Consider the following 115,343-nt stretch of genomic DNA (forward strand, 5'->3'; position numbering starts at 1 on the left):
GCAAGGCGTTTACGCGTTGGGAGTGAGGCTGAAGAGAATAAGGCCGTTCGCTTTCTATTAATGAAAGCTCACCCTACACGAAAATATCACGCAACGCGTGATAAGCAATTTTCGTGTCCCCTTCGTCTAGAGGCCCAGGACACCGCCCTTTCACGGCGGTAACAGGGGTTCGAATCCCCTAGGGGACGCCACTTGCTGGTTTGTGAGTGAAAGTCACCTGCCTTAATATCTCAAAACTCATCTTCGGGTGATGTTTGAGATATTTGCTCTTTAAAAATCTGGATCAAGCTGAAAATTGAAACACTGAACAACGAAAGTTGTTCGTGAGTCTCTCAAATTTTCGCAACACGATGATGAATCGAAAGAAACATCTTCGGGTTGTGAGGTTAAGCGACTAAGCGTACACGGTGGATGCCCTGGCAGTCAGAGGCGATGAAGGACGTGCTAATCTGCGATAAGCGTCGGTAAGGTGATATGAACCGTTATAACCGGCGATTTCCGAATGGGGAAACCCAGTGTGTTTCGACACACTATCATTAACTGAATCCATAGGTTAATGAGGCGAACCGGGGGAACTGAAACATCTAAGTACCCCGAGGAAAAGAAATCAACCGAGATTCCCCCAGTAGCGGCGAGCGAACGGGGAGCAGCCCAGAGCCTGAATCAGTGTGTGTGTTAGTGGAAGCGTCTGGAAAGGCGCGCGATACAGGGTGACAGCCCCGTACACAAAAATGCACATGCTGTGAGCTCGATGAGTAGGGCGGGACACGTGGTATCCTGTCTGAATATGGGGGGACCATCCTCCAAGGCTAAATACTCCTGACTGACCGATAGTGAACCAGTACCGTGAGGGAAAGGCGAAAAGAACCCCGGCGAGGGGAGTGAAAAAGAACCTGAAACCGTGTACGTACAAGCAGTGGGAGCACGCTTCGGCGTGTGACTGCGTACCTTTTGTATAATGGGTCAGCGACTTATATTCTGTAGCAAGGTTAACCGAATAGGGGAGCCGAAGGGAAACCGAGTCTTAACTGGGCGTTAAGTTGCAGGGTATAGACCCGAAACCCGGTGATCTAGCCATGGGCAGGTTGAAGGTTGGGTAACACTAACTGGAGGACCGAACCGACTAATGTTGAAAAATTAGCGGATGACTTGTGGCTGGGGGTGAAAGGCCAATCAAACCGGGAGATAGCTGGTTCTCCCCGAAAGCTATTTAGGTAGCGCCTCGTGAATTCATCTCCGGGGGTAGAGCACTGTTTCGGCAAGGGGGTCATCCCGACTTACCAACCCGATGCAAACTGCGAATACCGGAGAATGTTATCACGGGAGACACACGGCGGGTGCTAACGTCCGTCGTGAAGAGGGAAACAACCCAGACCGCCAGCTAAGGTCCCAAAGTCATGGTTAAGTGGGAAACGATGTGGGAAGGCCCAGACAGCCAGGATGTTGGCTTAGAAGCAGCCATCATTTAAAGAAAGCGTAATAGCTCACTGGTCGAGTCGGCCTGCGCGGAAGATGTAACGGGGCTAAACCATGCACCGAAGCTGCGGCAGCGACGCTGATGCGTTGTTGGGTAGGGGAGCGTTCTGTAAGCCTGCGAAGGTGTGCTGTGAGGCATGCTGGAGGTATCAGAAGTGCGAATGCTGACATAAGTAACGATAAAGCGGGTGAAAAGCCCGCTCGCCGGAAGACCAAGGGTTCCTGTCCAACGTTAATCGGGGCAGGGTGAGTCGACCCCTAAGGCGAGGCCGAAAGGCGTAGTCGATGGGAAACAGGTTAATATTCCTGTACTTGGTGTTACTGCGAAGGGGGGACGGAGAAGGCTATGTTGGCCGGGCGACGGTTGTCCCGGTTTAAGCGTGTAGGCTGGTTTTCCAGGCAAATCCGGAAAATCAAGGCTGAGGCGTGATGACGAGGCACTACGGTGCTGAAGCAACAAATGCCCTGCTTCCAGGAAAAGCCTCTAAGCATCAGGTAACATCAAATCGTACCCCAAACCGACACAGGTGGTCAGGTAGAGAATACCAAGGCGCTTGAGAGAACTCGGGTGAAGGAACTAGGCAAAATGGTGCCGTAACTTCGGGAGAAGGCACGCTGATATGTAGGTGAAGCGACTTGCTCGTGGAGCTGAAATCAGTCGAAGATACCAGCTGGCTGCAACTGTTTATTAAAAACACAGCACTGTGCAAACACGAAAGTGGACGTATACGGTGTGACGCCTGCCCGGTGCCGGAAGGTTAATTGATGGGGTCAGCGCAAGCGAAGCTCTTGATCGAAGCCCCGGTAAACGGCGGCCGTAACTATAACGGTCCTAAGGTAGCGAAATTCCTTGTCGGGTAAGTTCCGACCTGCACGAATGGCGTAATGATGGCCAGGCTGTCTCCACCCGAGACTCAGTGAAATTGAACTCGCTGTGAAGATGCAGTGTACCCGCGGCAAGACGGAAAGACCCCGTGAACCTTTACTATAGCTTGACACTGAACATTGAGCCTTGATGTGTAGGATAGGTGGGAGGCTTTGAAGTGTGGACGCCAGTCTGCATGGAGCCGACCTTGAAATACCACCCTTTAATGTTTGATGTTCTAACGTTGACCCCTAATCGGGGTTGCGGACAGTGTCTGGTGGGTAGTTTGACTGGGGCGGTCTCCTCCTAAAGAGTAACGGAGGAGCACGAAGGTTGGCTAATCCTGGTCGGACATCAGGAGGTTAGTGCAATGGCATAAGCCAGCTTGACTGCGAGCGTGACGGCGCGAGCAGGTGCGAAAGCAGGTCATAGTGATCCGGTGGTTCTGAATGGAAGGGCCATCGCTCAACGGATAAAAGGTACTCCGGGGATAACAGGCTGATACCGCCCAAGAGTTCATATCGACGGCGGTGTTTGGCACCTCGATGTCGGCTCATCACATCCTGGGGCTGAAGTAGGTCCCAAGGGTATGGCTGTTCGCCATTTAAAGTGGTACGCGAGCTGGGTTTAGAACGTCGTGAGACAGTTCGGTCCCTATCTGCCGTGGGCGCTGGAGAACTGAGGGGGGCTGCTCCTAGTACGAGAGGACCGGAGTGGACGCATCACTGGTGTTCGGGTTGTCATGCCAATGGCACTGCCCGGTAGCTAAATGCGGAAGAGATAAGTGCTGAAAGCATCTAAGCACGAAACTTGCCCCGAGATGAGTTCTCCCTGACTCCTTGAGAGTCCTGAAGGAACGTTGAAGACGACGACGTTGATAGGCCGGGTGTGTAAGCGCAGCGATGCGTTGAGCTAACCGGTACTAATGAACCGTGAGGCTTAACCTTACAACGCCGAAGATGTTTTGGCGGATGAGAGAAGATTTTCAGCCTGATACAGATTAAATCAGAACGCAGAAGCGGTCTGATAAAACAGAATTTGCCTGGCGGCCTTAGCGCGGTGGTCCCACCTGACCCCATGCCGAACTCAGAAGTGAAACGCCGTAGCGCCGATGGTAGTGTGGGGTCTCCCCATGCGAGAGTAGGGAACTGCCAGGCATCAAATCAAGCGAAAGGCCATCCGTCAGGATGGCCTTTTTGCGTTGGTGAAAAAAATGCCTGATGCGACGCTGCGCGTCTTATACTCCCACATATGCCAGATTCAGCAACGGATGCGGTTTCCCCAACTTGCCTACTTCCATACGTGTCCTCCTTACCAGAAATTTATCCTTAAGCTCCTCAATAACCATTTTCCTGCTAACTAAATTCATGGTTAAGGTTGCATAATGATACGCAACAAATGTATAACATTTTCTTTACCAAAAGAAATAAACAAAAGCGACCAACAAAAGCATCGGATTACGGCAGGAGACATAATGGCATGGCTGAAAGTACTGTAACGGCAGACAGCAAACTGACAAGTAGTGATACTCGTCGCCGCATTTGGGCGATTGTGGGGGCCTCTTCAGGTAATCTGGTCGAGTGGTTCGATTTCTATGTCTACTCGTTCTGTTCACTCTACTTCGCCCACATTTTCTTCCCTTCCGGGAACACGACGACTCAACTACTACAAACAGCAGGTGTTTTTGCTGCGGGATTCCTGATGCGCCCAATAGGCGGTTGGCTATTTGGCCGCATAGCCGATAAACATGGTCGCAAAAAATCGATGCTGTTATCGGTGTGTATGATGTGTTTCGGATCGCTGGTTATCGCCTGCCTCCCAGGTTATGAAACTATAGGTACGTGGGCTCCGGCATTATTGCTTCTCGCTCGTTTATTTCAGGGATTATCCGTTGGCGGAGAATATGGCACCAGCGCCACCTATATGAGTGAAGTTGCCGTTGAAGGGCGCAAAGGTTTTTACGCATCATTTCAGTATGTGACGTTGATCGGCGGACAACTGCTAGCCCTACTGGTTGTCGTGGTTTTACAACACACCATGGAAGACGCTGCACTCAGAGAGTGGGGATGGCGTATTCCTTTCGCGTTAGGAGCTGTGTTAGCTGTTGTGGCGTTGTGGTTACGTCGTCAGTTAGATGAAACTTCGCAACAAGAAACGCGCGCTTTAAAAGAAGCTGGATCTCTGAAAGGATTATGGCGCAATCGCCGTGCATTCATCATGGTTCTCGGTTTTACCGCTGCGGGCTCCCTTTGTTTCTATACCTTCACTACTTATATGCAGAAGTATCTGGTAAATACTGCGGGAATGCATGCCAACGTGGCGAGTGGCATTATGACTGCCGCATTGTTTGTATTCATGCTTATTCAACCACTCATTGGCGCGCTGTCGGATAAGATTGGTCGCCGTACCTCAATGTTATGTTTCGGTTCGCTGGCAGCCATTTTTACCGTTCCTATTCTCTCAGCATTGCAAAACGTTTCCTCGCCTTATGCCGCTTTTGGTCTGGTGATGTGTGCCCTGCTGATAGTGAGTTTTTATACATCAATCAGTGGAATACTGAAGGCTGAGATGTTCCCGGCACAGGTTCGCGCATTAGGCGTTGGTCTGTCATATGCGGTCGCTAATGCTATATTTGGTGGTTAGGCGGAGTACGTAGCGTTGTCGCTGAAATCAATAGGAATAGAAACAGCCTTCTTCTGGTATGTGACCTTGATGGCCGTGGTGGCGTTTCTGGTTTCTTTGATGCTACATCGCAAAGGGAAGGGGATGCGTCTTTAGTGACGGGTCAGTTGCCAGACGGTATAGCCGGTGCTTGCACCGGCGACATCCCAGGCCAAATCCTTCCAGCTCCAGCCGCTCCCTTCGGGGCGGCTATCCCAAAGCTCTTTTGACGCCCCCAAACTGACAGAGAACATCAATCCAAACATGGCACTGTGATCCCGGCTCATCCCCTGATGCTGTGAATATTCATTTCCGGCGGCGGAAAGCATCGCCGAGGCGATAAAGTGTTGAGCTTTATCCTGCCCGCTCCAGCTATCGTTAGCCATATGGCTGCATCCAGAAAGTAACAATAGCGAACAGACAAAAAGAATACGCAAAACGTGGCCTCCAAAAAACAAACCCCGTACAGGACGGGGTTGTGATTACAGGATTCGGCTAATTAATCGGTCGATGCGGATACGGCGCAAACGGCGGATGAGTTTACGAACCTTCACCGGATAATCGGCAATACTTTGCAGATCGCGATAGTGCTTAACGATGGTGGTATGCTCGCGGATCAGCTCCAGTTCTTTCTCTCGCTGCGGCGCAAGCTCCAGTTGTGGATCGTGGATCAAAATGGCGTTTTCCAGATCCAGACGCCAGGCGCGCGGGTTCAGGTTATTACCGGTGATCAACATCCACTTATCATCAACCCACATCCCTTTCAGGTGATAGGTGTTGTCGTCATCTTTCCATAACCGAACCACTAACTGGTCAGTATTGACGTAATACTGCAAACGGCTCAGGAAACGACGCAGATTGATCTCATAGAGATAAGGCAATGCGCCAATTATCTTGAAAGGTTCATCTTCCGGAATGTAGAAGTCGTTCGCGGTTTTATCACCAACAATAATTTCGACCTTTTTCCCTTCGCGCAGCAACTGGATAATATTGCGCACAAGGATTGCTGGCAGGTTGAAGTATGGCGTACAGATGGTTAGTTTCTGCTCGGCACAAGGCATAAGATGGAAAATGGTCTTGTTCAACAGACTCGATTTCCCCAGCCCCACTAGCGGCGTTACGGAAAGCTGATCGTTGTCGGCATCGCCCTGGAAATGATAAGCGGCATCACGCAGCTCCTGGCGGAACAGACGAATATCGTTCTTGATTTCCGGGCTTTTTGGCCGATTAACATCATCCAGACGATTAACGCCGCGGCCATTCATAATATTCTGTGTAACCCATTCAAACATAATGTCTGACATCTTACGGTTACGGATAAGATGATAACGGTCGTAGCGATATTTATCGTGCTGATGCAGGTAAACATCGTTCAGGCTGGCACCGCTATAAAGTACGCTATCGTCGATGATAAAGCCTTTAAAGTGCAGAACACCAAGGGCTTCACGGGTATTGATTGGAACGCCATAAACCGGAACATCTACGCCCGGATTTTCCTGCGCCATGCGGCAGTACCAGTCAGCGTTAGTGTTAGATGCCGCAGCGCCAATGCGTCCACGTTGTGCACGATGCCAGTCGACCAGCACCCGCACATCCAGTTCCGGACGCTGCCTTTTAGCTTCATACAACGCGTTCAGAATGCCTTTGCCACCGTCATCCTGTTCGAGATACAGGGCGACAATGCAAATGCGCTGCTTCGCGCTGGCTATTTTTTCCAGCAGCGTCTCCCGGAAGTCGGCGGGAGCGTAAAAGAAATCGACATCATCAACTGATTGAGAAATCTTGGGTAGTTGGGCAAGGTGTTGTTGATGTTTATTACGCTTAAATTTTGACAACATCACAGTGCATTTCTTCTCTGTTCATTGAAGGGTCCTCTGTGCAATGCAGACGACATAAGCGGGCAATAATAACACCAGTCCCGATTAAGTGGTCAACATTTCCAGTACCTTACTCATGATTCCTCGCGTTGGGCAAGATTTAGCGTAAGCCCAACGATCCCCTCTTCGAGCTGGATATCAACGTTAAACCCGAGCTTGCGGGCCAGCGCCACCATGCCACGATTGTTTGGCATCGTAATACCATTCAGACGTTGTAGTCCGTGATCTCGCGTATAGGTAATCAACTTTTCCATTAAGCGTCGACCTAAGCCTAACCCTTTGAGATCCGAGCGAACCAGCACGGCAAATTCGGCATCGATGTTATCAGGGTCGGAGATCGCACGTGTGACGCCGAGGATCTCTTCCGTTTGATCAATACGTCGTACCGCTACAAACGCCATTTCCCGATCGTAGTCGATCTGCGTCATGTTGGCTAAATCTTCATGGGTAAATTCGTTGATCTCGCTAAAGTAGCGGTAATAAAGATCTTCTTTGGTGACTCGCGAAATGAATTGCTGAAGTTGTGGCTCATCTTCTGGCAAAATCGGGCGGAACAAGCAGCGTTCACCGTTTTTCAATTCTACCCATTCTTCCAGCTGATGCGGATAAGGGCGCACTGCCAGCCGACTCTCGTTATCGCCTTCAAACGGCGCGATATCCAGCGTGACATCCAGCGCGGTAAATTCACTGCCAGAAGCCAGCAAAGGATGAATATCCAGACGCTGAATTTCCGGGCAATCGACAATCAAGTTGGAAACCTGCACCAGAAGCTGGCTCAAGCCTGCAACATCCAATGGGCGTAGCGCACTGCGCGCACGAATCTTTTTACTTTTGATCCCCTGAATAACCAGATAGCGGGCCAGGTTCATATTCAGCGGCGGCAGTGCGACGACGGCTTGATCTTCAGGACGCCACTCCACACCGCCTTCACCCAGCATGATCAACGGCCCAAAAACCGGATCGTGCTCAACCACAACCCGCAACTCCTGAGCGCCAGCACGGTTAGCCATACTTTGCACCAACAGGCCGTGGACCCGCGCCTGCGGCCAGGTCATTTTTACGCGATCGAAAATAGCGTTTGCCGCTTGCTGGACTTCATTGGCTGTACGCAGGTACAGCATGACACCCTGAACTTCCGATTTATGCGGAATATCCGGCGAGCGTAATTTCAGCGCCACCGGATAACCAATCTGTTCAGCAATATGTACCGCTTCGGTGCTATCGCTGGCAATCCAGGTAGGGAGCGTGTTCATGCCATACGCTTGCAGGATGGGCTGAACTTCATGGGTATCGAGCGACGTAGCCCCTTCGGCAATCGCCTGTTGCAACAGAAGATGCGCTTCTGCGGTATTGGAAGTCAGATTGCTGGGCAACGCCGGCGTTTCGCGTAGTTGCTTCTGATTACGCCGGTACTCCACCATATGCATAAAAGCAGTGATGGTTCCTTCCGGGGTACGGTAGGTCGGCAGCCCGGCTTCGCTGAATAAACGTCGTGCCTCTTGCGAGGAGTGCTCGCCACACCAGTTCGTCAGCAAAGAGACATATTTGCTGCGGGGATGATGCTTTACCGCTTCAATTAATACTTGCGCGCTTTCTGTTGCGGGAGCAGCGGCGCTGGGCGAATGAATAACCATCAGCGCATCAAAATCCTGGCTGTGGAGCAGAATGTCCAGCGTTTTGACATAATGCTCGCTGCTGGCGTCATCGCGCAGATCGAGCGGGTTAGAGACTGCCACATGTTCTGGCAATGCATCGCGCAATTTCTGGCAGGTTTCTTCGCTTAGCGTTGCCAGCTTGCCATTGCGTGACCATAAGGCATCCAGCGCCAGCGCGGCAGGCGCAGCACCGTTGCTGATAATCATCAACCGGTCGCCACGCAGCGGGCGCATATGGCTAAGGGTTTCCACCGCCGAAAACAGTTCGTGGGTATCCTGTACCCGCAACAAACCGGCACGCTGAATAGCCGCATCCCACGCCGGATCCATTCCTGCCGTGGTGTTCAACAGACGTTGAGCCGCCGGGCTACGTCCGCTTTTAATCACCAGAATCGGTTTATTGCGCGAGGCACTACGGGCCGCCGAAACAAAGCGTCGCGCGTCGCTTAACTGTTCGAGATAGAGCAGGATGGCGCTGGTTTTACTGTCGCGCGCCAGATAGTCGAGCAATTCATCAACGTCGATATCCAGGCTGTCGCCGAGCGCAATAAAGTAGGAAAAGCCCATCTCACGCTGTTGCGCCCAGTCGAGGATGGTGTTGGAGACGGCAGCCGATTGTGAAATAAACGCCAGCTTGCCGCGTTTAATCGGCACAGGCGAAAAGCTGGCATTCAGACCTTGCCAGGGAGCCAGTAAACCCAGACTGTTTGGTCCAAGCAGGCGCATGTTATGGCGCAGGGCGCAGGCGCGGAGATCTTCGTGTTGCGATGCCGGGGCGGAAAGAATAATGCAGGTTTTACAGCCTTTCTCGCCGAGCTCTTCCAGAAGAGCAAGATTACGGCTGGCATTGGTACATAAAACCGCAAGGTCGGGTGTAAAGGGCAAGCTGGCAATATCCGGCCAGGCCAACACACCCAACACCGCTTTCCAGGCTGGCGTCACCGGGAGTACCGGTCCGTTAAAGCCTCCCGCCAGCAGGTTACGCATCATCAGGTAACCTGCGCGATTGGGTTTCATCGACGCGCCAATTACCGCTATCGATTTTGGTCGCAGTAGTGCTTCCAGTCCTCGCTGACTCATACCGGTCTCCCGCAGAAGTGACCGAATGATTTTAAACGCTTTCTAACTGTTCTGCTGTGATGCTACCCAGATGTTGCGTTTTTCCTGCCAGATAGCGTGTTTTAAAGCGGGTAAAATGCTCGCCTAACCCTGCCGCCGCCCCGGTATCGCCGGCCATATCTAACAGTGCGATGGCTACCTCGGCAGTACAATATTGGCCTTCAGCCTGGGCTTCACGCAGGCGATAGGCAGAAAGCCGGGAAAGATCGACGGAAATGACGGGAAGATTATCCAGATACGGACTTTTACGAAACATCTTGCGAGCTTCCGGCCAGGTACCATCGAGCATGATAAACAGCGGTGGCTTACCGGCAGGTGGTGTGAAGATCACTTCCCGTTGCTCATCAGCATACGAAGCGGGAAAGACCACCATTGGCTGATAGTCCGGGTTTTGCACCAACTCCAGCAAATCCTGCGAGGGTTCGGTACGCGACCATTGAAACGCAACGGTATCAGGCAAAATATCAGCAATGAGACGCCCGGTATTACTGGGCTTCATTGGCTCGGTGTCGAACATCAGCAAACAGAAGCGACTTTTTGCTTGTGCTGGGGTAATTGTCGAACAGAGACATAATTTCTCTGGCAAAAGACAGCGTTGGCAGCGACGAACGCGATTACCGCGGGCAAGAAAAGGACGTGTTGCGCGCGCAATACGCTCGGCGCGTAACTGGAGAACAGCGTTTTCGGTCATAAGAGAGCGTCGAAAAAACGCCATTGTCGCAGAGGAGAAAACGGGGCACAAGATGCGCCCCGGTAAGATTAAAGAGATTCGTTCAGCCAGCTATCGAACGGCGCTTTCGGTACTGCGCCATTAAGCATGTCGACAACCTGACCGTTTTTGAAAATCATGATCGTCGGTATACTACGAATTCCAAAGCGACTGCTCAATTCACGTTCAGCTTCGGTATTCACTTTCACAAAGCGCACTTTACCGCTACGCTCTTGCGCGACATCTTCAAAAATTGGTGCGAAATTACGGCAGGGGCCGCACCACGGTGCCCAGAAGTCGATCACCACAGGTAGATCATCCTTCAGCAATTTGTCGAGTGTTTCACCGGTCGCATTAATCACCTCTCCGTCAAACAAGTCGTGACCGCAGCGTCCGCATTTTGCCGCATCTTCGATCCGATCGTCGGGAATGCGATTGATGGCCTGACAATGGGTACAAACGGTATTCATAACTAACCTCGGGATGAGTAAGGAGACTTATCGGCAACGACGCCGGTATGTTTCTAATATGTTACATATTATCGGGGACATTGTTCCAGACAACAATCTGTTTTATTCAATAGGTATGATAGTCGCAGGCTTTGGTACGAAATCATGGCGAACCGCGCGGACTTCGGGTAATCTGCGCGCTTCGCGCAGCGCTGGTGGAGAAAAGCATGAACGATGAAATGAAAGGTAAAAGCGGCAAGGTCAAAGTGATGTATGTCCGCAGTGATGATGATTCTGATAAACGTACCCACAACCCGCGTACCGGGAAAGGGGGCGGGCGTCCAGGAAAATCTCGTGCTGACGGTGGCCGTCGCCCCGCCCGCGATGACAAACAGAGTCAGCCCCGTGACCGCAAGTGGGAAGATTCGCCGTGGCGCACGGTTTCCCGCGCGCCGGGTGATGAGACGCCGGAAAAGGCCGATCACGGTGGCATCAGTGGTAAAAGTTTTATTGATCCGGAAGTGTTGCGTCGTCAGCGTGCGGAAGAAACCCGCGTCTACGGCGAAAATGCATGTCAGGCACTTTTCCAGAGCCGTCCGGAAGCGATTGTTCGCGCCTGGTTTATCCAGAGTGTAACGCCGCGTTTTAAAGAAGCTTTGCGCTGGATGGCAGCAAACCGCAAAGCGTACCATGTGGTGGATGAAGCGGAATTGACAAAAGCGTCAGGCACGGAACATCACGGCGGCGTTTGCTTCTTGATCAAAAAGCGTAACGGTACAACCGTGCAGCAGTGGGTAAGCCAGGCAGGCGCGCAGGATTGCGTTCTGGCACTGGAAAACGAATCTAACCCGCATAACCTGGGTGGCATGATGCGCAGCTGCGCGCACTTCGGCGTGAAAGGTGTCGTGGTGCAGGATGCGGCACTGCTGGAGTCGGGGGCGGCTATCCGTACCGCAGAAGGCGGCGCAGAGCACGTTCAGCCGATTACTGGCGACAACATTGTTAACGTGCTGGATGATTTCCGTCAGGCAGGTTACACCGTAGTGACCACTTCCAGCGAGCAGGGTAAACCGCTGTTCAAAACTAGTCTGCCAGCGAAAATGGTACTGGTGCTGGGTCAGGAATATGAAGGGTTACCGGATGCCGCACGCGATCCGAACGATCTGCGCGTGAAGATTGACGGTACGGGCAACGTTGCCGGGCTGAATATCTCTGTCGCAACCGGCGTTTTGCTTGGTGAATGGTGGCGTCAGAATAAAGCCTGATAAATCAGCCGGGTGGCAACTCTGCCATCCGGCATTTCCCCGCAAATTTACTCACTCTCTGCCGGTAATACTGGCATCCAGTCAATCGGCGTCTCGCCACGTTGTTCCAGCCACTGATTTGCCAGCACAAAATGGTTGCAGCCAAAGAATCCACGATGCGCCGAAAGCGGCGACGGATGCGGTGCTTTCAGTACATGATGGCGTTGCTTATCTATAATCGCCCCTTTCTTTTGCGCATGTGATCCCCACAACAAAAACACCACGCCTTCGCGGTGCTGGTTAATCAGGCTGATGACTTTATCAGTAAACGTCTCCCAACCGAGGCTGGCGTGGGAATGCGCCTGACCTGCGCGAACCGTCAACACAGTATTGAGCAGCAGAACGCCCTGACGCGCCCAGCTTTCGAGATAGCCATGATTAGGGCGGGTGAAGCCCAGAATAGTATTTTCCAGCTCTTTATACATATTCAATAATGACGGAGGAATGGCAATGCCGGGACGAACGGAAAATGCCAGACCATGCGCCTGTCCCGGTCCGTGATAAGGATCCTGGCCGAGAATCACCACTTTAACGTCACCCAACTCGGTAAAGCGGAACGCGTTAAAGACATCTTTTTGTGGTGGATAGATAGTGACGCCGGACTGCCGCTCGCTGGCGACGGTCTGAAGGGTATTAAGAAAATAAGGTTGTTGCTTCTCTTCAGCCAGCACGTCATGCCAGGTTAATTCGTTAGCCATCTCGCTCTCCTGCGAATCTTCAATCCGCCTAGCTTAACTGCTTCTTTCTACAGAACAAAATCATGCTCATTTTTTAGACTTAAACGAGTGCAAAAAAATGTAAATTGGTAAAATTTCACACCCGCATAAGTTGATGTAAAACAATAAAATCCATTTACGACCACAATCGATGTGTGGTTTTTATTGATTTAAATCAAAGAATCAAGGGTGGTTGAGGAGTATATATACACTCAAGCAACAATGGTTTTACCAATTGGCCGCGACAGGCTGAACAAATCAAATAATTTTGCCGGGGAGGCATCACATGATTACAGGTATCCAGATTACTAAAGCCGCTAACGACGATCTGCTGAACTCTTTCTGGCTGCTGGACAGCGAAAAAGGCGAAGCACGTTGCATCGTTGCAAAAGCAGGTTATGCAGAAGATGAAGTGGTTGCAGTAAGCAAACTGGGTGACATTGAATACCGTGAAGTTCCAGTAGAAGTGAAACCAGAAGTTCGCGTTGAAGGTGGTCAACACCTGAACGTTAACGTTCTGCGTCGTGAAACTCTGGAAGATGCAGTTAAGCATCCGGAAAAATATCCGCAGCTGACCATCCGTGTATCCGGTTATGCAGTTCGCTTTAACTCTCTGACTCCGGAACAGCAGCGCGACGTTATCGCTCGTACCTTTACTGAAAGCCTGTAAGGCTTAAGTAGCAAGTTACTAAGCGGAAGAGGGCGACCTCTTCCGCTTTTTTTCGTTAATAGAAAATGCGTACCGCGCAATAGACCAGCAACAGGGCAAGCACGATATTTAACTGGCGACCATACTGGCGAAACAATCGCTGAAACAGATGCCCCGCCAGCGCCCAGCACACATTGCCAAACGTCCCAATCATCGCCAGCAAAACGTTGACGCCAACTACCCAGCTTAACGCCTGTGTTTGCGGCAGAACAAACGTCGACAGTGCCGTAACACCGTACAAAATGATTTTGACGTTCACAAACTGCAAAGCAAAGCTGGCCCAAAAGCTGATTGGTTTTGCCTGAAGTCCGTCTTCCTTTGTTGGGCTGGTGGCGATTTTCCACGCCAGCCAGACAATATATGCCGCCCCCGCCCAACTCAAAAGGTGTACCGCTGCCGGGTCAATCACTGCCAGTGAAAATGAAATGCCCGCACACAGTAACATCACAATCAAAAATCCCAGACTCATCCCTGCCAGCACGCGGGTACTTTGACGAAATCCATGCGACGTAGCAGAGCTAAGGGCGAGAATATTGTTCGGTCCTGGCGTCATAGCGGTAATCAGGGTGTAAGTCCAAAAAGCACTTAAAAGGGTCGGTGTCACTTGTTATCTCCTCTGTTTTGGTAGACAGTACCCGACACGGAACATTTAAAAAAATGAATGTTTTTATATTCTAGATTCGATATTTTCGATAGGTTTGGGGTTATGGATCTGCGCCGTTTTATTACGCTTAAAACCGTGGTGGAAGAGGGTTCCTTTTTGCGAGCTTCGCAAAAATTGTGCTGTACACAATCGACGGTGACTTTTCATATTCAGCAGCTTGAGCAGGAGTTTTCAGTCCAGTTATTTGAGAAAATTGGCCGACGGATGTGCCTTACCCGCGAAGGAAAAAAGTTGCTGCCGCACATTTATGAACTTACCCGAGTGATGGATACGCTTCGTGAGGCTGCCAAAAAGGAGTCAGATCCGGACGGGGAACTACGCGTTGTTTCGGGCGAAACGTTGCTCTCTTACCGAATGCCGCAGGTGTTGCAGCGTTTTCGGCAACGCGCCCCAAAAGTGCGTTTATCGTTGCAGTCGCTGAACTGTTACGTGATCCGTGATGCGCTACTGAATGATGAGGCCGATGTTGGCGTCTTTTATCGTGTAGGGAATGATGATGCTCTGAATCGACGAGAGTTGGGTGAACAATCACTGGTGCTGGTGGCTTCACCGCAAATTGCAGATGTCGATTTTACTGAGCCGGGAAGACATAACGCCTGTAGCTTTATTATCAACGAACCGCAATGTGTCTTCCGGCAGATATTTGAGAGCACGCTGCGTCAGCGGCGGATCACGGTGGAAAACACCATTGAGCTTATAAGTATCGAAAGCATCAAGCGTTGTGTCGCGGCGAATATCGGGGTCAGCTACCTACCGCGCTTTGCGGTGGCAAAAGAGTTGGAGTGCGGAGAATTAATTGAATTGCCTTTTGGCGAACAGTCGCAGACCATTACGGCCATGTGCGCACATCATGCTGGAAAAGCGGTTAGCCCGGCGATGCACACTTTTATTCAGTGTGTTGAAGAGAGTTTTGTGGCTGGATAAAAATAATGTCGGGATTAAACCCGGCATTTAACTTGTCGACAAAGTGCGCTTTATTCATGCCGGATGCGGCGTGAACGCCTTATCCGGCCTACAAGATCGTGCAAATTCAATATATTGCATGAGCCACGTAGGCCTGATAAGCGTAGCGCATCAGGCAGTTTTGCGTTTGCCAGCACTTTTAATACCAGGCTTAAACCTGGCATTGAGATTACTCTTCTGTCGTTTGCGGTGGCACGCCCGTTCCGCTTGGTTTACGGCGCTTACCAATATTTTTGGTGTCGCGATGGCGTTTTTTCACCCGCGGCTTCTCTTTCTCTTTAGCTTTTTTCTTCTCAGCACGTTTAGCCAGTACTTTCTTCGATGGCTTGCCGGTCTGCTTTTCGCTTGGCGCACGCGTTTTCGGGCGTAACTCATCAATAACGCGAGCTTTAATTGGCTCTTCAATATAGCGGCCTACTTTACCCAGCAGCAGATGGTCATGGGCTTCCACCAGCGAAATTGCGGTGCCTTTACGACCGGCGCGCGCGGTACGTCCGATACGGTGCAAATAAGTATCGCCACTGCGCGGCATATCGAAGTTAAAGACGTGGCTGACGTCAGGAATGTCGATACCGCGCGCGGCAACATCGGTTGCGACCAGTACGTTTACGCGACCTTCGGTCAAACGCTTGATCGCTTCGTTACGCTTGCCCTGTACCATCTCACCTTCGAGATAGCAGTTGTTGATGCCCGCTTCGCGCAGCCAGTTTGCCAGCTCATGCACACGCTCACGCTTACGCACAAACACAATTGAGCGGGTCGCTTCCGGCTGTTTTAACAGATGCACCAGCAACGCGGTTTTATGCTCAAGATCATCGGCGCGGTAATACCACTGATGAATTTTTTTGCGCTCACGGGTGGAGGGATTGGCAGAAACTTCCACCGGATCTTCCAGCAGACGCTCGGCAAAGTCCTGAATCGCATCGCCTTCCAGCGTTGCCGAAAAGAGCAGGGTCTGTTTACGCCAGCGCGTTTCGCCAGCAATATGTTCGATATCCTGAGCGAAGCCCATATCCAGCATACGGTCTGCTTCGTCGAGGATCAGCGTTTCAACCGCGCGGCAATCGAAGTTCTCTTCTTTTATGTATTGCAGCAGACGTCCGGTCGTGGCGACCACGATGTCCTGATTTTCGCTGAACACTTCCGCGTGGTTCATATAGGCTACGCCGCCGGTGATGGTGGCGATATCCAGATGCGTATGTTTCGCCAGTTCGCGGGCATGATCGGCCACCTGCATCGCCAGCTCGCGAGTTGGGGTGAGGATCAAAATACGCGGCGGACCGGATTTCTTACGCGGGAAATCGAGCAGGTGCTGCAACGCTGGCAGCAGATACGCCGCCGTTTTACCGGTGCCTGTCGGCGCAGAACCGAGTACATCACGGCCATCGAGCGCAGGCGGAATGGCGGCAGCCTGAATGGCGGTCGGGCGAGTGAAACCTTTATCCTGGAGGGCTTCCAGCAGGCTTTCGTCGAGTTCAAGTTCGGAAAAAGTCGTTACAGTCATGTTCTACCTCTGTGTGGGGCGCTGATTATAGACGTTACGGCTGCAATCTTCATCTGTTTGTATGGATATCGCTTCTCGGGTATTGTTCTCACCCGGTGCTATCGCCGTTTTTCCTGCAAGGTTTTATTTTCATGTCACAGTCTACATCCGTGCTTCGTCGTAATGGATTTACTTTTAAACAGTTTTTTGTTGCTCACGATCGCTGTGCGATGAAAGTGGGAACGGATGGTATTTTATTGGGCGCATGGGCACCGGTGGCTGGGGTAAAACGTTGCCTTGATATCGGCGCGGGTAGCGGGTTGCTGGCATTAATGCTGGCGCAGCGAACCGATGACAGCGTGATGATTGATGCAGTTGAACTGGAAAGTGAAGCTGCCGCGCAGGCGCAGGAAAATATCAACCAGTCCCCGTGGGCAGAGCGGATTAACGTCCATACGGCGGATATTCAGCAGTGGATCACACAGCAGACAGTACGCTTCGATTTAATCATCAGTAACCCACCTTACTATCAGCAGGGAGTAGAGTGCTCGACACCTCAACGGGAACAGGCTCGCTATACCACTACGCTTGATCACCCATCGTTGCTGACCTGTGCGGCGGAGTGCATTACCGAAGAGGGATTTTTCTGCGTAGTGCTGCCAGAGCAGATTGGTAATGGTTTTACGGAGCTGGCATTAAGCATGGGCTGGCATTTACGTTTGCGGACGGATGTGGCGGAAAACGAAGCGCGACTGCCGCATCGGGTGCTGCTGGCATTCTCCCCGCAGGCGGGAGAATGCTTTAGCGATCGCTTAGTCATTCGTGGGCCAGACCAGAACTATTCCGAAGCGTATACGGCGCTAACCCAGGCTTTTTATCTGTTTATGTAATGATTGCCGGGAGAAAGGATCGATGGACCGGAATGCGTGAGCAGTTCCGGGTAATCCAGCGTAAAATGCAGGCCACGACTCTCCTTGCGCATCATCGCACAGCGAACAATCAACTCGGCAACCTGTACCAGATTACGCAGCTCCAGCAAATTATTTGAGACGCGGAAATGGGCGTAATATTCGTCTATTTCTTGTTGGAGCATGGTTATCCGCCGCAGGGCGCGTTCCAGGCGCTTCGTTGTGCGCACAATGCCAACGTAATCCCACATAAACAGACGTAGCTCGTGCCAGTTATGCTGAATTACTACCCGTTCGTCAGGGTTCTCAACGCGGCTTTCATCCCACGGCGGTAACGTACTGATGTCGTGGGCATAAGGCATACGTCTGGTGATATCTTCCGCCGCCGACCAGCCATAGACCAGACACTCCAGCAATGAATTCGAGGCCATGCGGTTAGCGCCGTGTAAGCCGGTATAACTCACCTCGCCAATGGCATACAAGCCCTCGACGTCCGTACGCCCATGATCATCAACCATTACACCACCGCAGGTATAGTGTGCAGCAGGCACAATCGGTACCGGTTCTTGTGTGAGATCAATCCCCAGCCCGAGCAATTTTTCATAAATCATCGGGAAATGCTGGCGAATAAAATCAGCGGGCTTATGGCTGATATCAAGGAACATACAATCCGCGCCGAGGCGTTTCATTTCATGGTCAATGGCGCGGGCGACAATATCGCGCGGGGCCAGTTCGCCGCGCACATCAAAATCGGGCATAAAACGCGTGCCATCCGGGCGCTTGAGATAAGCGCCTTCGCCGCGCAGTGCTTCCGTTAACAGGAAATTGCGTGCCTGGGGGTGATACAGCGCGGTAGGGTGGAACTGATTAAATTCGAGATTGGCAACCCGGCAGCCTGCGCGCCACGCCATAGCAATGCCATCGCCAGAAGAAATATCCGGATTGGTGGTGTACTGATAAACCTTCGACGCACCGCCGGTTGCCAGCACCACCGCTTTTGCGTGGCAGGTTTCCACCTTTTCTTTATTTCGGTTCCATACCCACGCGCCAACAACCCGTCGCGTGCCCGGCAGGCCAATTTTGTCAGAAATAATCAGATCAACCGCGTTGCTGCGCTCCAGCACGCGAATATTCGGATGGTTCAGCGCCTTGCTCACCAGCGTGGTTTCTACTTCTCTACCAGTTGCGTCGGCGGCATGAAGAATACGACGGTGACTATGTCCACCTTCACGGGTCAGATGGTAGCTTTCTTCGCCATTCGGCTGAATGTGGGTATCAAATAACACCCCCTGGTCGATTAGCCATTGCACACAGGATCGTGCATTGCTGGCGACAAATTCAACTGCATGGCGATCGCAAATACCAGCCCCGGCAATCAATGTGTCTTCCACATGCGAGTCAATGCTGTCAGTTTCATCAAACACGGCGGCAATACCGCCCTGGGCATAAAATGTTGAACCTTCCGTTACCGGGCCTTTACTTAGAACGATGACCTGATGCTGGTCAGCCAGGCGTAGCGCCAGTGAAAGTCCGGCTGCGCCGCTACCGATAATCAACACGTCACATGAATGTTCAGGGAGAGTATTCATTTTCTTTGTTTAATTTACTAAACATGGTTTGGTCAGCATAGCATCATGTTGTGCGAATAAACACCTGCTATTTTAATATTTGTTACAGTGGCTAAACACGCTGACGCAGGGCGGCGAGAAAAAGAGAAGTTACTGGCTGGTGGAGGATTAGGTGGTGAAATAAAAAGGCCGTTGGGTTACCCTTCAGGCAGTTAAATGGGCATTTCTACACAGATAATGCGATGTTCAGATTCTGTAGACTTATAATGATAGATAATGATCCGTCTACAGCATGACAAACAAAAACAGATGCGTTACGGAACTTTACAAAAACGAGACACTCTAACCCTTTGCTTGCTCAAATTGCAGCTAATGGAGTGGCGTTTCGATAGCGCGTGGAAATTTGGTTTGGGGAGACTTTACCTCGGATGAGCGAGCAGTTAACGGACCAGGTCCTGGTTGAACGGGTCCAGAAGGGAGATCAGAAAGCCTTTAACTTACTGGTAGTGCGCTATCAGCATAAAGTGGCGAGTCTGGTTTCCCGCTATGTGCCGTCGGGTGATGTTCCCGATGTGGTACAAGAAGCTTTTATTAAAGCCTATCGTGCGCTGGATTCGTTCCGGGGAGATAGCGCTTTTTATACATGGCTGTATCGGATTGCTGTAAATACAGCGAAAAATTACCTGGTTGCTCAGGGGCGTCGTCCACCTTCCAGTGATGTGGATGCCATTGAAGCTGAAAACTTCGAAAGTGGCGGCGCGTTGAAAGAAATTTCGAACCCTGAGAACTTAATGTTGTCAGAAGAACTGAGACAGATAGTTTTCCGAACTATTGAGTCCCTCCCGGAAGATTTACGCATGGCAATAACCTTGCGGGAGCTGGATGGCCTGAGCTATGAAGAGATAGCCGCTATCATGGATTGTCCGGTAGGTACGGTGCGTTCACGTATCTTCCGAGCGAGGGAAGCTATTGATAACAAAGTTCAACCGCTTATCAGGCGTTGACGATAGCGGGATACTGGATAAGGGTATTAGGCATGCAGAAAGAACAACTTTCCGCTTTAATGGATGGCGAAACGCTGGATAGTGAGCTGCTTAACGAACTGGCTCATAACCCAGAAATGCAGAAAACCTGGGAAAGCTATCACTTAATCCGTGACTCAATGCGGGGTGATACTCCCGAGGTGCTCCATTTCGATATCTCTTCACGCGTGATGGCCGCCATTGAAGAAGAGCCAGTACGTCAACCGGCGACATTGATCCCGGAAGCCCAGCCTGCGCCGCATCAATGGCAGAAAATGCCATTCTGGCAGAAAGTACGTCCGTGGGCGGCACAGCTTACCCAAATGGGCGTAGCCGCATGCGTATCGCTTGCAGTTATCGTTGGCGTCCAGCACTATAATGGACAATCTGAAACGTCCCAGCAGCCCGAAACGCCGGTATTTAATACACTGCCGATGATGGGTAAAGCCAGCCCGGTAAGCCTGGGAGTACCTTCTGAAGCGACCGCAAACAATGGTCAACAGCAGCAGGTACAGGAGCAGCGTCGTCGCATTAATGCAATGTTGCAGGATTACGAACTGCAACGCCGACTCCACTCTGAACAGCTTCAGTTTGAGCAGGCGCAAACCCAGCAAGCCGCTGTACAGGTGCCAGGAATTCAAACTTTAGGAACGCAATCGCAGTAATGAAGCAACTTTGGTTTGCCATGTCATTAGTGACAGGTAGCCTGTTATTCTCTGCTAACGCCTCGGCCACTCCCGCGTCCGGGGCGTTATTACAGCAGATGAACCTGGCCAGTCAGTCACTGAATTACGAGCTGTCATTCATCAGCATCAATAAACAGGGTGTTGAGTCTCTGCGTTATCGACATGCACGCCTCGATAACCGTCCTCTTGCACAATTGTTGCAAATGGATGGCCCGCGCCGGGAAGTGGTACAGCGCGGCAATGAAATCAGCTATTTTGAACCGGGACTTGAACCGTTCACGCTTAATGGCGATTACATTGTTGATTCTCTGCCATCGCTTATCTATACCGATTTCAAACGCCTTTCTCCTTACTACGACTTTATCTCCGTCGGGCGCACGCGTATTGCTGATCGTCTTTGCGAAGTCATTCGCGTGGTTGCCCGAGATGGTACACGCTACAGCTACATCGTGTGGATGGACACCGAATCGAAATTACCGATGCGGGTTGATCTCCTTGATCGCGATGGTGAAACGCTGGAACAATTTCGCGTGATTGCTTTTAACGTCAATCAGGATATCAGCAGCAGTATGCAGACGCTGGCGAAGGCAAATTTGCCGCCGTTGCTTTCTGTTCCTGTAGGTGAAAAAGCTAAATTCAGCTGGACGCCAACCTGGTTGCCACAGGGTTTTAGCGAAGTTTCCAGTAGTCGACGTCCGCTACCGACGATGGACAACATGCCTATCGAATCACGTCTCTATTCCGACGGATTATTCAGCTTCTCGGTAAACGTTAACCGCGCTACGCCATCGAGCACCGATCAGATGTTGCGCACCGGACGCAGAACCGTCAGTACAAGCGTACGTGATAACGCCGAAATCACCATTGTCGGTGAACTGCCGCCGCAAACGGCGAAACGCATTGCCGAGAATATTAAGTTCGGGGCAGCGCAATGATCAAAGAGTGGGCTACCGTCGTCTCCTGGCAAAACGGGCAGGCGCTGGTCAGTTGTGATGTTAAAGCTTCATGCAGCAGCTGCGCTTCACGCGCCGGTTGCGGTAGCCGCGTGTTAAATAAACTTGGCCCGCAAACCACGCATACCATTGTCGTACCCTGTGATGAGCCGTTAGTGCCGGGGCAAAAAGTGGAATTGGGGATCGCCGAAGGCAGCCTGCTTAGCTCCGCATTACTGGTTTATATGTCGCCGCTGGTGGGATTATTCCTTATCGCTTCGCTATTTCAGCTACTCTTTGCTTCTGACGTCGCAGCATTATGTGGTGCGATCCTCGGTGGTATTGGCGGGTTCCTGATTGCGCGCGGCTACTCGCGTAAGTTTGCTGCCCGGGCAGAATGGCAACCGATCATCTTAAGCGTGGCATTGCCGCCTGGCCTTGTGCGATTTGAAACATCTTCGGAAGACGCGAGCCAGTGATTTCACTGGCTTTGTTGCATTTTGCATAACAAATGCGAGGACGTTTCCAGATACCACAATCCATACGGTATGAACATTTCCTCGCCTCAATGTTGTAGTGTAGAATGCGGCGTTTCTATTAATACAGACGTTAAGCTCAGAACAGCGACTTCTAAAAGCCTGGTTAACCGGGCATTAAGGCACAATAATCATACTTTATGAAGAATATACGTAACTTTTCGATCATAGCTCACATTGACCACGGTAAATCGACGCTGTCTGACCGTATTATCCAGATCTGCGGTGGCCTGTCTGACCGTGAAATGGAGGCGCAGGTTCTCGATTCCATGGATCTTGAGCGTGAGCGTGGCATTACCATCAAAGCGCAAAGCGTGACGCTGGACTACAAAGCGTCTGACGGCGAAACCTATCAGCTTAACTTTATCGACACCCCGGGCCACGTAGACTTCTCCTATGAAGTTTCCCGTTCGCTGGCTGCCTGTGAAGGTGCATTGCTGGTGGTCGACGCCGGGCAGGGCGTAGAAGCGCAAACCCTGGCAAACTGCTACACCGCCATGGAAATGGATCTCGAAGTTGTGCCGGTACTGAACAAGATTGACCTGCCGGCAGCCGATCCTGAACGCGTGGCGGAAGAAATTGAAGATATCGTCGGCATCGACGCCACCGACGCGGTGCGCTGTTCAGCGAAAACCGGCGTTGGTGTGCAGGACGTTCTCGAACGTCTGGTGCGCGACATTCCGCCGCCGGAAGGCGATCCGGAAGGCCCGTTGCAGGCACTAATTATCGACTCATGGTTCGACAACTACCTGGGCGTTGTTTCACTTATCCGTATTAAAAACGGCACCCTGCGTAAGGGCGACAAAGTGAAAGTCATGAGTACCGGGCAGACCTATAACGCCGACCGTCTGGGCATCTTCACGCCGAAACAGGTTGACCGCACTGAACTGAAATGTGGCGAAGTAGGCTGGCTCGTATGTGCGATTAAAGATATCCACGGCGCTCCAGTCGGCGATACCTTAACGCTGGCGCGTAATCCGGCAGAAAAGGCGCTGCCTGGCTTTAAGAAAGTCAAACCGCAGGTATACGCCGGTCTGTTCCCGGTAAGTTCCGACGACTATGAAGCCTTCCGTGACGCGCTGGGTAAACTCAGCCTGAACGATGCCTCACTGTTCTATGAGCCGGAAAGCTCCAGCGCGCTGGGCTTTGGTTTCCGCTGCGGCTTCCTCGGCCTGCTGCACATGGAGATCATCCAGGAACGTCTGGAACGTGAATACGATCTGGATCTGATCACCACTGCGCCGACCGTAGTGTATGAAGTTGAAACCACGTCAAGAGAAGTTATCTACGTCGACAGCCCATCCAAGCTGCCTGCGGTAAATAACATCTACGAACTGCGCGAGCCGATTGCAGAGTGTCACATGCTGCTGCCGCAGGCATATCTCGGCAACGTTATTACGTTGTGCGTAGAAAAACGCGGCGTGCAGACCAATATGGTTTACCACGGTAATCAGGTGGCGCTGACGTACGAGATCCCGATGGCGGAAGTGGTGCTCGACTTCTTCGATCGCCTGAAATCTACCTCGCGTGGTTATGCGTCTCTGGATTACAACTTCAAGCGCTTCCAGGCGTCCGACATGGTACGTGTAGACGTATTAATCAACGGTGAACGTGTTGATGCGCTGGCGTTGATCACCCACCGTGATAATTCGCAAAACCGCGGTCGCGAGTTGGTGGAGAAGATGAAAGATCTGATCCCACGCCAGCAGTTTGATATCGCCATTCAGGCAGCGATTGGTACGCACATCATTGCGCGATCCACCGTGAAACAGCTGCGTAAAAACGTACTGGCTAAATGTTATGGCGGCGATATCAGCCGTAAGAAAAAGCTGCTGCAGAAGCAGAAAGAAGGTAAGAAACGCATGAAGCAGATCGGTAACGTCGAGCTGCCGCAGGAAGCGTTCCTCGCCATTCTGCACGTCGGCAAAGACAACAAATAACCCTTAGGAGTTGGCATGGCGAATATGTTTGCCCTGATTCTGGTGATTGCCACACTGGTGACGGGCATTTTATGGTGCGTGGATAAATTCTTTTTCGCACCTAAACGGCGGGAACGTCAGGCAGCGGCGCAGGCGGCTGCCGGGGACTCACTGGATAAAGCAACGTTGAAAAAGGTTGCGCCGAAGCCTGGCTGGCTGGAAACCGGTGCTTCTGTTTTTCCGGTACTGGCTATCGTATTGATTGTGCGTTCGTTTATTTATGAACCGTTCCAGATCCCGTCAGGTTCGATGATGCCGACTCTGTTAATTGGTGATTTTATTCTGGTAGAGAAGTTTGCTTATGGCATTAAAGATCCTATCTACCAGAAAACGCTGATCGAAACCGGTCATCCGAAACGCGGCGATATCGTGGTCTTTAAATATCCGGAAGATCCAAAGCTTGATTACATCAAGCGCGCGGTGGGTTTACCGGGCGATAAAGTCACTTACGATCCGGTCTCAAAAGAGCTGACGATTCAACCGGGATGCAGTTCCGGCCAGGCGTGTGAAAACGCGCTGCCGGTCACCTACTCAAACGTGGAACCGAGCGATTTCGTTCAGACCTTCTCACGCCGTAATGGTGGGGAAGCGACCAGCGGATTCTTTGAAGTGCCGAAAAACGAAACCAAAGAAAATGGAATTCGTCTTTCCGAGCGTAAAGAGACACTGGGTGATGTGACGCACCGCATTCTGACAGTGCCGATTGCGCAGGATCAGGTGGGGATGTATTACCAGCAGCCAGGGCAACAACTGGCAACCTGGATTGTTCCTCCGGGACAATACTTCATGATGGGCGACAACCGCGACAACAGCGCGGACAGCCGTTACTGGGGCTTTGTGCCGGAAGCGAATCTGGTCGGTCGGGCAACGGCTATCTGGATGAGCTTCGATAAGCAAGAAGGCGAATGGCCGACTGGTCTGCGCTTAAGTCGCATTGGCGGCATCCATTAATAGCCATCTTCGTTCACGTTGTCGCCGTTATGGCGACAACGTGAATTATTTATGAGATAAATCTCCCGTGGCTAACGACATCCCCCGTCGTTGTGTATAGAATATTCCCCCGAAGTTTAAGGTTGGCACCTCCAGGTTGCCACGGCACACGAAACAGCGTTGGTCCCCATATACCGGTAAACTGAAACTGCAGCGAAGCAGTTAGCAGAACCATGTATATCAGGTCTGTTTCGTGTGCTGAATTGTTGACGCATTTATTTATTGGTATCGCATGAACCCCATCGTAATTAATCGGCTTCAACGGAAGCTGGGCTACACTTTTAATCATCAGGAACTGTTGCAGCAGGCATTAACTCATCGTAGTGCCAGCAGTAAACATAACGAGCGTTTAGAATTTTTAGGCGACTCTATTCTGAGCTACGTTATCGCCAATGCGCTTTATCACCGTTTCCCTCGTGTGGATGAAGGCGATATGAGCCGGATGCGCGCCACGCTGGTCCGTGGCAATACGCTGGCGGAACTGGCGCGCGAATTTGAGTTAGGCGAGTGCTTACGTTTAGGGCCAGGTGAACTTAAAAGCGGTGGATTTCGTCGTGAGTCAATTCTCGCCGACACCGTCGAAGCATTAATTGGTGGCGTATTCCTCGACAGTGATATTCAAACCGTCGAGAAATTAATCCTCAACTGGTATCAAACTCGTTTGGACGAAATTAGCCCAGGCGATAAACAAAAAGATCCGAAAACGCGCTTGCAAGAATATTTGCAGGGTCGCCATCTGCCGCTGCCGACTTATCTGGTAGTCCAGGTACGTGGCGAAGCGCACGATCAGGAATTTACTATCCACTGCCAGGTCAGCGGCCTGAGTGAACCGGTGGTTGGCACAGGTTCAAGCCGTCGTAAGGCTGAGCAGGCTGCCGCCGAACAGGCGTTGAAAAAACTGGAGCTGGAATGAGCATCGATAAAAGTTACTGCGGATTTATTGCCATCGTCGGACGTCCGAACGTTGGCAAATCCACATTGTTGAACAAACTGCTGGGGCAGAAAATCTCCATCACTTCCCGCAAGGCGCAGACAACTCGTCACCGCATTGTGGGGATCCATACTGAAGGCGCGTATCAGGCGATCTACGTCGATACACCGGGCCTGCATATGGAAGAAAAACGCGCCATTAACCGCCTGATGAACAAAGCGGCGAGCAGCTCTATTGGCGATGTTGAGCTGGTGATTTTTGTCGTTGAAGGCACCCGCTGGACGCCGGACGACGAAATGGTGCTCAACAAACTGCGCGAAAGCAAAGCGCCGGTAATCCTCGCGGTGAACAAAGTGGACAACGTGCAGGAGAAAGCCGATCTGCTGCCGCACCTGCAGTTCCTGGCAAGCCAGATGAACTTCCTCGATATCGTGCCAATCTCTGCCGAAACCGGGCTGAATGTTGACACTATTGCGGCAATCGTGCGTAAGCATCTACCTGAAGCGACTCATCACTTCCCGGAAGATTACATCACCGATCGCTCACAGCGTTTTATGGCGTCTGAAATCATCCGCGAAAAACTGATGCGTTTCCTCGGCGCTGAACTGCCGTACTCCGTGACCGTGGAGATCGAACGTTTCGTCTCTAACGAACGCGGTGGTTATGACATCAACGGTTTGATTCTCGTTGAGCGTGAAGGGCAGAAGAAGATGGTCATTGGCAACAAAGGGGCCAAGATCAAAACCATCGGGATTGAAGCGCGTAAAGACATGCAGGAAATGTTCGAAGCGCCTGTTCACCTTGAACTGTGGGTAAAAGTGAAATCCGGTTGGGCCGACGACGAACGCGCACTGCGCAGTCTCGGTTACGTTGACGATCTTTAAGAGTAACTCCGATGGAAGGCTGGCAGCGCGCATTTGTCCTGCATAGTCGCCCGTGGAGCGAAACCAGCCTGATGCTGGACGTCTTCACGGAGGAATCGGGGCGCGTGCGTCTGGTTGCCAAAGGCGCACGCTCTAAACGCTCTACCCTGAAAGGTGCATTACAGCCTTTCACCCCTCTCTTGCTACGTTTTGGCGGGCGTGGCGAAGTCAAAACGCTGCGCAGTGCTGAAGCCGTCTCGCTGGCGCTGCCATTAAGCGGTATCACGCTTTACAGCGGTCTGTACATCAACGAACTTCTCTCCCGCGTACTGGAATACGAGACGCGCTTCTCTGAACTTTTTTTCGATTACTTGCACTGCATTCAGTCTCTTGCAGGGGTCACTGGTACGCCAGAACCCGCGCTGCGCCGCTTTGAACTGGCACTGCTCGGGCATCTGGGTTATGGCGTCAATTTTACCCATTGTGCGGGTAGCGGCGAGCCGGTAGATGACACCATGACGTATCGTTATCGCGAAGAAAAAGGGTTTATCGCAAGCGTCGTTATCGACAATAAAACGTTCACCGGAAGGCAGTTAAAAGCGTTAAACGCACGGGAATTTCCTGACGCAGACACACTGCGCGCCGCGAAACGCTTTACCCGCATGGCGCTTAAGCCGTATCTTGGCGGTAAACCTTTAAAGAGCAGGGAACTGTTCCGGCAATTTATGCCTAAGCGAACGGTGAAAACACATTATGAATGATGAGGATTGTCATGGCTGAATTACTGTTAGGCGTCAACATTGACCATATCGCTACGCTGCGCAACGCGCGCGGTACCGCTTACCCGGATCCGGTGCAGGCCGCGTTTATTGCCGAGCAGGCGGGAGCGGACGGCATTACCGTGCATTTACGTGAAGATCGCCGTCACATTACTGACCGCGACGTGCGCATCCTGCGTCAGACGCTGGATACCCGCATGAATCTGGAGATGGCGGTGACCGAAGAGATGCTGGCGATCGCCGTTGAGACGAAGCCACATTTTTGCTGCCTGGTACCGGAAAAGCGTCAGGAAGTAACAACCGAAGGCGGCCTGGATGTCGCAGGGCAGCGTGACAAAATGCGCGATGCCTGCAAACGTCTGGCAGATGCCGGGATTCAGGTTTCTCTGTTTATTGACGCCGATGAAGAGCAGATCAAAGCTGCGGCAGAGGTTGGCGCACCGTTTATCGAGATCCACACCGGTTGCTATGCTGATGCCAAAACTGACGCCGAACAGGCGCAAGAGCTGGCGCGTATCGCCAAAGCCGCGACCTTTGCCGCAAGCCTCGGTCTGAAAGTTAACGCCGGACACGGTCTGACCTATCACAACGTGAAAGCCATTGCCGCCATCCCTGAGATGCATGAACTGAATATCGGTCATGCCATTATTGGTCGTGCAGTGATGACCGGACTGAAAGATGCGGTGGCAGAAATGAAGCGTCTGATGCTGGAAGCGCGTGGCTAATGGCAATATTAGGTTTAGGCACGGATATTGTGGAGATCGCTCGCATCGAAGCGGTGATCGCCCGATCCGGTGATCGCCTGGCACGCCGCGTATTAAGCGATAACGAATGGGCTATCTGGAAAACGCACCACCAGCCGGTGCGTTTTCTGGCGAAGCGTTTTGCTGTGAAAGAAGCCGCAGCAAAAGCGTTTGGCACCGGGATCCGCAATGGTCTGGCGTTTAATCAATTTGAAGTATTCAATGATGAGCTCGGCAAACCACGGCTACGGCTATGGGGCGAGGCATTAAAACTGGCGGAAAAGCTGGGCGTTGCAAATATGCATGTAACGCTGGCAGATGAGCGGCACTATGCTTGTGCCACGGTAATTATTGAAAGTTAAAAATAATACCGTTCTCTTTAAAAAGTAAAACCCCCGAACTGGTAAGGAACGGGGGTTTTACTTTTTAACTTTAATTTTGTGCAGCATGCACCCTCAACAACAGCGATTATGGATCAGTGTACTTATCTTTTACAAGCAACTTGCAATCTTTAGCATAAAAACTCGAGCCTTTACGAAGAAAGCAATATTGATGGAAAGATTAACGTGACCGCCAATTCGTAAGTACATTAAAATTGGCTTCGTTATTGAAGATTTTGCTGTGCTTTACACCATGCCACAGAATTCCCCCATTGAAACGAGTGGTGTCGTCAAAGCTCTGGTGTGGAGTGCAGCATGCACCCTCAATAACTCGCACGTTCAGTTTTGGGGAGATGTAAGGGCTAATCTGAATGGCTGCATTCCTTGTTTAAGGAAAAACGAATGACTGATTGCCGATACCTGATTAAACGGGTCATCAAAATCATCATTGCTGTTTTACAGCTGATCCTTCTGTTCTTATAACACAAGGAAACGTACTTAAGGTGCGTCCGGTGAACCAGTCGGACGCACCTTTAATAACTATAAATAAGTGTCTGGGCAGATACTATATAAATTAACTTAGTGAATGATTATGCTAATGTCATCAATTAAATAAATATAATGGCGTTAAGGCTTCCCAGTAATATAATTAATACTCTACTTCCAGAGTAGAATATTAAATTTTATCCGCGTGGTGCATCAGCACAAATTTATCCCACAACTGTTCTTCTGTCTCGACATGCGCCGGATCTTTCACAATAGTATTGGGGATCGGGCACACCTTCTGGCAGGTTGGTGTCTCGTAGTGCCCTACGCATTCGGTACACTTATCGCTGTTAATCTCGTAGATATGATCTCCCATTGAAATCGCCTCATTCGGGCATTCGGGTTCACACATATCACAATTGATGCATTTTTTAGTGATTAACAACGCCATAAGGAAACTCTCAAAACAACACAAACCGGGCGGGCATTATACGCGCATTCTTTACTCAGACCAGTTTTTTCACCAGCGCTTCACTATGACGAATACGTTCTGGTGCCAGTTCCAGATCCTGCTGAATCAGCGCAATGAACAGCAAATCCGTTAACATTCCCTGAGCGTGACAAGCAGAGATTGAAGCACTGTTTGTCGCTTGTTCTTCGGCAATGGTATACAGGCAATGAGAAGCACGCTGTTGCAGGGCATTCGGAGTAAAGCCGGTAATCGCCAGCACTTTTCCGCCCACTCGCAGCATCTCATCTGCCGCCAGGTTTAACTCGCGTCGTACACCGGTGTAGGAAATGGCTAATAACAGATCGTCAGGGGACGACGCCTGTACTGTTGCGAGTAGCGCATGCATATCGCGCACTGCGGCAGCATTGAAGCCAATCTTCATCAGCTTCCAGGCAAAGTTTTGCGCCACCAGACCCGAAGCGCCAATACCGGTCAGAATTATCCGCCGCGCAGAGCGCAACATTGTTACGCATTCATGCAGTTTCTCTTCACTATTAACGTTTAGCGTTGCGTACATAGCGGCAGTATTTTCTTTAATCAGTTTTTCGCCGACCAGCCGTAACGGATCATCACCGCGGATTTGGTTATGAATGGGCACGGAGGGTGATTCCGGCTGGCTTGCCAGCGCTTCACTCAACGCCAACTTAAGCGCCGGAAAACCTTTATAGCCGAGTTTTTGCGCGAACTTCACGACGCTGGACTGACTGACTCCGGCTTCGTTGGCCAGTTGCTGAGAGCTTAAATGGCGCGCCGTATCAGGTTGTAGCAGCAGATAATCCGCCAGTTTTTTATCACTCTGGGCAAGCCCCTGGTAACGCTGACGGATACGAAGTAAGCCGTTCATATCTTTCCTCGCGATGAAATAGTGGCGACAACAGGCAATATGAGACACACGCGAGTGAATTTTATATTCCATTGCCGCTAATTGCCATGAATTAAAAATTCCAGTTAGCCATGATGCGGTCGATTGTTGCCGGAAAAGTGATGATCTATCTGTTAGGCTATGTAGTAGCGAAAATTAATCAGGATGTTTCAGTCCAGAGGAGTATGGTTTGGCAACTCACGAGCGTCGTGTGGTGTTTTTTGACTTAGATGGAACATTGCATCAGCAGGATATGTTCGGCAGTTTTCTGCGCTATTTACTACGTCGCCAACCGCTGAATGCGTTACTTGTCCTGCCGTTGTTACCGATTATAGCCATTGCGTTATTGATAAAAGGTCGTGCGGCACGCTGGCCGATGAGTCTGCTTCTGTGGGGGTGCACTTTTGGTCACAGCGAAGCACGTTTACAGACGTTGCAGGCCGATTTCGTGCGCTGGTTTCGCGACAATGTTACCGCCTTTCCGCTGGTTCAGGAGCGATTAACCACCTACCTGTTAAGTTCCGATGCTGATATCTGGTTGATTACCGGCTCTCCGCAGCCGCTGGTTGAAGCGGTTTATTTCGATACGCCCTGGCTGCCGCGGGTTAATCTTATCGCCAGCCAAATTCAGCGTGGCTATGGTGGTTGGGTATTGACGATGCGTTGTCTGGGACATGAAAAGGTCGCACAACTGGAGCGCAAAATCGGCACTCCGCTGCGGCTGTACAGTGGCTATAGCGACAGTAATCAGGACAATCCGCTGCTTTATTTCTGTCAGCATCGTTGGCGAGTAACCCCGCGCGGTGAACTCCAGCAACTGGAATAGAGTAAAGCATAGCGTCCGTGTATAATGCGCCGCGCTTTTATAACCGGAGTTTTCTTTTTGTCTGAAGTCGAATTTAGCCACGAATACTGGATGCGTCACGCGCTGACGCTGGCGAAACGTGCCTGGGATGAGCGGGAAGTGCCGGTCGGCGCGGTATTAGTGCATAACAATCGGGTAATCGGCGAAGGCTGGAACCGCCCGATTGGTCGCCATGATCCCACCGCACATGCAGAAATCATGGCCCTGCGGCAGGGTGGTCTGGTGATGCAAAATTATCGTCTGATCGACGCCACATTGTATGTCACGCTTGAACCATGTGTAATGTGTGCCGGAGCGATGATCCACAGTCGCATTGGTCGCGTGGTCTTTGGTGCGCGTGACGCGAAAACTGGCGCTGCGGGATCTTTAATGGATGTGCTGCATCATCCGGGTATGAATCACCGAGTGGAAATTACGGAAGGAATACTGGCGGATGAGTGCGCGGCGTTGCTCAGTGACTTCTTTCGCATGCGCCGCCAGGAAATTAAAGCGCAGAAAAAAGCGCAATCCTCGACGGATTAATTTTGTTTCTCTTCACTCCCTTTCCTGGAAAACAGCAGAGAGGGAGAATGGGTCAAATAGTTTGATGACGACTGGGAAAGAAACGAGAGAAAAGGAAATTTCTCTTTGCCCAACTCCGTAGGCGATACCGCCGGATAATCCTGCGCCAGTTGCATCGCCGCTTCTGTAGCCTGCTTCTCTTTCTCTTGCAGATAACCCACCAGGCTAATCTGATACTTACGAATATTTTCGACATAAGCGTAGGCTTCATGTCCACGAGCGTAGCCGTAAGTCAGCTTGCTGTAATAGGGTTTCTGGCTAAGTAAAGGCAGACGCTGTTTTACGTCAGCCCAACTGTCAGGATTCCCTTTGGTTTTTGCCGTCAGGGCGCGGGCATCCAGCATATGCGCATAGCCCATATTGTACGCAGCGAGGGCAAACCAGATCCGCTCGTTCTCCGGCACACTTTCCGGCACTTTACTCATCATATCCTGCAAATAACGCACGCCACCGCTAATGCTCTGTTCGGCATCGGTACGATCCGTAATGCCGAGGCTTTGCGCGGTATTTTTGGTTAACATCATCATGCCGCGCACACCCGTCGGTGAAGTGGCCTGTGCATCCCAGTGCGATTCCTGATAAGCAATAGCGGCCAGCAAACGCCAGTCAATTTCTTCGGCGTATTTCTCAAACAGGGGCTTTAACTGCGGCAGTACCGCATCGACGGCGCGTAAAAATGTGCGCGTATCGACGTAATCAAAATCATCGCCATGCCCCAGGTATTTCTCTTCAATGCGTGCCAGCGTACCGTCTTCATTCATTTCGTTGAAGAAGTCGAGCAGGGCGGCGGAAAGGGTATTATCGCCATCTAACGGGCTAAACCAAGTCACCGGTTGTTCATCGGTGATATCGAGCGCTACGGCGAGCTCCGGGTGAACGCGCTGAAACAGGCTGATGGCGACAGAATCAGCAATGGTGTAATCGAGTTTTCCTTCGATGACATCTTCTATTAATTCCGCAGAGCCTTTTTTGTCGTCTACCTTCCAGCTTAATTCCGGGAATTTTGTTTCTTTCAGGGTCTGGAGATCGTTAACCACCACATGACCCGGTGCAACGGTGAGTTGCTCCGCCGTCAGGTTGCCCAGCGTACGTGGGCGATACTGACCCACTTTATAAACCAGTTGTTGTGACACGGAATAATAGGTAGGGCCAGGCTGATAATTTTTTACCCGCTCACTGTTATAGACCAGTCCTGCCGCCAGCAGGTCGGCGTTACCATTATCGAGGTCGTCAAACAGCTGGCTGATATTCTGCCGCACGGTCACTTTCAGTTTTACGCCGAGGTAATCGGCAAACTGTTTCGCCAGTTCGTAATCCAGGCCAAAAGGTTTCCCGTTGATTTCGTTATAAGTCAGGGGAGTATGAATGGTGCTCACACGCAACTCTCCCCGCGCTTGAATGGCGGCGATACGGTTGTCGGCTTTACCAAACCAGGGAATGGATGGCCAGAGAGCGACCGCGAGCAGCAGTGCCAGAATGCCGATGAACAGATAATTAATCTTTAATTTTTTCAATTAGTTAATTCTCTGTGTCGTGCGCGTCCCAGCTTGAAAAAACGTAATAATAGTGAAAGGTTTACTCATAAATGAGCGGCATTTTGCGTAAACCTGCGCCAGATGGCAACTTATTACAGCCATTGGCGGCACGCGTTGCTAATTCACGATGGTGATTTTATTTCCACGCAAACGGTTTCGTCAGCGCATCAGATTCTTTATAATGACGCCCGTTTCCCCCCCTTGGGTACACCGAAAGCTTAGAAGACGAGAGACTTATGATGGAAATTCTGCGTGGTTCGCCTGCACTGTCGGCATTCCGAATCAACAAACTGCTGGCACGTTTTCAGGCTGCCAGGCTCCCGGTTCACAATATTTACGCCGAGTATGTCCATTTTGCTGACCTCAATGCGCCGTTAAACGATGATGAGCACGCACAACTTGAACGCCTGCTGAAATATGGTCCGGCACTCGCCAGCCACGCCCCGCAAGGCAAACTCCTGCTGGTGACCCCGCGTCCTGGCACCATCTCTCCCTGGTCTTCGAAAGCGACCGATATTGCCCATAACTGCGGGCTACAACAGGTAAACCGCCTTGAGCGCGGCGTTGCTTACTATATAGAAGCCGGTACGCTGACCAATGAACAATGGCAGCAGGTTACCGCTGAACTGCACGACCGCATGATGGAAACGGTCTTTTTTGATTTAGATGATGCAGAGCAGTTGTTTGCCCACCATCAACCGACTCCGGTCACAAGCGTTGATTTGCTGGGGCAGGGCCGTCAGGCGCTGATCGACGCTAACCTGCGTCTTGGCCTGGCTCTGGCGGAAGATGAAATTGACTATCTGCAGGATGCTTTCACAAAGCTTGGTCGTAACCCGAACGACATCGAGCTGTATATGTTCGCTCAGGCGAACTCTGAGCACTGCCGCCACAAAATTTTTAACGCCGACTGGATTATCGACGGTGAACAACAGCCGAAATCGCTGTTCAAGATGATCAAAAACACCTTCGAAACCACGCCGGATCACGTTCTCTCTGCTTATAAAGATAACGCCGCCGTAATGGAAGGTTCTGAAGTGGGCCGCTACTTTGCTGACCACGAAACGGGCCGCTACGATTTCCATCAGGAACCGGCGCATATTCTGATGAAAGTCGAAACTCACAACCACCCGACGGCGATTTCTCCGTGGCCGGGCGCGGCGACCGGTTCCGGCGGTGAAATCCGCGATGAAGGTGCCACCGGGCGCGGCGCGAAGCCGAAAGCGGGTTTGGTTGGTTTCTCCGTTTCCAACTTGCGAATTCCTGGCTTCGAACAGCCGTGGGAAGAAGATTTCGGTAAGCCTGAGCGCATTGTCACCGCGCTGGACATCATGACCGAAGGCCCGCTGGGCGGCGCGGCGTTTAACAACGAATTTGGTCGTCCGGCACTGAATGGCTACTTCCGTACTTATGAAGAAAAAGTGAACAGCCACAACGGCGAAGAGCTGCGCGGTTATCACAAACCGATCATGCTGGCGGGCGGGATCGGCAACATTCGCGCCGATCACGTACAAAAAGGCGAGATCAACGTCGGTGCGAAGCTGGTCGTTCTCGGCGGCCCGGCAATGAACATCGGTCTTGGCGGCGGAGCGGCGTCTTCCATGGCGTCAGGTCAGTCTGATGCCGACCTCGACTTTGCTTCCGTACAGCGCGACAACCCGGAGATGGAGCGTCGTTGCCAGGAAGTAATCGACCGTTGCTGGCAGCTTGGTGATGCTAACCCAATTCTGTTTATCCACGACGTCGGTGCGGGCGGTCTTTCTAACGCCATGCCGGAACTGGTGAGCGACGGCGGGCGCGGCGGTAAATTCGAACTGCGCGATATCCTGAGCGACGAACCGGGCATGAGCCCGCTGGAAATCTGGTGTAACGAATCCCAGGAACGCTACGTGCTGGCGGTTGCTGCTGATCAATTACCGCTGTTTGACGAGCTGTGTAAGCGTGAGCGCGCACCCTACGCTGTGATTGGTGAAGCGACCGAAGAACTGCATCTTTCTCTGCACGATCGTCATTTTGATAATCAGCCGATCGATCTGCCGCTGGACGTCCTGCTTGGTAAAACGCCGAAGATGACCCGCGATGTACAAACGTTGAAAGCGAAAGGCGACGCGCTGGCCCGTGAAGGGATCACCATTGCAGACGCGGTGAAACGTGTGCTGCATCTGCCGACTGTGGCGGAAAAAACCTTCCTGGTGACCATTGGCGACCGCAGCGTAACCGGCATGGTAGCGCGCGATCAGATGGTGGGGCCGTGGCAGGTGCCGGTCGCTAACTGCGCGGTCACTACCGCCAGCCTCGACAGCTACTACGGTGAAGCGATGGCGATTGGCGAGCGTGCGCCGGTTGCGCTGCTGGATTTCGCCGCCTCTGCCCGTCTGGCGGTCGGTGAAGCGTTAACCAACATCGCCGCAACACAAATTGGCGATATCAAACGCATCAAACTTTCCGCCAACTGGATGGCGGCGGCAGGCCACCCTGGTGAAGATGCGGGCCTGTATGAAGCCGTTAAAGCCGTGGGCGAAGAGCTTTGTCCGGCGCTGGGCCTGACGATCCCGGTGGGTAAAGACTCCATGTCGATGAAAACCCGCTGGCAGGAAGGTAACGAAGAGCGCGAAATGACGTCGCCGCTGTCGCTGGTGATTTCTGCATTTGCCCGCGTGGAAGATGTACGTCACACCATCACGCCGCAGCTTTCTACCGAAGATAACGCACTGCTGCTGATTGATTTGGGCAAAGGCAATAACGCGCTGGGCGCAACGGCGCTGGCGCAGGTTTATCGTCAGCTTGGCGACAAACCGGCAGATGTACGCGATGTCGCGCAACTGAAAGGCTTCTATGACGCGATTCAGGCGCTGGTTGCACAGCGTAAGCTGCTGGCGTATCACGACCGCTCTGATGGCGGCCTGCTGGTAACGCTGGCGGAAATGGCCTTTGCTGGTCATTGTGGCATTGACGCGGATATCGCCACTCTGGGTGACGATCGCCTGGCGGCGTTGTTTAACGAAGAACTGGGTGCGGTGATTCAGGTTCGTGCCGCTGACCGTGAAGCGGTCGAGTCCGTACTGGCACAGCATGGGCTTGCTGATTGTGTCCATTATGTAGGGCAGGCGGTTTCCGGTGACCGTTTTGTGATTACCGCCAACGGGCAGACTGTATTCAGCGAAAGCCGCACCACGTTGCGTGTCTGGTGGGCAGAAACTACCTGGCAGATGCAGCGCCTACGTGACAACCCGGAGTGTGCCGATCAGGAGCATCAGGCGAAATCTAACGACGCCGATCCGGGCCTGAATGTAAAACTGTCGTTCGATATCAACGAAGATGTGGCAGCACCGTATATTGCCACTGGCGCACGTCCGAAAGTTGCCGTACTGCGTGAGCAGGGCGTGAACTCGCATGTTGAAATGGCGGCAGCTTTCCACCGTGCAGGCTTTGATGCTATCGACGTGCATATGAGTGACCTGCTGACCGGACGCACGGGCCTGGAAGATTTCCACGCCCTGGTCGCGTGCGGTGGTTTCTCCTACGGTGATGTGCTGGGTGCCGGTGAAGGTTGGGCGAAGTCAATCCTGTTCAATGACCGTGTACGCAATGAGTTTGCAACCTTCTTCCACCGTCCGCAAACGCTGGCGCTGGGGGTATGTAACGGTTGCCAGATGATGTCTAATCTGCGTGAACTGATCCCAGGTAGTGAGTTGTGGCCACGTTTTGTGCGCAATACCTCCGATCGCTTTGAAGCGCGTTTCAGCCTGGTTGAAGTGACCCAAAGCCCGTCGCTGCTGTTGCAGGGGATGGTGGGCTCGCAAATGCCGATTGCTGTCTCTCATGGTGAAGGGCGCGTGGAAGTGCGTGATGCGGCGCATCTGGCGGCACTGGAAAGCAAAGGGCTGGTGGCACTGCGCTATGTCGATAACTTCGGCAAAGTCACTGAAACCTACCCGGCTAACCCGAACGGTTCACCGAACGGTATTACGGCAGTCACGACTGAAAGTGGTCGAGTCACCATTATGATGCCGCACCCGGAACGTGTTTTCCGTACTGTCAGCAACTCCTGGCATCCGGAAAACTGGGGCGAGGATGGCCCATGGATGCGCATTTTCCGCAATGCGCGTAAGCAGTTGGGGTAAGTCGTCAGCCCATTGGTTTTGCAGCCCGGATGCGGCATTAAGCACCAACCACTATCATAAGCTCCCAACTCCGGGAGCTTTTTTGTGTCTGTAAATCACGACAATGGGTGGTTTGCCGTGTCGCTTTCTGGCGACACTTAACTCATTGATTTTAATATTATCTAATAAGTTTATCTTAAGTTGTCTCTTTTTAGCGACACAGTGGCTGATTTACATTCAAACAGCGGAGGAGACATAAACCCCTCAAAGCAACGTATAATCAGTACGTTACCAAACTATTTTCTTTATTGGCACAGTTACTGCATAATAGTAACCAGTGGCTCATTCACCGACTTATGTCAGCCCCTTCGGGACGTGCTACATAAAATACGAATGACGCACAACAAGGTGCCTGCCGTCCAACTTCTGATATCAGCGTAGCTATATCAACCATCGGGCGAAACGTCGAGTTAGGCACCGCCTTATTCCATAACAAAGCCGGGTAATTCCCGGCTTTGTTGTATCTGAACTTCCCCTCGGTTAGCATCAGGCTATTCGCGTCTGACGAGAGTAACACCTTGAAACGCTGGCCCGTTTTTCCCCGCTCATTACGACAACTGGTAATGCTGGCATTTTTGCTGATTCTGCTGCCCCTGTTGGTGCTGGCATGGCAAGCCTGGCAAAGCCTGAATGCGCTTAGCGATCAGGCGGCGCTGGTTAACCGCACTACGCTTATTGATGCCCGGCGCAGTGAAGCGATGACCAACGCGGCGCTGGAGATGGAGCGTAGTTACCGTCAGTATTGCGTGCTGGACGACCCAACCCTGGCGAAGGTTTATCAAAGCCAGCGCAAGCGTTACAGCGAAATGCTCGATGCCCACGCAGGCGTGCTGCCGGACGATAAACTCTACCAGGCATTACGTCAGGATTTGCACAATCTGGCTCAACTTCAGTGTAACAACAGCGGTCCCGATGCTGCCGCCGCCGCACGTCTTGAAGCCTTTGCCAGTGCCAATACCGAAATGGTACAGGCCACGCGCACAGTGGTGTTCTCTCGTGGGCAGCAGCTTCAGCGTGAAATCGCCGAACGTGGGCAATATTTTGGTTGGCAATCGCTGGTGCTATTTCTGGTGAGTCTGGTAATGGTACTGCTTTTCACGCGGATGATTATCGGGCCGGTGAAAAATATCGAGCGCATGATCAACCGTCTGGGGGAAGGGCGTTCTCTGGGCAATAGCGTCTCGTTCAGTGGACCGAGCGAGTTACGCTCGGTTGGGCAACGTATTCTTTGGTTAAGTGAGCGCCTGTCATGGCTGGAATCCCAACGCCATCAATTTTTAAGACATTTATCTCATGAATTAAAAACGCCACTGGCGAGTATGCGCGAGGGCACTGAATTACTGGCTGACCAGGTTGTCGGGCCGCTTACGCCAGAGCAAAAAGAGGTGGTGAGCATTCTTGATAGCAGCAGCCGCAATTTGCAAAAACTGATCGAACAACTGCTTGATTACAACCGTAAACAGGCGGACAGTGCGGTGGAACTGGAGAATGTTGAGTTAGCACCGCTGGTGGAGACAGTGGTTTCTGCTCATAGCCTGCCCGCACGGGCTAAAATGATGCATACCGACGTCGATCTCAAAGCAACAGCTTGCCTGGCGGAGCCAATGCTGCTGATGAGCGTACTGGATAATCTTTACTCCAATGCGGTGCACTACGGGGCTGAATCCGGTAACATTTGCCTTCGCAGCAGTTTACATGGTGCGCGGGTTTATATTGATGTCATCAATACAGGCACGCCCATTCCGCAAGAGGAACGCGCCATGATCTTCGAACCCTTTTTTCAGGGAAGCCACCAGCGAAAAGGGGCGGTGAAGGGCAGCGGTCTGGGATTAAGCATTGCCAGGGATTGTATTCGCCGTATGCAAGGGGAACTGTATCTGGTCGACGAGAGCGGGCAAGACGTTTGTTTCCGCATTGAATTACCGTCGTCGAAAAACACGAAATAATGCTAACAGCCTATCCTATCAGGCTATTTTATTTGTCAGTTCGGCCCCGGGCAGTGCTCGAAATCTTCACGTACGATATGTACGCTCCGGTTTCTCCGCGCTGTCCATGTCCAGACTGTCTGCAACAATTACGCCCACTGGGATAGGCTTTAAGTCTGGTGAATATGCGACACATTTTTCAACGATTATTGCCCCGACGGCTGTGGCTGGCAGGGCTGCCATGTCTGGCATTGCTGGGTTGCGTGCAGAATCACAATAAGCCAGCCATTGATACGCCAGCAGAAGAAAAAATTCCGGTTTATCAACTGGCTGACTATCTTTCTACTGAATGTAGCGACATCTGGGCGCTGCAAGGTAAATCAACCGAAACCAATCCGCTTTACTGGCTGCGGGCGATGGATTGTGCTGATCGTTTAATGCCTGCGCAGTCGCGTCAGCAAGCTCGCCAATATGACGACGGCAGCTGGCAAAATACCTTTAAACAAGGGATTTTGCTCGCCGACGCCAAAATTACGCCGTATGAGCGCCGCCAGCTGGTCGCGCGTATTGAAGCGTTAAGTACCGAGATCCCGGCACAGGTTCGCCCACTGTATCAACTCTGGCGCGACGGTCAGGCGCTGCAACTGCAACTGGCGGAAGAGCGCCAACGTTACAGTAAACTCCAGCAGTCCAGCGACAGCGAGCTGGATACATTGCGCCAGCAACATCACGTTCTACAGCAGCAACTGGAACTCACCACCCGCAAGCTGGAAAACCTGACCGATATTGAACGCCAGCTCTCGACCCGCAAACCGGCTGGAAATTTCTCGCCGGATACGCCGCACGAGAGTGAAAAGCCCGCGCCATCCACCCATGAGGTCACTCCTGATGAGCCATAAACCTGCGCATTTATTATTGGTCGATGACGATCCGGGATTGCTGAAACTGCTTGGCCTGCGCCTGACCAGCGAAGGCTACAGTGTGGTCACGGCGGAAAGTGGCGCTGAAGGATTACGGGTACTGAATCGCGAAAAAGTAGATTTAGTCATCAGCGACCTGCGGATGGATGAAATGGACGGTATGCAGCTGTTTGCTGAAATCCAGAAAGTGCAGCCGGGAATGCCGGTAATTATTCTTACCGCGCATGGTTCTATTCCCGATGCCGTTGCTGCAACACAGCAGGGCGTTTTTAGTTTCCTCACCAAGCCTGTCGACAAAGACGCGCTATATCAGGCAATTGACGATGCGCTGGAGCAATCCGCGCCAGCCACCGATGAACGCTGGCGCGAGGCAATTGTCACCCGCAGCCCGCTGATGCTGCGTTTGCTGGAACAGGCGCGGCTGGTGGCGCAATCAGACGTCAGCGTTTTGATTAACGGTCAGAGCGGCACTGGGAAAGAGATTTTCGCCCAGGCTATCCACAACGCCAGCCCGCGCAACAGCAAACCATTTATTGCTATTAACTGTGGCGCATTGCCCGAGCAATTGCTGGAGTCGGAGCTGTTTGGTCATGCGCGTGGCGCGTTTACTGGCGCTGTCAGCAATCGCGAAGGTTTATTCCAGGCGGCGGAAGGCGGAACGCTATTTCTCGATGAAATTGGCGATATGCCTGCGCCGTTACAGGTCAAACTGCTGCGCGTGTTGCAGGAGCGTAAAGTGCGCCCGCTGGGCAGTAACCGCGATATTGATATCAATGTGCGGATTATTTCTGCCACTCACCGTGATCTGCCAAAAGCGATGGCGCGCGGGGAATTCCGCGAAGATCTCTATTACCGCCTCAACGTTGTCAGCCTGAAAATTCCGGCACTGGCGGAGCGCACAGAAGACATTCCGCTACTGGCAAATCACCTGTTGCGCCAGGCGGCAGAGCGACATAAACCGTTTGTCCGCGCGTTCTCTACCGATGCGATGAAACGCCTGATGACCGCGAGCTGGCCGGGTAATGTGCGCCAGTTGGTCAACGTGATTGAACAGTGCGTGGCGCTGACCTCATCTCCGGTGATTAGTGATGCGCTGGTGGAGCAGGCGCTGGAGGGTGAAAATACGGCGCTGCCAACCTTTGTTGAGGCACGTAATCAGTTTGAACTCAACTATTTGCGTAAGCTGCTGCAAATCACCAAAGGCAACGTCACCCACGCGGCGAGAATGGCGGGGCGCAACCGGACAGAATTTTATAAACTGCTTTCCCGACACGAGCTGGATGCAAACGATTTCAAGGAATGAATTGGCGTTATGTGTTACGTTTAGCAGATCAAAAGACAGGCGACCTTTTCAAGGAATAGCATGAAAAAGATTGATGCGATTATAAAACCCTTCAAGCTGGACGATGTCCGCGAAGCACTGGCCGAAGTCGGTATTACCGGCATGACGGTGACCGAAGTGAAAGGCTTTGGTCGCCAGAAAGGCCATACCGAGCTGTACCGCGGCGCGGAGTATATGGTGGATTTTCTGCCGAAAGTGAAAATTGAGATTGTCGTACCGGACGACATTGTCGATACCTGTGTCGATACCATTATTCGCACGGCGCAAACCGGCAAAATCGGTGACGGTAAAATCTTCGTCTTTGACGTGGCACGGGTCATTCGCATCCGTACCGGTGAAGAGGACGACGCGGCAATTTAAACCGCGTCAAGGGTTGCCGGATGTTTCCATCCGGCAACATCAAATTACAGCACCTTATGCGGGCCAAAGCATTCGTAATGAATGTTTTCCTGCTTCACGCCCAGATCCACTAACTGTTTCGCGGTAAACTGCATGAAGCCAACCGGGCCGCAGAGATAGAACTGCATTGTCGGATCGCTGAACGCACCTTCCAGTTTGCTCAAATCCATCAGACCTTCGCTATCAAACTGACCTTTAGCGCGATCGGCTTCGCTCGGCTGACGATACCAGGTGTGCGCGGTAAAGCGCGGCAGTGACTGCCCCAGTTCCTTAACTTCATCGGCAAAGGCGTGAACATCGCCATTTTCTGCCGCATGGAACCAGTTCACTTGTGCTGTGTGGCCTGCTTTTGCCAGCGTGTCGAGCATTGCCAGCATTGGCGTTTGACCAACACCGGCAGAGATTAACGTCACTGGTGTGTCATCTGCGACAGCCATAAAGAAATCACCTGCCGGAGCGACCAGTTTCACGACATCGCCAACATTGGCGTGATTGTGCAACCAGTTGGATACCTGCCCACCCTCTTCGCGTTTCACCGCAATACGATAGCCTTTGCCATCCGGTTTGCGAGTCAAAGAGTACTGACGAATTTCCTGATGCGGGAAACCTTCCGGCTTCAGCCAGACGCCGAGATATTGCCCCGGACGGTATTCTGCCACTGCGCCACCGTCGACCGGCTCCAGTTCGAAGCTGGTGATAAGCGCGCTGCGCGGTGTTTTAGCCACAATGCGGAAATCGCGAGTACCTTCCCAACCACCGGCTTTGCTGGCGTTTTCGTTATAGATTTCCGCCTCGCGATTGATAAATACATTAGCCAGTACACCATAGGCTTTACCCCACGCGTCCAGCACTTCCTGCCCCGGGCTGAACATTTCGTCCAGCGTTGCCAACAGGTGTTCGCCGACGATGTTGTACTGTTCCGGTTTGATCTGGAAACTGGTGTGCTTCTGCGCGATTTTTTCTACCGCTGGCAGCAGCGCAGGCAGGTTTTCAATATTACTGGCGTAGGCGGCAATAGCGTTAAACAGGGCTTCACGTTGATCGCCATTACGCTGGTTACTCATGTTAAAAATTTCTTTGAGTTCTGGGTTATGAGTAAACATACGGTCGTAGAAATGGGCGGTTAACTTTGGCCCCGTTTCCACCAGTAAAGGGATGGTGGCTTTTACTGTAGCGATGGTTTGAGCGTCAAGCATATGGTCTTCCTTTTTTTGCATCTTAATTGATGTATCTCAAATGCATCTTATAAAAAATAGCCCTGCAATGTAAATGGTTCTTTGGTGTTTTTCAGAAAGAATGTGATGAAGTGAAAAATTTGCATCACAAACCTGAAAAGAAATCCGTTTCCGGTTGCAAGCTCTTTATTCTCCAAAGCCTTGCGTAGCCTGAAGGTAATCGTTTGCGTAAATTCCTTTGTCAAGACCTGTTATCGCACAATGATTCGGTTATACTGTTCGCCGTTGTCCAACAGGACCGCCTATAAAGGCCAAAAATTTTATTGTTAGCTGAGTCAGGAGATGCGGATGTTAAAGCGTGAAATGAACATTGCCGATTATGATGCCGAACTGTGGCAGGCTATGGAGCAGGAAAAAGTACGTCAGGAAGAGCACATCGAACTGATCGCCTCCGAAAACTACACCAGCCCGCGCGTAATGCAGGCGCAGGGTTCTCAGCTGACCAACAAATATGCTGAAGGTTATCCGGGCAAACGCTACTACGGCGGTTGCGAGTATGTTGATATCGTTGAACAACTGGCGATCGATCGTGCGAAAGAACTGTTCGGCGCTGACTACGCTAACGTCCAGCCGCACTCCGGCTCCCAGGCTAACTTTGCGGTCTACACCGCGCTGCTGGAACCAGGTGATACCGTTCTGGGTATGAACCTGGCGCATGGCGGTCACCTGACTCACGGTTCTCCGGTTAACTTCTCCGGTAAACTGTACAACATCGTTCCTTACGGTATCGATGCTACCGGTCATATCGACTACGCCGATCTGGAAAAACAAGCCAAAGAACACAAGCCGAAAATGATTATCGGTGGCTTCTCTGCATATTCCGGCGTGGTTGACTGGGCGAAAATGCGTGAAATCGCTGACAGCATCGGTGCTTACCTGTTCGTTGATATGGCGCACGTTGCGGGCCTGGTTGCTGCTGGCGTCTACCCGAACCCGGTTCCTCATGCTCACGTTGTTACTACCACCACTCACAAAACCCTGGCGGGTCCGCGCGGCGGCCTGATCCTGGCGAAAGGTGGTAGCGAAGAGCTGTACAAAAAACTGAACTCTGCCGTTTTCCCTGGTGGTCAGGGCGGTCCGTTGATGCACGTAATCGCCGGTAAAGCGGTTGCTCTGAAAGAAGCGATGGAGCCTGAGTTCAAAACTTACCAGCAGCAGGTCGCGAAAAACGCTAAAGCGATGGTAGAAGTGTTCCTCGAGCGCGGCTACAAAGTGGTTTCCGGCGGCACTGATAACCACCTGTTCCTGGTTGATCTGGTTGATAAAAACCTGACCGGTAAAGAAGCAGACGCCGCTCTGGGCCGTGCTAACATCACCGTCAACAAAAACAGCGTACCGAACGATCCGAAGAGCCCGTTTGTGACCTCCGGTATTCGCGTGGGTACTCCGGCAATTACGCGTCGCGGCTTCAAAGAAGCCGAAGCGAAAGAACTGGCTGGCTGGATGTGTGACGTGCTGGACAGCATCAATGATGAAGCCGTTATCGAGCGCATCAAAGGTAAAGTTCTCGACATCTGCGCACGTTACCCGGTTTACGCATAAGCGAAACGGTGATTTGCTGACAATGTGCTCGTTGTTCATGTTGGATGCGGCATGAACACCTTCTCAGGCCTACAAAATCTTGCAAATTCAATATATTGCAATCTCCGTGTAGGCCTGATAAGCGTAGCGCATCAGGCAATTTTTCGTTTATGATCATCAAGGCTTCCTTCGGGAAGCCTTTCTACGTTATCGCGCCATCAAATCTGTCGTAACTGCGCCTCAACATACAAATAGCCAATTCCCAGCACCTGTTGTGCGCGGCTTAATTGCCCAAAGCCAATTTGCGTCGCTTTCACGCTCGGTCCTTCGTCGCGGTCGAACGGGTTAAATCCTGTCTGGCGAATAATAGTATTAAGCCAGTTCTCACCAAAGGCACAACTGCGACCGTACAACCAAATCTGATTAATATTGAGGATGTTGAGGAAGTTATACAGACTCAAACCAATGGCATTGGCAGAGCGATCAACCCAGCTGGTGATCCACGGTTCTCCATTCTGCCAGGCAGCGATTAACTGCGCGGTTGTCAGTTTTTCAGGATCAAGCTGAGTATTAACCGGTTGTGATTTTAGCCATACCCGCGCCTGTTTTTTTAATGCACTTAACGAGGCGACGGTTTCCAGGCAGCCGTAACGTCCACAGTCGCAGACGACGCCATCCGGATTAACGATGGTGTGACCAATCTGTCCGCTACCATACAAACTGCCGCGATAAATTTGCTCGTTAATCACGAACGACGAGCCAATGCCGTAATCAACGTTGATCACGCAGAAATCCCGTTCCTGCGAATTATTTTGCCATTTCTCCGCCAGCGCCAGCATCACGCAGTCATTATCGACCATCACCCGAATGCCCAGCTTCTCTTCCAGCAGATACTTCACCTCAACCGGCGTTGTCCACGGCGCTTGCGGCATGGTTTGCGATACGCCGGTCACCGGATCAACCTGACCGTGGATTGCCAGCGCCAGATTGATGGTGCGGTCCGGCCACAATTTACGGTGGCGATGCCAGCATTTTTCGATTTCGGACAGCAGCGCCTGCGGCGTCGGTGCATCAATCTGTAAATACTCAAATTCACCTTTCGGACTTAAACAAGCATTAGCAACCTGACACTCAATACTGGTGGGCGTCACGTTCAGACACAGCGTCCAGTCACCTTCCGGCGCAATCAGCCATGTACCGCTACTATGCCCGCGCGTCTGGCTTTCATCGTCGATATTCACCACCCGTTTTTCGCTTTCCAGTTCCTGCAAAATATTACTGACTGCCGGAATCGAAATTTGCGCCAGCCGGGCCAGCGTTGATTTATTGGCGCGCTTTTGCCGGTACAGCAGTTCCAGAATCACGCATTTGTTATGGTGGCGAATCTGTTGGTTGTTAATGCAGGCTCTCATCTTCACTAAACCTTATTTAGTTAATTGCGTGATTATTCCGCGAAAACATTGCCAGATTGTTCAATACACTGCCACAAATCTTTTAATTCAGTATGTCTTGTTAATATTGAGGGCACCATGACTCCAGTAAAAGTGTGGCAAGAGCGCGTTGAGATCCCGACCTATGAAACCGGGCCGCAGGATATACATCCCATGTTCCTGGAAAATCGCGTTTATCAGGGATCGTCCGGCGCGGTTTATCCCTACGGCGTGACCGATACGCTGAGTGAACAGAAAACCCTGAAATCCTGGCAGGCGGTGTGGCTGGAAAACGACTACATCAAAGTGATGATCCTGCCGGAACTGGGCGGTCGGGTGCATCGCGCATGGGATAAAGTGAAACAGCGCGATTTTGTCTATCACAATGAAGTCATTAAACCTGCGCTGGTGGGGCTGCTGGGACCGTGGATCTCTGGCGGGATTGAGTTTAACTGGCCGCAACACCATCGCCCGACCACCTTTATGCCCGTTGATTTCACCCTCGAAGCCCATGAAGACGGCGCACAGACGGTGTGGGTCGGCGAAACGGAGCCGATGCATGGTTTACAGGTGATGACAGGTTTCACCCTGCGCCCTGACCGGGCGGCGCTGGAAATCGCCAGCCGCGTCTATAACGGCAACGCCACGCCGCGTCATTTCTTGTGGTGGGCCAACCCGGCAGTGAAAGGGGGGGAAGGGCATCAGAGCGTTTTCCCGCCGGATGTGACTGCGGTGTTTGATCACGGCAAACGGGCCGTCTCCGCTTTCCCCATCGCCACCGGCACTTACTACAAAGTGGACTACTCCGCTGGAGTGGACATTTCTCGCTATAAAAATGTGCCCGTTCCAACCTCATATATGGCTGAAAAATCACAGTACGATTTTGTTGGCGCGTGGTGTCACGATGAAGATGGTGGTTTGCTACACGTTGCCAACCACCATATTGCGCCAGGTAAAAAGCAGTGGAGCTGGGGACACAGTGAATTTGGCCAGGCGTGGGATAAGAGTCTGACCGACAATAACGGCCCGTATATCGAACTGATGACCGGTATTTTTGCCGATAACCAGCCTGATTTTACCTGGCTTGATGCTTACGAAGAGAAGCGTTTTGAGCAGTATTTCCTGCCTTATCATTCTTTGGGCATGGTGCAAAATGCCTCCCGCGATGCGGTGATAAAACTCCAGCGTAGTGAGCGGGGGATTGAGTGGGGGCTGTATGCCATCTCTCCGTTGAACGGATACCGCCTGGCGATCCGCGAAATCGGCAAATGCAACGCGTTACTTGATGATGCCGTGGCACTGATGCCTGCGACCGCCATCCAGGGCGTGTTGCACGGTATCAATCCTGAAAGGCTGACCATTGAGCTCTCCGATGCCGACGGCAATATTGTACTGAGTTATCAGGAACATCAGCCGCAAGAGTTGCCGTTGCCGGACGTCGCCAAAGCGCCACTGGCAGCACAAGACATTACCAGTACAGATGAAGCCTGGTTTATCGGTCAGCATCTGGAGCAATATCATCACGCCAGCCGTTCACCGTTCGATTACTACCTGCGCGGCGTGGCGCTGGATCCGCTGGATTACCGCTGTAACCTGGCGCTGGCGATGCTGGAATATAACCGTGCCGATTTCCCGCAAGCGGTGGCGTATGCCACTCAGGCTCTGAAACGCGCACATGCGCTGAACAAAAATCCGCAGTGCGGACAGGCGAGTTTGATTCGCGCCAGTGCTTACGAACGTCAGGGACAATATCAACAAGCCGAAGAGGATTTCTGGCGGGCGGTCTGGAGCGGCAACAGCAAAGCCGGTGGCTATTATGGCCTGGCACGACTGGCTGCGCGTAATGGTAACTTCGATGCGGGTCTGGATTTTTGCCAACAAAGTCTTCGCGCCTGCCCAACCAATCAGGAAGTGCTTTGCCTGCATAACCTGCTGCTGGTGTTAAGTGGTCGTCAGGACAACGCGCGTTTGCAGCGCGAGAAACTGCTGCGCGATTATCCGCTGAACGCCACTCTGTGGTGGCTGAACTGGTTCGATGGTCGTAGCGAATCAGCCCTCGCGCAGTGGCGCGGTCTGTGTCAGGGACGCGACGTTAACGCTCTGATGACCGCCGGGCAACTGATTAACTGGGGAATGCCCACCCTGGCGGCAGAGATGCTGAACGCACTGGACTGCCAGCGCACGCTGCCGCTTTACCTGCAAGCCAGCTTGCTGCCGAAAGCCGAACGTGGCGAACTGGTCGCAAAAGCCATTGATGTCTTCCCGCAGTTTGTCCGTTTCCCGAATACGCTGGAAGAAGTGGCGGCGCTGGAGAGTATTGAAGAGTGCTGGTTTGCTCGCCATTTACTGGCCTGCTTCTACTATAACAAACGTAGCTACAACAAAGCCATTGCCTTATGGCAACGTTGCGTAGAGATGTCGCCGGAGTTTGCCGACGGCTGGCGCGGGTTAGCGATCCATGCGTGGAATAAGCAACACGATTATGAGCTGGCCGCGCGTTATCTTGATAATGCTTATCAGCTTGCGCCGCAGGATGCACGTCTGCTTTTCGAACGGGATTTGCTTGATAAGTTAAGTGGAGCCACACCGGAGAAACGACTGGCGCGTCTGGAAAATAATCAGGAAATTGCGCTGAAACGCGACGACATGACCGCAGAACTGCTCAATTTGTGGCATCTCACGGGTCAGGCAGACAAAGCGGCGGACATTCTCGCCACGCGTAAATTCCACCCGTGGGAAGGCGGGGAAGGGAAGGTCACCAGTCAGTTTATCCTCAACCAGTTATTACGCGCCTGGCAGCATCTTGATGCCAGAGAGCCGCAGCAGGCCAGCGAACTGCTTCATGCCGCGCTGCATTATCCGGAGAATTTAAGCGAAGGCCGTTTACCGGGGCAAACTGATAACGACATCTGGTTCTGGCAGGCGATATGCGCCAACGCGCAGGGCGATGAAACTGAAGCGATGCGTTGTTTACGTCTGGCGGCGACCGGCGATCGCACCATTAACATCCACAGTTATTACAACGATCAGCCGGTTGATTATCTCTTCTGGCAAGGAATGGCGCTGCGACTGCTGGGTGAACAGCAAACCGCACAGCAACTGTTTAGTGAAATGAAACAGTGGGCGCAAGAGATGGCGAAAACCAGTATTGAGGCGGATTTCTTTGCTGTTTCACAACCTGACCTGTTGTCGCTGTATGGCGATTTACAACAGCAGCATAAAGAAAAATGCCTGATGGTGGCGATGCTGGCGTCCGCGGGACTCGGGGAGGTTGCGCAATATGAATCTGCTCGCGCTGAATTGACGGCGATTAATCCGGCCTGGCCGAAAGCGGCATTATTCACCACCGTGATGCCTTTTATTTTTAACTACGTTCACTAAACCCTATTAACTGTAATATTTGAGCGGCATGCGCTGCCGCTCATCACAAAATAATTAGAATAAGCCGTTGTTAATAAAAACCCTACAGGAGGCACTATGCCTAAAAAAATGAGAACAACCCGTAATCTATTATTAATGGCTACGCTATTAGGTAGCGCACTATTTGCCAGGGCTGCGGATAAAGAAATGACCATTGGTGCAATATACCTTGATACCCAGGGATATTACGCTGGAGTGCGTCAGGGCGTTCAGGATGCGGCAAAAGATTCTTCAGTACAGGTACAGTTAATTGAAACTAACGCCCAGGGTGATATTTCGAAAGAAAGTACCTTTGTTGATACCCTCGTGGCGCGTAATGTCGATGCCATTATTTTATCGGCAGTGTCTGAAAATGGCAGTAGCCGTACCGTTCGTCGCGCCAGTGAAGCGGGTATTCCGGTGATTTGCTACAACACCTGTATTAATCAAAAGGGTGTCGATAAATATGTCTCGGCGTATCTGGTCGGCGATCCACTGGAATTTGGTAAAAAACTGGGTAACGCTGCCGCCGATTATTTTATTGCCAATAAAATTGACCAGCCGAAAATTGCCGTCATCAATTGCGAAGCCTTTGAAGTTTGTGTGCAACGACGTAAAGGGTTTGAAGAAGTATTAAAAGCCCGCGTTCCCGGCGCGCAAATTGTCGCTAATCAGGAAGGGACTGTTTTAGATAAAGCGATTTCCGTTGGTGAAAAACTGATTATCTCCACGCCGGATCTCAACGCCATTATGGGGGAATCGGGCGGTGCGACACTCGGCGCGGTAAAAGCGGTACGTAATCAAAATCAGGCCGGAAAAATTGCTGTTTTCGGTTCGGATATGACAACCGAAATTGCTCAGGAGCTGGAAAACAATCAGGTGCTGAAAGCGGTAGTGGATATTTCCGGTAAGAAAATGGGCAATGCTGTTTTCGCGCAAACATTGAAGGTTATCAATAAACAAGCCGACGGTGAAAAAGTGATTCAGGTGCCTATCGATCTCTATACCAAAACGGAAGACGGTAAACAGTGGCTGGCAACGCACGTTGATGGTCTGCCCTAATCGCTGATTCGCAGAGGTCCCTATGTTCACGGCAACAGAGGCAGTCCCGGTAGCAAAAGTGGTGGCAGGAAATAAGCGTTATCCCGGCGTCGTTGCGTTGGATAACGTTAACTTCACGCTCAATAAAGGCGAAGTTCGTGCGCTGTTAGGCAAAAACGGCGCGGGCAAATCGACCCTCATTCGAATGCTTACCGGTAGCGAACGTCCGGATAGCGGTGATATCTGGATTGGCGAGACGCGACTGGAAGGCGACGAAGCTACGCTGACTCGCCGTGCCGCTGAACTGGGGGTACGCGCGGTTTATCAGGAGTTAAGTCTGGTGGAAGGGCTGACGGTGGCGGAAAACCTCTGCCTCGGTCAGTGGCCCCGCCGCAACGGCATGATTGATTACCTGCAAATGGCGCAGGATGCCCAACGTTGCTTACAGGCGTTGGGCGTTGACGTTAGTCCTGAACAACTTGTTTCAACACTAAGCCCGGCGCAAAAGCAGCTGGTGGAAATTGCGCGGGTGATGAAGGGCGAGCCGCGCGTGGTCATTCTTGATGAACCTACCAGTTCGCTTGCCAGTGCGGAAGTTGAACTGGTGATCAGCGCGGTGAAAAAGATGTCGGCACTGGGCGTGGCGGTAATTTATGTCAGCCACCGGATGGAAGAAATTCGCCGCATTGCCTCCTGTGCCACCGTTATGCGCGATGGTCAGGTGGCGGGCGATGTGATGCTCGAAAACACCTCCACGCATCATATTGTGTCGCTGATGCTCGGGCGCGATCACGTTGATATTGCGCCGGTTGCCCCTCAGGAAATTGTGGATCAGGCCGTACTGGAAGTCCGTGCGTTACGCCATAAGCCCAAGCTGGAGGATATCAGTTTTACGCTACGTCGTGGCGAAGTGCTCGGCATTGCTGGTCTGCTGGGGGCAGGGCGCAGTGAATTGCTGAAGGCGATTGTTGGGCTGGAGGAGTATGAACAGGGCGAAATTGTTATCAACGGCGAGAAAATCACGCGCCCCGATTACGGCGACATGCTGAAACGCGGCATTGGCTATACGCCAGAAAACCGCAAAGAAGCGGGGATCATTCCCTGGTTGGGCGTTGACGAAAATACAGTGCTGACCAATCGGCAAAAAATCAGCGCCAACGGAGTGCTGCAATGGTCCACCATCCGCCGCCTGACCGAAGAAGTGATGCAGCGGATGACGGTCAAGGCCGCCAGTAGCGAAACGCCCATCGGCACGCTTTCTGGCGGCAATCAGCAAAAAGTAGTGATCGGTCGTTGGGTCTATGCCGCCAGCCAGATTTTGTTGCTCGACGAGCCAACGCGCGGCGTCGATATCGAAGCCAAACAGCAGATTTACCGTATTGTCCGTGAGCTGGCTGCCGAAGGAAAAAGCGTGGTGTTTATCTCCAGTGAAGTGGAGGAGTTGCCGCTGGTGTGTGACCGCATCCTGTTATTACAGCACGGCACGTTCTCGCAGGAGTTTCACTCGCCGGTCAATGTGGATGAGCTGATGTCCGCCATTCTGTCTGTGCACTGATGAATTTTACCGAGGAACCTGAAGATGTCTGCTTCGTCATTACCATTGCCGCAGGGCAAGAGCGTCTCGCTCAAACAATTTGTCAGTCGCCATATTAATGAGATCGGTTTGCTGGTGGTGATTGCCATTCTTTATCTGGTCTTCTCCCTGAACGCGCCTGGCTTTATCTCATTGAATAACCAGATGAACGTGCTGCGCGATGCCGCCACCATTGGGATTGCCGCCTGGGCGATGACGCTGATTATTATCTCCGGTGAGATTGATGTCAGCGTTGGGCCGATGGTGGCTTTTGTCTCGGTGTGCCTGGCATTTTTGCTGCAATTTGAAGTTCCGTTGGCGATTGCTTGTCTGCTGGTGTTGCTGTTAGGCGCGCTGATGGGAACGCTCGCCGGGGTGCTGCGCGGCGTGTTTAACGTACCAAGTTTCGTTGCCACACTGGGGCTGTGGAGCGCCCTGCGCGGAATGGGGCTGTTTATGACGAACGCACTGCCAGTGCCGATTGACGAAAACGAGGTGCTGGACTGGCTGGGCGGACAATTTCTCGGTGTGCCGGTATCCGCGCTGATCATGATTGTGTTGTTTGCGCTGTTTGTGTTCATCAGCCGCAAAACCGCCTTCGGGCGCTCGGTTTTTGCCGTTGGCGGTAATGCTACGGCGGCGCAGTTGTGCGGCATCAACGTTCGTCGGGTGCGCATTCTTATCTTTACCCTTTCGGGATTATTAGCGGCGGTGACCGGCATTTTGTTGGCGGCGCGCCTCGGTTCTGGTAACGCAGGTGCCGCAAACGGTCTGGAGTTTGACGTCATCGCCGCGGTCGTGGTCGGCGGTACGGCACTTTCCGGCGGTCGCGGTTCCCTGTTCGGTACATTGCTTGGTGTGCTGGTGATTACGCTAATCGGTAACGGTCTGGTGCTGCTCGGTATTAACTCCTTTTTCCAGCAGGTGGTACGCGGCGTCATCATCGTGGTGGCGGTGCTGGCGAATATCTTGCTGACCCAGCGAAGCAGTAAAGCGAAACGCTAAACCTTAACGCCCCTGGCGCGGGTGCGGCAGGGATGAAAATTAATCGTATTGTTAATGAGGGATTTATGAAAACGATGCTGGCAGCTTATTTACCAGGAAATTCGACCGTCGATCTACGGGAAGTTGCGGTGCCGACACCAGGGATTAACCAGGTACTGATCAAAATGAAATCTTCCGGAATTTGCGGAAGCGATGTCCACTATATCTACCACCAGCACCGCGCTACGGCAGCGGCACCCGACAAACCGTTATACCAAGGATTTATCAACGGTCATGAACCGTGCGGGCAGATTGTGGCGATGGGGCAAGGCTGCCGCCATTTTAAAGAGGGCGACCGCGTGCTGGTGTATCACATTTCTGGCTGTGGTTTTTGCCCGAACTGCCGCCGCGGCTTTCCTATCTCTTGTACTGGCAAAGGAAAAGCGGCTTACGGCTGGCAGCGTGACGGCGGTCATGCCGAATATCTGCTGGCGGAAGAAAAAGATCTGATCCTCCTGCCGGATGCGCTGAGCTACGAAGATGGTGCGTTTATCAGTTGCGGCGTTGGCACGGCCTATGAAGGGATTTTGCGCGGCGAAGTTTCCGGCAGCGATAACGTGCTGGTGGTCGGTCTGGGGCCGGTCGGCATGATGGCGATGATGCTGGCGAAAGGTCGCGGTGCAAAACGGATCATCGGCGTTGATATGCTGCCGGAACGTCTGGCGATGGCAAAACAGTTAGGGGTGATGGATCACGGCTATTTAGCAACCACCGAAGGTCTGCCGCAGATTATCGCCGAACTCACCCACGGTGGCGCGGATGTTGCGCTCGATTGTTCCGGTAATGCCGCAGGTCGCTTGCTGGCACTGCAATCCACCGCTGACTGGGGACGGGTGGTTTACATTGGTGAAACCGGAAAAGTGGAATTCGAGGTCAGCGCCGATCTGATGCACCATCAACGGCGGATTATCGGCTCCTGGGTGACCAGTCTGTTCCATATGGAAAAATGCGCCCATGATCTGACGGACTGGAAGCTGTGGCCGCGTAACGCCATTACCCATCGCTTCTCGCTGGAACAGGCAGGTGATGCCTATGCGCTGATGGCGAGCGGCAAATGCGGGAAAGTTGTGATTAACTTCCCGGATTAAGGAGTTAGCGGATGACCATCTATACCTTATCCCACGGGTCGCTAAAGCTGGACGTTTCTGACCAGGGCGGCGTAATCGAAGGCTTCTGGCGCGATACGACGCCGCTCTTACGTCCTGGTAAAAAAAGCGGTGTGGCAACCGATGCCTCATGTTTTCCGCTGGTGCCATTTGCAAACCGGGTGAGCGGCAATCGTTTTGTCTGGCAGGGGCGTGAGTATCAACTGCAACCGAATGTTGAGTGGGATGCGCACTATCTACACGGCGATGGCTGGCTGGGCGAGTGGCAATGTGTCTCGCACAGCGATGATAGTTTGTGTCTGGTGTATGAACATCGCAGCGGTGTCTATCACTATCGGGTAAGTCAGGCGTTTCATTTAACGGCGGATACGCTGACGGTGACGCTCTCTGTCACCAATCAAGGGGCAGAGACGCTGCCATTTGGTACCGGCTGGCATCCTTATTTTCCGTTGTCGCCGCAAACGCGGATTCAGGCACAGGCGAGCGGTTACTGGCTGGAGCGGGAGCAGTGGCTGGCGGGTGAGTTTTGCGAGCAGCTACCGCAGGAACTGGATTTTAACCAGCCCGCGCCGTTGCCGCGCCAGTGGGTGAACAATGGTTTTGCCGGATGGAATGGTCAGGCCCGCATCGAGCAGCCGCAGGAAGGTTATGCCATCATCATGGAAACGACGCCACCTGCACCGTGTTATTTCATCTTTGTTTCCGACCCTGCGTTTGATAAAGGATATGCGTTTGATTTCTTCTGTCTGGAACCGATGAGCCATGCGCCGGATGATCATCATCGCCCGGAAGGGGGTGATCTCATTGCGCTAGCACCAGGGGAATCAACAACTTCAGAGATGTCGTTGCGGGTAGAGTGGCTGTAATTTATTAAATGCCGGATAAGGCGTTCACGCCGCATCCGGCATCTTTCCTAACGCCGATCGAGAGAAATTGCCCCCGGCCCGGTAATTGCCAATAGCAAGAACGCGCCAGCGATACTGACATTCTTCCAGAAATTAATCATATTTGGCCCAACCGCATCGCCGGTCATATCCCAGTAATGGTGACCAATCACCGCCGTACCCAGCGTGTAGAAAATAAACAGCACCGCCAGCGGACGGGTGAAAAAGCCAAGCACGATTAATATCGCGGCGGGCACTTCCATAACTACCGCAATAATCGCTGCCAGCATCGGCATTGGCGCGCCCAACGAGGCCATATATTGGACCGTACCGTCAAAGCCCATCATTTTGGGAAAACCAAAAATAATGAAAATTAAGACCACGGCGATACGGGCAATTAATAACAAAACGGGGCGGGCAGCTCCAAAATCAAAATAACGTAGTGTGTTCATAACCAATCCCTTTGCAAGATAATGTGATTTAAACGTAATACACACTCTTGCACCTCGCCACGCCCCAGGCATTGAGATATTCGCTAATTATCCTGGTTACAGTGATTTAAGCGCGATGTTCTCATCTATCAGCAGTTTCGCATCAAACGTTTTGCCGCTCTGGATCCATTTGCGAATTGGGCGAATCTCACGCCCCTGATTCAGCGTGACCGCACCGATAAGCACGCCGTTTTGCAGATTAAACCAAATCGCCTTCTGAGTTTCCGGGTTGCCACGACAAAGCCAGTCATCGCCACGCATATCGCCAATAAACTGTAAGTTATCACTGTACTGATCGCTCCAGAACCACGGCGGCGGCAGTAGCGGTAGCGGTAGCCCTAACATTGCGGCAGCGGCAATTTGCGCCTGGTTATTGGCGTTTTCCCAGCTTTCGCAGCGGTGTAGTGCACCATTATCAAGACGAGTGATTGCCACATCGCCACCGGCAAAGATCGCGGGATCGCAGGTGCGGCAAGCCTCATCAATGACAATGCCATTGGCAGTATCAAGGTTGGCCTCGCGAGCCAGTTGCTCGTTGGCGCTGATACCAATACCGTAAATCACCACATCAGCCTGAAGCGTTTCCCCACTTTGCAGCGTCAGTTCTACTTTTTCACCATCGACCACATGTTCAATGGCATTATTGAGCAGAATGCGCACACCAGCCTGCTGGTGGCGCTGTAAAAGATAGCGTTGCACGGGCGGTGGTGCATTACGGCCCATGACGGTTGCCGCCAGTTCAATCACTGTCACCTTACATCTGCGCTGCGTGGCGCTGGCAGCCAGTTCCAGACCAATAGTTCCGGCACCGATAATCACGACTGACCGTTCGGGCTGCAGAACTTCTCGCAGTCTGGCGGCATCACCGGCATGGCGTAGGGTAAAGCAGCGTTCTCCCAGTGCATCAAGCAACGGCAGCGGTCGAGCTGCCGCGCCGGTTGCTATAAAAAGCTGATCCCAGTGCCAGCTTTCGCCGTTGGTTAACACTAACTCTCGTGTGTCGCGACCCAGCGTTTTGATGGTTACACCGGAATGCAGATGAACATTGTTTTCCTGCCACCAGTTAGCGGGTAACACCTGCTGTAACTGCGGGGAATCTTCCAGCAACATGGATTTCGAGAGTGGAGGTCGTTCATAAGGAAGATGTCGCTCATCGGAAAACAGATGCAGCTCACCGGTGAACCCTTGCTGGCGTAGCGAGGCCGCAGCCATTGCCGCCGCTTGCCCGCCACCGACAATAATGATCGTTTTTTCTTTCATCGTGCTTCCTTAAAGATCCAGCCCAGCCGCTACGTGGCGAATGCCGCGAATCGCTAAACCCGCATCAGCGTTGATCATCACACCGCTTAATGCGCGATTATTGCGCCGCGATGCCAACATCACATACGGCCCCGTAAAATCCGCCGGTTGCGGGAAAAATTGCAGCGGTAAAATGGCGGCAATTTTCTCCGGCGTCAGAGACTGCATTATCGAGGTTTCACTTTGCCCGAGCGCCTGTGGGCCGCGCAGGTCGCTGGCCATACCACACGGGCCGACGCCATTCACCCGCACTTTCGGTGCCAGTTCATAAGCCAGTTGGCGAATAAGTCCGGTTGCGGCATGTTTACTGGCGGTGTACAGCGGGCCACCGCCGCCAGGATACCAGGCGGCATTTGACAGTGTGAAAATCATGCTGCCTTCACTGGCGATTAACGCCGGAGCGCAGGCTTTTGCGCCCAGCAGGTAACCGAGTACGTTGACGTTAAACAGCTCGTGGAAGCCGGTTTCGAGCGTCTCTGCGGGAGTATTAACCAGTGAGGCATTGTGATCCCAGATGCCTGCATTGCCGATAAAACAATCCAGCTTGCCGGAACGAGTCAGGATCTGATCGACCGCGCGTTGATAATCGGCATAACAGGTCACGTTACCTTCCACCGCCAGAATATGTTCGCCAAATCGCTGACGCAGACTGGCGACTTTTGCCGCCGACAGTTCCAGCGTGGCAACCTGCGCGCCTTCTTCGATAAATCGCTCGACCAGCGCCAGCCCTAATCCCGATCCGCCGCCGGTAATAAAAATGGACTCGTTATGCAGATCGCTCATGGCTGCGCCTCCGGTAAGTCGATGAAAATGTCACCACCTTCAACGTGTACTGGATAAGTGGTGAGCGGATCGGTGGCGGGCAGGCATAACGCTTTCCCCGTTTTCAGGCAAAAACTGGCGGCGTGTAGCGGGCACTCCACCGTGGCGTCATCTTCCAGATACCCTTCTGACATTGACGCATTACCATGGCTGCAACGATCGTTAATGGCATAAAACTCGCCGCCAACGTTGAACAGGGCGATGACGGGCGAGGTATCGATCCGGAGAGCCTCACCCTCCGGCACATCCGCAACGGGACACGCATAAATTCGATTCATCAGAACAGTACACTCAGGTTATGGGAAGTGATTACCGCTTGATCCAGGACGATATCCCGTTCCAGCAAGCGCCAGTTGTCATCTTCCAGACGGCGAACTTTGTCGAAACGCGTTCCAACATAGAATGTTTCATCGCGCTCTTTTTGTGCCCGATAAAGTAGATAATTCACCCTCACGGCAAATACATTTGGGATGTCGGTTTCGCTTACCTGGCAGTTGCTGATTAAGTGACGAGTGCGTGACGGCGGCTCTTCTGCCCAGGCCATGCCCGTTTCCAGACGGGCGATTCGCCGCTCCAGCTGGTCTTTGGTGTCATTAAAAATCCAGGTCGTCGGTGGCTGAACGCCTTTGCGGCGGTCGCGCGTTTGCGCGTTAACCGTGGTGCGCATGGTGTAACGAATCTCTTCGTCGAGCTGTGCCAGCCAGTCACGAAATTTCCAGTCATCCAGCAGACTGGCTTCGTGAAAGAGAAACTGGCTAATGCGGTGATGTAACTCCAGTGAAACTTGCGCACTCATTTCATCACCTCCTGCTGGTAAGCGGCGGTTTTATCGAGCACTTCTTGCCAGCTTTCGCTACTCAGGAGATCGGCCCAACGTTGGTACATTCCGCGAGCGGCAGTTTCTGAGAAAATATAGTTAGTAATGCCAGGAATGCCGTCGTCGCGACGCTTTTCCTGACCAAGCCCCATTTCCAGACACAGTTTGCTGTTGCGGGCGCGGTGGCCTTTAAGCAATTTCTGGATTTCACACCAGTTCTCCGAGTCATCCTGCTCGAGAAAACCAGCAGGACCAAAAGCACGAGTGGCGCTGTTTTCAAAAGCGGCTTTAACTTCATCGGAGGCGGCTTTGTCAGTAATACAGAACGCCCACACTTCAACTTGATCAGGGCCGCGCGGATGCCAGACGCGGAGCGTGGCAGTGCCGTTGAGCCATGAAAGCGTGGGGAAAATATTGTTATGACCCGCCAGGCGCAGGGCGCGAACTTCACCTAAACGTTGTTCTGCTTCGGCATAGGTTTCGCGGTAATAGCTTGAAACTGCGCCATCGACCCAGACATTAGCATCCGGTTTTTCAGTAAAGAAGAAACCGCTACCGTGACCGTCCTGACCAAATTGCAGCGCATCTTTGGCGGTTTCCCACACCGGGCGGGCGGTTTGTCCATCACCGAGGCGCTTATCGCTGCCATCATCTTTCGCCCCTAATACCTGAACGGCAGAAGCATGGCTGAACAGAGCATGATACTGGTCACTGGCGAACTGCTCTGCCGGGAATTTCCAGTTGCAGTTGATCACCCACTTTTGTACGCCGCCGACAATTTCGGTGCCGCCTTCGCGACGATCCAGCATGCCATCCAGATACCAGGCAATGTCACCCAGGTAATCACGCAGGCCCGGTGCGCTGGTATCCCAGTTGCCAAAAATCAGCCCTTTATAACTCTCCACACAAGGAACTTCGTTTAGCCCCCAGTGGGATTTACACAACCCTTGTGGATAGGCGCGAGGTTCCAGCGGTACATCGATCAACTCGCCGTTAATGCCATAAGACCAGCCGTGATACGGGCAGGTAAAGGCGCGAGTGTTGCCGCAATCTGCATAACTCACACGCATGGCCCGGTGGCGGCATTGGTTGAGAAACGCCTTGATGCTGCCGTCTTTCTGACGCACTACGACAACCGCATCTTCTCCCATGTAGGTGTTAAAGAAATCACCGGGTTTTGGGATCTGGCTTTCGTGGGCGAGAAATAGCCAGCAACGACCGAAAATACGCTCAAGCTCCAGTTGGTAAATGTCCGGGTCGGTATAAATACGCGGAGTGACCCGACCGTTTTGGGTGTCAATCAGTTGGTAAATGTTCAAATCTGAGGGTGTGGTCATATTTTTTAATCCTGAAAGATAAGATGTATTGACCTTCTATTTTTGTGCCATAAGGATGTTGCTGGTTGGTTGCTAATATGTGAAATAGTTAATTTCTACCAGCTGAGACGTTTTTTCGATAACAAGGGGAAGGTGATGGAACTACGGCATTTACGCTATTTCGTCGCAGTGGCGCAGGCACTGAACTTTACCCGTGCGGCGGAAAAACTGCATACCTCACAGCCTTCGTTAAGCAGCCAGATCCGCGATCTTGAAAACTGTGTCGGTGTTCCGTTACTGGTGAGGGATAAGCGCAAAGTCGCGTTGACGGCGGCGGGAGAATGTTTTCTCCAGGACGCGCTGGCAATCCTCGAACAAGCGGAAAATGCCAAATTACGGGCGCGGAAAATTGTTCAGGAAGACAGACAATTAACCATTGGCTTTGTGCCATCGGCGGAAGTGAATTTATTGCCAAAAGTATTACCGATGTTTCGTCTCAGACAGCCAGACACCTTGATTGAGCTGGTGAGTTTAATCACCACGCAACAGGAGGAAAAAATTCGCCGTGGTGAACTCGACGTCGGCTTAATGCGCCATCCTGTTTATAGCCCGGAGATTGATTATCTGGAGCTTTTTGACGAACCATTAGTGGTGGTGTTACCGGTTGATCACCCTTTAGCACATGAAAAAGAGATCACCGCCGCGCAACTGGATGGCGTGAATTTCGTCAGTACCGATCCGGCGTATTCCGGTTCGCTTGCGCCGATCGTTAAAGCGTGGTTTGCGCAAGAAAACAGCCAGCCAAATATCGTCCAGGTGGCAACGAATATTCTGGTGACCATGAATCTGGTGGGCATGGGGCTGGGCGTCACTTTGATACCCGGTTATATGAATAATTTTAATACCGGGCAGGTTGTTTTTCGTCCCATTGCCGGAAATGTGCCTTCCATTGCTTTACTGATGGCGTGGAAGAAAGGGGAGATGAAGCCGGCATTACGCGATTTCATCGCCATTGTGCAGGAACGTTTGGCAAGCGTAACGGCATAATTACGCATTATTTTTGCAACATGCGTCGCGGATCTCAGTTTTTTAGTGCTTGTGAACTGGCGTTACAGACATCGGGAAGCAGGCTCGAATATTCTTATTTTTCAACTTGCACCAACATTCGATTAACCCCAGACTAACGCCTCCTGACGGGAGGGACTCATGGTTTTGCAATCCACGCGCTGGTTGGCGCTCGGCTATTTCACATACTTTTTTAGTTACGGCATTTTTCTACCTTTCTGGAGCGTCTGGCTTAAAGGGATTGGTTTAACGCCAGAAACCATCGGCCTGTTATTGGGGGCAGGTCTGGTTGCCCGTTTTCTCGGGAGTTTGCTCATCGCGCCCCGCGTCAGCGATCCTTCCCGCCTGATTTCCGCCTTGCGCGTGCTGGCACTGCTGACACTTCTCTTTGCTGTCGCCTTCTGGGCGGGGGCGCACGTAGCGTGGCTGATGCTGGTGATGATTGGCTTTAACCTCTTTTTCTCACCGCTGGTACCGTTGACCGATGCACTGGCGAATACGTGGCAAAAGCAGTTCCCGCTTGATTACGGCAAAGTGCGACTGTGGGGCTCGGTGGCGTTTGTCATTGGCTCGGCGCTGACGGGCAAACTGGTCACTATGTTTGATTATCGGGTGATACTCGCGCTGTTGACGTTGGGCGTGGCATCCATGCTGCTCGGCTTTCTCATCCGTCCGACGATTCAGCCACAAGGGGCAAGCCGCCAGCAGGAGAGCACCGGTTGGTCAGCGTGGTTGGCGCTGGTTCGCCAGAACTGGCGCTTTCTGGCCTGCGTTTGTTTATTGCAGGGGGCACATGCGGCCTATTACGGTTTTAGCGCCATTTACTGGCAGGCAGCTGGCTACTCGGCCTCGGCGGTGGGGTATTTGTGGTCGCTGGGCGTGGTGGCGGAAGTCATTATCTTTGCGCTGAGTAATAAACTTTTCCGCCGTTGTAGTGCACGCGATATGCTGTTGATCTCGGCGATTTGCGGCGTAGTGCGCTGGGGCATTATGGGAGCAACTACGGCGTTGCCGTGGTTGATAGTGGTGCAAATTCTGCATTGCGGCACCTTCACGGTCTGCCACCTGGCCGCCATGCGTTATATTGCTGCTCGCCAGGGTAGCGAAGTCATCCGTTTACAGGCGGTTTACTCTGCCGTCGCGATGGGCGGCAGTATCGCTATCATGACCGTTTTCGCCGGTTTCCTGTATCAATATCTGGGCCACGGCGTGTTCTGGGTGATGGCGCTGGTGGCGCTTCCGGCAATGTTTTTGCGCCCGAAAGTTGTTCCCTCATGCTGATTCGAGCATTTTGCGGATCTGCTCCTGTTGATGTGTTGTCAGTGTCAGGTCCGTATAGATCAGCGGTGGTGAAAAGAGCGGTAACGGCATGGTATAAGGAGCAATAATCAGTGCCGCGCCACGCGGAGCGCCTGTCTGCAAAAATGCCTTTACCGACATATGTTTAATGTTGAGCGGCAGTAACGTTAATTCGCGTAACTGCTGCTCAATCTGCGCTTCTCGCTCGCTATCATTCCCGGTCAGTAGAATAATCTGTTTTTCATGCAGATCGTTTTCCTGCATTAGCCAGGCACCGAAAATCACCGCGACCAGACCACTTTCCTCATCAGAAAGATGGACGCCGTATTCACTTTCAAATCCGGCCAGCGCCGCGCGGGTGGTGCGTACCAGGCGTGGATACAGTCTGGCGAACTCTTCCGGTAGGGTATTATCAATACCGATGGCAAACAAACTGCGATTTAACGCCTGGGCGAGGTGGGTATAAAGCTGATCACATAACCCCTGTTCATCATAAAAACGAACATTTCCCAGCTCACGAAAATGGTTTACCAGACGTTTGATAGACTGACGCAATTGTCTGTCCCGCTGATGCGCATCCCGCAATGGATCGGGAACCCGCAACATGGAAAAAAGTAGTGCCATAAACAGTGGCTCATCAGGTGGTACAGGCTGGAGCGCCCGACGCTGCCAGTGGCGTCCAATTTCCTGTGCTACCTGAAATTCAAGGCAGGATTCCGCCCAGCGACGTTGGAGCGGATTAAACTGAGGCGTAATTCCAGCGTGGTGCTGCAGCAAACAATATTGCAGATACAGACACAGGAAATGAATATCGCGCGATTCAAAGCGTTTTTGCAGCCGTCGGGAGCAGAGATTCACTAACGCTTGTAGATTGGTATCGTCGTAAAAGTTACGCGCAATTCCGCGCCGCTTCAGTTCACTCTTCAGGGCGGGGGTGAATTGGCTGGTAATAAATGACGGACACAGACGGAAACCACGTCGTAGCCAGTGAAATAAACACAAACGTTGGTTAAGCACTGTACCTTCAACCCGGTAGCTACCGTCATAACCAGTCGTCAGTGTGAGTTGATGATAGCGCAGGATCTCCCGTCCTGTTTCGCTGATATCAAGACTGGCAATATCATCATCCACACCATTAAGCTCGCTGAAGGTTGCCATGGTGGCGGTCAACCCCGGCTGAAAGAGCGTCAGCAAGATCTGGCAGCGGCGCTGGGGAGCCGAAAGGACAGATGGTGGAGCAAGCGTAGGCATCATCTGTAGATCTCCCATAAGCATAATTGATAAGAATAGCTAAAGTTTGCTCAGGGAAATGGCGAAGGGAATGCTAATCATCAGAAATGTTGGCAAGCGTCACAGAATTTTTCTCATCTTAAACTGTTCTGACCAGTGGATTAGCATGTCTTAAGGTGGTTTTGTGAATGATTATCGTGCTAGCGATCATGGGTTAGTTCTGCGGATTCAACGCGCTAAGGATAAAGTCCACCATCTGTTCGCGATAAACATCGCCGTGACGATCGGAAAAAGCATCAATGTGTTCGCCATCCGGGATTAGGATCAACCGTTTTGGCATTTTTGCAAGGCTATACAACTTTTCGCTGTGCTGCCATGGGATAACGTGATCAGCTTTACCGTGAATGAGTAAAAGCGGGATCGGGCTGACGCTGGCGATGTAATTTTCGCCACTGTAACTCTCATCAAGTAAGTAGCCACTGCCGGGGATCATCTGGTTGGCGATGGTTGCATAAGAGGCAAATGTGGAGTCGAGGATCACCGCACGTATGCCTTCACGATCACCCTGACCAATAACAGCAAGAATATTCGCCCCGCCAATACTCTGCCCGAACAGCACCAGCCGTTGTGGGTTTACATCACTGCGATGGCGCACCACATTGATGGCGCTTTGCGTATCGTCCAGCAATCCGGCCTGGGACGGCGTGCCTTTTGATTTACCAAACCCGTGATAATCAAACATAAAAACGTTGAAATTACGCTCGGGTAACCAACTGACCAGCGGCCAGTGGGCGGACATATTTCCGGCATTGCCGTGAGCATGAATGATGGTTGCGATAGCGTTGTCAGCAGGGCCCGTCGAAGAAGGAATAAACCAGCCTTGCAGACGAGTACCGTCCTTAGCCGTAAATTCGACGGATTCCGCCGACCAGGGGTCGGGACCGTAAAGTTTATCGTCAGGATAATAGAAGAAGTTGATGGCAACGCGCGGCACTAAATAAACGCAGAAGGCAACAACAAAGAGAATAAACAGAATTTTGGGAACGCGTTTGTTCACTGGCAGTGCCATAACCTTTCCTTGCGACTTCTTTATCATCCATTAATCGGGGAAAGATGGTGGGAGAGTGACGAAAGAAAGTAAAGCGGTGAGGAAGTATTTCGGAATAGCGCCTGAAAGGCGAGGGCGGGTGAGTGATATCACCCGCCTGAGTCATTAACGCTTCAGAGCGTCGCTTAACTCGTCACGCATGTTCGCCAGCATGGCTTTCACAACGCGCGGGTTACCAGCAACGATGTTACCGGTCAGCATGTAGTTATGACCACCGGTGAAGTCGCTGACGATGCCGCCCGCTTCACGAACCAGCAGCTCGCCTGCAGCGAAGTCCCACGGACGCAGACCGATTTCAAAGAAACCGTCAACACGACCCGCAGCGACGTAAGCCAGATCCAGCGCCGCAGAACCGGTACGACGGAAGTCTGCACATTCGTTGAACAGTTTGCCGACGATGTTGATGTAGGTAGTGGCGTACTGTTTTGCTTTGAACGGGAAGCCGGTCGCCAGAATGGTACCGTCGAGATCGCGAGCGGTGCTGCCGCGCAGACGGTAGCCGTTCAGCTGTGCGCCCTGACCGCGAGTGGCAGTGAACAGTTCGTTACGCATAGGATCGTATACCACAGCAACTTCGGTGCGGCCTTTGATACGAACGGCGATAGATACCGCGAAGTGCGGCAGACGTTTGATAAAGTTGGTAGTGCCATCCAGTGGATCGATAACCCATTGAACATCCTGATCAGTACCTTCAAGTTCACCGCTTTCTTCGGTGATGATGGTGTGCTGTGGGTAAGATTTACGAATCGTGTCGATAATCACCGCTTCGGCAGCTTTATCTACGTTGGTCACGAAATCGTTACTGCCTTTCTGGCTCGCTTCTACAGCGTCCGGGGTTTCATAGTTTTTGGCAATTAAATTACCCGCCTTGCGCGCTGCGCGCACGGCGATGTTCAGCATCGGATGCATCGGTCTCTCTCACTGGATGTTAAAGAACGGGAAAACGGCGCAGAGTATAGCAGCGAGATCGGCATCTGTCTTCGTTTTATGATAAGATGCGCGAATAATCTTTAGACGAAGAAAGACAATGCTGCAAAATATTCGAATTGTGCTGGTGGAGACGTCACACACCGGCAATATGGGTTCTGTTGCCCGTGCCATGAAAACAATGGGATTAACCAATCTGTGGCTGGTTAATCCACTGGTGAAACCTGACTCCCAGGCGATTGCCCTGGCGGCGGGGGCCAGCGATGTGATTGGTAATGCTCACATCGTCGATACGCTCGACGAAGCGTTAGCCGGTTGTAGCCTGGTGGTGGGCACCAGCGCACGTTCCCGCACGCTGCCGTGGCCGATGCTCGACCCGCGCGAATGCGGTTTGAAAAGCGTTGCTGAAGCGGCAAATACCCCGGTGGCGCTGGTTTTTGGTCGCGAACGTGTCGGCCTGACCAATGAAGAGTTGCAGAAATGCCATTATCATGTCGCGATTGCGGCTAACCCGGAATACAGCTCGCTGAACCTGGCGATGGCGGTTCAGGTTATTGCCTATGAAGTGCGCATGGCCTGGCTGGCAACTCAGGAAAATGGCGAGCAGGTCGAGCATGAAGAGACGCCGTATCCGCTGGTCGATGATCTGGAGCGTTTTTATGGTCATCTGGAACAAACGCTGCTGGCAACCGGTTTTATCCGTGAAAACCATCCGGGGCAGGTGATGAATAAATTGCGCCGTCTGTTTACCCGTGCGCGCCCGGAAAGCCAGGAGTTGAATATCCTGCGCGGGATTCTGGCTTCTATTGAGCAGCAGAATAAAGGTAACAAGGCCGAATAACAGCCGTTGCCTGATGCGACGCGTAATGCGTCTTATTAGGCCTACAGTGAACAGAACCGTAGGTCGGATAAGGCGTTCACGCCGCATCCGACAACAGGTACAAACACCACGATAAAAAAATGGCACTGAAGGTTAAATACCCGACTAAATCAGTCAAGTAAATAGTTGACCAATTTACTCGGGAATGTCAGACTTGACCCTGCTATGCAATACCCCCACTTTTACAATAAAAAACCCCGGGCAGGGGCGAGTTTGAGGTGAAGTAAGACATGAGACTGACATCTAAAGGGCGCTATGCCGTGACCGCAATGCTTGACGTTGCGCTCAACTCTGAAGCGGGCCCGGTACCGTTGGCTGATATTTCCGAACGTCAGGGAATTTCCCTTTCTTATCTGGAACAACTGTTTTCCCGTCTGCGTAAAAATGGTCTGGTTTCCAGCGTACGTGGACCAGGCGGTGGTTATCTGTTAGGCAAAGATGCCAGCAGCATCGCCGTTGGCGAAGTGATTAGCGCCGTTGACGAATCTGTAGATGCTACCCGTTGTCAGGGTAAAGGCGGCTGCCAGGGCGGTGATAAATGCCTGACCCACGCGCTGTGGCGTGATTTGAGCGACCGTCTCACCGGTTTTCTCAACAACATTACTTTAGGCGAACTGGTTAATAACCAGGAAGTGCTGGATGTGTCTGGTCGTCAGCATACTCACGACGCGCCACGCACCCGCATACAAGACGCGATCGACGTTAAGTTACGCGCTTAATTTAACCGTCCTGTTTCGTGTTGCATCTGCGTTGACTGCACATACTCACTCCGGTCACTTACTTATGTAAGCTCCCGGAGATTCGTAAGTTTGTCAACTTGCTGAAACCCGAAACAGTTAGGTTAAAGATAACAAGATATTAGAATCAGGCCGGGGCGTATCGCGCTCCGTAAACACGGTCGTACATCCAGCCGGTAGCCTGGTTCCTTGCATTGAGTGATGTACGGAGTTTATAGAGCAATGAAATTACCGATTTATCTCGACTACTCCGCAACCACGCCGGTGGACCCGCGTGTTGCCGAGAAAATGATGCAGTTTATGACGATGGACGGAACCTTTGGTAACCCGGCCTCCCGTTCTCACCGTTTCGGCTGGCAGGCTGAAGAAGCGGTAGATATCGCCCGTAATCAGATTGCCGATCTGGTCGGCGCTGATCCGCGTGAAATCGTCTTTACCTCTGGTGCAACCGAATCTGACAACCTGGCGATCAAAGGTGCAGCCAACTTTTATCAGAAAAAAGGCAAGCACATCATCACCAGCAAAACTGAACACAAAGCGGTACTGGATACCTGCCGTCAGCTGGAGCGCGAAGGTTTTGAAGTCACCTACCTGGCACCGCAGCGTAACGGCATTATCGACCTGAAAGAACTTGAAGCAGCGATGCGTGACGACACCATCCTCGTTTCTATCATGCACGTGAATAACGAAATCGGCGTGGTACAGGATATCGCGGCTATCGGCGAAATGTGCCGTGCTCGTGGCATTATCTATCACGTTGATGCAACCCAGAGCGTGGGCAAACTGCCTATCGATCTGAGCCAGTTGAAAGTTGACCTGATGTCTTTCTCCGGTCACAAAATCTATGGCCCGAAAGGTATTGGTGCGCTGTATGTGCGTCGTAAACCGCGCGTACGCATCGAAGCGCAAATGCACGGCGGCGGTCACGAACGCGGTATGCGTTCCGGCACTCTGCCTGTTCACCAGATCGTCGGAATGGGCGAAGCCTATCGCATCGCAAAAGAAGAGATGGCGACCGAGATGGAACGTCTGCGCGGACTGCGTAACCGTCTGTGGAACGGCATCAAAGATATCGAAGAAGTTTACCTGAACGGTGACCTGGAACACGGTGCGCCGAACATTCTCAACGTCAGCTTCAACTACGTTGAAGGTGAGTCGCTGATTATGGCGCTGAAAGACCTCGCGGTTTCTTCCGGTTCCGCCTGTACGTCAGCAAGCCTCGAACCGTCCTACGTGCTGCGCGCGCTGGGGCTGAACGACGAGCTGGCACATAGCTCTATCCGTTTCTCTTTAGGTCGTTTTACTACTGAAGAAGAGATCGACTACACCATCGAGTTAGTTCGTAAATCCATCGGTCGTCTGCGTGACCTTTCTCCGCTGTGGGAAATGTACAAGCAGGGCGTGGATCTGAACAGCATCGAATGGGCTCATCATTAATCGGTATCGGAATCAGGAGAATTTATAATGGCTTACAGCGAAAAAGTTATCGACCATTACGAGAATCCGCGTAACGTGGGTTCCTTTGACAACAACGACGAGAACGTCGGCAGCGGCATGGTGGGTGCACCGGCCTGTGGCGACGTGATGAAGTTGCAGATTAAAGTCAACGATGAAGGTATCATTGAAGACGCGCGTTTTAAAACTTACGGCTGCGGTTCCGCTATCGCTTCCAGCTCCCTGGTCACCGAATGGGTGAAAGGGAAGTCTCTCGACGAAGCGCAGGCGATCAAAAACACCGATATTGCTGAAGAACTTGAACTGCCGCCGGTGAAAATTCACTGTTCTATTCTGGCAGAAGACGCGATCAAAGCCGCCATTGCGGACTATAAAAGCAAACGTGAAGCAAAATAAGAGTTGAGGTTTGGTTATGTCGATTACACTGAGCGACAGTGCAGCAGCGCGAGTAAATACCTTTCTGGCTAACCGCGGTAAAGGGTTTGGCCTGCGTCTGGGCGTGAGAACCTCCGGGTGTTCAGGTATGGCTTATGTACTGGAATTTGTTGACGAACCGACGCCGGAAGACATCGTGTTTGAAGACAAAGGCGTGAAAGTCGTGGTCGATGGCAAGAGCCTGCAATTTCTGGACGGTACGCAGCTGGACTTCGTAAAAGAAGGCCTGAACGAAGGGTTTAAATTCACCAACCCGAACGTCAAAGATGAGTGTGGTTGCGGCGAAAGCTTCCACGTTTGATGCGCATACCGATAACCCCACCGTGGTCGCCTGCGCGTGGGGTTTGTTTTACCTGATTCGCCGTTATCGCGGCGGATCGCAGCCCTGAGAATGTTATGGATTACTTCACCCTCTTTGGCTTGCCTGCCCGCTATCAACTCGATACCCAGGCGCTGAGCCTGCGTTTTCAGGATCTACAACGTCAGTATCATCCTGATAAATTCGCCAGCGGAAGCCAGGCGGAACAACTCGCCGCCGTACAGCAATCTGCAACCATTAACCAGGCCTGGCAAACGCTGCGTCATCCGTTAATGCGCGCGGAATATTTGCTTTCTTTGCACGGCTTTGATCTCGCCAGCGAGCAGCATACTGTGCGCGACACCGCGTTCCTGATGGAACAGTTGGAGCTGCGCGAAGAGCTGGACGAGATCGAACAGGCGAAAGATGAAGCGCGGCTGGAAAGCTTTATCAAACGTGTGAAAAAGATGTTTGATACCCGCCATCAGTTGATGGTTGAACAGTTAGACAACGAGACGTGGGACGCGGCGGCGGATACCGTGCGTAAGCTGCGTTTTCTCGATAAACTGCGAAGCAGTGCCGAACAACTCGAAGAAAAACTGCTCGATTTTTAATTTCTGGAAGCTAAACATGGCCTTATTACAAATTAGTGAACCTGGTTTGAGTGCTGCGCCGCATCAGCGTCGTCTGGCGGCCGGTATTGACCTGGGCACAACCAACTCGCTGGTGGCGACAGTGCGCAGCGGTCAGGCCGAAACGTTAGCCGATCATGAAGGCCGTCACCTGCTGCCATCTGTTGTTCACTATCAACAGCAAGGGCATTCGGTGGGTTATGACGCGCGTACTAATGCAGCGCTCGATACCGCCAACACAATTAGTTCTGTTAAACGCCTGATGGGACGCTCGCTGGCTGATATCCAGCAACGCTATCCGCATCTGCCTTATCAATTCCAGGCCAGCGAAAACGGCCTGCCGATGATTGAAACGGCGGCGGGGCTGCTGAACCCGGTGCGCGTTTCTGCGGACATCCTCAAAGCACTGGCGGCGCGGGCAACTGAAGCCCTGGCAGGCGAGCTGGATGGTGTAGTTATCACCGTTCCGGCGTACTTTGACGATGCCCAGCGTCAGGGCACCAAAGACGCGGCGCGTCTGGCGGGCCTTCACGTCCTGCGCTTACTTAACGAACCGACCGCTGCGGCTATCGCCTACGGGCTGGATTCCGGTCAGGAAGGCGTGATCGCCGTTTATGACCTCGGTGGCGGGACGTTTGATATTTCCATTCTGCGCTTAAGTCGCGGCGTGTTTGAAGTGCTGGCAACCGGCGGTGATTCCGCGCTCGGCGGCGATGATTTCGACCATCTGCTGGCGGATTACATTCGCGAGCAGGCGGGCATTCCTGATCGTAGCGATAACCGCGTTCAGCGTGAACTGCTGGATGCCGCCATTGCAGCCAAAATCGCGCTGAGCGATGCGGACTCCGTGACCGTTAACGTTGCGGGCTGGCAGGGCGAAATCAGCCGTGAACAATTCAATGAACTGATCGCGCCACTGGTAAAACGAACCTTACTGGCTTGTCGTCGCGCGCTGAAAGACGCGGGTGTAGAAGCTGATGAAGTGCTGGAAGTGGTGATGGTGGGCGGTTCTACTCGCGTGCCGCTGGTGCGTGAACGGGTAGGCGAATTTTTCGGTCGTCCACCGCTGACTTCCATCGACCCGGATAAAGTCGTCGCTATTGGCGCGGCGATTCAGGCGGATATTCTGGTGGGTAACAAGCCAGACAGCGAAATGCTGTTGCTTGATGTGATCCCACTGTCGCTGGGCCTCGAAACGATGGGCGGCCTGGTGGAGAAAGTGATTCCGCGTAATACCACTATTCCGGTGGCCCGCGCTCAGGATTTCACCACCTTTAAAGATGGTCAGACGGCGATGTCTATCCATGTAATGCAGGGTGAGCGCGAACTGGTGCAGGACTGCCGCTCACTGGCGCGTTTTGCGCTGCGTGGTATTCCGGCGCTACCGGCTGGCGGTGCGCATATTCGCGTGACGTTCCAGGTCGATGCCGACGGTCTTTTGAGCGTGACGGCGATGGAGAAATCCACCGGCGTTGAGGCGTCTATTCAGGTCAAACCGTCTTACGGTCTGACCGATAGCGAAATCGCTTCGATGATCAAAGACTCAATGAGCTATGCCGAGCAGGACGTAAAAGCCCGAATGCTGGCAGAACAAAAAGTAGAAGCGGCGCGTGTGCTGGAAAGTCTGCACGGCGCGCTGGCTGCTGATGCCGCGCTGTTAAGCGCCGCAGAACGTCAGGTCATTGACGATGCTGCCGCTCACCTGAGTGAAGTGGCGCAGGGCGATGATGTTGACGCCATCGAACAAGCGATTAAAAACGTAGACAAACAAACCCAGGATTTCGCCGCTCGCCGCATGGACCAGTCGGTTCGTCGTGCGCTGAAAGGCCATTCCGTGGACGAGGTTTAATATGCCAAAGATTGTTATTTTGCCTCATCAGGATCTCTGCCCTGATGGCGCTGTTCTGGAAGCTAATAGCGGTGAAACCATTCTCGACGCAGCTCTGCGTAACGGTATCGAGATTGAACACGCCTGTGAAAAATCCTGTGCTTGCACCACCTGCCACTGCATCGTTCGTGAAGGTTTTGACTCACTGCCGGAAAGCTCAGAGCAGGAAGACGACATGCTGGACAAAGCCTGGGGACTGGAGCCGGAAAGCCGTTTAAGCTGCCAGGCGCGCGTTACCGACGAAGATTTAGTAGTCGAAATCCCGCGTTACACTATCAACCATGCGCGTGAGCATTAACAGAGGTTAGTATGGGACTTAAGTGGACCGATAGCCGCGAAATTGGCGAAGCACTGTACGATGCGTATCCCGATCTTGATCCGAAAACGGTTCGATTCACCGATATGCATCAGTGGATTTGCGATCTGGAAGATTTCGACGACGACCCGCAGGCATCCAACGAGAAAATCCTCGAAGCGATTTTGTTAGTCTGGCTGGACGAGGCCGAATGAATAAACGGGCTGCCTGGGGTAGCCCGTTTTGCTGTTAAACGAATAAGGATAACTAAAATGACAGAAGCGATGAAAATTACCCTCTCTACCCAACCTGCCGACGCGCGCTGGGGAGAAAAAGCAACTTACAGCATTAATAATGATGGCATTACCCTGCATTTGAACGGGGCAGACGATCTGGGGCTGATCCAGCGTGCGGCCCGCAAGATTGACGGTCTGGGCATCAAGCATGTTCAGTTAAGCGGTGAAGGTTGGGATGCGGATCGCTGCTGGGCATTCTGGCAAGGTTACAAAGCCCCGAAAGGCACGCGTAAAGTGGAGTGGCCGGATCTGGACGATGCCCAGCGCCAGGAACTGGATAACCGCCTGATGATCATCGACTGGGTGCGTGACACCATCAACGCACCGGCAGAAGAATTGGGACCATCGCAACTGGCACAGCGTGCTGTTGATCTGATCAGCAACGTCGCGGGCGATCGTGTGACTTATCGGATCACCAAAGGCGAAGATCTGCGTGAGCAAGGTTATATGGGGCTGCACACCGTCGGACGCGGTTCAGAACGTTCTCCGGTATTGCTGGCGCTGGATTACAACCCAACTGGCGATAAAGAAGCGCCAGTGTACGCGTGCCTGGTAGGTAAAGGTATCACTTTTGACTCCGGCGGCTACAGCATCAAACAGACTGCGTTTATGGACTCGATGAAGTCGGACATGGGCGGCGCGGCAACGGTTACCGGGGCGCTGGCATTTGCCATTACGCGCGGACTGAACAAGCGCGTGAAGCTGTTCCTCTGCTGTGCGGATAACCTGATTAGCGGCAATGCGTTCAAGCTGGGCGATATCATCACCTATCGCAACGGTAAAAAAGTTGAAGTGATGAACACTGATGCCGAAGGGCGTCTGGTGCTTGCCGATGGTCTGATTGATGCCAGTGCGCAGAAACCGGAAATGATCATTGATGCGGCGACCCTCACCGGGGCGGCGAAAACTGCGCTGGGTAATGATTATCACGCGCTGTTCAGTTTTGACGATGCGCTGGCCGGTCGCTTGCTGGCGAGTGCCGCGCAGGAGAACGAACCGTTCTGGCGTCTGCCGCTGGCGGAGTTCCACCGCAGCCAGCTGCCGTCTAACTTTGCCGAACTGAACAATACCGGAAGCGCGGCGTATCCGGCAGGCGCGAGCACGGCGGCGGGCTTCCTGTCGCACTTTGTTGAGAACTATCAGCAAGGCTGGCTGCATATCGACTGCTCGGCGACTTACCGTAAAGCGCCGGTTGAACAGTGGTCTGCGGGCGCTACGGGACTTGGTGTGCGCACGATAGCTAATCTGTTAACGGCGTAAACTAATATGCCGGATGCGGCGTAAACGCCTTATCCGGCCTACAAATTCTGCAAATTCAACAAATTGCGAATCCCTTGTAGGCCTGATAAGCGTAGCGCATCAGGCATTTGCGCCCCGAACGTTGAATGAATTGTGGTTCTTATGTCCGAAACAAAAAACGAACTTGAAGACCTGCTGGAAAAAGCAGCAACTGAACCGGCGCACCGCCCGGCCTTTTTCCGTACTCTACTGGAATCCACCGTCTGGGTGCCTGGTACGGCGGCGCAGGGCGAGGCTGTGGTTGAAGATAGCGCGCTTGATTTACAGCACTGGGAAAAAGAAGACGGCACCAGCGTCATTCCTTTTTTCACCTCGTTAGAAGCACTTCAACAGGCGGTTGAAGACGAACAGGCATTTGTCGTAATGCCCGTTCGCACGCTGTTTGAGATGACACTTGGCGAAACGCTCTTCCTTAATGCCAAACTGCCAACCGGTAAAGAATTTATGCCGCGTGAAATCAGTTTGTTGATTGGTGAAGAGGGAAATCCGCTGAGCAGCCAGGAAATCCTGGAAGGCGGTGAATCGCTGATATTATCGGAAGTCGCAGAGCCGCCAGCACAAATGATTGATTCACTCACCACCTTATTTAAAACCATTAAGCCGGTGAAGCGTGCTTTTATTTGTTCAATTAAAGAGAACGAAGAGGCACAGCCTAATTTACTTATTGGCATTGAAGCCGATGGTGATATCGAAGAAATTATTCAGGCGACGGGAAGTGTAGCGACCGATACATTACCTGGCGATGAACCAATCGATATTTGTCAGGTGAAAAAAGGGGAAAAAGGAATTAGCCACTTTATTACCGAACATATTGCGCCATTCTATGAACGTCGCTGGGGTGGTTTTTTGCGTGACTTTAAACAGAATCGGATAATCTAAAATATGCCGCCCAAAGGGCGGCATTCGGGCTTACTTGCTGCTCTGAAGGTTGTTAACCACCAGTAAATTGTCGCCGGAGAGACTCCGGTTATTATTTACCTCGGTTAACAGCGCACCAGAAACAATAAGTACGATACAAAAGCACCGTATCTTCATTGTGCGGTCCATGCGAAGACCGCATCACGACAGCACCACTGGCGATATTGCCGCGATAGCAAGCGCTGTGAAACATCTGCATTTACGGCCACGGAACATCCTTTCCTAAAGCCAGCGCCCGTTTGCGAGACGGCGGAAAGGGCCGCAGTGGATAATACACTAACAGAACAATAATAACTCTCTTTTGCTTGACAAAAAGAGAGTTACTGGCGAGTATTGTCTCCGCTGAGACGCGCTTGCATTACTACGGTAATACAACCTGCTGGAAAGGCCGCGAACCGGACCAGCAACAAAAAACCGCCTGATTTTGGCGGTTTTTTGTTTTTTAAAGGAAAGTGAATTTACATGTTTAAGTAATATCTTTTACCGGTTAGAATTTTTAATTTTGAGCAGGATTTGTTTATATTTGTCTGAATTCGGACTAATAAGCCAGGTTATTTTATTACCGAACACGGCGGAAAGGGCCGGTGTCGATAATACGCTAAATAAACAATAATTACTCTCTTTTGCTTGACAAAAAGAGAGTTACTGGTGAGTATTGTTTTGCTGTGAAGCACCTGCGTTGCTCATGTAACACAAGTCAACCTGCTGGAAAGGCCGCGAACCAGACTAGCAATAAAAAACCGCCAAATTCGGCGGTTTTTTATTGCCTGTAAAATACTTATTTCACTGGCTCAACCGGTAAATCTGCCCGCGCGCCCCATTCACTCCATGCGCCGTCGTACAGTTTCACGTTTGGCACATCCAGCGTCGCGAGTGCTAACAAAACCACGGCTGCCGTTACACCAGAGCCGCAGCTGACGATAATTGGTTTGTCGTAGCTGACGCCGCGACCAAAAAATATCGCATCCAGTTCATCGGTCGTTTTTAGTTCGCCTTCGCGCACCAGTTCCGTCCACGGAACATTCAGTGCTCCGGGAATATGTCCGCGACGTAAACCTGGGCGAGGTTCATCAACTTCTGCGTTAAAACGTGCAGCCGGGCGGGCATCAATAATTTGCGCCGTATTTTCATGGCTTGCCAATAATACATCGGTTACTTTCACCACGGCTTCAGGATTAAACGCGGCGTTAAACTCTCCTTCCGGCAGCTCTACTGCACCTTCTTCTAACAGCAGATCATCGCGCTGCCAGCCTGCAAGTCCACCCCCCAGAATCGACACTTTCTCTACACCAAAGGTGCGCAGCATCCACCATGCTCGTGGGGCTGAGAAAAGATTACCTTCGTCATAGACAATCAGGTGCTTATCCTGGTTAACGCCTAATTCACGCATCGCCACGGCGAACGTTTCCGGGCGCGGCAGCATGTGCGGAAGCGGGGAAGTGTGATCAGAAAGCGCTTCGATATCAAAAAACACTGCGCCGGGAATATGTCCATTCAGATACTCCTGAGCAACGTTACGATCCTCCTGTCCAGGCGACGCCATGCGGGCATCGATAATCTGAATTTCCGGGTCATCAATATGTTCGGCGAGCCAGTCGGCTCCTACAAACCATGTCGTGGACATAGGCATCTCCATTTTTGCCGGGGTTAGGCTAAATTGTCGGATGTTTAGTGAAAAGCGACAAGCAAAAGAGGCTGATTTGGCTGTCTGAGCCACAATTCTCACTAAAATTCGGATTGTATGGGCGTGATACTGAATTACATAACGTAAATTCTCACGCATAATAATTATTCGACGTTGCTAACGGGCCATTGTGGCAGGGATGAAAAATGAAAAAGTTACGCGTAGCCGCCTGCATGCTAATGCTGGCGCTGGCAGGGTGCGACAACAACGATAACGCGCCAACAGCGGTGAAAAAAGATGCGCCTTCTGAAGTTACTAAAGCGGCCTCTTCAGAAAACGCGAGTTCAGCAAAACTCTCCGTGCCGGAGAGACAAAAACTGGCCCAACAGAGTGCCGGTAAGGTGCTGACATTGCTGGATCTCTCTGAAGTCCAACTTGATGGTGCAGCCACGCTGGTGCTGACGTTCTCCATCCCTCTCGACCCGGATCAGGATTTCTCACGCGTTATTCATGTCGTCGATAAAAAAAGCGGCAAAGTGGATGGTGCCTGGGAGCTGTCAGATAATCTTAAAGAGTTACGTTTACGCCACCTCGAACCGAAACGTGATTTGATCGTTACTATTGGCAAGGAGGTCAAAGCACTCAACAACGCAACCTTCAGTAAAGATTACGAAAAAACTATAACTACCCGCGACATCCAACCCAGCGTCGGTTTTGCCAGCCGTGGTTCGCTGCTGCCTGGCAAAGTCGTTGAAGGGCTGCCGGTAATGGCGCTCAACGTTAATAATGTCGATGTTAACTTCTTCCGCGTTAAGCCAGAATCTCTGCCAGCATTCATTAGCCAATGGGAATACCGCAATTCGCTGGCGAACTGGCAGTCAGACAAACTGCTGCAGATGGCGGATCTGGTCTACACCGGACGGTTTGATCTCAATCCTGCGCGTAACACCCGTGAAAAATTATTGCTGCCGCTGGGCGATATCAAACCGCTTCAGCAGGCGGGCGTGTATCTGGCTGTGATGAATCAGGCTGGACGTTACGATTACAGTAATCCCGCGACGCTGTTTACGTTAAGTGATATCGGCGTTTCAGCTCACCGTTATCACAATCGTCTGGATATCTTTACCCAAAGTCTGGAAAACGGCGCGGCCCAGCAAGGAATTGAAGTCTCTTTATTAAATGAGAAAGGGCAGACTCTGACTCAGGCAACCAGTGACGCTCAGGGGCATGTGCAGCTGGAAAATGATAAAAACGCGGCATTACTGTTGGCGCGTAAAGACGGTCAGACAACGCTACTCGATTTAAAACTTCCGGCGCTGGACTTAGCAGAATTTAACATTGCTGGCGCGCCAGGCTATAGCAAACAGTTTTTCATGTTTGGCCCACGCGATCTTTATCGCCCAGGTGAAACGGTAATCCTCAATGGTTTGCTGCGTGATGCAGACGGTAAAGCGTTGCCCAATCAACCCATCAAGTTAGACGTGATTAAACCCGATGGGCAGGTACTCAGGAGCGTCGTTAGTCAGCCGGAGAATGGCCTCTACCACTTTACCTGGCCACTCGATAGCAATGCGGCAACCGGTATGTGGCATATTCGCGCTAACACGGGCGATAACCAGTATCGGATGTGGGATTTCCACGTCGAAGATTTTATGCCAGAGCGCATGGCGCTGAATCTGACCGGTGAGAAAACCCCGCTAACGCCGAAAGATGAAGTGAAATTCTCCGTGGTGGGGTACTACCTGTATGGTGCACCTGCTAATGGTAATACTTTGCAAGGGCAACTTTTCCTGCGCCCACTGCGTGAAGCTGTGTCAGCCTTACCTGGTTTTGAATTCGGCGATATAGCTGCCGAAAATCTTTCCCGCACGCTGGATGAAGTTCAGTTGACGCTGGATGATAAAGGGCGCGGCGAAGTTTCTACAGAAAGCCAGTGGAAGGAAACGCATTCCCCATTACAGGTTATTTTCCAGGGTAGTTTGCTGGAATCGGGCGGTCGCCCGGTGACGCGCCGCGCTGAGCAGGCTATCTGGCCTGCCGATGCATTGCCGGGGATCCGTCCGCAGTTCGCCTCGAAATCGGTTTACGATTATCGTACTGACAGCACGGTGAAACAGCCCATTGTTGATGAAGGCAGTAACGCCGCTTTTGACATCGTTTATAGCGATGCGCAAGGCGTGAAAAAAGCCGTGTCGGGCTTGCAGGTGCGCCTGATTCGCGAACGCCGCGATTACTACTGGAACTGGTCAGAAGATGAAGGCTGGCAGTCACAGTTTGATCAAAAAGATCTGATCGAAAATGAACAAACTCTGGATCTGAAAGCGGACGAAACCGGCAAGGTCAGTTTTCCGGTAGAGTGGGGCGCTTATCGTCTGGAAGTCAAAGCGCCGAATGAAGCGGTCAGTAGTGTTCGTTTCTGGGCTGGCTATAGCTGGCAGGACAACAGCGACGGTAGCGGCGCAGTGCGACCCGACCGTGTCACGCTGAAACTGGATAAAGCCAGTTATCGCCCTGGCGACACCATTAAGTTGCATATCGCCGCGCCAACGGCGGGTAAAGGTTATGCGATGGTCGAGTCCAGTGAAGGGCCGCTGTGGTGGCAAGAGATTGATGTTCGGGCTCAAGGGCTGGATCTGACGATTCCGGTCGATAAAACCTGGAATCGTCATGATCTGTATTTAAGTACGCTGGTGGTACGTCCTGGCGATAAATCTCGCTCCGCGACGCCAAAACGCGCGGTTGGTGTGTTGCATCTGCCGCTTGGCGATGAAAACCGTCGCCTCGATCTGGCGCTGGAAACACCAGCAAAAATGCGTCCCAATCAACCATTAACCGTGAAAATTAAAGCCAGCACTAAAAATGGCGAGAAGCCTAAACAGGTGAATGTGCTGGTGTCTGCCGTTGATAGTGGTGTGCTGAATATTACTGACTACGTCACGCCAGATCCGTGGCAGGCGTTCTTTGGTCAGAAACGCTATGGCGCAGACATTTACGATATTTACGGTCAGGTTATTGAAGGTCAGGGGCGTCTGGCAGCTCTGCGTTTCGGTGGCGATGGTGATGAGCTGAAACGTGGTGGTAAACCGCCGGTCAATCACGTCAATATTGTCGTGCAGCAGGCGCTGCCGGTAACGCTCAACGAACAGGGCGAAGGCTCGGTTACACTGCCGATTGGCGATTTTAACGGTGAATTGCGCGTCATGGCGCAAGCCTGGACGGCAGATGACTTCGGTAGCAACGAAAGTAAAGTGATAGTTGCCGCACCGGTGATTGCTGAACTGAACATGCCGCGCTTTATGGCGAGTGGCGATACCTCGCGTCTGACGCTGGATATCACTAATCTTACCGATAAACCGCAAAAACTGAACGTTGCCCTGACCGCCAGTGGTTTGCTTGAACTGGTCAGCGATTCACCCGCAGCCGTTGAATTAGCGCCAGGTGTGCGTACTACGCTGTTTATCCCGGTGCGAGCATTGCCGGGTTATGGCGATGGAGAAATTCAGGCCACCATTAGCGGGTTAGCGTTACCGGGTGAAACCGTTGCCGATCAGCATAAGCAGTGGAAAATCGGCGTCCGTCCGGCGTTCCCGGCACAAACGGTTAATTACGGTACGGCGTTACAGCCTGGTGAGACATGGGCGATTCCGGCGGATGGATTGCAAAACTTCTCGCCTGTTACGCTGGAAGGGCAATTGTTGTTGAGCGGCAAACCACCGCTGAACATCGCACGTTATATCAAAGAGTTAAAAGCGTATCCGTACGGCTGTCTTGAGCAAACCGCCAGCGGCCTGTTTCCGTCACTTTATACCAACGCAGCCCAACTGCAGGCGTTGGGCATCAAAGGCGACAGTGATGAGAAACGCCGTGCATCGGTCGATATCGGCATTTCCCGTTTGCTGCAAATGCAACGTGATAACGGCGGCTTTGCGCTGTGGGATAAAAACGGTGACGAAGAGTACTGGCTGACGGCTTACGTGATGGATTTCCTGGTCCGCGCAGGCGAACAGGGTTACAGCGTGCCGACAGACGCCATTAACCGGGGTAATGAGCGTCTGCTGCGCTATTTACAAGATCCGGGCATGATGTCGATCCCGTACGCGGATAATCTCAAAGCCAGTAAATTCGCCGTACAGTCTTACGCTGCGCTGGTGTTGGCCCGTCAGCAAAAGGCTCCGCTGGGTGCGCTGCGTGAAATCTGGGAGCATCGTGCAGATGCCGCTTCTGGTTTACCGCTGCTGCAACTTGGCGTTGCGCTGAAAACCATGGGTGATGCGACGCGTGGTGAAGAAGCGATTGCGCTGGCGCTGAAAACGCCGCGTAATAGTGATGAGCGGATATGGCTGGGTGATTACGGTAGTTCACTGCGCGACAACGCGTTAATGCTCTCCTTGCTGGAAGAAAATAAACTGCTACCCGATGAGCAGTACACTTTGCTGAACACACTTTCGCAGCAGGCGTTTGGTGAACGCTGGCTATCGACGCAGGAAAGTAACGCGTTGTTCCTTGCTGCCCGTACGATTCAGGATTTACCCGGTAAATGGCAGGCGCAAACCTCTTTCTCAGCTGAGCAGCTGACAGGCGAGAAAGCGCAAAACAGCAATCTGAATAGCGATCAACTTGTCACCTTGCAGGTGAGCAACAGTGGCGATCAGCCGTTATGGTTGCGTATGGATGCCAGCGGTTATCCGCAATCCGCACCTTTACCGGCGAACAATGTGCTGCAAATCGAGCGTCATATTCTTGGTACTGATGGTAAGAGCAAATCGCTGGACTCGTTACGTAGCGGCGATCTGGTGCTGGTGTGGTTGCAGGTAAAAGCCAGTAACAGCGTGCCGGATGCGTTAGTCGTGGATCTGCTGCCTGCGGGTCTGGAACTGGAAAACCAGAATCTGGCGAACGGTAGCGCCAGCCTGGAGCAAAGTGGTGGCGAAGTGCAGAACTTACTGAACCAGATGCAGCAGGCGAGCATTAAGCACATTGAGTTCCGTGACGATCGCTTTGTGGCGGCGGTTGCCGTTGATGAATACCAACCGGTAACGCTGGTGTATCTGGCGCGGGCGGTGACGCCGGGAACGTATCAGGTACCGCAACCGATGGTGGAATCAATGTATGTTCCCCAATGGCGGGCGACCGGCGCGGCTGAAGATCTGCTGATTGTCAGACCGTAAATGCCTCGCTTGTTAACCAAACGCGGCTGCTGGATAACGTTGGCAGCCGCGCCCTTTCTCCTTTTTCTTGCAGCGTGGGGAGCAGATAAACTCTGGCCTCTACCGCTGCATGAAGTCAATCCCGCACGAGTGGTCGTGGCGCAGGATGGTACGCCGCTCTGGCGCTTCGCCGATGCTGACGGCATCTGGCGTTATCCGGTAACAATCGAAGATGTTTCTCCACGTTACCTTGAAGCGCTGATCAATTATGAAGATCGCTGGTTCTGGAAGCATCCGGGGGTGAATCCATTCTCGGTGGCGCGCGCAGCATGGCAAGATCTCACTTCGGGACGGGTTATTTCCGGTGGCAGCACGCTCACTATGCAGGTTGCTCGTCTGCTTGATCCTCACCCCAAAACATTTGGCGGCAAAATTCGCCAGCTCTGGCGCGCGTTGCAACTGGAATGGCATCTGTCTAAGCGTGAAATTCTGACCTTGTATCTTAACCGCGCTCCGTTTGGCGGTACGTTGCAGGGGATCGGTGCGGCAAGTTGGGCTTATCTCGGAAAATCGCCTGCGAATTTAAGCTATTCCGAGGCGGCAATGCTGGCGGTTTTGCCGCAAGCGCCCAGCCGTCTTCGCCCGGATCGTTGGCCGGAGCGTGCCGAAGCCGCGCGTAATAAAGTGCTCGAACGGATGGCCGTGCAAGGTGTGTGGTCCCGTGAGCAGGTAAAAGAGTCAAGGGAAGAACCCATCTGGCTGGCCCCCCGACAAATGCCGCAACTGGCACCGCTGTTTTCGCGCATGATGCTCGGTAAAAGCAAAAGCGACAAAATCACTACTACGTTGGATGCCGGTCTTCAACGACGTCTGGAAGAACTGGCGCAAAACTGGAAAGGGCGGTTGCCACCGCGCAGCTCACTGGCGATGATCGTGGTTGATCATACCGATATGCGTGTTCGCGGCTGGGTGGGATCGGTTGATCTCAACGATGATTCACGCTTTGGTCATGTTGATATGGTCAATTCGATCCGATCGCCAGGATCAGTGCTCAAACCGTTTGTTTATGGTCTGGCGCTGGATGAAGGCTTGATCCACCCGGCATCACTGCTGCAAGACGTCCCCCGGCGCACCGGTGATTATCGACCAGGTAACTTTGATAGCGGTTTTCATGGCCCGATCAGCATGAGCGAGGCGCTGGTGCGCTCGCTGAACTTACCTGCTGTGCAGGTGCTGGAAGCCTATGGACCGAAACGGTTTGCGGCAAAGTTACGCAATGTTGGATTGCCGTTATATTTGCCCAACGGTGCTGCGCCGAATCTTTCACTCATTCTCGGCGGCGCTGGTGCAAAACTGGAAGATATGGCGGCAGCGTATACCGCGTTTGCTCGCCACGGCAAGGCAGGCAAATTGCGCTTACAGCCTGACGATCCGCTGCTTGAACGGCCTTTAATGTCGTCGGGGGCGGCGTGGATCATTCGCCGGATTATGGCTGATGAAGCGCAACCCTTGCCGGATAGTGCCTTGCCGCGCGTCGCCCCACTGGCATGGAAAACGGGCACCAGCTATGGCTATCGTGACGCCTGGGCGATTGGGGTTAACGCTCGCTATGTCATTGGGATCTGGACTGGCAGACCGGACGGCACGCCCGTTGTTGGTCAGTTTGGCTTTGCCAGTGCCGTACCATTGTTGAATCAGGTCAATAATATCTTACTGTCGCGCAGTGCGAATCTGCCGGAAGACCCGCGCCCGAACTCAGTCACTCGTGGCGTTATCTGCTGGCCGGGCGGACAGTCTTTGCCGGAAGGTGACGGTAACTGTCGCCGCCGCCTGGCAACCTGGCTGCTGGACGGGAGTCAGCCGCCAACTCTATTACTGCCGGAGCAGGAAGGCATTAATGGCATTCGTTTCCCCATCTGGCTGGATGAAAATGGCAAACGTGTTGCCGCTGATTGCCCGCAAGCGCGACAAGAAATGATAAATGTCTGGCCGCTACCGCTGGAACCCTGGCTGCCCGCATCAGAACGTCGCGCTGTGCGCTTACCACCGGCCTCGACAATTTGCCCGCCATACGGTCACGATGCCCAGCTCCCGCTGCAGCTGACAGGCGTTCGCGATGGCGCGATTATTAAACGTTTACCGGGCGCAGCGGAAGCGACTTTGCCGTTGCAATCAAGTGGAGGGGCAGGTGAACGCTGGTGGTTTCTGAATGGCGAACCGTTAACTGAACGCGGGCGCAACGTGACCCTGCATTTGACGGATAAAGGTGATTATCAATTGCTGGTGATGGATGACGTAGGGCAAATCGCGTCAGTGAAATTTGTCATGCAATAGTCTGTTTTGTCCCTGATTGTTGCTTAAACTAGGTTTATTTTAAAAAAATGTTACCTTCATCAATAGTCAACGGCTCTGTTGCTCATTATAATCCGCGCCATCTCGTACGCTGGTACAGACAACAACAGAACAATTTACAGAGGTAAAAATGGCTATTGAACGTACTTTTTCCATTATCAAACCGAACGCGGTAGCAAAAAACGTCATTGGTAATATCTTTGCGCGCTTTGAAGCTGCAGGGTTCAAAATTGTCGGCACCAAAATGCTGCACCTGACCGTTGAACAGGCTCGTGGCTTTTATGCTGAACACGATGGAAAACCGTTCTTTGATGGTCTGGTTGAATTCATGACCTCTGGCCCGATCGTGGTTTCCGTGCTGGAAGGTGAAAACGCCGTTCAGCGTCACCGCGATCTGCTGGGCGCGACCAATCCGGCAAACGCACTGGCCGGTACTCTGCGCGCTGATTACGCTGACAGCCTGACCGAAAATGGTACCCACGGTTCTGACTCCGTCGAATCTGCCGCTCGCGAAATCGCTTATTTCTTCGGCGAAGGCGAAGTGTGCCCGCGCACCCGTTAATAATTTCGTAAATGCCGCGTGCAAACGTGGCATCCGTGCGCCAGAATTTGTACAATGCAGCGCCCCCGGACGAGCAGCCGCTCACCGGGGCGTTTCTTTTTTCAACCCTCCAGGGGCCATAACGTGTAATAACGAGGCCGGAATAGCATATGTCTGAACAATTAGTCACACCTGAAAACGTCACTACCAAAGATGGAAAAATCAACCTGCTGGATCTCAATCGTCAGCAGATGCGGGAGTTTTTTAAAGATTTAGGTGAAAAACCCTTCCGCGCCGATCAGGTGATGAAGTGGATGTATCACTATTGCTGCGACAACTTTGATGAGATGACCGACATCAACAAAGTGTTGCGCGGCAAACTGAAAGAGGTGGCGGAAATCCGCGCACCGGAAGTGGTTGAAGAACAGCGTTCATCCGACGGCACCATTAAATGGGCGATCGCCGTTGGCGATCAGCGCGTCGAAACGGTGTATATCCCGGAAGACGACCGTGCCACGCTCTGCGTCTCTTCGCAGGTGGGGTGTGCGCTGGAGTGTAAATTCTGTTCCACCGCCCAGCAGGGCTTTAACCGCAACCTGCGGGTATCGGAAATTATTGGCCAGGTGTGGCGTGCGGCGAAAATCGTCGGCGCAGCAAAAGTCACCGGTCAGCGCCCAATCACTAACGTAGTGATGATGGGCATGGGCGAGCCGCTGCTCAACCTGAACAACGTCGTTCCGGCGATGGAAATCATGCTTGATGATTTCGGTTTTGGCCTGTCTAAACGTCGCGTCACGCTTTCTACTTCCGGTGTAGTTCCGGCGCTGGATAAACTGGGCGATATGATCGACGTTGCACTGGCAATTTCCCTGCACGCGCCGAACGACGAAATTCGTGACGAAATTGTGCCGATCAACAAAAAGTACAATATCGAAACGTTCCTTGCTGCGGTGCGCCGTTATCTGGAGAAATCCAACGCCAATCAAGGCCGAGTCACTATTGAATACGTGATGCTTGACCACGTTAACGACGGCACTGAACACGCTCACCAACTGGCGGAACTGCTGAAAGATACGCCGTGTAAGATCAACCTGATCCCGTGGAACCCGTTCCCGGGTGCGCCGTATGGACGCAGCTCGAACAGCCGTATCGACCGTTTCTCAAAAGTGCTGATGAGCTACGGTTTCACCACTATTGTGCGTAAAACGCGTGGTGATGATATCGATGCTGCCTGTGGTCAGTTGGCGGGCGATGTTATCGACCGTACGAAACGTACCCTGCGTAAACGGATGCAGGGTGAAGCCATCGACATTAAAGCGGTCTGATAGCCATTACGCCACGGTTACTTTATGTACCGTGGCGTAATGTTTTATGAATGAAGTATTAAGTTGCAATTGTCTGGTCAATATTAACGGTGCGTTTTTGCTGACTTTAAGGCAGTATGTAACGATGCAACAGTAAGTTAGCCTTAGTGAATGTGGGCTTTGTCACGAGCACACAGACGGTCTTATACTGTATGATAACGGTTAACTTAACGGATGTTTCGCGGTGTGGGTGAGCATGATGGTTCACCGGCATCTCAATTCTCATTTAAACGTACCTGCAGCGAATGAATACTGAAGCCACGCACGACCAAAATGAAGCACTTACTACCGGCGCTCGCCTGCGTAATGCTCGCGAACAACTAGGACTTAGTCAGCAGGCCGTTGCCGAGCGACTTTGCCTGAAGGTTTCCACGGTACGCGACATTGAAGAAGATAAGGCACCCGCCGATCTTGCTTCAACATTCCTGCGCGGATATATCCGCTCTTATGCGCGTCTGGTACATATTCCAGAAGAAGAACTGCTGCCAGGGCTGGAAAAGCAGGCTCCACTACGGGCTGCAAAAGTTGCGCCAATGCAGAGTTTTTCCCTCGGTAAACGCCGCAAAAAACGTGATGGCTGGCTGATGACCTTCACCTGGCTGGTGTTGTTTGTGGTTATCGGCCTGAGCGGTGCCTGGTGGTGGCAAGACCACAAAGCTCAGCAGGAAGAGATCACCACTATGGCCGATCAATCTTCGGCGGAACTGAGCAGTAATAGCGAGCAGGGGCAGAGTGTTCCGTTAAATACGTCGACAACTACAGACCCGGCTACAACGTCCACGCCGCCAGCGTCTGTGGATACTACCGCAACCAACACGCAAACACCTGCCGTAACTGCGCCAGCACCAGCTGTTGATCCGCAACAGAATGCGGTTGTTTCGCCTTCGCAGGCAAATGTTGATACCGCCGCGACCCCGGCACCAACGGCAGCAACAACGCCAGATGGTGCTGCGCCGTTGCCAACCGATCAGGCTGGCGTGACCACGCCGGTGGCTGATCCGAATGCGCTGGTGATGAACTTTACTGCCGATTGCTGGCTGGAGGTCACTGATGCTACCGGTAAAAAATTGTTTAGCGGTATGCAGCGTAAAGACGGTAATTTGAACTTAACCGGCCAGGCACCGTACAAACTGAAAATTGGTGCGCCAGCCGCAGTACAGATCCAGTATCAAGGGAAACCTGTCGATCTGAGTCGTTTTATCAGAACTAACCAGGTTGCGCGTCTGACCCTCAATGCCGAACAATCACCGGCGCAGTAACAGACGGGTAACGCGGGAGATTTTTCATGCATAACCAGGCTCCAATTCAACGTAGAAAATCAACACGTATTTACGTTGGGAATGTGCCGATTGGCGATGGTGCTCCCATCGCCGTACAGTCCATGACCAATACGCGTACGACAGATGTCGAAGCAACGGTCAATCAAATCAAGGCGCTGGAACGCGTTGGCGCTGATATCGTCCGTGTCTCCGTACCGACGATGGACGCGGCAGAAGCGTTCAAACTCATCAAACAGCGGGTTAACGTGCCGCTGGTGGCTGACATCCACTTCGACTATCGCATTGCGCTGAAAGTAGCGGAATACGGCGTCGATTGTCTGCGTATTAACCCTGGCAATATCGGTAATGAAGAGCGTATTCGCATGGTAGTTGACTGTGCGCGCGATAAAAACATTCCGATCCGCATTGGCGTTAATGCCGGATCGCTGGAAAAAGATCTGCAAGAAAAGTATGGCGAACCGACGCCGCAGGCGTTGCTGGAATCCGCCATGCGCCATGTTGATCATCTCGATCGCCTGAACTTCGATCAGTTCAAAGTCAGCGTGAAAGCGTCTGACGTCTTCCTCGCTGTTGAGTCTTATCGTTTGCTGGCAAAACAAATCGATCAGCCGCTGCATCTGGGGATCACCGAAGCGGGTGGCGCGCGCAGCGGGGCAGTAAAATCCGCCATTGGTTTAGGTCTGCTGCTGTCTGAAGGCATCGGCGACACGCTGCGCGTATCACTGGCGGCCGATCCGGTCGAAGAGATCAAAGTCGGTTTCGATATTTTGAAATCGCTGCGTATCCGTTCGCGAGGGATCAACTTCATCGCCTGCCCGACCTGTTCGCGTCAGGAATTTGATGTTATCGGTACGGTTAACGCGCTGGAGCAACGCCTGGAAGATATCATCACTCCGATGGACGTTTCGATTATCGGCTGCGTGGTGAATGGCCCAGGTGAGGCGCTGGTTTCTACACTCGGCGTCACCGGCGGCAACAAGAAAAGCGGCCTCTATGAAGATGGCGTGCGCAAAGACCGTCTGGACAACAACGATATGATCGACCAGCTGGAAGCACGCATTCGTGCGAAAGCCAGTCAGCTGGACGAAGCGCGTCGAATTGACGTTCAGCAGGTTGAAAAATAATAACGTGATGGGAAGCGCCTCGCTTCCCGTGTATGATTGAACCCGCATAGCTCCCGAAACATTGAGGGAAGCGTTGAGGGTTCATTTTTATATTCAGAAAGAGAATAAACGTGGCAAAAAACATTCAAGCCATTCGCGGCATGAACGATTACCTGCCTGGCGAAACGGCCATCTGGCAGCGCATTGAAGGCACACTGAAAAACGTGCTCGGCAGCTACGGTTACAGTGAAATCCGCTTGCCGATTGTAGAGCAGACCCCGCTATTCAAACGTGCGATTGGTGAAGTCACCGACGTGGTTGAAAAAGAGATGTACACCTTTGAGGATCGCAATGGCGACAGCCTGACTCTGCGCCCTGAAGGGACGGCGGGCTGTGTACGCGCCGGCATCGAGCATGGTCTTCTGTACAATCAGGAACAGCGTCTGTGGTATATCGGGCCGATGTTCCGTCACGAGCGTCCGCAGAAAGGGCGTTATCGTCAGTTCCATCAGTTGGGCTGCGAAGTTTTCGGTCTGCAAGGTCCGGATATCGACGCTGAACTGATTATGCTCACTGCCCGCTGGTGGCGCGCGCTGGGTATTTCCGAGCACGTAACTCTTGAGCTGAACTCTATCGGTTCGCTGGAAGCACGCGCCAATTACCGCGATGCGCTGGTGGCATTCCTTGAGCAGCATAAAGAAAAGCTGGACGAAGACTGCAAACGCCGCATGTACACTAACCCGCTGCGCGTGCTGGATTCAAAAAATCCAGAAGTGCAGGCGCTTCTCAACGACGCTCCGGCATTAGGCGATTATCTGGACGAGGAATCTCGTGAGCATTTTGCCGGTCTGTGCAAACTGCTTGAGAGCGCGGGGATCGCTTACACCGTAAACCAGCGTCTGGTGCGTGGTCTGGATTACTATAACCGTACCGTTTTCGAGTGGGTGACTAACAGTCTCGGCTCCCAGGGCACCGTGTGTGCAGGCGGTCGTTATGACGGTCTTGTGGAACAACTGGGCGGTCGTGCAACGCCGGCTGTCGGTTTTGCGATGGGCCTCGAACGTCTTGTATTGTTAGTACAGGCCGTTAATCCGGAATTTAAAGCCGATCCTGTTGTCGATATATACCTGGTGGCTTCAGGTGCTGATACACAATCTGCGGCTATGGCATTAGCTGAGCGTCTGCGTGATGAATTACCGGGCGTGAAATTGATGACCAACCACGGCGGCGGCAACTTTAAGAAACAGTTTGCCCGTGCTGATAAATGGGGTGCCCGCGTTGCTGTGGTGCTGGGTGAGTCTGAAGTGGCTAACGGCACAGCAGTAGTGAAGGATTTGCGCTCTGGTGAGCAAACGGCAGTTGCGCAGGATAGCGTAGCCGCGCATTTGCGCACGTTACTGGGTTAAGGAAGGAGAAGGACAGCGTGGAAATTTACGAGAACGAAAACGACCAGGTAGAAGCGGTTAAACGCTTTTTTGCTGAAAATGGCAAAGCACTGGCTGTTGGGGTGATTTTGGGCGTTGGCGCACTGATTGGCTGGCGCTACTGGAACAGCCATCAGGTTGATTCTGCACGCTCCGCTTCTCTTGCCTATCAAAATGCGGTTACCGCAGTGAGCGAAGGCAAACCGGATAGCATCCCGGCGGCGGAAAAATTTGCTGCTGAAAATAAAAATACTTATGGTGCGCTGGCTTCTTTGGAACTTGCGCAGCAATTTGTTGACAAAAATGAACTAGAGAAAGCTGCCGCCCAGTTACAACAGGGGCTGGCAGACACGAGCGATGAAAATCTCAAAGCCGTGATAAATCTGCGTCTTGCTCGCGTTCAGGTACAGCTCAAGCAGGCTGATGCCGCGCTGAAAACCCTTGATACCATCAAAGGTGAAGGGTGGGCTGCCATTGTTGCCGACCTGCGTGGTGAAGCATTGCTGAGCAAAGGTGATAAGCAAGGTGCGCGTAGTGCATGGGAAGCAGGCGTGAAAAGCGATGTTACTCCGGCACTGAGCGAAATGATGCAGATGAAAATTAATAATTTGTCCATCTGAGAGGGACCCGATGCAATTGCGTAAATTACTGCTGCCAGGACTGCTTTCCGTTACCCTTTTAAGCGGCTGTTCGCTGTTTAACAGCGAAGAAGATGTGGTAAAGATGTCCCCATTGCCAACCGTTGAAAACCAGTTTACGCCGACCACGGCGTGGAGCACTTCCGTTGGTAGCGGTATTGGCAACTTCTATTCCAATCTTCATCCGGCACTGGCGGACAACGTTGTCTATGCAGCGGACCGCGCTGGTTTAGTAAAAGCGCTGAATGCGGATGATGGCAAAGAAATCTGGTCTGTCAGCCTGGCCGAGAAAGATGGCTGGTTCTCTAAAGAGCCTGCATTACTTTCTGGCGGTGTGACCGTGTCTGGTGGGCATGTCTACATTGGCAGCGAAAAGGCGCAGGTTTACGCGCTGAATACCAGCGATGGTACTGTGGCATGGCAAACTAAAGTCGCGGGTGAAGCACTTTCGCGCCCGGTGGTCAGCGACGGTCTGGTGTTAATCCACACCAGTAACGGTCAGTTACAAGCGCTGAACGAAGCTGACGGCGCTGTCAAATGGACAGTTAACCTCGATATGCCTTCGCTCTCTTTGCGTGGCGAGTCTGCGCCGGCAACGGCTTTTGGTGCGGCCGTCGTGGGTGGCGATAATGGTCGCGTCAGCGCAGTGCTGATGGAACAGGGCCAGATGATTTGGCAGCAGCGTATTTCCCAGGCGACCGGTTCTACCGAAATTGACCGTCTGAGCGATGTTGACACGACTCCAGTCGTTGTTAACGGCGTTGTTTTCGCGCTGGCCTATAATGGTAACCTGACGGCGCTTGATCTGCGCAGTGGTCAGATTATGTGGAAACGCGAACTGGGTTCGGTGAATGATTTCATCGTCGACGGCAATCGCATCTATCTGGTCGATCAAAATGACCGGGTGATGGCGTTGACCATTGATGGCGGCGTTACGCTGTGGACACAAAGCGATCTGTTGCATCGCCTGCTGACTTCTCCGGTGCTGTATAATAGCAACCTGGTGGTAGGTGACAGTGAAGGTTATTTGCACTGGATTAACGTCGAAGATGGTCGTTTCGTTGCCCAGCAAAAAGTTGATAGTTCCGGTTTCCAGACTGAACCGGTTGCCGCTGACGGCAAACTGCTGATCCAGGCAAAAGACGGAACCGTGTACTCTATTACACGTTAATCGTCTCTGTCGTTCACTTTGAAAACGGCTCCTGGACAGGGGCCGTTTTCCTGTTTTTAACAACGACGCGAATATAGCGTGCGTTGTCTGATGATTTATAAAAATGAGGCTTTAAACATGGTACCTGTGGTCGCGCTTGTCGGGCGCCCTAACGTAGGAAAATCCACGTTATTTAACCGTCTAACTCGCACCCGAGATGCGCTGGTTGCGGATTTCCCGGGTCTGACTCGTGACCGTAAGTACGGTCGTGCGGAAATTGAAGGCCGTGAGTTTATCTGTATTGATACCGGCGGGATTGATGGCACAGAAGACGGTGTAGAAACCCGCATGGCGGAACAGTCGCTGCTGGCGATTGAAGAAGCGGACGTCGTACTGTTTATGGTGGATGCGCGTGCGGGCCTGATGCCGGCAGATGAAGCGATTGCCAAACATCTGCGCTCCCGTGAAAAACCGACCTTCCTGGTGGCAAACAAAACTGACGGTCTGGATCCCGATCAGGCAGTGGTTGATTTCTACTCGCTTGGTTTAGGTGAAATCTACCCGATCGCCGCGTCTCACGGTCGTGGCGTATTAAGTCTGCTGGAGCACGTGCTGCTGCCGTGGATGGAAGATCTCGCGCCGCAAGAAGAAGTGGACGAAGACGCAGAATACTGGGCGCAATTTGAAGCAGAAGAAAACGGCGAAGAAGAAGAGGAAGACGACTTCGACCTACAAAGCCTGCCAATCAAACTGGCGATTGTCGGGCGCCCGAACGTCGGTAAGTCTACACTCACTAACCGTATTCTTGGTGAAGAGCGCGTTGTTGTTTATGACATGCCTGGTACGACGCGTGACAGTATCTACATTCCAATGGAACGCGATGGACGTGAGTATGTGCTCATTGACACCGCTGGCGTACGTAAACGCGGTAAAATCACCGATGCTGTAGAGAAATTCTCCGTAATCAAAACGTTGCAGGCCATTGAAGATGCCAACGTGGTGATGTTGGTGATTGATGCGCGCGAAGGTATTTCCGATCAGGATCTCTCGCTGCTAGGCTTTATTCTCAATAGTGGGCGCTCACTTGTCATTGTGGTGAATAAGTGGGATGGCCTGAGTCAGGAAGTGAAAGAGCAGGTGAAAGAAACGCTGGACTTCCGTCTGGGCTTTATCGATTTTGCTCGTGTGCACTTTATCTCTGCCTTGCACGGCAGTGGTGTTGGTAACTTGTTTGAATCAGTACGTGAAGCGTATGACAGCTCCACCCGTCGTGTGGGGACCTCTATGCTGACGCGCATCATGACGATGGCTGTTGAAGATCACCAACCGCCGCTTGTACGCGGTCGTCGTGTGAAGCTGAAATATGCCCACGCCGGTGGTTATAACCCGCCGATTGTGGTGATTCACGGTAATCAGGTGAAAGACCTGCCTGATTCCTACAAGCGTTACTTGATGAACTACTTCCGCAAATCGCTGGACGTAATGGGATCGCCGATTCGTATTCAGTTCAAAGAAGGGGAAAACCCGTATGCGAACAAGCGTAACACCCTGACGCCAACCCAGATGCGTAAACGTAAGCGTCTGATGAAGCACATCAAGAAAAATAAATAATTATCCGTAAGTATTTTATCTGCCATTCCCTCTATGAATGTAGAGGGGTGGCTACCGGAGGAATTCATATGGAACTGCATTGTCCACAATGTCAGCATGTGCTTGATCAGGATAACGGCCATGCGCATTGCCCATCCTGCGGGGAAGTTATTGAAATGAAAGCTCTTTGTCCAGACTGCCATCAACCGTTGCAGGTGTTAAAAGCCTGCGGTGCAGTAGATTACTTCTGTCAGCACGGGCATGGCTTGATATCGAAAAAACGCGTTGAATTCGTGCTGGCTTAATGAACCTTTTTACGCGATTTTTTTACCGGCTGGATGTTTTTTACTTCACTTTCTATCCAGCCGTCTTCCAGACGTGTGGTTAGCATTTCACCCGCTTTAACTTGCTTCACTTTTTTCAGTACATTGCCGTCAGTAGCAGTAGTAACGCTGTATCCACGCGCCAGCGTTGACAGTGGGCTTACGGCTTCGAGGTGCGTTACTGCATTACCGAAACGTTCACGCGTGGCGCTAAGCTGTGCGCGCAGGATTTCTGCTAAACGATATTCCAGTTGCTGAATGCGCGTTTGCGCGCGATGAATCTTCGGCTGTGGATTTTGCTGATTCAGCCGCTGTGTTAACCGCTGCTGCTGTTGCCCGGTACGCTTAAGTTGATTTTCCAGCGCAAAGCTCATCCGCTTTTGCAGGCGCTCAAGCATGGTTTGCTGGCGTGCCAGCCGGAGCTGCGGATGCTGTTGCTGTAATCGGTGATGGATCTGCGTAAAGCGACGCGTGCGGTTGGCGAGATAATAATCCATCGCCATCTCCAGCCGTTGACGGGTCGATTGCACCTGGCGCAGTAACTCTTGCTGATTACGGCTCACTACTTCAGCGGCGGCAGACGGCGTTGGCGCACGCAGATCGGCAACAAAATCGGCAATGGTCACATCCGTCTCATGCCCGACGGCGCTGACGACCGGAATGCGGCTGGCAAAAATCGCCCGCGCTACGCGTTCGTCGTTAAAACTCCATAAATCTTCCAGCGAACCGCCGCCGCGCCCAACGATCAACACGTCGCACTCATTGCGCTGATTCGCCAGTTCAATGGCGCGAACAATTTGCCCCGGTGCGTCATCGCCCTGAACGGCGGTGGGGTAGATGATCACCGGTAGAGAAGGATCGCGACGTTTTAACACATGCAAAATATCATGTAGCGCAGCACCGGTTTTTGAGGTGATCACACCAACGCAATGCGCAGGGGAGGGAAGTGGTTTTTTGTATTGCTGATCGAACAAACCTTCAGCCTGCAACTTCGCTTTGAGCTGTTCGTACTTCTGTTGCAGCAGCCCTTCACCGGCCGGCTGCATACTCTCAACGATTATCTGGTAGTCGCCGCGCGGCTCGTAGAGCGTAATATTGGCGCGAACTAAAACTTGTTGCCCATGCTGTGGACGGAAGGTCACCCGGCGGTTGCTGTTGCGGAACATCGCGCAGCGTACCTGGGCGGTGTCGTCTTTGAGTGTAAAGTACCAGTGACCGGAAGCCGGTTGTGTGAAATTAGAGATTTCGCCGCTGATCCAAACCTGTCCCATCTCATGCTCAAGCAGCAGACGAACCGTTTGATTCAGGCGACTAACGGTAAAAATTGCAGGGGATTGAGAAGGTAACATGTGAGCGAGATCAAATTCTAAATCAGCAGGTTATTCAGTCGATAGTAACCCGCCCTTCGGGGATAGCAAGCATTTTTTGCAAAAAGGGGTAGATGCAATCGGTTACGCTCTGTATAATGCCGCGGCAATATTTATTAACCACTCTGGTCGAGATATTGCCCATGCTACGTATCGCTAAAGAAGCTCTGACGTTTGACGACGTTCTCCTCGTTCCTGCTCATTCTACCGTTCTGCCGAATACTGCTGACCTCAGCACCCAGCTGACGAAAACTATTCGTCTGAATATCCCTATGCTTTCCGCAGCAATGGATACCGTAACGGAAGCGCGCCTGGCTATTGCTCTGGCTCAGGAAGGCGGTATCGGCTTTATCCACAAAAACATGTCCATTGAACGCCAGGCAGAAGAAGTTCGCCGTGTGAAAAAACACGAATCTGGTGTGGTGACTGATCCGCAGACTGTTCTGCCAACCACGACGCTGCGCGAAGTGAAAGAACTGACCGAGCGTAACGGTTTTGCGGGCTATCCGGTCGTTACCGAAGAAAACGAGCTGGTGGGTATTATCACCGGTCGTGACGTGCGTTTTGTTACCGACCTGAACCAGCCGGTTAGCGTTTACATGACGCCGAAAGAGCGTCTGGTCACCGTGCGTGAAGGTGAAGCCCGTGAAGTGGTGCTGGCAAAAATGCACGAAAAACGCGTTGAAAAAGCGCTGGTGGTTGATGACGAATTCCACCTGATCGGCATGATCACCGTGAAAGATTTCCAGAAAGCGGAACGTAAACCGAACGCCTGTAAAGACGAGCAAGGCCGTCTGCGTGTTGGTGCAGCGGTTGGCGCAGGTGCGGGTAACGAAGAGCGTGTTGATGCGCTGGTTGCCGCAGGTGTTGATGTTCTGCTGATCGACTCCTCTCACGGTCACTCTGAAGGCGTTCTGCAGCGTATCCGTGAAACCCGTGCTAAATATCCTGATCTGCAAATCATCGGCGGCAACGTGGCAACAGCTGCAGGTGCACGCGCTCTGGCAGAAGCTGGTTGCAGCGCGGTTAAAGTCGGTATCGGCCCTGGCTCTATCTGTACGACTCGTATCGTGACTGGCGTAGGTGTTCCGCAGATCACTGCCGTTGCTGACGCAGTTGAAGCGCTGGAAGGCACAGGTATTCCGGTTATCGCAGATGGTGGTATTCGCTTCTCCGGCGACATCGCCAAAGCTATCGCCGCTGGCGCAAGCGCGGTAATGGTGGGTTCCATGCTGGCGGGTACTGAAGAATCTCCGGGTGAAATCGAACTCTACCAGGGCCGTTCTTACAAATCTTACCGTGGTATGGGTTCCCTGGGCGCGATGTCCAAAGGTTCCTCTGACCGTTATTTCCAGAGCGATAACGCTGCCGACAAACTGGTGCCGGAAGGTATCGAAGGTCGCGTAGCTTATAAAGGTCGCCTGAAAGAGATCATTCACCAGCAGATGGGTGGCCTGCGCTCCTGTATGGGCCTGACCGGCTGTGGTACTATCGACGAACTGCGTACTAAAGCGGAGTTTGTACGTATCAGCGGTGCGGGCATTCAGGAAAGCCACGTTCACGACGTGACCATTACTAAAGAGTCCCCGAACTACCGTCTGGGCTCCTGATTCTCTTCGCCCGACTTCATGTCGGGCGATTTATATTATCTGTTTCACTTGCCTCGGAATAAGCGTCAATGACGGAAAACATTCATAAGCATCGCATCCTCATTCTGGACTTCGGTTCCCAGTATACTCAACTGGTTGCGCGCCGCGTGCGTGAGCTGGGCGTTTACTGCGAACTGTGGGCGTGGGATGTGACAGAAGCACAAATTCGTGACTTCAATCCAAGCGGCATTATTCTTTCCGGCGGCCCGGAAAGTACTACTGAAGAAAACAGTCCGCGTGCGCCGCAGTATGTCTTTGAAGCAGGCGTACCGGTATTCGGCGTTTGCTATGGTATGCAGACCATGGCGATGCAGTTGGGCGGTCACGTTGAAGCCTCTAACGAACGTGAATTTGGCTACGCGCAGGTTGAAGTCGTAAACGACAGCGCACTGGTTCGCGGTATCGAAGATGCGCTGACCGCAGACGGTAAACCGCTGCTCGATGTCTGGATGAGCCACGGCGATAAAGTTACCGCTATCCCGTCCGACTTCGTCACCGTAGCCAGCACCGAAAGCTGCCCGTTTGCCATTATGGCTAACGAAGAAAAACGCTTCTATGGCGTACAGTTCCACCCGGAAGTGACTCACACCCGCCAGGGTATGCGCATGCTGGAGCGTTTTGTGCGTGATATCTGCCAGTGTGAAGCCCTGTGGACGCCAGCGAAAATTATCGACGATGCTGTAGCCCGCATCCGTGAGCAGGTAGGCGACGATAAAGTCATCCTCGGCCTCTCTGGTGGCGTGGATTCCTCCGTAACCGCAATGCTACTGCACCGCGCTATCGGTAAAAACCTGACTTGCGTATTCGTCGACAACGGCCTGCTGCGTCTCAACGAAGCAGAGCAGGTTCTGGATATGTTTGGCGATCACTTTGGTCTGAACATTGTTCACGTTCCGGCAGAAGATCGCTTCCTGTCAGCGCTGGCTGGCGAAAACGATCCGGAAGCAAAACGTAAAATCATCGGTCGCGTTTTCGTTGAAGTATTCGATGAAGAAGCGCTGAAACTGGAAGACGTGAAGTGGCTGGCGCAGGGCACCATCTACCCTGACGTTATCGAATCTGCGGCGTCTGCAACCGGTAAAGCACACGTCATCAAATCTCACCACAACGTGGGCGGCCTGCCGAAAGAGATGAAGATGGGCCTGGTTGAACCGCTGAAAGAGCTGTTCAAAGACGAAGTGCGTAAGATTGGTCTGGAGCTGGGCCTGCCGTACGACATGTTGTACCGTCACCCATTCCCGGGACCAGGCCTTGGCGTTCGTGTGCTGGGTGAAGTGAAGAAAGAGTACTGTGACCTGCTGCGCCGTGCTGACGCCATCTTCATTGAAGAACTGCGTAAAGCGGACCTGTACGACAAAGTCAGCCAGGCGTTCACTGTGTTCCTGCCGGTACGTTCCGTTGGCGTAATGGGCGATGGTCGTAAGTATGACTGGGTTGTCTCTCTGCGTGCTGTCGAAACCATCGACTTTATGACCGCACACTGGGCGCATCTGCCGTACGATTTCCTCGGTCGCGTTTCCAACCGCATTATCAATGAAGTGAACGGTATTTCCCGCGTGGTGTATGACATCAGCGGCAAGCCGCCAGCTACCATTGAGTGGGAATGATTTGACCCTGCACTATGAATGAACAAAACCCTCTGTTACTACAGAGGGTTTTTTATCTTCAAGAATTATAGGATTGAAGTTACTAACATCGATTAATTAAACCAGCTGTCCGATTTGTTCTCTTCTGCTTTGCCCACGCTTTTCATCAGATCGCGACCGCCTTCAGTCATATTTCTGTTGGCGTCAGCTTCAGATTGCACCACATCGGTTTGCGCAGCTTTGTGCTTCAGTTCCTGATCGATAAATTCGTTTTCTCGCTTAACGCGGGCTTCTTCTTTCGCCAGCGCCAGTTTTTGTTTCTGAATCTCTAAGCTGCGTAGCTCATCTTCATAACTTTGATCGCGTTTTTTGTCCGCAGAGGCTTCGGCGTCCAGTTTATCCTGACGAGCTTTCTTATTTGCCGCTGCCGTTGCCGCTCTTTTGTTAGCGGCGGCCTGGGCATTTGCGCGACGTTGCTTCTCTTGCTGGATTTCCCTGTTGCGCTCCGCGACCCATTCGTCATGCTGCCTTTGCTCTTCATTTTTACCTTGCTGTTCCGCTTCTGCGACAGCAGAGAGTTGATCCTGCAATGATGAGGCGATAGCCGGATAGCTTAAGGAGGCTAAGATGGCGCAAAGAAAAACTTTCTTCATGACTCCTCCTGATTATTAGCTCTTTTCAGGACATTTGGTATTTGGCTGAATACGCGTTTCGTTATACGTCGTGGTAATAACAACGGCTAAACCTGTCGTAAACTGGCACTCTTTACCCACCTGGGTAGAGGTATACACTTTGGTGCCTTCCTTATAGGTTAAAGAAACACCTTCCACTAAGGTTTTATCATTCACCATAGAACCCGCTGCCGCGCCTACAGCTCCGCCGCCAACTGCACCTGCCGTCGTTCCGGAATTGCTGCCAGACCCGACGTTGTGGCCGATAACACCGCCAGCGACTGCGCCAATAAGCGCGCCGAAGGCTTGTGCGTTCCGTTTATTTTGGGAGTTGTCTACGGCAACTTTTGCGGGAAGAATGGAAATAATATTAACGGTTTTAGTTTCTTGTTTGGTATTCAGTTGATCGGTTTGATAAACATCGGCAGCATGATCGTCAGCATTTGACTGGCATCCTGCCAGAGTGAATGACGCTAACATTGCCACAGGCAGAAGACATTTTTTAAATTTCATCACTATTCCTTGTTATACACATTACGAAAAATAAGACATTTAAGATCATCAAAAGAGGAAAGTAAATGTATTGCGTATAAAGGGATAGATTAAATTTATTAAAATTCACGCAGGGAATAATTTATAAAAATATATCATTACAACATATATATTAATTTTATATTTATTTCGCAGCCAAACAGGATAAACATCAGTCAGGATAAAGACGTAAAATTTAAGATGAAAGAATATCTGCCGCTTTGATAATCCCAAACAGCAAAAGCATCCGACAGCGAAGTGCCGTTATGTTCTGTGAAAGTGGAGAAGGTAACCGCTAACGTTGTACCGGTGATTCGACGGAGAGTGTGGATTGCTGAGCTTCTTTTTTGCTCTGATGGTGCTGCCAGGCACCGACGGACGAGTAGATAAAACGGCCAAAGAAGAAGATAAAGCTGATGAGCAGTACGATACGGGTCATGCGACTGTTAAATCGGTGTCGTTTTCGCATACTGGTTGCCTGACTCACAAAAGGTTCCTTGAAGTATGTCCCACGCTGTGGACGGTACTTACATTAAGGCACAACAGGACAAAATGGTCAATTCTTCGTTATGTAAAAAAGCGTCAGTGGATACATATTTTAATGTTATGGAAGTTAATTTAATTATTTACAATGATGATGTAATAATGATGAATTAACATGATAAACGTAATAATTCATTAATCAGGGTTATTTTGTTTGATATATATCAATTGGTACTTTCATATGACACTTAGAATCAATGCTCTCTATAGTGATGAATAATCATCATTCGAAGTCAGGTGGGATGCCTGTCTGAATACACCTCCTTCAGGATGTGGGGGATTCTGCTGAGCATCTATGAAACTGAATGCAACTTATATAAAAATACGTGATAAATGGTGGGGGCTTCCGCTGTTCCTGCCTTCTTTAATCTTGCCCATTTTCGCCCACATTAATACTTTCGCGCATATTTCTTCCGGTGAGGTTTTTCTCTTTTATCTGCCTCTGGCACTGATGATCAGCATGATGATGTTTTTCAGCTGGGCGGCATTGCCAGGGATCGCCTTAGGGATTTTTGTCCGCAAATATGCAGAGCTGGGTTTTTACGAAACGCTATCATTAACGGCTAATTTTATTATCATTATCATTCTCTGTTGGGGCGGTTACAGGGTCTTTACTCCCCGGCGTAACAACGTTTCACATGGTGATACCCGTTTAATTTCCCAGCGTATATTCTGGCAGATTGTGTTTCCTGCAACGCTGTTTCTGATACTTTTCCAGTTTGCTGCATTTGTAGGATTACTGGCGAGCAGAGAAAATCTGGTCGGTGTCATGCCTTTTAACCTCGGGACTTTAATCAATTATCAGGCCTTACTGGTGGGTAATCTGATCGGTGTCCCGCTGTGCTACTTCATCATTCGGGTAGTGCGAAATCCATTTTATTTACGTAGCTATTATTCGCAATTAAAACAGCAGGTTGATGCCAAAGTCACCAAAAAAGAGTTCGCGCTCTGGCTACTGGCATTAGGTGCTTTATTGTTGCTGTTATGCATGCCGTTAAATGAAAAAAGCACAATTTTTAGCACCAATTATACCTTGTCATTATTGCTGCCCCTGATGATGTGGGGAGCGATGCGCTATGGTTATAAGCTGATTTCGCTGCTCTGGGCGGTCGTGTTGATGATCAGCATCCACAGCTATCAAAATTACATTCCCATTTATCCTGGCTATACCACGCAGCTGACCATAACCTCCTCCAGTTATCTGGTATTCTCTTTTATTGTCAATTATATGGCTGTACTGGCAACCCGTCAGAGAGCGGTAGTCAGACGCATTCAGCGGCTTGCGTATGTGGACCCGGTGGTTCATCTGCCAAATGTTCGCGCCCTGAATCGCGCGTTGCGTGATGCCCCCTGGTCTGCGCTTTGTTATTTACGCATCCCTGGCATGGAAATGCTGGTTAAGAACTATGGCATCATGCTGCGGATTCAATACAAGCAAAAACTTTCTCACTGGCTGTCACCCTTGCTGGAACCGGGTGAAGATGTTTATCAGCTTTCGGGTAACGATCTCGCGCTGCGACTGAATACAGAATCGCACCAGGAGCGCATTACCGCACTGGATAGCCATCTCAAGCAATTTCGTTTCTTTTGGGATGGCATGCCGATGCAACCGCAGATTGGCGTCAGTTACTGCTATGTGCGCTCGCCAGTGAATCATATCTACCTGCTGCTGGGAGAGCTAAATACGGTCGCCGAACTTTCCATCGTGACCAACGCCCCGGAAAATATGCAGCGTCGCGGGGCAATGTATTTGCAACGCGAATTGAAAGATAAAGTCGCGATGATGAATCGACTACAGCAGGCGCTGGAACACAACCATTTTTTCCTGATGGCCCAGCCGATTACCGGTATGCGTGGTGATGTTTACCATGAAATTCTTCTGCGCATGAAAGGTGAGAATGATGAACTGATCAGCCCCGATAGCTTCTTGCCGGTCGCGCACGAATTTGGTTTATCGTCGAGTATCGACATGTGGGTCATTGAGCATACGCTGCAATTTATGGCTGAAAACAGAGCGAAGATGCCCGCTCACCGTTTTGCTATTAATCTGTCTCCAACCTCGGTATGTCAGGCTCGTTTTCCTGTTGAAGTCAGTCAGTTGCTGGCTAAATATCAGATTGAAGCGTGGCAACTTATTTTTGAAGTCACCGAAAGTAATGCTCTGACCAATGTTAAGCAGGCGCAAATCACCTTGCAGCATCTTCAGGAATTAGGCTGCCAGATTGCGATTGATGATTTCGGCACCGGCTACGCCAGCTATGCGCGGCTTAAAAATGTGAATGCCGATCTGCTTAAAATTGACGGCAGTTTTATCCGCAATATTGTGTCAAATAGTCTGGATTATCAGATAGTGGCATCGATTTGCCACCTGGCGCGAATGAAGAAAATGCGGGTAGTGGCAGAGTACGTTGAAAACGAAGAGATCCGCGAGGCGGTGCTCTCTTTGGGGATCGATTATATGCAGGGTTATCTTATTGGTAAGCCGCAGCCGTTAATTGATACGTTGAATGAAATCGAACCCATTCGCGAAAGTGCCTGAATAATGCGGGCCGACATTTCTCGTCGGCCCGCAAAGCATTAAGCGGCGATTTCAGGTGTACTTTCTTCTTCAATTTTCAACCGCCAGCCAGCCACGCCTTCCCAGTATTCTTGCTCCTTTTCCAGATCAAGCAGTACCAACGCATTCTGACTAAACCAGTCATGCGGGAAACGCAGTGTCCAGTGACTGTCATCAGTAATCAGTGTCAATGTTGGCGGTGTGGTGGTTGCCTGACGTTGATTGTTGAGTAATACGCCAAGGCGCAATAGCTGAATCAGTGGCAGGAACTGTTTCTTCTTAAACAAGGTAAAGCGCGGCAGATCGTCGAGTTTAATCGCTTTACGGTGATAGCGCACCAGTGTCGCCATCATCAGCTGCTGTTCCTGATTAAAACCCGGCAAGTCACTGTTTTGCAGAATATAAGCGGAGTGGCGATGCAAACCGCTGTGGTTGATATTCAACCCGACCTCATGCAGCATGGCGGCCCATCGCAGTAGCGCCTCCAGTTGCGGATGCGCCAGCTTCGGTTGCTGTTCCCGCCACTGTTCGTACATTTGCATAGTGGTATCCAGCACCCGTCGGGCCTGTTCGCTGTCGATGTGATACTGGTTGGCGAGGCTGCTGGCGGTGCGACTACGCACATCCTGATGACGGAAACGTCCTTCCATTTCGTACAGTACGCCTTCGCGTAACGCCCCGTCAGAAAGGCGCAGTTCACGGATGGCTAAAGCATCAAACACACCGCATAAAATCGCCAGTCCCGGAACGAAGACTGTTTTCCGCTCTTCGGAAAGACCCGGTAAACTCAGCGATGCGAAATTACGGTGACGTAAAACTTCTTTTACCAGTTTTTCCAGACGTTCCGGGGTAATTATCCCGTCTTTCTCGCCCATTTCCATTAACACTTCATGGGCGGCTTTTATGGTACCGGAAGCGCCCATTGCAACGTTCCAGCCCTGAATACGGAATTGCCAGGTTAAAGTTTCCAGTTTTTGTGCTGCCGCCATGCGAGCGCGCTGAAAATTCTCTTTATTGATGACCCCGCCAGGAAAATAAAGCTGGGCAAAGCTGACACAACCCATCCGGCGGCTTTCAACGAGAATAGGTTCGAAATTTTCACCAATCACCAGTTCCGTAGATCCGCCGCCAATATCAATAACCAGTTTGCGACCTTTTTCCGGTTGGGTATGTTCCACTCCCATAAAAATCAGACGGGCTTCTTCATTACCGGAAATAATTTCAATCGGGTAGGGAATGACCTTTTCCGCGCGTTTCAGAAAGTCAGTGGCGTTCAGCGCCTGACGCAGCGTATGGGTGCCGACTATACAGACGCTGGCAGGAGAAAACCCTTGTAGCCGTTCGGCAAACAGCGACAGACAGTTCAAACCGCGCGTCATTGCCTCTTCACTCAACATATTATCTGGCCCCAGGCCGTCCGCCAGATGCACCCGCTGTTTCAGGCGACCAATAATCTGCATGGCACCATCTACCACACGGGCTATGACCATGTGAAAACTGTTTGAACCAAGATCGACCGCAGCAAACTCCTGCGGACGAGGGGATTTATCGTGTATTGGCATAGGGTTATTCAGGTTGTTCGAGTGATTTGATGTAGTCGTAAATCGCCAACTGCGCCCGTACTTTGCGGCGATTGCCGCGGGGAACGTAGCGATTACTGAGTTCTTTATCGATATAACGTGCTTTGACCGTATCGCTGAACAATATGTCGATGATGTCCAGCACCCGCTGCTTCAGGCGCGGATCGAGCAGCGGTGTCGCCACTTCAATACGATAATCAATATTGCGCGTCATCCAGTCGGCGGAAGAAAGGTAGACCTTTTTATCGCCGCCATTTTCAAAAATATAAACCCGGTCATGTTCAAGGTAACGGTCAACAATACTGATGGCACGAATGTTGTCGCTAATGCCTTCCAGATTGGGGATCAGCGAACACATTCCGCGAACCAGCAGATTAACCGGTACGCCGGAGCTGGAGGCCGCATACAGACGATCAACCAGGCCTTTATCGACAAGGTTATTTAGCTTCAGGGTGATACCACTGGGCAGCCCTTGCTGCGCGTTGGCGATTTCGCGGTCTACCATTTCATATAACAGACGGCGAGAGTTTTGCGGTGACACCATTAAATAATCAAATGTCACCGGGCGGTATGGGTTTTCAATAAAGTTAAATACCCGCCGTACTTCGTTGGTGATACGCGCATCTGCGGTCAGCAACGAATAGTCAGTATAAAGACGCGCGGTTTTTTCGTTAAAGTTCCCGGTCCCGATGTGTGCGTAACGGACCACTTCACCGTTTTCTTTACGTGAAATCAGGAACAGTTTGGCGTGAATTTTCAGCCCCGGCGCAGAGAAGATAACGTGCACGCCTGCTTCTGTCAGGCGCTTCGCCCAGTGAATGTTGGCTTCTTCGTCGAAACGCGCCTGTAACTCAACCACCACGGTCACTTTCTTGCCGTTGTGCGCAGCGTGGATCATCGAGTCGATGATACGTGAATCTTTTGCCACACGGTAAATGTTGATTTTAATCGCCAGCACGCTCGGATCGAACGAGGCCTGACGCAGCAGTTCCAGCACATGCTCAAAGGTGTGATAAGGATAATAGAGCAACACATCGCGTTCGCGAATGGCATCAAAACCATTGCGGAACTGGGCTTTATCAAACCAAATGTGGCGTAAACGCGGCAGTGGTTTGTTCACCAGATTGGCTTTGCCGACATTGGGGAAATTAATAAAGTCTTTAAAATTATGATAACGACCGCCGGGGACGATGGAGTCGTAGCGGGAAATAGTCAGTTTTTCGCGTAACACTTCAACCAGCGCATTGGGCATATCGCGCTGATAAACAAAACGCACCGGCTCAGCAGTTAAACGCTGCTTGAGACTGGAAGACATCAACTCCATCAGGCTGGCTTCCATCTCATGCACTAAATCGTATTCGGCATCGCGGGTCATCTTCATTGAATAGGCATTCAGCGCGTCATAATCAAAGAAGCCTTTGAAAATATCATCGAGGCAGTAACGCAGAATGTTATCCAGAAGAATCATCGGTTTGCGTCGACGCGGCGCTTCTGGCGGTAAATTCACAAAGCGTGGCACTTTATCTGATGGGATCTCCAGCAGCGCGTAACGGATGGTATCGCCACGGATAATTTCCACCGCCAAATAGGTGTAATCATCTTTCAGGAACTGCACTAAGTCAGTGTCAGGATTGATTAAAATCGGCGTAATGTGCTGACGCAGATACTGCTTAAAATAATGACGAAGCCAGTTTTGTTGATTGACGGAGAGCTGGCGTTCATTAATCAGGAAGATCTGGTTACGCGCCATCTCCAGCAGCAGCTCGTTGTAGAGGCCGTCGAATTCCTGATCGGCTTTCAGCACCCGGGACTGAATTTTGCCCAGTAAATGGCGGGAATGAGAGTTGGAGCCTTGTTCTTCGCTAATAATGATGCGTCGCTTCAGTTCAGCGAAGCGGACTTTATAGAACTCATCAAGGTTATTGGAATAGATCCCCAGGAAACGCATCCTTTCAATCAGCGGGTTAGATTTGTCCGCCGCTTCCTGAAGCACGCGTTCATTGAACGATAACCAACTGAGCTCTTTTTCGATGTATAGCTTTTCCTGACCCATTACCACTTTTACTCCGTTTTATTCACGGGACACTGCCTGGATATTATGGCGAGCAATATTGGCAGATGTCCAACTATGCCAGAAAAGGGGGAAAAAAACTGCTGGAGCTTGCGATTTACAGGTGAATTGAAAAACGCCAGCGGCAGAGCTGGCGCTTTAACTACGGGGCATTACTCGTCGGCAGCGTAGCCCTGCGGCGGCAGACGTTGACCATCCAGCCACGCGGCGTTTTCGTGCATTTTCAGACGACCATCGGCAAACCAGCTAATCACCAGTGGATAAATAGCGTGTTCCTGGGTTTGCACGCGGGCGGTGATGTCATCTTCCGTATCACCAGCAAATACCGGGACTTTCGCCTGTAAAATAACCGGGCCACCGTCCAGTTCATCGGTGACGAAATGCACCGATGTACCGTGCTCTTCATCGCCATTTTCCAGCGCCTGACGATGGGTGTGTAATCCGGGATATTTCGGCAGCAGAGAAGGGTGAATGTTCAGCAAACGCCCGGCATAGTGGGAGACAAACGCCGGGCTGAGAATGCGCATAAAACCAGCCAGCACGACCACATCGGGTGCGTACATGTCGATTTCATGAATCAACTCCCGGTCATAGGCTTCACGACTGTCAAACGCGCTGGCGATGAGCGTATGCGTTGCAATACCCGCCTGGCGGGCGCGTTCAAGGCCGAACGCGTCGGCCTTATTGCTGAAAACTGCCCGTACGGTGCCTTTAATTTTGTTGGTTTTACAGGCGTCAATAATTGCCTGTAAATTACTTCCGTTGCCGGAAATAAGCACCACAATATTCATTATTCGATAACCACGCGTTGTTCGGAATCAGAGGCTTTGATGATACCGATTTTCCACGCGTTTTCACCGTTGGCATTGAGCAGGGCGAGGGCTTTGTCCACTTCCGGAGCAGGCAGGGCAATAATCATCCCGACGCCGCAGTTGAAGGTGCGATACATTTCATGGCGTTCAACGTTACCTGCCGTTTGCAGCCAGTTGAACACTTCCGGCCACTGCCAGGAAGATTCATCAATCACTGCCTGGGTATTATCTGGCAATACGCGTGGAATGTTTTCCCAGAAGCCGCCGCCGGTCAGGTGCGCAATGGCATGCACATCGACCTTTTCAATCAACTCCAGCACTGACTTCACGTAAATGCGGGTCGGTGCCAGCAGATGATCGGCTAATGGCTTACCATCAAGTTCGGTGGTTTGCGGATCACAACCGCTGACTTCAAGAATTTTGCGCACCAGCGAATAGCCGTTCGAGTGCGGACCGCTGGAACCGAGTGCAATCAGCACATCGCCGTCGCTGACTTTAGAGCCGTCGATGATTTCTGATTTTTCTACCACGCCAACGCAGAAACCCGCGACATCGTAATCCTCACCGTGATACATCCCCGGCATTTCTGCCGTTTCGCCACCCACCAGTGAACAGCCCGATTGCAGACATCCTTCCGCGATACCGCTGATCACCGCTGAAGCGGTATCAACATCCAGTTTTCCGGTTGCGTAATAGTCGAGGAAAAACAGCGGCTCTGCACCTTGCACCACCAGGTCATTAACGCACATGGCGACCAGATCAATACCAATGGTGTCGTGACGTTTTAAGTCCATTGCCAGACGCAGCTTGGTACCTACGCCGTCAGTGCCGGAAACCAGCACGGGTTCACGATATTTTTGCGGCAATGCACACAGCGCACCGAAGCCGCCCAGACCGCCCATCACTTCCGGACGACGCGTTTTCTTCACTACGCCTTTGATTCTTCCAACCAGAGCATTACCCGCGTCAATATCAACACCGGCATCTTTGTAGCTAAGAGAGGTTTTATCGGTCACTGCTTGGGTCCCCACGCGTTACTTGCGGTAGAAAAATAAAATTCGGCGCAATTCTAACAGGGAAAGCAAACGTTTGCGAGACTGCTTTACACAACCTTTTTGCACGTCTTTTGCCCAGGCGCGCGGCGAAAGAAGACTTGTACCAGGGTAAAGGTTAGTTTTCGGATGGAATAATCTTCTTTCATAACCATTTGAATATAAAATAACTTTATCTCAAACCGTTATCATTTTGACTAAAGTCAACGAAAAGAATATTGCCGCCTTGAAGAAAGGAGGTATAATCCGTCGATTTTTTTTGTGGCTGCCCCTCAAAGGAGAAAGAGTATGAAGATCGTGGAAGTCAAACACCCACTCGTCAAACACAAGCTGGGACTGATGCGTGAGCAAGATATCAGCACCAAGCGCTTTCGCGAACTCGCTTCCGAAGTGGGTAGCCTGCTGACTTACGAAGCGACCGCCGACCTCGAAACGGAAAAAGTAACTATCGAAGGCTGGAACGGCCCGGTAGAAATCGACCAGATCAAAGGTAAGAAAATTACCGTTGTGCCAATTCTGCGTGCGGGTCTTGGTATGATGGACGGTGTGCTGGAAAACGTTCCGAGCGCGCGCATCAGCGTTGTCGGTATGTACCGTAATGAAGAAACGCTGGAGCCGGTACCGTACTTCCAGAAACTGGTTTCTAACATCGATGAGCGTATGGCGCTGATCGTTGACCCAATGCTGGCAACCGGTGGTTCCGTTATCGCGACCATCGACCTGCTGAAAAAAGCGGGCTGCAGCAGCATCAAAGTTCTGGTGCTGGTCGCTGCGCCAGAAGGTATCGCTGCGCTGGAAAAAGCGCACCCGGACGTCGAACTGTATACCGCATCGATTGATCAGGGACTGAACGAGCACGGATACATTATTCCGGGCCTCGGCGATGCCGGTGACAAAATCTTTGGTACGAAATAAAGAATAAAAATAATTAAAGCCGACTTTAAGAGTCGGCTTTTTTTTGAGTAAAGCGCCTATAACACATAATACAGAGGATAATACTATGACGCGCCGTGCTATCGGGGTGAGTGAAAGACCGCCACTTTTACAGACAATCCCGCTTAGTTTGCAACATTTGTTCGCCATGTTTGGTGCAACCGTCCTGGTGCCCGTCTTATTTCATATTAACCCGGCGACTGTACTGTTATTTAACGGTATTGGAACGCTGCTGTATCTCTTCATCTGTAAAGGGAAAATTCCGGCTTATCTTGGTTCCAGCTTTGCCTTTATTTCACCGGTATTGTTACTGTTGCCGTTAGGGTATGAAGTCGCGCTGGGCGGCTTTATTATGTGCGGCGTGCTGTTCTGCCTGGTTTCTTTTATCGTGAAGAAAGCGGGGACCGGCTGGCTGGACGTGCTGTTTCCACCTGCGGCAATGGGCGCAATCGTTGCCGTCATCGGTCTGGAGCTGGCGGGCGTAGCTGCCGGTATGGCGGGTTTACTCCCGGCTGAAGGGCAAACGCCAGACTCCAAAACCATCATCATCTCTATTACCACCCTGGCGGTCACGGTTTTAGGTTCCGTGCTGTTCCGTGGTTTCCTGGCAATTATCCCGATTTTAATTGGCGTGCTGGTGGGGTACGCGCTCTCTTTCGCAATGGGAATTGTCGATACCACGCCGATTATTAATGCTCACTGGTTTGCGCTGCCAACCCTCTATACGCCGCGCTTCGAGTGGTTTGCCATTCTGACTATTCTGCCAGCGGCGTTAGTGGTTATTGCCGAACACGTAGGGCACCTGGTAGTAACGGCTAATATCGTCAAAAAAGATCTGCTGCGCGATCCAGGTCTGCACCGTTCGATGTTTGCTAACGGCCTGTCGACTGTGATCTCCGGCTTCTTTGGCTCTACGCCAAATACCACTTACGGAGAAAACATTGGCGTGATGGCGATCACCCGTGTTTACAGTACTTGGGTTATCGGCGGGGCGGCGATTTTCGCTATCCTGCTTTCCTGCGTCGGTAAACTGGCTGCCGCTATCCAGATGATCCCATTGCCGGTGATGGGCGGCGTTTCGCTGCTGCTTTATGGTGTCATCGGTGCTTCCGGTATTCGTGTTTTGATCGAATCGAAAGTGGATTACAACAAAGCACAGAACCTGATCCTGACTTCCGTGATTTTGATCATCGGCGTCAGTGGCGCGAAGGTAAACATCGGCGCGGCGGAGTTGAAAGGTATGGCGCTGGCGACCATCGTCGGTATCGGCTTAAGTTTGATCTTCAAACTGATCAGTGTGCTGCGCCCTGAAGAAGTGGTGCTGGACGCAGAAGACGCGGATATAACAGACAAATAATGTACCGACCGGGCAGTGTTGCTGCCCGGTTCAAACATCATGGGATTCTGTGGTAAACTTCTCGCGATTTTGTGAAATCCTGGTTGAGGTATCTCTGAACACACCGGCACAGCTCTCTTTGCCACTTTATCTTCCTGACGACGAAACCTTTGCAAGTTTCTGGCCGGGGGATAACTCCTCTTTACTGGCTGCGCTGCAAAACGTGCTGCGTCAGGAACATAGCGGTTACATCTATCTCTGGGCACGCGAAGGCGCGGGGCGCAGCCATCTGCTGCACGCGGCTTGCGCGGAATTGTCGCAGCGTGGCGATGCGGTGGGCTATGTCCCGCTGGATAAACGCACCTGGTTTGTTCCGGAAGTGCTCGACGGTATGGAGCATTTGTCGCTGGTCTGTATCGACAACATTGAGTGTATTGCAGGCGATGAGTTGTGGGAGATGGCGATTTTCGATCTCTACAATCGAATTCTGGAATCGGGCAAAACACGATTGTTGATCACCGGCGATCGTCCACCGCGGCAGTTGAATCTGGGATTACCGGATCTCGCGTCGCGACTCGACTGGGGGCAGATCTACAAATTGCAGCCACTTTCTGATGAAGATAAGTTGCAGGCGCTACAGTTACGCGCGCGTTTGCGTGGTTTTGAACTGCCGGAAGATGTGGGGCGTTTCTTGCTGAAGCGGCTCGACAGAGAAATGCGCACGCTATTTATGACGTTGGATCAGTTGGATCGTGCGTCGATTACCGCGCAACGTAAGCTGACCATTCCGTTTGTGAAAGAAATTCTGAAGTTGTAGATAAGGTGTTTATTGTCGGATGCGGCGCGAACGCCTTATCCGAACTACGCGAAGTTAATCCATAGTATTCGTAGGCCGGATAAGACGTGGCAAGCGTCGCATCCGGCAATGTGCTTCAACTAGCGATGGAGCACATCTTAACCCACGATTTCCAGTACCTGCTCCGGTGGACGACCAATCCGCGCTTTGCCATTCGCGACCACAATCGGGCGCTCCATTAGCTTCGGATTATCCACCATTGCCTGAATCAGCGCCTCTTCGCTAAGCGAACTGTCAGCCAGGTTCAGTTCTTTATAAAGATCCTCTTTCTGGCGCATCAATTCACGGGCGCTATTCATCCCCAGCATTTTCAGCAAATCGCGCAGCGTTGCCGCATCGGCGGGTGTCTCAAGGTAGAGTACCACTTCTGGCTCCACGCCGTTTTCTTTCAGCAGGTTCAGCGTTTCCCGGCTCTTTGAACAGCGTGGGTTATGGTAGATTTTTACCTGTTTGGTCATTGTTCTTCCTTTAATGCGAATTACATCTTGGTATAAGGCTTAAAGCGTTCCTGCAGCTGGCGCAACTGGTCGATGCGCGCATCGTAACGCGCTTGTTGCAGGCTGCCTAATTTCACCTGCGAACTGGCGCTACTCAACAGCGAAATGGCCTGATCGAGTCGTCCGGCGAGCGCATAACCTTCTGCTCGCGCAGCCAGCTCCTGATCGCGGTTATTTAGCGCGGCTTCCGCCTGTGCCAGTAAATCCCAGCCGTTGCTGTCATCTTTATTATTAAAGGTGTAGCGATTGAGAATATTGGCCGCTTCTTGTGGTTGACCGCCTTGCAGATAAGCGTTTGCCAGGTTGAGCTGCAACACCGGATTGGTGCGCAAATCACGGGCATTTTTCAGGCGATTGATTGCCTCATTGGCTTTGTTTTGCCCAAGATCGATATCGGTAGCCAGATCGAGATACCATGCGTTGCCAGGTTCTGCCGCCAGTAACGGTTGCAGCGTTTTACGCGCCTCGTCGTATTTATTGGCTTCCATCGCCTGTAAAGCACGACCATATTGCGCCGCTCGTTGCTGACGAACGTTTCCTTTCGCCCATTCATCCAGCAAATCACTGGTGAGCTGGTTACGTCCGGAATTATACATCCCCAGTGTGCGCGCTTTCGCCAGATAGAAATCTTCCGACGACTGCACCACCATCGGTCGCATCTGATTAGCACGGTTGCGGGCATCTGCCAGACGACTTTCCGGCAACGGGTGAGTCAATAAAATTTCCGGCGGGCGCGAGGAGTAACGCGCCTGATCGAGTAATTTTTCGAGGAAGGTTGGCATCGCCTGCGGATCGAATCCCGAGCGTTGCAGCACCTGAATACCAATGCGGTCCGCTTCCTGTTCATTTTGCTGGGTGAAACTGATCATCCCCTGACGTGTTCCCGCCAGTGTACCGGTCAGCGCCGCCATCCCCGCCTGCGGACTGGCCATCGCCAGTAAAATAGAACCTAACGCGCCGACCCAGGTCAGCGGCGCGCTGCGTTGTTGATCTTCCATCGCTCGCGCCAGGTGACGTTGGGTGACGTGGGAGATTTCGTGCGCCATAACTGAAGCCAGTTGACTTTCGTTATCGGAATAACGGAACAGGGCAGAGTGCAGCACCACGTTGCCGCCAAAGAAAGCAAAGGCGTTAATTTCGTCGTTGTTGATCAGAAAAAAATGAAACGGTGTCTTAACCGAATTGGCATGCGAAACCAGACGCATCCCCAGCGAATTAATATATTGCGTTAACAGCGGGTCATTAATTAACGGCGCGCTGCCGCGTAGCTGGCGGACATAATAGTCGCCCATCTGCATTTCCTGACCAATGGAAAGCGTGCTTCCTGCGGAGGTTCCCATATCCGGCAAGGTGTCTGCGCTGTCGGCAAACGCCGGGGCTACCTGACCAATGGTCATAGCAGCAATGAGGGTTGCAACCAGGTTTTTTTTCAACTGCCTGAACATAACCTCTATCCTGTATTTCTGAAGATAGTCATTTGACCGATACTGTGAAATATCGTTCCCACCGCGCCGCATTTGAGTGTAACGGCGAAGATTAGCCCACTCAAATGACTTTTCAGTTTCCTGAATCCGTCATAAAAAGCGAAGTCTTTTTTGTGACATTTCGATACAATTGCGGATCGCAATCCCGCTCTTGAGGTTCAGGGAAGGTCTTTATGCTCGAAATGTTGATGCAATGGTATCGCCGCCGTTTTAGCGACCCGGAAGCGATTGCCTTGCTGGTTATTTTAGTTGCCGGATTTGGCATTATCTTTTTCTTTAGTGGCCTGCTTGCTCCGTTGCTGGTGGCTATTGTGCTGGCCTATTTGCTGGAATGGCCAACTGTGCGCCTGCAATCTATTGGCTGCTCCCGCCGCTGGGCGACGTCGATTGTATTGGTGGTTTTTGTCGGTATATTGCTACTGATGGCGTTCGTGGTACTGCCTATCGCCTGGCAACAGGGCATCTACTTAATTCGCGATATGCCGGGGATGCTCAATAAGCTTTCTGACTTTGCCGCCACGTTGCCGCGCCGCTATCCGGCGTTAATGGATGCGGGCATTATTGATGCAATGGCCGAAAATATGCGCAGTCGGATGCTGACCATGGGCGATTCGGTGGTGAAAATTTCCCTCGCCTCGCTGGTCGGTTTGCTGACCATAGCCGTCTATCTGGTGCTGGTGCCATTGATGGTCTTCTTCCTGCTGAAAGACAAAGAGCAGATGCTGAACGCCGTTCGTCGGGTGCTGCCGCGCAACCGTGGACTGGCAGGACAGGTGTGGAAGGAGATGAATCAACAAATCACCAACTATATCCGCGGCAAAGTGCTGGAGATGATCGTGGTGGGGATCGCCACCTGGCTGGGGTTCTTGCTCTTTGGGCTGAACTATTCGCTGCTGCTGGCGGTGCTGGTCGGCTTCTCGGTACTTATTCCGTACATTGGCGCATTTGTGGTGACCATTCCGGTGGTTGGCGTGGCGCTATTCCAGTTTGGTGCAGGCACGGAATTCTGGAGCTGCTTCGCAGTGTATCTGATTATTCAGGCGCTGGACGGCAACCTGTTAGTACCGGTGTTGTTCTCCGAAGCGGTTAACCTGCATCCGCTGGTGATTATTTTATCGGTGGTGATCTTCGGTGGTTTGTGGGGATTCTGGGGCGTATTCTTCGCCATTCCATTGGCGACCCTGATCAAAGCCGTGATCCACGCCTGGCCCGATGGGCAAATAGCGCAAGAATAATCTTCAGCCCGACGAACTGTTTCGCCGGGCTGATTTTTCAGGATTCCTGACGTAAATAGATAGCCCGATAACACATACTCACCAGCACTGCACCGCCGATAATATTACCCAGCATCACCGGGAGCAGATTGGCGGTAATAAAATGGCTTACCGTCAGTGCCGGAAAATTGTCTGCGCTACTGTGCGCCAGTTGCCAGAAGGGGGGAGGGGCGAAATGGCGAATGGCAATGGCGAACGGAATCACAAACAAATTGGCGATACAGTGCTCAAAGCCACTGGCGACAAACAGGGTGATGGGCAAAATCATGGCGACGATTTTGTCGCATAACGAACGCCCGCAATAACTCATCCAAAGCGCCAGGCAAACCATCAGATTGCACATAATGCCGAGGCTGACAGATTCAGTAAATGTATGATGCATTTTGCCCTCGGCGCAGTGTAAAACCGCGACTCCCCACATCGCGTTTTCACTCATCACCAGCCCGGAAAACCAGATTAACAAACTGAAACAGGCAATACCTGCCAGATTACCGCAGGCCACCAGAAGTGCGTTAATCAGCCAAGTTCGCCAACTAATAACGCCCCGACTTTTTGCCATCACCGTCATTACCGACGAGGTGAACAGGCTGGTGCCGCAAACCGCCAGCAAAATAAAGCCGAGTGTAAAGCAAAGGCCGCCCACCAGATGGGTTAATGCCTGTGAAGACGGGGCATCGGCGATAACGGAAAGGTAAAAAGTAAATCCGATCGCCATAAACACGCCAGCGGACA

Annotated in this window: 99 protein-coding genes, 1 tRNA gene, 2 rRNA genes and 1 pseudogene (1 of these 103 running past the window's edge); 67 read left to right on the forward strand and 36 right to left on the reverse strand. The window is 52.0% G+C overall.

What is annotated here, in order from left to right:
- The first annotated feature begins 115 nt into the window (after positions 1-115).
- From ACU8XX_RS06225 to kgtP, 4 genes and pseudogenes are all read left to right on the forward strand, one after another.
- Positions 116-191: transfer RNA gene (locus ACU8XX_RS06225), tRNA-Glu, on the forward strand.
- A gap of 193 nt (positions 192-384) precedes the next feature.
- Positions 385-3,288, forward strand: a 23S ribosomal RNA gene (locus ACU8XX_RS06230).
- Positions 3,289-3,382: 94 nt separating this feature from the next.
- Positions 3,383-3,498 (forward strand): 5S ribosomal RNA (gene rrf, locus ACU8XX_RS06235).
- A gap of 322 nt (positions 3,499-3,820) precedes the next feature.
- Positions 3,821-5,119 (forward strand): annotated as a pseudogene (kgtP, locus tag ACU8XX_RS06240) (alpha-ketoglutarate permease).
- On the opposite strand, the gene ACU8XX_RS06245 reads toward kgtP, so the two are convergent.
- The 5 genes from ACU8XX_RS06245 to trxC form a co-directional block, all read right to left on the reverse strand.
- Positions 5,116-5,439 (reverse strand): YfiM family lipoprotein, encoded by a 324-nt coding sequence (locus ACU8XX_RS06245; protein WP_001295360.1) that lies wholly within the window; start codon positions 5,437-5,439, stop codon positions 5,116-5,118. The pseudogene kgtP and the gene ACU8XX_RS06245 sit on opposite strands and share 4 nt — an antisense overlap.
- A 45-nt stretch (positions 5,440-5,484) precedes the next feature.
- Entirely contained in the window at positions 5,485-6,840 is a 1,356-nt protein-coding gene (gene pssA, locus ACU8XX_RS06250) for a CDP-diacylglycerol--serine O-phosphatidyltransferase (protein ID WP_000949265.1), read from the reverse strand.
- Positions 6,841-6,953: 113 nt separating this feature from the next.
- Positions 6,954-9,614 (reverse strand): peptidyl-lysine N-acetyltransferase PatZ, encoded by a 2,661-nt coding sequence (gene patZ / locus ACU8XX_RS06255; RefSeq protein ID WP_023157652.1) that lies wholly within the window; start codon positions 9,612-9,614, stop codon positions 6,954-6,956.
- Between the two features lie 31 nt (positions 9,615-9,645).
- On the reverse strand, positions 9,646-10,344 hold the full coding sequence (tapT, locus tag ACU8XX_RS06260) for a tRNA-uridine aminocarboxypropyltransferase (RefSeq protein WP_001300438.1): 699 nt from the start codon (positions 10,342-10,344) through the stop codon (positions 9,646-9,648).
- A gap of 68 nt (positions 10,345-10,412) precedes the next feature.
- Positions 10,413-10,832: a thioredoxin TrxC gene (gene trxC / locus ACU8XX_RS06265; protein ID WP_001098726.1), complete on the reverse strand. Its 420-nt coding sequence runs from the start codon at positions 10,830-10,832 to the stop codon at positions 10,413-10,415.
- 206 nt (positions 10,833-11,038) lie between these two features.
- Between trxC and ACU8XX_RS06270 the strand changes: the two genes are divergently transcribed.
- Positions 11,039-12,076: a tRNA/rRNA methyltransferase gene (locus ACU8XX_RS06270; protein WP_000997403.1), complete on the forward strand. Its 1,038-nt coding sequence runs from the start codon at positions 11,039-11,041 to the stop codon at positions 12,074-12,076.
- A gap of 47 nt (positions 12,077-12,123) precedes the next feature.
- Here ACU8XX_RS06270 and ung read toward each other — a convergent pair whose 3' ends face one another.
- Positions 12,124-12,813 carry a uracil-DNA glycosylase gene (gene ung, locus ACU8XX_RS06275; RefSeq protein ID WP_016242305.1) on the reverse strand — a complete coding sequence of 230 codons (690 nt, stop codon included), beginning with the start codon at positions 12,811-12,813 and terminating at the stop codon, positions 12,124-12,126.
- 304 nt (positions 12,814-13,117) lie between these two features.
- Between ung and grcA the strand changes: the two genes are divergently transcribed.
- Positions 13,118-13,501, forward strand: a complete 384-nt coding sequence (grcA, locus tag ACU8XX_RS06280; RefSeq protein WP_000627807.1) for an autonomous glycyl radical cofactor GrcA — start codon at positions 13,118-13,120, stop codon at positions 13,499-13,501.
- A 55-nt stretch (positions 13,502-13,556) separates the two neighbouring features.
- Here grcA and eamB read toward each other — a convergent pair whose 3' ends face one another.
- On the reverse strand, positions 13,557-14,144 hold the full coding sequence (gene eamB / locus ACU8XX_RS06285; protein ID WP_032238457.1) for a cysteine/O-acetylserine transporter: 588 nt from the start codon (positions 14,142-14,144) through the stop codon (positions 13,557-13,559).
- 102 nt (positions 14,145-14,246) lie between these two features.
- Between eamB and ACU8XX_RS06290 the strand changes: the two genes are divergently transcribed.
- Entirely contained in the window at positions 14,247-15,128 is an 882-nt protein-coding gene (locus tag ACU8XX_RS06290; RefSeq protein WP_001300638.1) for a LysR family transcriptional regulator, read from the forward strand.
- Positions 15,129-15,336: 208 nt separating this feature from the next.
- Here ACU8XX_RS06290 and srmB read toward each other — a convergent pair whose 3' ends face one another.
- Positions 15,337-16,671 carry an ATP-dependent RNA helicase SrmB gene (srmB, locus tag ACU8XX_RS06295; RefSeq protein WP_000219193.1) on the reverse strand — a complete coding sequence of 445 codons (1,335 nt, stop codon included), beginning with the start codon at positions 16,669-16,671 and terminating at the stop codon, positions 15,337-15,339.
- Between the two features lie 131 nt (positions 16,672-16,802).
- Between srmB and trmN the strand changes: the two genes are divergently transcribed.
- Positions 16,803-17,540: a tRNA(1)(Val) (adenine(37)-N(6))-methyltransferase TrmN gene (trmN, locus tag ACU8XX_RS06300; protein ID WP_001295363.1), complete on the forward strand. Its 738-nt coding sequence runs from the start codon at positions 16,803-16,805 to the stop codon at positions 17,538-17,540.
- Here the strand turns inward: trmN and nadB are convergent.
- Positions 17,525-19,147 carry an L-aspartate oxidase gene (gene nadB / locus ACU8XX_RS06305; RefSeq protein WP_001094484.1) on the reverse strand — a complete coding sequence of 541 codons (1,623 nt, stop codon included), beginning with the start codon at positions 19,145-19,147 and terminating at the stop codon, positions 17,525-17,527. The genes trmN and nadB overlap by 16 nt on opposite strands.
- Before the next feature lie 255 nt (positions 19,148-19,402).
- On the opposite strand from nadB, the gene rseD reads away from it, so the two are divergent.
- From rseD to shoB, 13 genes are all read left to right on the forward strand, one after another.
- On the forward strand, positions 19,403-19,558 hold the full coding sequence (rseD, locus tag ACU8XX_RS06310) for a rpoE leader peptide RseD (protein ID WP_001303621.1): 156 nt from the start codon (positions 19,403-19,405) through the stop codon (positions 19,556-19,558).
- Positions 19,555-20,130, forward strand: coding sequence for an RNA polymerase sigma factor RpoE (rpoE, locus tag ACU8XX_RS06315; RefSeq protein ID WP_001295364.1), 576 nt, complete (start codon positions 19,555-19,557; stop codon positions 20,128-20,130). The genes rseD and rpoE overlap by 4 nt, the downstream gene beginning before the upstream one ends.
- A gap of 32 nt (positions 20,131-20,162) precedes the next feature.
- Positions 20,163-20,813, forward strand: a complete 651-nt coding sequence (gene rseA, locus ACU8XX_RS06320) for an anti-sigma-E factor RseA (RefSeq protein ID WP_001168459.1) — start codon at positions 20,163-20,165, stop codon at positions 20,811-20,813.
- The gene (rseB, locus tag ACU8XX_RS06325; RefSeq protein WP_000812053.1) at positions 20,813-21,769 is read left to right on the forward strand and encodes a sigma-E factor regulatory protein RseB; all 957 of its coding nucleotides are present in this window, start codon (positions 20,813-20,815) and stop codon (positions 21,767-21,769) included. The genes rseA and rseB overlap by 1 nt, the downstream gene beginning before the upstream one ends.
- A complete protein-coding gene (gene rseC, locus ACU8XX_RS06330) occupies positions 21,766-22,245 on the forward strand; it encodes a SoxR-reducing system protein RseC (protein WP_000589068.1) in 480 nt (159 codons plus the stop codon). The genes rseB and rseC overlap by 4 nt, the downstream gene beginning before the upstream one ends.
- Positions 22,246-22,442: 197 nt before the next feature.
- Positions 22,443-24,242, forward strand: coding sequence for a translation elongation factor 4 (gene lepA, locus ACU8XX_RS06335; protein WP_000790168.1), 1,800 nt, complete (start codon positions 22,443-22,445; stop codon positions 24,240-24,242).
- A gap of 15 nt (positions 24,243-24,257) precedes the next feature.
- The gene (gene lepB, locus ACU8XX_RS06340; protein ID WP_000002541.1) at positions 24,258-25,232 is read left to right on the forward strand and encodes a signal peptidase I; all 975 of its coding nucleotides are present in this window, start codon (positions 24,258-24,260) and stop codon (positions 25,230-25,232) included.
- A gap of 271 nt (positions 25,233-25,503) precedes the next feature.
- Positions 25,504-26,184 carry a ribonuclease III gene (gene rnc / locus ACU8XX_RS06345; RefSeq protein ID WP_001068343.1) on the forward strand — a complete coding sequence of 227 codons (681 nt, stop codon included), beginning with the start codon at positions 25,504-25,506 and terminating at the stop codon, positions 26,182-26,184.
- The gene (gene era / locus ACU8XX_RS06350; protein ID WP_073527273.1) at positions 26,181-27,086 is read left to right on the forward strand and encodes a GTPase Era; all 906 of its coding nucleotides are present in this window, start codon (positions 26,181-26,183) and stop codon (positions 27,084-27,086) included. Before rnc ends, era begins: the two co-directional genes overlap by 4 nt.
- Before the next feature lie 11 nt (positions 27,087-27,097).
- A complete protein-coding gene (gene recO, locus ACU8XX_RS06355) occupies positions 27,098-27,826 on the forward strand; it encodes a DNA repair protein RecO (RefSeq protein WP_000399404.1) in 729 nt (242 codons plus the stop codon).
- An 11-nt stretch (positions 27,827-27,837) separates the two neighbouring features.
- Positions 27,838-28,569: a pyridoxine 5'-phosphate synthase gene (pdxJ, locus tag ACU8XX_RS06360; protein ID WP_001297412.1), complete on the forward strand. Its 732-nt coding sequence runs from the start codon at positions 27,838-27,840 to the stop codon at positions 28,567-28,569.
- Positions 28,569-28,949, forward strand: coding sequence for a holo-ACP synthase (gene acpS / locus ACU8XX_RS06365; RefSeq protein ID WP_000986023.1), 381 nt, complete (start codon positions 28,569-28,571; stop codon positions 28,947-28,949). The genes pdxJ and acpS overlap by 1 nt, the downstream gene beginning before the upstream one ends.
- Positions 28,950-29,369: 420 nt before the next feature.
- Positions 29,370-29,450: a type I toxin-antitoxin system toxin ShoB gene (shoB, locus tag ACU8XX_RS06370; RefSeq protein ID WP_000128776.1), complete on the forward strand. Its 81-nt coding sequence runs from the start codon at positions 29,370-29,372 to the stop codon at positions 29,448-29,450.
- Between the two features lie 193 nt (positions 29,451-29,643).
- On the opposite strand, the gene yfhL is transcribed toward shoB, so the two are convergent.
- Together yfhL and ACU8XX_RS06380 are read right to left on the reverse strand one after the other, a co-directional pair.
- Positions 29,644-29,904, reverse strand: coding sequence for a 4Fe-4S dicluster ferredoxin YfhL (gene yfhL, locus ACU8XX_RS06375; protein ID WP_001196283.1), 261 nt, complete (start codon positions 29,902-29,904; stop codon positions 29,644-29,646).
- Positions 29,905-29,959: 55 nt separating this feature from the next.
- Positions 29,960-30,808, reverse strand: a complete 849-nt coding sequence (locus ACU8XX_RS06380; protein WP_001013779.1) for a MurR/RpiR family transcriptional regulator — start codon at positions 30,806-30,808, stop codon at positions 29,960-29,962.
- 208 nt (positions 30,809-31,016) lie between these two features.
- On the opposite strand from ACU8XX_RS06380, the gene yfhb reads away from it, so the two are divergent.
- Both yfhb and tadA read left to right on the forward strand, forming a co-directional pair.
- A complete protein-coding gene (gene yfhb / locus ACU8XX_RS06385) occupies positions 31,017-31,652 on the forward strand; it encodes a phosphatidylglycerophosphatase C (protein WP_000190655.1) in 636 nt (211 codons plus the stop codon).
- A gap of 57 nt (positions 31,653-31,709) precedes the next feature.
- Entirely contained in the window at positions 31,710-32,213 is a 504-nt protein-coding gene (tadA, locus tag ACU8XX_RS06390) for a tRNA adenosine(34) deaminase TadA (protein ID WP_001297409.1), read from the forward strand.
- Here tadA and mltF read toward each other — a convergent pair.
- Positions 32,210-33,766: a membrane-bound lytic murein transglycosylase MltF gene (mltF, locus tag ACU8XX_RS06395; RefSeq protein ID WP_016242304.1), complete on the reverse strand. Its 1,557-nt coding sequence runs from the start codon at positions 33,764-33,766 to the stop codon at positions 32,210-32,212. The two genes, tadA and mltF, sit on opposite strands and share 4 nt — an antisense overlap.
- A gap of 257 nt (positions 33,767-34,023) precedes the next feature.
- On the opposite strand from mltF, the gene purL reads away from it, so the two are divergent.
- From purL to glnB, 5 genes are all read left to right on the forward strand, one after another.
- Positions 34,024-37,911, forward strand: a complete 3,888-nt coding sequence (gene purL / locus ACU8XX_RS06400; protein WP_016242303.1) for a phosphoribosylformylglycinamidine synthase — start codon at positions 34,024-34,026, stop codon at positions 37,909-37,911.
- A 557-nt stretch (positions 37,912-38,468) separates the two neighbouring features.
- Positions 38,469-39,896 (forward strand): two component system sensor histidine kinase QseE/GlrK, encoded by a 1,428-nt coding sequence (qseE, locus tag ACU8XX_RS06405; protein ID WP_001311037.1) that lies wholly within the window; start codon positions 38,469-38,471, stop codon positions 39,894-39,896.
- Positions 39,897-40,060: 164 nt separating this feature from the next.
- A complete protein-coding gene (gene qseG / locus ACU8XX_RS06410) occupies positions 40,061-40,774 on the forward strand; it encodes a two-component system QseEF-associated lipoprotein QseG (protein WP_001215861.1) in 714 nt (237 codons plus the stop codon).
- Positions 40,764-42,098, forward strand: coding sequence for a two-component system response regulator GlrR (gene glrR / locus ACU8XX_RS06415; protein ID WP_001295369.1), 1,335 nt, complete (start codon positions 40,764-40,766; stop codon positions 42,096-42,098). The genes qseG and glrR overlap by 11 nt, the downstream gene beginning before the upstream one ends.
- Before the next feature lie 60 nt (positions 42,099-42,158).
- Positions 42,159-42,497, forward strand: coding sequence for a nitrogen regulatory protein P-II (glnB, locus tag ACU8XX_RS06420; protein ID WP_000717694.1), 339 nt, complete (start codon positions 42,159-42,161; stop codon positions 42,495-42,497).
- A gap of 44 nt (positions 42,498-42,541) precedes the next feature.
- Here the strand turns inward: glnB and hmpA are convergent, their stop codons facing one another.
- On the reverse strand, positions 42,542-43,732 hold the full coding sequence (gene hmpA / locus ACU8XX_RS06425; protein WP_000883122.1) for an NO-inducible flavohemoprotein: 1,191 nt from the start codon (positions 43,730-43,732) through the stop codon (positions 42,542-42,544).
- Between the two features lie 327 nt (positions 43,733-44,059).
- On the opposite strand from hmpA, the gene glyA reads away from it, so the two are divergent.
- Positions 44,060-45,313, forward strand: a complete 1,254-nt coding sequence (gene glyA / locus ACU8XX_RS06430) for a serine hydroxymethyltransferase (RefSeq protein ID WP_000919159.1) — start codon at positions 44,060-44,062, stop codon at positions 45,311-45,313.
- A gap of 197 nt (positions 45,314-45,510) precedes the next feature.
- Here the strand turns inward: glyA and ACU8XX_RS06435 are convergent, their stop codons facing one another.
- Positions 45,511-46,704, reverse strand: coding sequence for an ROK family protein (locus ACU8XX_RS06435; RefSeq protein WP_240765399.1), 1,194 nt, complete (start codon positions 46,702-46,704; stop codon positions 45,511-45,513).
- A gap of 117 nt (positions 46,705-46,821) precedes the next feature.
- On the opposite strand from ACU8XX_RS06435, the gene ACU8XX_RS06440 reads away from it, so the two are divergent.
- The 6 genes from ACU8XX_RS06440 to ACU8XX_RS06465 all read left to right on the forward strand — a co-directional run bounded on the left by ACU8XX_RS06440 (position 46,822) and on the right by ACU8XX_RS06465 (position 55,751).
- Complete coding sequence (locus ACU8XX_RS06440; RefSeq protein ID WP_001329228.1) at positions 46,822-50,103, forward strand: DUF5107 domain-containing protein; 3,282 nt, start codon at positions 46,822-46,824, stop codon at positions 50,101-50,103.
- Positions 50,104-50,199: 96 nt separating this feature from the next.
- The gene (locus ACU8XX_RS06445; RefSeq protein WP_001124889.1) at positions 50,200-51,183 is read left to right on the forward strand and encodes a substrate-binding domain-containing protein; all 984 of its coding nucleotides are present in this window, start codon (positions 50,200-50,202) and stop codon (positions 51,181-51,183) included.
- A gap of 22 nt (positions 51,184-51,205) precedes the next feature.
- The gene (locus ACU8XX_RS06450) at positions 51,206-52,717 is read left to right on the forward strand and encodes a sugar ABC transporter ATP-binding protein (protein ID WP_000493471.1); all 1,512 of its coding nucleotides are present in this window, start codon (positions 51,206-51,208) and stop codon (positions 52,715-52,717) included.
- 24 nt (positions 52,718-52,741) lie between these two features.
- Positions 52,742-53,740 (forward strand): ABC transporter permease, encoded by a 999-nt coding sequence (locus ACU8XX_RS06455; RefSeq protein WP_001276663.1) that lies wholly within the window; start codon positions 52,742-52,744, stop codon positions 53,738-53,740.
- A 32-nt stretch (positions 53,741-53,772) separates the two neighbouring features.
- Positions 53,773-54,867, forward strand: a complete 1,095-nt coding sequence (locus ACU8XX_RS06460; protein WP_000700809.1) for a zinc-dependent alcohol dehydrogenase family protein — start codon at positions 53,773-53,775, stop codon at positions 54,865-54,867.
- Positions 54,868-54,878: 11 nt separating this feature from the next.
- Entirely contained in the window at positions 54,879-55,751 is an 873-nt protein-coding gene (locus ACU8XX_RS06465) for an aldose 1-epimerase (RefSeq protein ID WP_000158547.1), read from the forward strand.
- 47 nt (positions 55,752-55,798) lie between these two features.
- Here the strand turns inward: ACU8XX_RS06465 and ACU8XX_RS06470 are convergent, their stop codons facing one another.
- The 6 genes from ACU8XX_RS06470 to hcaE all read right to left on the reverse strand — a co-directional run bounded on the left by ACU8XX_RS06470 (position 55,799) and on the right by hcaE (position 60,535).
- Positions 55,799-56,221, reverse strand: a complete 423-nt coding sequence (locus ACU8XX_RS06470) for a DoxX family protein (protein WP_001094726.1) — start codon at positions 56,219-56,221, stop codon at positions 55,799-55,801.
- 96 nt (positions 56,222-56,317) lie between these two features.
- The gene (hcaD, locus tag ACU8XX_RS06475; RefSeq protein ID WP_000660788.1) at positions 56,318-57,520 is read right to left on the reverse strand and encodes a phenylpropionate dioxygenase ferredoxin reductase subunit; all 1,203 of its coding nucleotides are present in this window, start codon (positions 57,518-57,520) and stop codon (positions 56,318-56,320) included.
- 9 nt (positions 57,521-57,529) lie between these two features.
- The gene (gene hcaB / locus ACU8XX_RS06480) at positions 57,530-58,342 is read right to left on the reverse strand and encodes a 3-phenylpropionate-dihydrodiol/cinnamic acid-dihydrodiol dehydrogenase (RefSeq protein ID WP_001281377.1); all 813 of its coding nucleotides are present in this window, start codon (positions 58,340-58,342) and stop codon (positions 57,530-57,532) included.
- A complete protein-coding gene (locus tag ACU8XX_RS06485) occupies positions 58,339-58,659 on the reverse strand; it encodes a bifunctional 3-phenylpropionate/cinnamic acid dioxygenase ferredoxin subunit (protein ID WP_001080102.1) in 321 nt (106 codons plus the stop codon). Before ACU8XX_RS06485 ends, hcaB begins: the two co-directional genes overlap by 4 nt.
- Positions 58,659-59,177, reverse strand: coding sequence for a 3-phenylpropionate/cinnamic acid dioxygenase subunit beta (gene hcaF, locus ACU8XX_RS06490; RefSeq protein WP_001276076.1), 519 nt, complete (start codon positions 59,175-59,177; stop codon positions 58,659-58,661). Before hcaF ends, ACU8XX_RS06485 begins: the two co-directional genes overlap by 1 nt.
- Positions 59,174-60,535 (reverse strand): 3-phenylpropionate/cinnamic acid dioxygenase subunit alpha, encoded by a 1,362-nt coding sequence (gene hcaE / locus ACU8XX_RS06495; RefSeq protein ID WP_000211172.1) that lies wholly within the window; start codon positions 60,533-60,535, stop codon positions 59,174-59,176. Before hcaE ends, hcaF begins: the two co-directional genes overlap by 4 nt.
- 135 nt (positions 60,536-60,670) lie before the next feature.
- On the opposite strand from hcaE, the gene hcaR reads away from it, so the two are divergent.
- Both hcaR and ACU8XX_RS06505 read left to right on the forward strand, forming a co-directional pair.
- Positions 60,671-61,561, forward strand: coding sequence for a DNA-binding transcriptional regulator HcaR (gene hcaR, locus ACU8XX_RS06500; RefSeq protein ID WP_000423257.1), 891 nt, complete (start codon positions 60,671-60,673; stop codon positions 61,559-61,561).
- A 159-nt stretch (positions 61,562-61,720) separates the two neighbouring features.
- A complete protein-coding gene (locus ACU8XX_RS06505; RefSeq protein WP_000244193.1) occupies positions 61,721-62,860 on the forward strand; it encodes a 3-phenylpropionate MFS transporter in 1,140 nt (379 codons plus the stop codon).
- Here ACU8XX_RS06505 and csiE read toward each other — a convergent pair.
- From csiE to suhB, 3 genes are all read right to left on the reverse strand, one after another.
- Positions 62,852-64,132, reverse strand: a complete 1,281-nt coding sequence (csiE, locus tag ACU8XX_RS06510) for a stationary phase inducible protein CsiE (RefSeq protein WP_000982994.1) — start codon at positions 64,130-64,132, stop codon at positions 62,852-62,854. The genes ACU8XX_RS06505 and csiE overlap by 9 nt on opposite strands.
- Positions 64,133-64,322: 190 nt before the next feature.
- Positions 64,323-65,177: an alpha/beta hydrolase gene (locus ACU8XX_RS06515; protein WP_016242301.1), complete on the reverse strand. Its 855-nt coding sequence runs from the start codon at positions 65,175-65,177 to the stop codon at positions 64,323-64,325.
- Positions 65,178-65,321: 144 nt separating this feature from the next.
- Entirely contained in the window at positions 65,322-66,125 is an 804-nt protein-coding gene (gene suhB, locus ACU8XX_RS06520; protein WP_000553451.1) for an inositol-1-monophosphatase, read from the reverse strand.
- A gap of 118 nt (positions 66,126-66,243) precedes the next feature.
- Here suhB and trmJ point away from each other — a divergent pair, with 118 nt between their 5' ends.
- The 11 genes from trmJ (at position 66,244) to sseB (ending at position 75,237) form a co-directional block, all read left to right on the forward strand.
- The gene (gene trmJ, locus ACU8XX_RS06525; protein WP_000940019.1) at positions 66,244-66,984 is read left to right on the forward strand and encodes a tRNA (cytosine(32)/uridine(32)-2'-O)-methyltransferase TrmJ; all 741 of its coding nucleotides are present in this window, start codon (positions 66,244-66,246) and stop codon (positions 66,982-66,984) included.
- A 269-nt stretch (positions 66,985-67,253) separates the two neighbouring features.
- The gene (iscR, locus tag ACU8XX_RS06530) at positions 67,254-67,742 is read left to right on the forward strand and encodes a Fe-S cluster assembly transcriptional regulator IscR (RefSeq protein ID WP_001241356.1); all 489 of its coding nucleotides are present in this window, start codon (positions 67,254-67,256) and stop codon (positions 67,740-67,742) included.
- A gap of 240 nt (positions 67,743-67,982) precedes the next feature.
- The gene (gene iscS, locus ACU8XX_RS06535; protein WP_001295373.1) at positions 67,983-69,197 is read left to right on the forward strand and encodes a cysteine desulfurase; all 1,215 of its coding nucleotides are present in this window, start codon (positions 67,983-67,985) and stop codon (positions 69,195-69,197) included.
- Positions 69,198-69,224: 27 nt separating this feature from the next.
- The gene (iscU, locus tag ACU8XX_RS06540; RefSeq protein ID WP_000331707.1) at positions 69,225-69,611 is read left to right on the forward strand and encodes a Fe-S cluster assembly scaffold IscU; all 387 of its coding nucleotides are present in this window, start codon (positions 69,225-69,227) and stop codon (positions 69,609-69,611) included.
- A 16-nt stretch (positions 69,612-69,627) separates the two neighbouring features.
- The gene (gene iscA, locus ACU8XX_RS06545) at positions 69,628-69,951 is read left to right on the forward strand and encodes an iron-sulfur cluster assembly protein IscA (RefSeq protein ID WP_000028953.1); all 324 of its coding nucleotides are present in this window, start codon (positions 69,628-69,630) and stop codon (positions 69,949-69,951) included.
- A 95-nt stretch (positions 69,952-70,046) separates the two neighbouring features.
- Positions 70,047-70,562, forward strand: a complete 516-nt coding sequence (gene hscB, locus ACU8XX_RS06550) for a co-chaperone HscB (protein ID WP_000384413.1) — start codon at positions 70,047-70,049, stop codon at positions 70,560-70,562.
- A gap of 16 nt (positions 70,563-70,578) precedes the next feature.
- Entirely contained in the window at positions 70,579-72,429 is a 1,851-nt protein-coding gene (gene hscA / locus ACU8XX_RS06555) for a Fe-S protein assembly chaperone HscA (protein ID WP_001196613.1), read from the forward strand.
- A gap of 1 nt (position 72,430) precedes the next feature.
- Positions 72,431-72,766 (forward strand): ISC system 2Fe-2S type ferredoxin, encoded by a 336-nt coding sequence (gene fdx, locus ACU8XX_RS06560; RefSeq protein WP_001124469.1) that lies wholly within the window; start codon positions 72,431-72,433, stop codon positions 72,764-72,766.
- A gap of 11 nt (positions 72,767-72,777) precedes the next feature.
- Positions 72,778-72,978 (forward strand): Fe-S cluster assembly protein IscX, encoded by a 201-nt coding sequence (iscX, locus tag ACU8XX_RS06565; protein ID WP_000523616.1) that lies wholly within the window; start codon positions 72,778-72,780, stop codon positions 72,976-72,978.
- A gap of 57 nt (positions 72,979-73,035) precedes the next feature.
- Positions 73,036-74,319: an aminopeptidase PepB gene (gene pepB / locus ACU8XX_RS06570; protein WP_000133580.1), complete on the forward strand. Its 1,284-nt coding sequence runs from the start codon at positions 73,036-73,038 to the stop codon at positions 74,317-74,319.
- Positions 74,320-74,460: 141 nt separating this feature from the next.
- Positions 74,461-75,237 carry an enhanced serine sensitivity protein SseB gene (gene sseB, locus ACU8XX_RS06575; protein WP_001295479.1) on the forward strand — a complete coding sequence of 259 codons (777 nt, stop codon included), beginning with the start codon at positions 74,461-74,463 and terminating at the stop codon, positions 75,235-75,237.
- Between the two features lie 30 nt (positions 75,238-75,267).
- Here the strand turns inward: sseB and timP are convergent, their stop codons facing one another.
- Both timP and sseA read right to left on the reverse strand, forming a co-directional pair.
- Positions 75,268-75,393: a small toxic inner membrane protein TimP gene (gene timP, locus ACU8XX_RS06580; protein WP_001380605.1), complete on the reverse strand. Its 126-nt coding sequence runs from the start codon at positions 75,391-75,393 to the stop codon at positions 75,268-75,270.
- 661 nt (positions 75,394-76,054) lie between these two features.
- The gene (gene sseA / locus ACU8XX_RS06585; protein WP_000108626.1) at positions 76,055-76,900 is read right to left on the reverse strand and encodes a 3-mercaptopyruvate sulfurtransferase; all 846 of its coding nucleotides are present in this window, start codon (positions 76,898-76,900) and stop codon (positions 76,055-76,057) included.
- 206 nt (positions 76,901-77,106) lie between these two features.
- Between sseA and yfhM the strand changes: the two genes are divergently transcribed.
- From yfhM to ACU8XX_RS06640, 11 genes are all read left to right on the forward strand, one after another.
- Positions 77,107-82,068 carry an alpha2-macroglobulin gene (yfhM, locus tag ACU8XX_RS06590; protein WP_000736312.1) on the forward strand — a complete coding sequence of 1,654 codons (4,962 nt, stop codon included), beginning with the start codon at positions 77,107-77,109 and terminating at the stop codon, positions 82,066-82,068.
- A complete protein-coding gene (gene pbpC, locus ACU8XX_RS06595) occupies positions 82,069-84,381 on the forward strand; it encodes a peptidoglycan glycosyltransferase PbpC (RefSeq protein ID WP_029404054.1) in 2,313 nt (770 codons plus the stop codon).
- Positions 84,382-84,529: 148 nt separating this feature from the next.
- Positions 84,530-84,961 (forward strand): nucleoside-diphosphate kinase, encoded by a 432-nt coding sequence (ndk, locus tag ACU8XX_RS06600; protein ID WP_000963837.1) that lies wholly within the window; start codon positions 84,530-84,532, stop codon positions 84,959-84,961.
- Between the two features lie 149 nt (positions 84,962-85,110).
- Complete coding sequence (locus tag ACU8XX_RS06605; RefSeq protein WP_000003317.1) at positions 85,111-86,265, forward strand: bifunctional tRNA (adenosine(37)-C2)-methyltransferase TrmG/ribosomal RNA large subunit methyltransferase RlmN; 1,155 nt, start codon at positions 85,111-85,113, stop codon at positions 86,263-86,265.
- Between the two features lie 284 nt (positions 86,266-86,549).
- Entirely contained in the window at positions 86,550-87,563 is a 1,014-nt protein-coding gene (gene rodZ, locus ACU8XX_RS06610) for a cytoskeleton protein RodZ (protein WP_001090844.1), read from the forward strand.
- Between the two features lie 26 nt (positions 87,564-87,589).
- The gene (ispG, locus tag ACU8XX_RS06615) at positions 87,590-88,708 is read left to right on the forward strand and encodes a flavodoxin-dependent (E)-4-hydroxy-3-methylbut-2-enyl-diphosphate synthase (RefSeq protein ID WP_000551818.1); all 1,119 of its coding nucleotides are present in this window, start codon (positions 87,590-87,592) and stop codon (positions 88,706-88,708) included.
- Positions 88,709-88,818: 110 nt separating this feature from the next.
- Positions 88,819-90,093 (forward strand): histidine--tRNA ligase, encoded by a 1,275-nt coding sequence (gene hisS / locus ACU8XX_RS06620; RefSeq protein ID WP_001107167.1) that lies wholly within the window; start codon positions 88,819-88,821, stop codon positions 90,091-90,093.
- Between the two features lie 17 nt (positions 90,094-90,110).
- A complete protein-coding gene (gene yfgM, locus ACU8XX_RS06625; protein WP_000409205.1) occupies positions 90,111-90,731 on the forward strand; it encodes an ancillary SecYEG translocon subunit YfgM in 621 nt (206 codons plus the stop codon).
- Positions 90,732-90,741: 10 nt separating this feature from the next.
- Positions 90,742-91,920 (forward strand): outer membrane protein assembly factor BamB, encoded by a 1,179-nt coding sequence (gene bamB, locus ACU8XX_RS06630; protein WP_001177049.1) that lies wholly within the window; start codon positions 90,742-90,744, stop codon positions 91,918-91,920.
- 117 nt (positions 91,921-92,037) lie between these two features.
- The gene (der, locus tag ACU8XX_RS06635) at positions 92,038-93,510 is read left to right on the forward strand and encodes a ribosome biogenesis GTPase Der (protein ID WP_001488276.1); all 1,473 of its coding nucleotides are present in this window, start codon (positions 92,038-92,040) and stop codon (positions 93,508-93,510) included.
- 68 nt (positions 93,511-93,578) lie between these two features.
- Positions 93,579-93,794, forward strand: coding sequence for a zinc ribbon domain-containing protein (locus ACU8XX_RS06640; protein WP_001300368.1), 216 nt, complete (start codon positions 93,579-93,581; stop codon positions 93,792-93,794).
- Here ACU8XX_RS06640 and xseA read toward each other — a convergent pair.
- Positions 93,791-95,161 (reverse strand): exodeoxyribonuclease VII large subunit, encoded by a 1,371-nt coding sequence (gene xseA / locus ACU8XX_RS06645; RefSeq protein ID WP_000937931.1) that lies wholly within the window; start codon positions 95,159-95,161, stop codon positions 93,791-93,793. The genes ACU8XX_RS06640 and xseA overlap by 4 nt on opposite strands.
- Before the next feature lie 161 nt (positions 95,162-95,322).
- Here xseA and guaB point away from each other — a divergent pair, with 161 nt between their 5' ends.
- Together guaB and guaA are read left to right on the forward strand one after the other, a co-directional pair.
- Positions 95,323-96,789: an IMP dehydrogenase gene (gene guaB / locus ACU8XX_RS06650; RefSeq protein ID WP_001299507.1), complete on the forward strand. Its 1,467-nt coding sequence runs from the start codon at positions 95,323-95,325 to the stop codon at positions 96,787-96,789.
- 68 nt (positions 96,790-96,857) lie between these two features.
- On the forward strand, positions 96,858-98,435 hold the full coding sequence (guaA, locus tag ACU8XX_RS06655; RefSeq protein ID WP_000138282.1) for a glutamine-hydrolyzing GMP synthase: 1,578 nt from the start codon (positions 96,858-96,860) through the stop codon (positions 98,433-98,435).
- A gap of 92 nt (positions 98,436-98,527) precedes the next feature.
- Here the strand turns inward: guaA and ACU8XX_RS06660 are convergent, their stop codons facing one another.
- From ACU8XX_RS06660 to ACU8XX_RS06670, 3 genes are all read right to left on the reverse strand, one after another.
- Entirely contained in the window at positions 98,528-99,067 is a 540-nt protein-coding gene (locus ACU8XX_RS06660) for a DUF5384 family protein (protein ID WP_000755173.1), read from the reverse strand.
- Positions 99,068-99,082: 15 nt separating this feature from the next.
- Positions 99,083-99,601, reverse strand: a complete 519-nt coding sequence (locus ACU8XX_RS06665) for an outer membrane lipoprotein (RefSeq protein WP_001295476.1) — start codon at positions 99,599-99,601, stop codon at positions 99,083-99,085.
- 310 nt (positions 99,602-99,911) lie between these two features.
- Positions 99,912-100,103 carry a YfgG family protein gene (locus tag ACU8XX_RS06670; RefSeq protein ID WP_000076001.1) on the reverse strand — a complete coding sequence of 64 codons (192 nt, stop codon included), beginning with the start codon at positions 100,101-100,103 and terminating at the stop codon, positions 99,912-99,914.
- Positions 100,104-100,120: 17 nt separating this feature from the next.
- On the opposite strand from ACU8XX_RS06670, the gene ACU8XX_RS06675 reads away from it, so the two are divergent.
- Both ACU8XX_RS06675 and pdeF read left to right on the forward strand, forming a co-directional pair.
- The gene (locus ACU8XX_RS06675; protein WP_000017552.1) at positions 100,121-100,273 is read left to right on the forward strand and encodes a hypothetical protein; all 153 of its coding nucleotides are present in this window, start codon (positions 100,121-100,123) and stop codon (positions 100,271-100,273) included.
- A 181-nt stretch (positions 100,274-100,454) separates the two neighbouring features.
- Positions 100,455-102,698: a cyclic-guanylate-specific phosphodiesterase PdeF gene (gene pdeF / locus ACU8XX_RS06680; protein WP_000772732.1), complete on the forward strand. Its 2,244-nt coding sequence runs from the start codon at positions 100,455-100,457 to the stop codon at positions 102,696-102,698.
- A gap of 38 nt (positions 102,699-102,736) precedes the next feature.
- On the opposite strand, the gene ppx is transcribed toward pdeF, so the two are convergent.
- From ppx to purM, 4 genes are all read right to left on the reverse strand, one after another.
- Positions 102,737-104,278 carry an exopolyphosphatase gene (gene ppx, locus ACU8XX_RS06685; protein WP_001121363.1) on the reverse strand — a complete coding sequence of 514 codons (1,542 nt, stop codon included), beginning with the start codon at positions 104,276-104,278 and terminating at the stop codon, positions 102,737-102,739.
- A gap of 4 nt (positions 104,279-104,282) precedes the next feature.
- On the reverse strand, positions 104,283-106,349 hold the full coding sequence (gene ppk1, locus ACU8XX_RS06690) for a polyphosphate kinase 1 (protein WP_000529576.1): 2,067 nt from the start codon (positions 106,347-106,349) through the stop codon (positions 104,283-104,285).
- Positions 106,350-106,519: 170 nt separating this feature from the next.
- On the reverse strand, positions 106,520-107,158 hold the full coding sequence (gene purN / locus ACU8XX_RS06695; RefSeq protein ID WP_001028614.1) for a phosphoribosylglycinamide formyltransferase: 639 nt from the start codon (positions 107,156-107,158) through the stop codon (positions 106,520-106,522).
- Positions 107,158-108,195 (reverse strand): phosphoribosylformylglycinamidine cyclo-ligase, encoded by a 1,038-nt coding sequence (gene purM, locus ACU8XX_RS06700; RefSeq protein ID WP_001295474.1) that lies wholly within the window; start codon positions 108,193-108,195, stop codon positions 107,158-107,160. Before purM ends, purN begins: the two co-directional genes overlap by 1 nt.
- 324 nt (positions 108,196-108,519) lie before the next feature.
- Between purM and upp the strand changes: the two genes are divergently transcribed.
- The 3 genes from upp (at position 108,520) to ACU8XX_RS06715 (ending at position 111,317) form a co-directional block, all read left to right on the forward strand.
- Positions 108,520-109,146 carry a uracil phosphoribosyltransferase gene (upp, locus tag ACU8XX_RS06705; protein ID WP_001295473.1) on the forward strand — a complete coding sequence of 209 codons (627 nt, stop codon included), beginning with the start codon at positions 108,520-108,522 and terminating at the stop codon, positions 109,144-109,146.
- A gap of 85 nt (positions 109,147-109,231) precedes the next feature.
- Positions 109,232-110,521 (forward strand): uracil permease, encoded by a 1,290-nt coding sequence (uraA, locus tag ACU8XX_RS06710; RefSeq protein ID WP_000198328.1) that lies wholly within the window; start codon positions 109,232-109,234, stop codon positions 110,519-110,521.
- Between the two features lie 94 nt (positions 110,522-110,615).
- Positions 110,616-111,317 (forward strand): DnaA inactivator Hda, encoded by a 702-nt coding sequence (locus ACU8XX_RS06715; RefSeq protein ID WP_001307333.1) that lies wholly within the window; start codon positions 110,616-110,618, stop codon positions 111,315-111,317.
- 137 nt (positions 111,318-111,454) lie between these two features.
- On the opposite strand, the gene arsC is transcribed toward ACU8XX_RS06715, so the two are convergent.
- The gene (gene arsC, locus ACU8XX_RS06720; protein ID WP_000166449.1) at positions 111,455-111,814 is read right to left on the reverse strand and encodes an arsenate reductase (glutaredoxin); all 360 of its coding nucleotides are present in this window, start codon (positions 111,812-111,814) and stop codon (positions 111,455-111,457) included.
- A 20-nt stretch (positions 111,815-111,834) separates the two neighbouring features.
- A complete protein-coding gene (gene bepA / locus ACU8XX_RS06725; protein WP_000489667.1) occupies positions 111,835-113,298 on the reverse strand; it encodes a beta-barrel assembly-enhancing protease in 1,464 nt (487 codons plus the stop codon).
- Between the two features lie 212 nt (positions 113,299-113,510).
- Between bepA and ACU8XX_RS06730 the strand changes: the two genes are divergently transcribed.
- Positions 113,511-114,572 carry an AI-2E family transporter gene (locus tag ACU8XX_RS06730; protein WP_000892044.1) on the forward strand — a complete coding sequence of 354 codons (1,062 nt, stop codon included), beginning with the start codon at positions 113,511-113,513 and terminating at the stop codon, positions 114,570-114,572.
- Between the two features lie 37 nt (positions 114,573-114,609).
- Here the strand turns inward: ACU8XX_RS06730 and focB are convergent, their stop codons facing one another.
- Positions 114,610-115,343: the 3' portion of a formate transporter FocB gene (focB, locus tag ACU8XX_RS06735; RefSeq protein WP_001244735.1), read on the reverse strand. 115 nt of this gene lie beyond the right edge of the window; 734 of the gene's 849 nt are visible here — the last part of the coding sequence; its start codon lies off the right edge, out of view; the stop codon is at positions 114,610-114,612.

Source organism: Escherichia sp. MAL-1 (assembly GCF_052948035.1).

What these genes read in the sequence shown, in the direction of transcription:
- hscA (WP_001196613.1), top strand. Translation starts at nt 70,579, where the DNA reads ATGGCCTTATTACAAATTAGTGAACCTGGTTTGAGTGCTGCGCCGCAT.
- ACU8XX_RS06290 (WP_001300638.1), top strand. Translation starts at nt 14,247, where the DNA reads ATGGATCTGCGCCGTTTTATTACGCTTAAAACCGTGGTGGAAGAGGGT.
- ACU8XX_RS06445 (WP_001124889.1), top strand. Translation starts at nt 50,200, where the DNA reads ATGCCTAAAAAAATGAGAACAACCCGTAATCTATTATTAATGGCTACG.
- qseG (WP_001215861.1), top strand. Translation starts at nt 40,061, where the DNA reads ATGCGACACATTTTTCAACGATTATTGCCCCGACGGCTGTGGCTGGCA.
- iscA (WP_000028953.1), top strand. Translation starts at nt 69,628, where the DNA reads ATGTCGATTACACTGAGCGACAGTGCAGCAGCGCGAGTAAATACCTTT.
- ACU8XX_RS06435 (WP_240765399.1), bottom strand. Translation starts at nt 46,704, where the DNA reads ATGAGAGCCTGCATTAACAACCAACAGATTCGCCACCATAACAAATGC.
- arsC (WP_000166449.1), bottom strand. Translation starts at nt 111,814, where the DNA reads ATGACCAAACAGGTAAAAATCTACCATAACCCACGCTGTTCAAAGAGC.
- acpS (WP_000986023.1), top strand. Translation starts at nt 28,569, where the DNA reads ATGGCAATATTAGGTTTAGGCACGGATATTGTGGAGATCGCTCGCATC.
- suhB (WP_000553451.1), bottom strand. Translation starts at nt 66,125, where the DNA reads ATGCATCCGATGCTGAACATCGCCGTGCGCGCAGCGCGCAAGGCGGGT.
- xseA (WP_000937931.1), bottom strand. Translation starts at nt 95,161, where the DNA reads ATGTTACCTTCTCAATCCCCTGCAATTTTTACCGTTAGTCGCCTGAAT.
- ppk1 (WP_000529576.1), bottom strand. Translation starts at nt 106,349, where the DNA reads ATGGGTCAGGAAAAGCTATACATCGAAAAAGAGCTCAGTTGGTTATCG.
- ACU8XX_RS06450 (WP_000493471.1), top strand. Translation starts at nt 51,206, where the DNA reads ATGTTCACGGCAACAGAGGCAGTCCCGGTAGCAAAAGTGGTGGCAGGA.
- srmB (WP_000219193.1), bottom strand. Translation starts at nt 16,671, where the DNA reads ATGACTGTAACGACTTTTTCCGAACTTGAACTCGACGAAAGCCTGCTG.
- shoB (WP_000128776.1), top strand. Translation starts at nt 29,370, where the DNA reads ATGACTGATTGCCGATACCTGATTAAACGGGTCATCAAAATCATCATT.
- pdxJ (WP_001297412.1), top strand. Translation starts at nt 27,838, where the DNA reads ATGGCTGAATTACTGTTAGGCGTCAACATTGACCATATCGCTACGCTG.
- ACU8XX_RS06455 (WP_001276663.1), top strand. Translation starts at nt 52,742, where the DNA reads ATGTCTGCTTCGTCATTACCATTGCCGCAGGGCAAGAGCGTCTCGCTC.
- glrR (WP_001295369.1), top strand. Translation starts at nt 40,764, where the DNA reads ATGAGCCATAAACCTGCGCATTTATTATTGGTCGATGACGATCCGGGA.
- iscS (WP_001295373.1), top strand. Translation starts at nt 67,983, where the DNA reads ATGAAATTACCGATTTATCTCGACTACTCCGCAACCACGCCGGTGGAC.
- hcaE (WP_000211172.1), bottom strand. Translation starts at nt 60,535, where the DNA reads ATGACCACACCCTCAGATTTGAACATTTACCAACTGATTGACACCCAA.
- rseC (WP_000589068.1), top strand. Translation starts at nt 21,766, where the DNA reads ATGATCAAAGAGTGGGCTACCGTCGTCTCCTGGCAAAACGGGCAGGCG.
- pepB (WP_000133580.1), top strand. Translation starts at nt 73,036, where the DNA reads ATGACAGAAGCGATGAAAATTACCCTCTCTACCCAACCTGCCGACGCG.
- patZ (WP_023157652.1), bottom strand. Translation starts at nt 9,614, where the DNA reads ATGAGTCAGCGAGGACTGGAAGCACTACTGCGACCAAAATCGATAGCG.
- ACU8XX_RS06605 (WP_000003317.1), top strand. Translation starts at nt 85,111, where the DNA reads ATGTCTGAACAATTAGTCACACCTGAAAACGTCACTACCAAAGATGGA.
- iscR (WP_001241356.1), top strand. Translation starts at nt 67,254, where the DNA reads ATGAGACTGACATCTAAAGGGCGCTATGCCGTGACCGCAATGCTTGAC.
- bamB (WP_001177049.1), top strand. Translation starts at nt 90,742, where the DNA reads ATGCAATTGCGTAAATTACTGCTGCCAGGACTGCTTTCCGTTACCCTT.
- hmpA (WP_000883122.1), bottom strand. Translation starts at nt 43,732, where the DNA reads ATGCTTGACGCTCAAACCATCGCTACAGTAAAAGCCACCATCCCTTTA.
- lepA (WP_000790168.1), top strand. Translation starts at nt 22,443, where the DNA reads ATGAAGAATATACGTAACTTTTCGATCATAGCTCACATTGACCACGGT.
- trmN (WP_001295363.1), top strand. Translation starts at nt 16,803, where the DNA reads ATGTCACAGTCTACATCCGTGCTTCGTCGTAATGGATTTACTTTTAAA.
- ACU8XX_RS06730 (WP_000892044.1), top strand. Translation starts at nt 113,511, where the DNA reads ATGCTCGAAATGTTGATGCAATGGTATCGCCGCCGTTTTAGCGACCCG.
- fdx (WP_001124469.1), top strand. Translation starts at nt 72,431, where the DNA reads ATGCCAAAGATTGTTATTTTGCCTCATCAGGATCTCTGCCCTGATGGC.
- bepA (WP_000489667.1), bottom strand. Translation starts at nt 113,298, where the DNA reads ATGTTCAGGCAGTTGAAAAAAAACCTGGTTGCAACCCTCATTGCTGCT.
- iscX (WP_000523616.1), top strand. Translation starts at nt 72,778, where the DNA reads ATGGGACTTAAGTGGACCGATAGCCGCGAAATTGGCGAAGCACTGTAC.
- ACU8XX_RS06485 (WP_001080102.1), bottom strand. Translation starts at nt 58,659, where the DNA reads ATGAATCGAATTTATGCGTGTCCCGTTGCGGATGTGCCGGAGGGTGAG.
- purL (WP_016242303.1), top strand. Translation starts at nt 34,024, where the DNA reads ATGATGGAAATTCTGCGTGGTTCGCCTGCACTGTCGGCATTCCGAATC.
- era (WP_073527273.1), top strand. Translation starts at nt 26,181, where the DNA reads ATGAGCATCGATAAAAGTTACTGCGGATTTATTGCCATCGTCGGACGT.
- rseA (WP_001168459.1), top strand. Translation starts at nt 20,163, where the DNA reads ATGCAGAAAGAACAACTTTCCGCTTTAATGGATGGCGAAACGCTGGAT.
- ACU8XX_RS06465 (WP_000158547.1), top strand. Translation starts at nt 54,879, where the DNA reads ATGACCATCTATACCTTATCCCACGGGTCGCTAAAGCTGGACGTTTCT.
- ACU8XX_RS06380 (WP_001013779.1), bottom strand. Translation starts at nt 30,808, where the DNA reads ATGAACGGCTTACTTCGTATCCGTCAGCGTTACCAGGGGCTTGCCCAG.
- ACU8XX_RS06515 (WP_016242301.1), bottom strand. Translation starts at nt 65,177, where the DNA reads ATGGCACTGCCAGTGAACAAACGCGTTCCCAAAATTCTGTTTATTCTC.
- hcaR (WP_000423257.1), top strand. Translation starts at nt 60,671, where the DNA reads ATGGAACTACGGCATTTACGCTATTTCGTCGCAGTGGCGCAGGCACTG.
- ACU8XX_RS06660 (WP_000755173.1), bottom strand. Translation starts at nt 99,067, where the DNA reads ATGAAGAAAGTTTTTCTTTGCGCCATCTTAGCCTCCTTAAGCTATCCG.
- uraA (WP_000198328.1), top strand. Translation starts at nt 109,232, where the DNA reads ATGACGCGCCGTGCTATCGGGGTGAGTGAAAGACCGCCACTTTTACAG.
- ACU8XX_RS06460 (WP_000700809.1), top strand. Translation starts at nt 53,773, where the DNA reads ATGAAAATTAATCGTATTGTTAATGAGGGATTTATGAAAACGATGCTG.
- yfhL (WP_001196283.1), bottom strand. Translation starts at nt 29,904, where the DNA reads ATGGCGTTGTTAATCACTAAAAAATGCATCAATTGTGATATGTGTGAA.
- pssA (WP_000949265.1), bottom strand. Translation starts at nt 6,840, where the DNA reads ATGTTGTCAAAATTTAAGCGTAATAAACATCAACAACACCTTGCCCAA.
- trmJ (WP_000940019.1), top strand. Translation starts at nt 66,244, where the DNA reads ATGCTGCAAAATATTCGAATTGTGCTGGTGGAGACGTCACACACCGGC.
- glyA (WP_000919159.1), top strand. Translation starts at nt 44,060, where the DNA reads ATGTTAAAGCGTGAAATGAACATTGCCGATTATGATGCCGAACTGTGG.
- hcaB (WP_001281377.1), bottom strand. Translation starts at nt 58,342, where the DNA reads ATGAGCGATCTGCATAACGAGTCCATTTTTATTACCGGCGGCGGATCG.
- iscU (WP_000331707.1), top strand. Translation starts at nt 69,225, where the DNA reads ATGGCTTACAGCGAAAAAGTTATCGACCATTACGAGAATCCGCGTAAC.
- guaA (WP_000138282.1), top strand. Translation starts at nt 96,858, where the DNA reads ATGACGGAAAACATTCATAAGCATCGCATCCTCATTCTGGACTTCGGT.
- der (WP_001488276.1), top strand. Translation starts at nt 92,038, where the DNA reads ATGGTACCTGTGGTCGCGCTTGTCGGGCGCCCTAACGTAGGAAAATCC.
- pbpC (WP_029404054.1), top strand. Translation starts at nt 82,069, where the DNA reads ATGCCTCGCTTGTTAACCAAACGCGGCTGCTGGATAACGTTGGCAGCC.
- rseD (WP_001303621.1), top strand. Translation starts at nt 19,403, where the DNA reads ATGATCCGTCTACAGCATGACAAACAAAAACAGATGCGTTACGGAACT.
- ACU8XX_RS06440 (WP_001329228.1), top strand. Translation starts at nt 46,822, where the DNA reads ATGACTCCAGTAAAAGTGTGGCAAGAGCGCGTTGAGATCCCGACCTAT.
- ACU8XX_RS06675 (WP_000017552.1), top strand. Translation starts at nt 100,121, where the DNA reads ATGTCCCACGCTGTGGACGGTACTTACATTAAGGCACAACAGGACAAA.
- hscB (WP_000384413.1), top strand. Translation starts at nt 70,047, where the DNA reads ATGGATTACTTCACCCTCTTTGGCTTGCCTGCCCGCTATCAACTCGAT.
- recO (WP_000399404.1), top strand. Translation starts at nt 27,098, where the DNA reads ATGGAAGGCTGGCAGCGCGCATTTGTCCTGCATAGTCGCCCGTGGAGC.
- grcA (WP_000627807.1), top strand. Translation starts at nt 13,118, where the DNA reads ATGATTACAGGTATCCAGATTACTAAAGCCGCTAACGACGATCTGCTG.
- trxC (WP_001098726.1), bottom strand. Translation starts at nt 10,832, where the DNA reads ATGAATACCGTTTGTACCCATTGTCAGGCCATCAATCGCATTCCCGAC.
- pdeF (WP_000772732.1), top strand. Translation starts at nt 100,455, where the DNA reads ATGAAACTGAATGCAACTTATATAAAAATACGTGATAAATGGTGGGGG.
- ung (WP_016242305.1), bottom strand. Translation starts at nt 12,813, where the DNA reads ATGGCTAACGAATTAACCTGGCATGACGTGCTGGCTGAAGAGAAGCAA.
- lepB (WP_000002541.1), top strand. Translation starts at nt 24,258, where the DNA reads ATGGCGAATATGTTTGCCCTGATTCTGGTGATTGCCACACTGGTGACG.
- guaB (WP_001299507.1), top strand. Translation starts at nt 95,323, where the DNA reads ATGCTACGTATCGCTAAAGAAGCTCTGACGTTTGACGACGTTCTCCTC.
- sseA (WP_000108626.1), bottom strand. Translation starts at nt 76,900, where the DNA reads ATGTCCACGACATGGTTTGTAGGAGCCGACTGGCTCGCCGAACATATT.
- upp (WP_001295473.1), top strand. Translation starts at nt 108,520, where the DNA reads ATGAAGATCGTGGAAGTCAAACACCCACTCGTCAAACACAAGCTGGGA.
- hcaF (WP_001276076.1), bottom strand. Translation starts at nt 59,177, where the DNA reads ATGAGTGCGCAAGTTTCACTGGAGTTACATCACCGCATTAGCCAGTTT.
- yfhM (WP_000736312.1), top strand. Translation starts at nt 77,107, where the DNA reads ATGAAAAAGTTACGCGTAGCCGCCTGCATGCTAATGCTGGCGCTGGCA.
- ispG (WP_000551818.1), top strand. Translation starts at nt 87,590, where the DNA reads ATGCATAACCAGGCTCCAATTCAACGTAGAAAATCAACACGTATTTAC.
- ppx (WP_001121363.1), bottom strand. Translation starts at nt 104,278, where the DNA reads ATGCCAATACACGATAAATCCCCTCGTCCGCAGGAGTTTGCTGCGGTC.
- rnc (WP_001068343.1), top strand. Translation starts at nt 25,504, where the DNA reads ATGAACCCCATCGTAATTAATCGGCTTCAACGGAAGCTGGGCTACACT.
- tapT (WP_001300438.1), bottom strand. Translation starts at nt 10,344, where the DNA reads ATGACCGAAAACGCTGTTCTCCAGTTACGCGCCGAGCGTATTGCGCGC.
- rseB (WP_000812053.1), top strand. Translation starts at nt 20,813, where the DNA reads ATGAAGCAACTTTGGTTTGCCATGTCATTAGTGACAGGTAGCCTGTTA.
- timP (WP_001380605.1), bottom strand. Translation starts at nt 75,393, where the DNA reads ATGAAGATACGGTGCTTTTGTATCGTACTTATTGTTTCTGGTGCGCTG.
- purN (WP_001028614.1), bottom strand. Translation starts at nt 107,158, where the DNA reads ATGAATATTGTGGTGCTTATTTCCGGCAACGGAAGTAATTTACAGGCA.
- sseB (WP_001295479.1), top strand. Translation starts at nt 74,461, where the DNA reads ATGTCCGAAACAAAAAACGAACTTGAAGACCTGCTGGAAAAAGCAGCA.
- csiE (WP_000982994.1), bottom strand. Translation starts at nt 64,132, where the DNA reads ATGATGCCTACGCTTGCTCCACCATCTGTCCTTTCGGCTCCCCAGCGC.
- ACU8XX_RS06640 (WP_001300368.1), top strand. Translation starts at nt 93,579, where the DNA reads ATGGAACTGCATTGTCCACAATGTCAGCATGTGCTTGATCAGGATAAC.
- ACU8XX_RS06470 (WP_001094726.1), bottom strand. Translation starts at nt 56,221, where the DNA reads ATGAACACACTACGTTATTTTGATTTTGGAGCTGCCCGCCCCGTTTTG.
- nadB (WP_001094484.1), bottom strand. Translation starts at nt 19,147, where the DNA reads ATGAATACTCTCCCTGAACATTCATGTGACGTGTTGATTATCGGTAGC.
- rpoE (WP_001295364.1), top strand. Translation starts at nt 19,555, where the DNA reads ATGAGCGAGCAGTTAACGGACCAGGTCCTGGTTGAACGGGTCCAGAAG.
- glnB (WP_000717694.1), top strand. Translation starts at nt 42,159, where the DNA reads ATGAAAAAGATTGATGCGATTATAAAACCCTTCAAGCTGGACGATGTC.
- rodZ (WP_001090844.1), top strand. Translation starts at nt 86,550, where the DNA reads ATGAATACTGAAGCCACGCACGACCAAAATGAAGCACTTACTACCGGC.
- ACU8XX_RS06270 (WP_000997403.1), top strand. Translation starts at nt 11,039, where the DNA reads ATGAACGATGAAATGAAAGGTAAAAGCGGCAAGGTCAAAGTGATGTAT.
- hcaD (WP_000660788.1), bottom strand. Translation starts at nt 57,520, where the DNA reads ATGAAAGAAAAAACGATCATTATTGTCGGTGGCGGGCAAGCGGCGGCA.
- ndk (WP_000963837.1), top strand. Translation starts at nt 84,530, where the DNA reads ATGGCTATTGAACGTACTTTTTCCATTATCAAACCGAACGCGGTAGCA.
- ACU8XX_RS06505 (WP_000244193.1), top strand. Translation starts at nt 61,721, where the DNA reads ATGGTTTTGCAATCCACGCGCTGGTTGGCGCTCGGCTATTTCACATAC.